Origin of the sequence: Marinobacter sp., assembly GCF_052091845.1 — a bacterium.
Classification (GTDB): Bacteria; Pseudomonadota; Gammaproteobacteria; order Pseudomonadales; family Oleiphilaceae; genus Marinobacter.
In genome coordinates this window covers 1-115,234 of the sequence record NZ_JBQDCO010000005.1, presented here as the reverse complement: position 1 = coordinate 115,234, position 115,234 = coordinate 1, and the positions used below count along the sequence as shown (strand labels likewise).

The following is a 115,234-nucleotide window of genomic DNA, read 5'->3' as shown; positions in this document are numbered from 1 at the left end:
TCCCCCTGATGCACGTGGACACCACCTGGAAGTTCCGGGACATGATTGATTTTCGCGATCGCAAGGTCAAGGAATACGGGCTGGATCTGATTGTTCACACCAACCAGGATGGCGTGAATCAGGGCATTGGGCCGTTTTCCCACGGCAGTGCAAAACACACAGACGTGATGAAAACCCAAGCGCTTAAGCAGGCTCTGGACAAGTACGGCTTTGATGCCGCCTTCGGTGGCGCCCGCCGGGATGAAGAGAAATCCCGGGCCAAGGAACGGGTTTACTCATTTCGTGACGAATATCATCGCTGGGACCCGAAAAACCAGCGCCCGGAACTGTGGAACACCTACAACGGCAAGGTGAACAAAGGCGAGAGCATTCGCGTGTTCCCTCTCTCCAACTGGACCGAGTTGGATATCTGGCAGTACATCTATCTGGAAGGTATCGAAATTGTTCCCTTGTATTACTCAGCGATGCGGCCGGTGGTGGAGCGCGACGGCTCACTGATCATGGTGGATGACGACCGCATGCCACTGGAAGAGGGTGAAAAGCCGATGATGAAATCCATCCGCTTCCGCACCCTCGGGTGCTATCCACTGACCGGTGCCATCGAATCCGAGGCAGACACACTGCCCGAGATCATTCAGGAAATGCTGCTGGCCACCAGCTCAGAACGACAGGGCCGCGTGATAGACCACGATTCGGCCGGCTCCATGGAACAGAAAAAGCGGGAAGGGTACTTCTGATATGTCACACCAATCCGATCTCATCGCCGACGATATTCAGGCTTACCTCAAGCAGCACGAAAACAAGGAACTGTTGCGCCTGCTTACCTGTGGCAGCGTGGACGACGGCAAAAGCACGCTGATTGGCCGCCTGCTACACGACACCAAGATGATCTACGAAGACCATATGGCGAGCCTGAAAACCGACAGCGCCAAAATGGGCACCACCGGCGAAAAGCTCGACCTGGCGCTGCTGGTGGATGGCCTGCAGGCCGAGCGGGAACAGGGCATCACCATCGATGTGGCCTACCGCTACTTTTCCACCGACAAGCGAAAATTCATCATTGCCGATACCCCGGGGCATGAACAATACACCCGCAACATGGCCACCGGTGCATCCACGGCCCAGGTTGCCATTCTGATGATCGACGCCCGCCACGGCGTGCTGACCCAAACCCGGCGGCACTCGTTTATTGCGTCTTTGCTGGGCATCCGGCACATCATTGTGGCAGTGAACAAGATGGATCTGCTGGATTACAGCGAAGACCGCTTCAACGAAATCCGGGAAGAATACCTGGCCTTCGCCGCGCAGCTGGGGCTGAACGATATCCGCTTTGTGCCCATCTCGGCGCTGGAAGGCGATAACGTGGTCAACCGCAGCGAAAACACCCCCTGGTTCAGCGGCCAGCCTTTGATGGACATTCTGGAAACCGTGGAGACGGGTCGCGACAAGAACCTGGAGCATTTCCGCTTCCCGGTGCAGTACGTCACCCGCCCCGACCTCAACTTCCGTGGCTTCTGCGGCACGATCGCCTCCGGCGTGATCCGCCCGGGCGACAAGGTTATGGCCCTGCCCTCACGGCGCACAAGCACCATCAAGGAAGTAGTAACTTTCGATGGCAACCTTGAGGAAGCTTATATTGATCAGGCAGTCACGCTGACGCTGGAAGACGAGATTGATATCAGCCGTGGTGACATGTTGGTGAAACCAGAAGACGAACCCGAGGTGGGCAACCGTTTCAAAGCCAACATTGTATGGATGACGGACGCGCCTCTGCAAACCGGGCGTTTGTATGACATCAAACTTGGCCCCACGTTTACATCGGGTACGGTTCGCAGAATCCATTATCAAACGGATGTAAATACGCTGGAGCAGCATGCCAACCCAGACTTGCTACAAGTAAATGAGATAGGCCTGTGCGACCTCACCCTGAGCCAACCCATCGCGTTTGATGCCTACCAGCGTAATCACGCTACCGGCAGTTTTATTGTGATCGACAGGCTCACCAACGTAACGGTTGGCGCTGGCATGATCGATGGCCTGGCAGATACCGCAGGCACTCTGGAGCCTGTCAGCCCTGAGGAACGTGAGCGCCGGCTGGCGCAAAAGCCGATGATTATCGGCTGCTCCGGTAAGCAGGCTCACGCCCTTGCTCTCGCCGTTGAGCGCGCCCTGTTCGACCAAGGTAAAACGCCGGTGATCCTGAGCGAGGATAATGCCGGTGATGCCGACGACCGTCGTCGCACTGCACAACTGCTAACGGCCTATGGGCTGGTAGCGATTGTTGTGAGCCTTGGTACTGACATTGCCAATGTTTCGATAACGGCTGACAGCACAGAGGAAGTTTCAGGTGTTGCCGCAGCTCTTGTGCAAGAGTTGGTACGCGACAAGCGAGTATAAACCTGAACAAGTATTTATAGCGCCTGACGCATTGATAGAAGCCAGGCAGTCCTCGCATTAATCGTGAATGTATTTGTTGTACGTGGCAGAATCTGTAGCCCTGAAGGTTTCCTTCGGGGCTTTTTTGTTTCTTAATTCGGGAATTCTCTGTTTATGGCCATCAAGCATCTGCGCACCGCGTTTTCCAGTCAGTATCAGCCGGGGCAACCTGCCCGCCTTCAAAGTGGTGAAGCGCTGCAGGAGCCGGGTGGCGATTATGAGGGCCTGCATAAGCAGATGAAGCGACTGTTTAACAGCAAGCCGGGCAAAAAGTACGGGCGGTTTTCAGATGATATTGGCGAGAGTCCGTTTGCAAGCTGGCTGAAGGACTATCTTGAGGACAAGCAGAGTTTTGCGTCTTTCACTGACCGGTTGTTCGGGCAGTGGCAGGAGTTACTAACGGGTTCCCAGGAAGAGTTTCAAGGGCAACTTGTGGTGGTTCACGAGGCGCTGGCAGATTCAGATGTTGTGTATATGCTGATTATGGAAAGCGACGGAGCCCTGCGCTTTGATGGCAATCAGGCACTGGACACAACGGATGTGCTGAGCACATCGCGACTGAATCTGGCTGTACGTGTTGACCTGGATGACTGGCTGGGAGAAAACGCAGCAGAGAATTACCTTACGTTGGTTCATGCTCGTGGCACTGGCGAGCCGGGGGAGCTGTTTATTCGGCTGTGCGGCTTTACCAATCAAGTGGATGTGGAGAAGGAAACCCTCACGTTCCTGGATGCGGTGGAGGCGTTTGCCAAGTCCTCTGAGCCAGAGAAGGCCGGCGAGGTTCGTACCCGGGCTTATGAGTTTTGTAAGGAGCAGCATGCGCTGGGTGAGCCAGTTGCTATTGAGGCGTTGTCTGGTTATTTGGATGAGGACGAGCCGGAGCGTTTTAAGGAGTTTGCGAGTAAATCGGAGGAGATGCCCGAGAGTGGTGTGCTGCACCCGGATCATCGGAAGGTGAAGAAGCTGGTGCGTATTGCCGGGTCTGGCGGGGGTATGAGTGTTTCTTTTTCTTCCGATCTGGTAAATCAGGCGATTTATTATGATCGCGATACCGATGCGCTTACGATTACCCGGTTGCCTAAGGCTTTGCGGGAGCAGTTGGAGCGGTATCTTGAGAATCGGGGGGACTAACTCCCTTCTTGGGCGGGCGGCTCGGGCCTCGTTTGCCTGAGGCTTGTGAGGCAGGCTCCGCGGCGTCGCGAGGCTTTCTTCTGGAAAAAGCAACTCGCTGCGCTCAGACATCTTTTTCCGGCAGAAAGCCTCAGCACACCCCGGGCCGATCTGACGTTTCGGGTTTAACTTGAATTTCATGTATTTTTGGCCTCTTTATTCGTGAATGTATTTGCGGTTCGTGGCATGCTTTTATTCGGCTGCATTGTAAAAAGGGGGAGTTATGCAGAATATCGATCGGATGACTGACCTTGAAAAAGTTCATGCTATGGAACAGCTTTGGGAATCGCTCACGCGCGACGAGAGCCTGCCGGAACCACCGGAGTGGCACCGAGGCGAACTGCAGAGGCGCACGGCCAAGATCCAGGAAGGTAAGGTTAGCTATACAAGTCTGGACGAACTGAAGGAGCGCAGCGCTCAGGGATGAAGCATCGAAAGGTCAGGCTCACGGATGAAGCCTTAGCGGATTTCAACTCTGCCATTCATTTCTACGAAAAGCTTGTTGCTGGCCTGGGGCAATATTTTTCCAGCTCAATTATCACAGATCTTGAAGCTCTCGAGTTTTTCGGTGGCATCCACCAACAAAAGCTGGGGTATTATTGCTGCCCTTCAAAGCGTTTTCCTTTTCTGATTTATTACGACATCAATGAAGAAGAAGTCTCCGTTATCGCGATTCTGGATACGCGGGCTAATCCTGACAAAATGAAAAAGAGACTGCACTCCTAAAGCTCGGGGAAGTGGTTGGGAAGAGGCCTTCCAAAAATGTGGAGCGCCAAGGATGGCGCGACCAAGCCCTACAAGGATGTATTTACGGGCGTTTTTTGGAAGGCCTCTTCCCAACCGCTTCCTGCACCAATTGTAGAAACCCCGAGTGATACAAAAGCAATACTGGCAGTTTACCGAGACAACGCTGGTTACGGAATGATCACGCCGTTATAATACCCAGTTCTTCTTTTCAGTGTGCCCAATTCGGATTGTTCAAAATTCCAGGCACCACATACATCCAGTTGTGTTGAGACCCATGGCCAAAAAGCTATACATCAAAACCCACGGTTGCCAGATGAATGAATACGATTCATCGCGCATGGCCGATTTGTTAAAAACGGGCGAAGCGGTTGAGATGACCGATTCCCCAGACGACGCTGATATTCTGCTGCTGAACACCTGCTCCATCCGAGAAAAAGCTCAGGAAAAAGTGTTCCATCAGTTGGGTCGCTGGAAAAAACTGAAAACCAAAAAACCGGAACTGATCATTGGTGTTGGCGGTTGTGTGGCCAGCCAGGAAGGCGAGGCTATTATCAGCCGTGCGCCCTATGTTGATATGGTTTTCGGCCCGCAAACCCTGCACCGCCTGCCGGATATGATTACCGAAGTGCGTATGAAAGGTAACGGCGTGGGCGTGGTGGATGTGAGCTTTCCGGAAATCGAAAAGTTCGACAACCTGCCAGAGCCAGGTGCCGATGGCCCTTCTGCGTTTGTGTCGATTATGGAAGGCTGCAGCAAGTACTGTACCTTCTGCGTGGTGCCATACACTCGCGGTGAGGAAGTCAGCCGGCCTGCGGACGATGTAATAGCGGAAGTCGCGCACCTTGCCAGCCAGAACGTGCGTGAAGTGAATCTGCTGGGGCAGAATGTGAACGCTTATCAGGGCGAAACCCACGACGGCGATTTCATGGATCTGGCAGAACTGATCACCCTTATTGCCACCATCGACGGCATTGATCGTATTCGCTACACCACTTCGCACCCGGTGGAGTTTACCGATGCAATGATCGAGGTGTATGAGCAGGTTCCTGAATTGGTCAGCCATCTGCACCTGCCTGTACAAAGTGGCTCTGATCGCATTCTGGCGGCCATGAAGCGGGGCCACACGGCGCTGGAGTACAAATCCAAACTCCGCCGCTTGCGCAAGATTCGCCCGGACATCAGCTTTTCTTCAGATTTTATTATCGGCTTTCCCGGTGAAACCGAGAAGGATTTTGAAGATACCATGAAGCTGATCAACGATATCGGTTTCGATATGTCGTTCAGTTTCGTTTACAGCGCTCGCCCGGGTACGCCCGCCTCGGATTTACCAGACGACACCGAGATGGACGTGAAGAAGCAGCGCCTGAAAATCCTGCAGGATCGCATCAACCAGACGGTGATGGATATCAGCCGCAAGATGGTGGGTTCCACCCAGCGAATTCTGGTGACTGGCCTGTCGAAGAAGGACCCAGGTGAGTATTCCGGGCGCACTGAGAACAACCGAATTGTAAATTTCCGGCACGAGAATCCGGAGATTGTCGGCAACTTTATCGACGTGGAGATTGTAGAGGCCTACACGAACTCTCTGCGTGGTTTGCCTGTTGATTTGGAGATGTATTAGGCTTTGGCTCCTATGTGCTTGAGTCTTGGTGTTTGAGAGCGGTGGTGGCTCCCTCCCAAAAACCGCTACGAGCACATCCATGTGCGCTTGTTTCGGGCCATCCATGGCCCTCTACATTTTTGGGAGGGAGCCACCACCGCTCTCGGCAAGCCTAGGCGTAGCATGACAGTAAACAGAACTCACCATCCTCTATCCCACTGATTTATCCGACATCGATTTTAAAAGTAAACACTGCACCGCACTTGTTTTTTATGTCAGCGGCCTGCACATAGTTAGGAAACGGCTGGGGCGGGAAACGCCTCCCAAAAACGTGGAGGGCCAAGGATGGCCCGACCGAGCCCTACATGGACGTATTCACGGGCGCTTTTTGGGAGGCGTTTCCCGCCCCAGCCGTTGCACGACAATCAGCATTGCATACTCCCGTTCCAGATAGTCCGGGAGTATAAACGGAGAAAACTTGGACACCAACGATTCCAGACAATTCGATTTACATCCAGTAGATCAGCGCAGACTGGCCACTCTATGCGGCCAGTTTGACGAGAACCTGAAACACATCGAACGACGCCTGCAGGTCAAAGTTGGCCGCCGCGGCCATCATTTTCGTGTGGAAGGTGAAACCGAACACGTGGCCGCTGCCGTAGAAGTCATCCGGCACCTGTATCGGGAAACCGAAGCCACAGAAGACATTTCACCGGATACCGTTCATCTATACATCCGGGAAACCGGGTTCGAACGACTGCCCGAAGATGTCCCCTTCGATGGCGCCGTCACCACCATCAAAACCCCGAAACTCGTGGCCAAACCCCGCGGGGCGAATCAGCAAAAATATGTACACAGCATTCGCTCCCACGATGTCAATTTTGGCATTGGCCCTGCTGGCACGGGTAAAACCTGGCTGGCCGTTGCCTGTGCGGTGGAAGCTCTGAAAGACGAGCAGGTTAAACGGATTTTGCTGGTACGTCCGGCTGTTGAAGCAGGCGAGAAACTTGGCTTTTTGCCCGGGGATCTGGCGCAAAAAGTAGATCCGTATCTGAGACCGCTATACGACGCCCTTTATGAAATGCTCGGGTTCGACAATGTTACACGGCTAATTGAAAAAAGCGTGATCGAGATTGCGCCTCTGGCCTTCATGCGTGGTCGCACTCTGAATAACTCGTTTATTATTCTGGATGAAAGCCAGAACACCACCCGTGAGCAGATGAAAATGTTCCTCACACGGATCGGCTTTGGCTCCACAGCTGTGATCACCGGCGATACCACACAGGTCGACCTGCCCCGTGGTCAGAATTCGGGGCTGATTCATGCGGCAGGCGTACTCAGCAAGGTGACAGGCATAGGCTTTACCCGCTTTGAAGCCAAAGACGTTGTCCGCCACCCTCTGGTTCAACGGATCGTAGAAGCCTACGACTCCCTTGATGACGGTCACGATAAAGGGAGCGACCGTAAACAGTGAGTGAACTGACGGTTGATCTTCAAAACATGTTTTCCGGACCTGGCCTGCCGGATGAATCCCAGTTTCAAGCGTGGGCTCAAGCAGCCTGGCTGGGGCAAGCCCCCTCTGAGGTAACCATTCGCATTGTCGATATTGAAGAGGGCCAGGCGCTGAATCATCAGTACCGTGGCAAGGATAAACCCACGAATGTGTTGTCCTTCCCATTTGAAGCGCCACCCGGTATAACGGTGGCATTAGCCGGAGATTTGGTTATCTGTGCTCCGGTAGTGGAACGTGAAGCCCGGGAACAACACAAAGAACCCGCAACTCACTGGGCACACATGGTTGTGCACGGCATGCTTCACCTTCAGGGCTATGATCATATTAATAATGAAGACGCAGAGGCCATGGAGGCCCTGGAAATCCGGTTGCTGGCACAGTTTGGGTTCGGCAATCCCTACGCAGCAGAGGAAACGGTAAAAGACTCATGAGCGACGACCAGTCGAGTCACAGTCAGGGCAGCAACAAGTCCTGGCTGGAGCGTATATCACATGCTTTCTCCAGTGGGCCTGAATCTATCGAAGACGTACTGGAAGTTCTGCGAGATTCCGAATCCCGGGCTATTATCGATGTGGATGCCATGAGCATCATCGAAGGTGCCATGCAGGTAGTGGACATGCGGGTGGATGAAATCATGATTCCACGCTCGCAAATGGTCACCGTTCGCGCCTCTCAGGATCCGAAAGAGTACCTGGATGAAATCATCGCCTCTGCCCACAGCCGGTTTCCGGTTATTGGCGACAGCCAGGATGATGTCGTCGGTGTTCTTCTCGCCAAAGATCTTCTACCGTTAGCCCTCGATGATGATATGGACTGGTCACACGTTCGCGAACTGCTGCGCCCGCCTACGTTTGTTCCCGAGAGCAAGCGCCTGAACCAGCTTCTCAAGCAGTTCAAGGAAAACCGTAATCACATGGCCATTGTTGTGGATGAATACGGCGGAACAGCAGGCCTGGTAACCATTGAAGATGTTCTGGAACAGATCGTTGGCGAAATCGAGGATGAACACGATTTCGACGAAGAAACACACATTAAGACTCGAGGCGACGGCTCTTACGCCGTAAAAGCCGTCACACCGGTTGACGATTTTAACGAGTTTTTCAATACCGGGCTGGATGAAGAAGAATTCGACACGGTGGGTGGCGTCGTCCTCAAAGAGTTCGGGCACCTGCCCAGGCGGGGAGAAACAGTTGAATTCGGCGGGTTGTGCTTTACCATTGCCAACGCCGACAACCGTGTCATCCGTCTGTTACAGGTAACCCGTAGTGAGCAGTGACCGTTCAGAACCCCTTATTCCCCCAGTTCACCCGTTTCTCTCCAACCGCTGGTTAAATGCCGCAACCCTTGTGGTAGCCGGCGCGTTGCAGACCCTGACTTTTTCGCCATTCCATGTTTGGTGGCTTGGCCCGGTTTCCATGCTGCTCATTGTGCTGGCCACCCTTCCCCTGGCGGCAAGAAGGCTCTTCCCGGCAGGCTGGTTCACGGGTATGGGGCTGTTTGGCTCGGGGGCAAGCTGGGTTTACATCAGTATTAGTGAATTCGGCAATACGTCGATTCCTGTCTCGATATTGCTCACAGTGCTGTTTGTTGCAGGCCTGGCCTTGTTCCCTGCCCTGGCCTTCTGGTTCTGGGGCAAACTGGCCAGGAACAGCGCGATGCGAAGGCTTATTCTTTTCCCCGCTATCTGGGTCCTCGGGGACTGGCTTCGTGGCTGGCTGCTAACCGGCTTTCCATGGTTGTATCTGGGCACCGCCCACACCGACGGCCCGCTAGCCGGGCTGGCGCCGGTGATGGGTGTGCACGGCCTCACCTTCCTGATCGCTGCCAGCGGTGCTGCCATGTTTGCAGCCGGCTGGCTTGTGTATAAGCAACGCCACGCCAGCGCAGGTATTCTGGCCGTTTTGACACTGGTTCCCTGGCTTCTTTCCCCGGCACTCAACCGCGTTGACTGGACAGATCTCAGCACTGAACCTACTTCGGTCGCAGCTATGCAGGGCAACGTTCCACAGCAAATCAAGTGGGATCCGGAGTTTTTGAAGGATCAGATTGTGGCCTACCTGGGCATGACGGAAACCTATTGGGACACGGATCTGATTCTGTGGCCGGAGACGGCGATTCCTATTCCTCAGGATCAGGCGGGTAAGATCATTGATCATATCAAGGAGACGCTCGGCGACGAGAGCACGCTGATAACGGGCATTCCCTGGTACGGCTACAGTGAGCGGGCCGATGGTTTTACGTTTCACAACAGTATTACCGCGATCGGAAACGGCGAAGGCATGTACCACAAACAGAAGCTGGTCCCTTTTGGGGAGTATGTTCCGCTTGAGGGTATTCTGCGGGGGCTGATCGGCTTTTTTGACTTACCTATGTCGAGCTTTACCCGGGGCCCGGAAAACCAGGGGCCTTTAGAGGCCAATGGCACTCGGGTGATGCCGTTTATTTGTTATGAAGTGGCATACCCGGATTTTCTTGCACGCAACGCGGTGAATACGGATTTGTTACTGACGATCAGCAACGATGGCTGGTTCGGAGATTCTGTGGGGCCGCTGCAACACTTGCAGATTGCCCGTATGCGGGCGTTGGAGACCGGGCGTTATATGATTCGTGGCACCAACAATGGAGTGACGGCGATCATTGATAACAAGGGGCAGATTACGGCGCGCATTCCGCAGTTTGAGCGGGCTGTACTGACGGGTGAAGTGTTCAAGGCGAGTGGCAGTACGCCTTATATGTCGACAGCATCCTGGCCGGTGTTGACGTTGGCGTTGATTTTGATTGTGTTTGTTCGAGAGCGGGTTATTCCTAAGGACTGATTTTCTGCCACTGCCGCTTGGGAGCACACAGCCAAGGTCGGGCAGCTTTTCAAAACACGCCACAAGTACATCCCTGTAGGCTCGGCTCCGCCCTTTAGCGCTTATTGCTCCTGCGTCGCGCTAAAGGTCCTGGGCAAGCCGTCCTTGCTTGCCGGCGGATAAATTCAGCTCTCTTTTCGTGGCCAGTGGCTGGTCACACGCTTGTAGTATTGTGAACCACAAGCGTCACAAGGCTCCAGGTGACTGGTGGATGTGAGGCACAGCATGTGTTCGCAGTTCAGGCACTGGAACATGCCAGCTGTGGCAACCTCACCGGCGATATACTGCCCGGCTTCGTGGCTTTCCAGTTTTTGCCTCAGTGCAAGTGTGTCCACCAGAGTCTGGTCGGCCACCGACAACAAGCGCTCGGTCAGCCGCTGTTCCAGTAGCGACATATCAAGTTGCAACCACTCTGCCAGGCCTTCACCGGTTTCATCCACAAAGTGAATAAGGTGTTCCAGATCCCTTTGGAGGTAGGTACCAAGGAGACTGATTTCATCCTTGGTCATTTCCTCCAGTTCCTGCTCTGCCTCGATGGCGTTATCTACTTCCTCTTCCAGAGTTTCCAGGGTGGTTTCCTGCATGGTGCGCAGGCGGCCCTGTACCTGCTCAAGCATGCGATCATAGGCTTCAAGTGCCTTGCCTGAGAGATGGTTTCGCTCATTGTCTGTCATTGACTGCTCCTCATAGTTTGCCGGCCGGCGGCAGGTGGGGCTCTCCGGGACTGTCTGCAGCAGGGATGCTGCAGTCAAGCCTACTTGGGTGAAGCAAGCGTTTATGAAGCAAAGCTTCATGCGCCGCTGAACGACAGCAATCTATGATTGCTGGCCGGACCCCGCCAGGGGGATTCACGGCGTGTCCCGGAGAGCCCCACCTGCCGCCGGCCTTCACCATAACTCTCATCATGGCACAGTCTAAGCGTTTTGGCAGGCTACCTGTTACGCCCTGTGTGCGTTAGAATGTTTGACCGCTTCGCACATCTTTTTTATACAGGGTAACTTTGGTAATGGCAGGTATGGACGAGCAGTACAATCCCCGCGATGTAGAACACAATGCACGCACGTTCTGGGAAGAGAACAAAACCTTCGAGGTTCGGGAAGAGCCGGGTAAGCCGAAGTACTACTGCCTGTCCATGTTCCCCTACCCCAGTGGCAAACTGCACATGGGGCATGTGCGCAACTACACTATTGGCGATGTAATCTCCCGCTATCAGCGCATGCTGGGCAAAAACGTAATGCAACCCATGGGCTGGGATGCGTTTGGCCTGCCTGCTGAAAACGCAGCCATTGCCAACAAAAGTGCACCAGCAAAGTGGACCCACTCCAACATCGAGTACATGAAAAACCAGCTTAAACAGCTGGGTTTTGGTTACGACTGGAGCCGCGAACTGGCCACCTGCAAGCCGGATTACTATCGCTGGGAACAGTGGTTCTTCGCCCGCCTTTATGAAAAGGGCCTGGTGTATAAAAAAATGGCCACTGTTAACTGGGACCCCGTCGACCAGACGGTTCTGGCAAACGAACAGGTTGTTGACGGCCGCGGATGGCGTTCCGGCGCACTGGTAGAGCAGAAAAAAATCCCTCAGTGGTTTATTCGCATTACCGATTACGCGGAAGAACTGCTGAACGACATGGACGATCTGGATGGCTGGCCGGAACAGGTCAAAACCATGCAGCGTAACTGGATTGGCAAGTCCGTGGGCACTGAACTGACCTTTCCCATGAAGGACAGCGAAGACGGCCTTACAGTTTACACTACTCGCCCGGACACCTTGATGGGCGTGAGCTATATGGCGGTTGCTGCGGAACACCCTCTGGCCAGGGCAGCCGCTGAGCGGCACTCGGATGTTGCAGCGTTTGTTGAAGAGTGCCGCAACAGCAAGGTAGCTGAAGCTGACATGGCGACCATGGAAAAGAAAGGCGTGGATACCGGGTTCATGGCCATCAACCCTCTCAACCAGGAAGAAATTCCGGTTTGGGTCGCCAACTTTGTACTCACCGATTACGGCACCGGCGCACTGATGGCAGTGCCGGGGCACGATGAGCGCGACCATGAGTTTGCGGTGAAGTATCGCTTGCCGGTCAAGCAGGTGATTGCCGCCAGTGATGGCCGCGACATTGATGTGCAGGAAGAGGCGTTTTCCGGAAAAGGCGTGCTGGTTTCCTCGGGCAAATACAGCGGTCTGACCAGCGACGAAGCGTTTGAAGCCATTGCCGACCACCTGGAAGAGACCGGCATTGGCAAGCGCACCGTCAACTACCGCCTGCGTGACTGGGGCGTGTCGCGCCAGCGTTACTGGGGCGCGCCCATTCCGATGATGACCCTGGAAGACGGCACCCAACGCCCCGTACCGGACGACCAGCTACCGGTTCGCTTGCCGGAAGACGTTGAAATGGACGGTGTTCAGTCGCCCTTAAAAGCCAACCCTGAGTGGGCAAGAACGACGTTCGAAGGCCAACCGGCCACTCTGGAAACCGATACCTTCGACACTTTTATGGAGTCTTCCTGGTACTACGCGCGTTTCTGCAGCCCGAATTACGACAAGGGTATGCTTGACCCGGCTGCTGCCAATTACTGGCTGCCAGTGGATCAGTATATCGGTGGCATCGAGCACGCCATACTGCACCTGCTTTACGCCCGTTTCTTCCACAAACTCCTGCGTGATGTGGGCCTGGTAGACAGCCCGGAGCCGTTCAAACAACTTCTGACTCAGGGCATGGTGCTGGCCGAGACCTATTACCGCGAAGATAATAAAGGCGGCACTACCTGGATTGCACCCGCAGATGTAACGGTTGAGCGAGACGAAAAGGGCCAGGTTGTTGGCGCTGTGCACAAGGAAGACGGACAGCCGGTCATGACCGGTGGTGTCACCAAAATGTCCAAATCGAAGAACAACGGCATTGACCCGCAATCGATTATCGACGCCCATGGCGCCGATACAGTGCGCCTGTTCATGATGTTTGCCGCGCCACCGGAACAATCCCTGGAATGGTCAGATAGCGCTGTGGAAGGCGCTCACCGTTTTCTTAAGCGTTTGTGGCGCCTGGTGAGCGAACAGGTAGCCGGTGGCCCTGCCCCCGCACTGGATGCGAGCGCATTAAACGACAAGCAAAAAGATCTTCGTCGTAAAACCCACGAAACCATTACCAAGGTGAGCGACGATGTCAGCCGCCGCCTGACCTTCAACACGGCTATCGCAGCAGTTATGGAGCTGCTGAACGGTGTCAGCAAGCTAAGCGGTGACGAGCCACAAACCCGCGCAGCCCGCCAGGAAGCGCTGGAAACAGCCGTGCTGATGCTGTCGCCGATTGTGCCTCATATCTGCCACACACTTTGGCAAAACCTGGGGCACACAGACCCGGTTGTAGACGCCACCTGGCCAGTCGCCGATGAAACCGCCATGGTTCGCAGCCAGATTCAGGTGGTTCTGCAGGTAAATGGCAAGGTACGCGCCAAGGTGGATGTTCCGGCCGATATCAGCAAAGCGGACCTGGAGGCCCTGGCTCTGGAGAATGAAAACATTGTGCGCTTCACTACAGACGCGACGGTTCGCAAGGTAATCGTTGTGCCCGGCAAGCTGGTGAACGTGGTGGCCAACTAATATGCGCCTCTGCACCCTGTACAAAAATGCAGCCCGACTGATTTCCGTCAGCGCGATGGCCGTTAGTCTGGCGGCCTGTGGGTTTCAGTTACGGGGTGCCCCTCCGGTTTCTTCAGCACTGGAGCCCCTAAACCTGCTTTGCAAGGCCCCTGTGCCTGCAAGCCTTTGCCAATCTGTTCGCGAACAGCTTGAGCTGGGAGGCGTGGAGCTGGCATCCGGCGAAAAGGCGAGCTATCACCTCAAAATCCAGAACTTTGCGCAGGATCGCCGGGCTTCCGCAATAACCGTTCAGGCAGCGGCGGCCGAGTACACACTTCGGCATTCGGTAGATCTTGAACTGATCAGTGCCGACAAGGTTCCGATTATCGCCAGCACTCGTCTCACAGCCAGCGAAAGTTACAGATACGACGAAACCAACGTGCTCGCCAAACAACGGGAAGAAGAAAATCTGCGGCGCCAGCTAAGCGACCGTTTGGCGCAGCAGATCATTTTCCGGCTGGCTCCCATTACACAGGAACGGCTCCAGGACATTCGTGCCAGCCATGAAGCGGCTGGCACCGCGGATAACACGCAAACCGACACTCCATGAAGACAAACCCGGGCCAACTTCCCCAGCTTCTTCGCAAAGGCCTTGCGCCTGTGTATCTGATATCCGGAGATGAACCGCTTCTGGTGCAGGAGTGCTGTGACCTGGTCCGGGGGGCCGCCAAAGACGCCGGCTTTCATGATCGACTCACCTTCCACGCCGATCAACACCTTGACTGGGGTTCTGTTGCAGAAGAATTCAGCGCCATGTCGCTGTTTTCTGACCGGCGCAGGATCGAGATCCGACTACCCACGGGAAAGCTGGGGGATGGCCGTGCCGTGCTGGAACGGGTTCTGCAGCAGCCCCCCGAAGACATTATTGTGCTACTCATCAGCGCCCGGCTGGATGCTGCTGAAACCCGCCGCAAGTGGTACAAAGAGCTGCAGGCCAAAGGTGTTCATATACCTGTATGGCCGGTAGATGCAGATAAATTTCCGGGCTGGCTTCAGCAGCGAGCTAAAAACCAGGGCCTGAGCCTTACCCGCGGCGCACTGACCATGCTAGCCGAACGGCTTGAAGGCAACCTTCTGGCCGCCAGCCAGGAACTGGATCGCTTATCCCTCTTTACCAACGGCAAAACCATTGACGAAGAAGCCGTTGAGCAAGCCGTTCAGGACAGCTCCCGCTTCAATGGTTTTGAGCTGGTCACCGAATTGCTTACCGGCCGGGCAGCCCACGCCGGCAAGGTCATAGGTGTACTGCAACAGGAAGGTGAAAACCCTCTCGGGCTGTTGGCGGTGTTAACCCGGGATTTAAATCTTCTCCTGGAGCTTAAAACGGGCAGCAATAAAAACGAGAGCCCTGCCACATTTTTCAAAAAACGCGGCGTCTTTCAGCCTCAACGCGCCCGGGCACTGGAGCAGGCTGCCCGAAGGCTGAACCCGATGCAGCTGCAGCAGGCTATCAACCTCTGCAGTCAGATTGACCGTGCCGCAAAAGGCTTTGACGAGCTTTCTCCCTGGCATTACCTGCGGGATATGTCCGCCCTGCTCGCAGCCAAACGTTAACCTGCACCGGGCCAAAACCAGAAGAAACAGCACAAAAAAGCAGGCCCCAAGGCCTGCTTTTTTGCTTACACCGACTGCGAAAAAATCAGAATTCGTCGGCGGTCAAAGCCATCATCGAATCACTTCCGCTGCGAATACCTTCCGCCAACGAAACCGTTTTCGGTAACAGGCGATCATAGTAAAAACGCGCGGTTTTCAGCTTGCCACTGTAAAAACCAGAGGTGTCATTACCGGCTTTGGGTGCCGCTGCCTTCACCGTAAGCGCCCACATGTAGCCCAGCGCAGTCAGGCCAAACAGGTCCAGGTAGTCTACGGAAGCCGCACCCACTGCGTCCGGATCCTGGGAGGCCTGCTTGATGACATGCTCGGTAACATCTGACAGGCGCTCGAATGCCGCAGCAAGTGGCTCCAGGTATGGGCGCAGGTTTTCGTCACTGCTGTTTTCTTCAATAAAGCTTGCCACGTCTTCGGCGAACAGCTCGAACAACTTGCCCTGGCTGCCCACCACCTTGCGCCCCATCAGGTCCAGTGCCTGGATACCGTTGGTGCCTTCATAGATCTGGGTAATACGGCAATCACGCACCAACTGCTCCTGGCCCCATTCGCGGATGAAACCGTGGCCACCAAATATTTGCTGCCCCATGATACAGGCATCCAGACCACGGTCGGTCAGGAAGGCCTTGGCAACCGGGGTCAGCAACGCCACCATGCCTTCGGCGTGCTTGCGACGATCTTCTTCCGCCGGGGCTGCGTATTTGGCGATATCCAGCCATTGCGCCACGTAGGTAGAGAAGGTACGACCGCCTTCAACGTAGCCTTTCATGCTCAGTAACATACGTCGCACATCCGGGTGCACCAGGATAGGGTCAGCAGCTTTTTCAGGCTGCTGCGCGCCGGTGGGTGCACGGCTTTGAGTGCGGTCCATGGCGTATTCCCGTGCGCTCTGCAGCGACGCTTCCGCTGCACCAATGCCCTGAATTCCCACGCCCAGGCGCTCATAGTTCATCATGGTGAACATGGCATTCAAGCCTTTGTTCTCTTCACCCACAAGCCAGCCTTTCGCGCCATCAAAGTTCATCACGCAGGTGGCAGAGCCCTTGATGCCCATCTTCTTCTCGAGGGACCCGCACGCGAGGCTGTTACGCTCGCCCAGGGAGCCGTCTTCGTTTACCAGAAACTTGGGAACCAACAGCAGGGAAATACCCTTGGGACCCTTAGGTGCGCCCGGCAGCTTGGCCAGTACCAGGTGGATAATGTTTTCTGCCATGTCATGCTCGCCCCAAGTGATAAAAATCTTGGTGCCAGTGACGTTAAACGAGCCGTCGTCATTGGGCTCGGCTTTGGTCCGAATAATGCCCAGGTCGGTTCCGGCGTGGGGCTCGGTCAGGTCCATCGCCCCGGACCAAACGCCCGAGTACATGTTGGGCAGGTACTTTTCTTTCAGTTCCTGGCTGCCGTGGGCATCGACTGCAAGGCAGGCACCCGCCGTCAGCATAGGCGCAAGGCCAAAGGCCATATTGGCGCCTTGCATCATTTCTTCAAATTGAGCCACGAGTGTTTTAGGCATGCCCATACCGCCAAATTCGGTATTGCCGCCCAACCCGTTCCAGCCACCCTCTACAATCGTTTGATACGCTTCTTTGAAGCCGTCCGGCGTGGCTACTTCGCCCTGATTCCACTTGCAGCCCTGCTCGTCTGCTTCGCGGTTCAATGGTGCCAGTACGCCGCTGGTGATTTTACCCGCTTCCTCAAGAATCGCGTCTGCCGTTTCCGGATCTACGTTCTCTGCAACTTTGGGCAGTGAAGCCCAAAGTGCCGGAGTATCAAAAACTTCGTTCAGTACAAAGCGCATGTCACGTAAGGGTGCCTGGTAATCGGCCATTTAAACTCTCCAAATTCAAAAATCAATCTGTCTGTAAGGGGGCGTTAAAAGGTTAATCCCCATTCGCCTGCCGGCACTGTGTATCCGGTTCTGCTGTTTTTTATGGTGGCTATTCTATCGCAAAACTGCTGATAACTCATGAAAAAAGCCCGGCTCCTGAGAGCTCGGGCTTTGATCTGTTACCGGTCAACTTTCTGCAATTTTCAGGGTCAGAGCCATGATCAAAGTGCGAAAGCTTCTTCTGGCATGTCCAGCAGCGTATCGGCACCCGCCATCATGCTTACTGCGTGCCCTTTGGTGCGCGGCAGCATGCGGGTGAAGTAGAAGCGAGCGGTTTGCACCTTGGCGGTGTAGAACATCTCTTCACTGGTGCCTTCAGCCAGCTTGTCCTGTGCGATTTTGGCCATACGGGCCCACAGGTAAGCAAACACCGCGTAACCGGAGTACATCAGGTAGTCCACAGATGAAGCACCGACTTCTTCGCGGTTCTTCATGGCGGTCATGCCCACTTTCATGGTCAGGTCGCCCCACTCTTTGTTGAGCTCTGCCAACGGCTCAATGAACTGCTTCATCTGCTCGTTATCAGCGTTTTCCTTGCAGAACTTATGCACCTGTTTGGTGAAGCCCTTGAGCGACTCACCCTGGGTCATCAGCACTTTACGGCCAAGCAGGTCCAGCGCCTGAATGCCAGTAGTACCCTCGTAGATCATGCCAATGCGGGCATCACGCACATTCTGCTCCATGCCCCACTCGGAGATGTATCCGTGGCCACCAAAGACCTGCATACCCAGGTTCGCGGCCTCGTAGCCAATCTCGGTCAGGAATGCCTTGGCAATTGGTGTGAGGAAGCCCAATAGATCATCGGCCTCTTTACGCGATTCTTCTGTCTTGCCGCGCTCAATCAGATCCGCCTTTTGTGCAGTCAGATAAATCAGCGCGCGGGCACCTTCTGCTACCGCTTTCTGGGTCAGCAGCATACGGCGGACATCAGGGTGAACAATGATGGGGTCTGCGATACCGTCGGGGTTTTTGGGTCCGCTCAGTGAGCGCATGGCCAGACGGTCTTTGGCGTAAGCCAACGATCCCTGAAAACCCAGCTCGGCGGCGCCCAAACCTTGAATGGCGGTACCAATACGAGCCACGTTCATGAAGGTGAACATGCAGTTCAGGCCCCGGTTCTCCGGCCCGATCAACCAACCTTTGGCACCATCAAAGTTCATTACACAGGTGGCGTTACCGTGAATACCCATTTTGTGCTCGATAGAGCCGCAAGATACCGCGTTGCGATCTCCGGCAGAGCCGTCACTGGCAGGTAGGCACTTGGGTACGATAAACAGGGAAATGCCCTTGGTACCCGACGGTGCACCGGGCAAACGCGCCAACACTATGTGAACAATGTTATCAGTCATGTCGTGCTCACCGGCGGAGATGAAAATCTTGGTGCCGGTAATGCTGTAGGAGCCGTCTGAATTAGGCTCTGCCTTGCTGCGCAGGGTGCCCAGATCCGAGCCACAATGGGCCTCGGTCAAACACATGGTGCCTGTCCACTCACCGCTGATCATTTTGGTGAGATAGGTTTGCTTTTGCTCTTCGGTGCCATGGGCTTCGATGGTGTTGATCGCGCCATGGCTCAACCCTGGGTACATGCCCCAGGACCAGTTAGCCGTGCCATTCAGTTCGCTCATGACAATACCCAGCGAATCCGGCAGGCCCTGACCACCATAGTTGGGGTCGGCCGCCAGTGATGGCCAGCCACCCTCTACAAACTGGTCGTAGGCTTCCTTGAAACCTGTTGGCGTTTTAACGCCGTCTTCACTCCAGGTGCAGCCTTCGTTATCGCCAACCGCGTTCAGCGGAGACAATACCTGTTCAGCAAACTTCGCACCTTCCTGGATAATGGCATCAACCATATCCGGAGTGGCATCTTCTGCGCCTTCCAGACTGGCGTAGTGGGCCTCGCTGTCGAGCAGCTCGTTCATTACGAATTTGATATCACGCAGGGGCGCTTTGTACTCAGGCATGTAAACCACCTCGGTTTTCGGTCTTGGCTGAAAAGGTATAACAGCTTGTGGCCTTGGGGTTGCTCAGAACTGCAACGTTGTACGCTGCAGCATTAATGAAACACTTGTTTGAAACATACGTTTAGAGGCACAGAATTGTCAATAGCCGGCTGAACAATTTGTGTAGGGATTAGTCACTGGCGCACGCTTTAAAGAGGTGCCACACACCCAGGACACATGCATATGAACGCCGTATGATCGGGCCTTGGGCCGTTTTGGGCGAAAGAGGCATTAACAATAATGCAGCTTTGTAGTTAGCAGGCTATCAAATAGTTAAATCAGATGGATATAGATAAAAACCCATCCATCCCGGGGGCGGGTTCTGACCCGAAGTCAGCAATATTCTGGTAGGTATTTCTGGCTTGCTGGCCGGTTCTGGAAGGTTGCTCGCTGTCGCTTTCCTGAAAACGGGCAGAGGAGTCCTGATTGTCGCTTGCAGATACGTTTGCTGCTGGATCTGTGGCGTCTTGCTCCGCTGCAAGCTCAGATTGAGCTTGCAGCATAACCTGCATTGCCTGCGCCGCAACGGCTTGATCCTGGCCGGAGGGTTGTGCCGGTGCCATCGCCGCGGCACGAACGGTTCGCATTTTTTCGATGGTTGCCTGGGGGTTACCATCAACCGACGACATACTGATTGACACCTCGCCACCTACCGCATACTGGGCTCCATCCGGGCCTCTCTGATAGGTAAGCGACATGGCACCTGCGTGTGGGCCACCGGTTGCCTGATGTGCAGCCTCATGGGCGCGCACTTCGCGATCTCTGGCTTTAAGTTCGGCGAGCTCCTTTAGCTGGGCCTCATCAAGCCCACCAACCTCTTTGTCAGCATTACGCGATTCGGTAGCAGGGGTTGCAGAGCTGGATCGCGAGCCGGATTGAGAATCGGGCCACTCTCTGGATTTAGGACTAGATGCCGGATCAGATATCGAGTTAGCTGAGGCGCTACCCGAACCCACTCCAGAGGAGTATGGGGATATGGCAGGAAGTGACGATAGTGGGCTCACAAACTTAAGACTCAGACCATAATATCTAAAAGCGAGCCAAGGGTTTCGTCGGCCGTCTTCACCACCTGTGCGGAGGCCTCCACACTGCGCGCGTAAAGCTTGAGATCGACTATTGGCTCAAGAAGGCTGCTTCCGGTTTCGGCACTGCCTTGGGGGCCATCGGTGCCGGCGTGGGCAATTTTTCGGGCGGCATTCTCCATGCCGTACATGCCATCCTGAACGCCTTGAACACCTACTGCGAGGGTATTATTGATCATGACTGCAGCTTCCCGTGACCATTAATTAACGCTATTAGGCCACACTGTTGGTCAATTTTCAAACAACCCATCCAGCCTGAGATTACCACTTAACGTTTCTGGCCGCGCGCCCTTTGCCCAGGGCAACACGCCGAGACAGGGGGCTGGAATGTGCGCTAAAAGGTAATCCAGGGTTTCCTGCTCGCAGTTCATGGCCTCAGGCTCAGCATGGTTGGCCACCCAGCCAGCCAAAGCCAGGCCATCGTTACAAATTGCCTCCACAGTGAGCAGTGCCTGATTTATACAACCGAGCCTGAGCGCAACCACTAAAATGACCGGCACACCAAGTTGTTGCGGCACGGCTGAGTAGGTTTCGCGATCATTCAGCGGAACCCGCCAACCACCTGCACCTTCAATTAACAAGAGGTCTGCCGGGCGTATTTGCATACCACGGCAAAACCCTACCAGGCGGTCCGCAGAAATAACGCGCCCCGCCTGCGCAGCCGCAGTGTGGGGGGCAATGGCAGGAGCCAGGGCAACGGGATTTACAAGATCATAAGTTATGGTTTCACTGGCCGACTGTTGAAGAATAAGTGCATCCTCATTGCGCAATCCCTCTGGTGTGCTTTCACAGCCAGAGGCAATCGGTTTCATTCCCAATGTGCGCTTACCAGCCGCATTGGCAGCTTCCAGAATTGCAGCAGATACCATGGTTTTGCCAACCCCGGTGTCTGTGCCTGTTACAAAAAACGTTTTTTTAGCCATACAAACCGGTCTACACTCTTCTCTTATTCGTTTATGTCTTGTCGTTTGATTCACGACAGGTCCAATAAACCCATGCAGCCTCATAGCTGGCCATCACGCCACTCTCAGGTTCTGTGGGGCTGCTTTCATGTTTGGGATAATACTGGCACATGGCTCGTAAACGACTCGGCGCTGTCAGGGTTCGACGCCTGCCAGCATGTTTGTATCCTGCACCCAATTGCTTGAGCTCCGCAGCCAAAGCCAGCGGCGAGGCATAAGGTAGCCGCAGGTTTCGGGTTTCTATTTCAGCGCCCGGTAACTCACGGGATACGGCTTCCCGGAACACGGCTTCCGGCTCAAACCGGTTTATATGGGTCTGACCTGGGTCCGCTAGCCGCCAGGCCTGATCCAGTTCCCTTAACGTGCCTTCGAGCAGGGTGGACACGGCCAGCCTGCCTCCTGGCTTAAGGACACGCCGGCACTCTCGCAAAACCTCAACCGGGTTTGCGCACCACTGAATCATGAGGTTGCTGAATATCAGATCACAACTCTGGTTCGGCAGGGGAATCGCCTCGGCATCTGCAGTAACCCAAGCAATGTCTGGTGAGGCATTTGCGCCAGCATGCGCAACCATGTCGGGCGAAAGATCCATACCCATCACAAAAAAAGCCGGCCCATTCTCAGCCAGCTTGCGAGTATACCAGCCGGTTCCACAACCAAGATCCAAAACACGGCCCGAACACCCACTTTGGCGCGTCTGGCTCTGCACAATTTCGAGCATGGTATTGCCCATCAGACGCTGCAACCGGGACGCGCCCTCATAGGTAGCCCGCGCGTTGCCAAAGCCACGGGCAATGTCCGCTTTACTGGCCAATTGCGGCGACATTGCAGAACCTGCGCTCATAAAGCGTCTCCGGCCAACGACTGCAAAAAAGCGTTGATCGCAATACGACAGTCTGATGCAGATACTCCACCTGGCCAATGGGCCATGCCCGGTATACTGACTGCAAGTGTTGAGGGCGGCGTTTCCAGATCATCTGTCCACATGGACACAATCTGATCGCGCTCGCCGCGAACATGCAGTGCAGGAATATCTATACGAGACCACAGCGAGCGTTGGTCTGTATGCCTAAGCCACTCCAGGCTTTTAGCCAGGTTATCCGATGATACCCCTGGCCCTTTATCGAGCCAGCCTTTAAGCCGCTGGCGCTCAACACGCCCTTCGGCGGCACCGCTAATCATCAGCCGCAAAAAACGCAGCCAAGAGCGCTCACTCTCTTTAACCTGTCCGCGGCGAAACGTTTCAAACTGGTCGGCTGACATACCGTGCGGCCAACGCTCATCTGCAAGAAACCTGGGGAAACCGGCGAGGGTAACCACTGCAGAAACCGCGTATGTATTCTGACAAGCTGCCTCCATAACAACCTGAGCCCCCAAGGACCAACCCACCCAGACCGACGGCTCGGTATACCGCGACAGCAACTGATCTGCCACTGCACAAACCGAGTCACAACAGGAAACAAGCGTGTCATCCAGCGATATCAGCTCAACTGGCCCAGGCCAGAACTCATAAACGTCTGCCAGCATTTCCACGGGTACGCCCCAGCCACCAACCACAACAAGACGCCTGTCCCCTGGTGCAACACTCACGAAGCAACGCCCTTTTTATTCAACAAGTGCCGGCAATCAGACAACGCCTGCATCAGGCAATCCAGTTGTTCATCGGAATGAGCCGCACTAAACGTAACCCGCAAACGCGCCTCACCAGCCGGCACCGTGGGTGGCCGAATGGCGGTCACCAACAATCCACGCGCCTCAAGGGCCTGGCTTAGCGCCAAGGCAGTCCGGTTATTGCCGACCATTATTGGTTGAATAGGCGTGCGCGAAGGCATCAACTCGTAACCCAATGCGATAGCCTCTCGCCGAAACCGGTCGATCAAGCCTTGCAGATGCGAACGCCGCTCATCACCCTGTTCAATCACGTCAAGACTGGCACGCGTAGCTAGCGCCAACGCCGGGGGCATCGCCGTGGTATAAATATAAGTGCGGGCCTTTTGCACCAAATAATCCATCAGTATCTCTGGCCCAGCCACAAAGGCACCGCTTGTGCCAGCAGCCTTGCCTAACGTTCCTACCAGAATCGGCACATCGGCTTCTGATAACCCAAGCTCCGCCACAGCCCCCCGACCTTGCGGACCAAGAACCCCAAAGCCATGAGCGTCATCCACCACCAGCAAGGCATTGTGATCCCGACACACCTGCGCTAACTCTTTCAGGGGTGCAACATCACCATCCATACTGAATACACCGTCTGTAATCACCAGCTTATGGCCCGATGTCTCCGCCAGCATGGCCGCCAGCGCAGCCACATCCCCATGAGCATAGCGACGCACTTTCGCCCGGCTGAGAATACAACCATCGATAATAGAAGCATGATTTAATCGATCTGAAAACACCGTATCGCCACGACCCGCCAATGCAGAAATCACACCCAGGTTGGCCATATAACCGGTGGAGAAAAACAACGCCGAACTGCGCCCGGTAAACGCGGCAAGACGCTCTTCCAAGCGATGATGTGCCTCATGATGCCCACAGATCAGATGGGATGATGCACCTCCGAGCCCGGTTTCAGGCAAGGCACACCGGAGGGCTTCAATAGTCTCTGGGTGGTTGGCTAAACCAAGGTAATCGTTGCTGCAAAAAGACAACAACAGCTTACCGTCGGTGGTTATAGCCGGCTGTTGGGGGCCGGAAACCTGTCGGCGAGCCCGGTAGAGGCCAGCCTGTTTCCGTTGCTCCAATTCTGAGATGAAATCACGCAAGATTAAGTATCCAGAGAAATAACCAGCTTTATATTTGCCAGTGCCAGAACCTAAGCAGATTCCCGGGTAGCGTCATAAAACATGTGCCGATTGGCCTCATGTTCCAAATCGCCAGCAATCGCCTCTTGCTCCTGCTCCTCGGTTGCACACTGCTGCCGCTGCTCTGGCCGAATACCCAGGCGGCGGAACAATGCCATATCTGCATCCGCCTCCGGATTCGAAGTGGTCAGCAACTTCTCGCCGTAGAAGATAGAATTCGCTCCCGCGAAAAAGCACAGCGCCTGCATCTGCTCATTCATCATTTCCCGACCCGCAGAAAGCCGCACATGAGAAGCCGGCATCATAATCCGCGCCACCGCAAGCACACGGATAAACTCGAACGGATCCAGATCTTCCACATTCTCCATGGGTGTGCCCTTTACCTTCACCAGCATATTCACCGGCACACTCTCCGGATGGTGTGGCAAATTTGCCAATTGGGTCAGCAGCCCCACCCGGTCATCTTCATCCTCACCCATACCCATAATGCCGCCACAGCAGACCTTCATTCCGGCCTGACGCACGTTATCCAGCGTGTCCAAGCGGTCCTGATACGTGCGGGTGGTGATAATGTGGCTGTAATACTTCTCAGAGGTATCCAGATTGTGGTTGTAGTAGTCCAGCCCGGCACCGGCCAACTCTGCCGCCTGCTCCGGCTTTAACATGCCCAGCGTCATGCAGGTTTCCAGGCCCAGGGATTTCACCTGCTGAATCATATCCAGCACATAGGGCATATCCTTTGCCGCCGGGCTGCGCCATGCAGCCCCCATGCAAAAACGCGACGCGCCTTTTTCCCGGGCGGCACGGGCTTCGGCCACCACATTCTCGATTTCCAGCAGCTTTTCTTTTTCCAGGCCCGTGTTGTAGTGGCCGCTCTGGGGGCAATACTTGCAGTCTTCCGGGCAGGCACCTGTTTTGATCGACAACAAGGTGCTTACCTGCACTTCATTGGGATCAAAGTGCTCCCTGTGTATGGATTGGGCCCGGAACAACAAATCGTTAAAAGGCAAGTTGAAAAGTGACCTGGCTTCCTGAAGTGTCCAGTCGTGGCGTAGTGCTGTGGCAGTCATACAGAAGTCCTGTTAACCTTTGTCGGTATCTTGGTTTACGGATGAATCAGATGATAAAGGGATCAGCCTGGCTGTCAACCTTAATGACAGACAGAGTTAACAGAGAAAAAGCCAAAGGACTGTGCGTTGGCTGCCTTTGTGCTAACGCTATCAACGGTTTATGCAGCCAGTGCCTGGCGGACCTGCCGGTTAACCGATGGCACTGCCAATGCTGCGCCTTGCCTTTAGCTTATTCAGGCAACGGCTACACTTGCGGTGACTGCCTGAAATTACCACCGCCTTTTAATCGTTCGTTCATACCCTGGCGCTACCAGTACCCGATCGACAACATGATTAGTCGCTACAAATATAACCGGCAGCATAAGTTTGCCCGGCCACTGATTGAAGGCTTTGCAAGCTATCTTGAATCTGCCTTTCAGGATTGCAGAGATGAGAAACCACAGATCCTGATCCCCTCACCCATGCTCCCGGCGCGGCGGCGCTCGCGGGGTTTTAATCAGGCCCAGGACATGGCTGAGAAAATAGGCAAGAGGCTGAATATTCCTGTCGATGCGGGCGTTGTTAGCAGGGTGCGCAAGGTTAAGGCCCAGCGCGGGCTAAGCCGGGAAGCCAGGCTGGCAAACCTGCAGGGCGTGTTCGAAATGCGCGCCAGCGTGCCTGAACGGGTTGCCATTGTGGATGATGTGGTTACGACAGGCGCAACCGTGCGGGCGCTTGCATCGACCCTTCGACAGGCAGGTGCCAGAGATATCCAGATCTGGGCACTGGCCCGAACACCCGGTTAGTCACAGCCGCGTTACGTGAGCGTGGCCAAGCAGGTATACTTGGGCCCACATTTATCACCCGGCCTCGTATTATGACCCACGTATCCGCACACCCTTACGATGCCCTGACACCAGATGCAATACTGGATGCCATGGAGGATGCCGGTTTTGCTGTGAGTGGGCGCTTATTTGCCCTGAACAGTTATGAAAACCGCGTTTACCAAGTAGGACTGGATGACGCCCCCCCGGTGATCGCCAAGTTTTACCGCCCAGGGCGTTGGACCGACGAACAGGTTCGCGAGGAACACGAGTTCACCCGGGAGTTGCTGGACGCCGATATTCCGGTGGTTGCGCCCTTGGTGATGCCATCGGGCAAAACCCTCGGAAAACATGGCGACTTTTTGTTTGCCGCCTTCAACCAGCGTGGTGGCCAAGCGCCGGATACGAGCATTACCGACACGCTATACAGGCTAGGGCAATGGCTCGGCCAGATTCACAACATTGGCGCACTGAAGCCATTCCAGCATCGCTCAACCCTGTCACTTGTAGATGGTATAGAAGCCAGCAACGCTCTGCTGCTGGAGGGCGACTGGATTCCGGCGGATCTTCGCCCCGCCTGGGACAGCCTGATACCGGACCTGTTAACCCACTGTCGCGCCCGCATAGAAGACACCGGCCCGCTAGACACACTGCGACTGCATGGCGACTGCCATGCGGGTAACATACTGTGCCGGGATGAGCAGATGCTTTTTGTAGACCTGGACGACTGCCGTACCGGCCCCGCCATACAGGATATGTGGCTGCTGCTGAACGGCGACGATAGTGAGCGCGGTGCGCAACTGGGTGAGCTATTGGAAGGCTATGAAACCTTCAGGGATTTTAACCGCCGCGAACGACACTTGATTGAACCCTTGCGTTGCTACCGACAGATCAGTCACTGCGCCTGGCTGGCAAAGCGCTGGGACGACCCGGCTTTTCCGCGCTTTTTCCCCTGGTTCGCCCAGCCCAGATTCTGGTCGGATCAGGTGCTATCCCTGAGAGAGCAGCTGGCAGCCTTGCAAGCGCCCTCTATTACTCTTCCCGGTCAATACTGATTATTTACTCACATTCAACATGAGGTAAGCATGAGCCAGAACGAGGCCAGTTACACCATCCGCAGTCTTTTTGTGACCGCCTTGGTCGCTATCGTGGGCACAGTCGTTGTGCTGGAATTAAGCGGTCGCATCGACCATTCGGATAACAAGGATCACGTACCGGTTGGGGACTTCCAGGCGATCCATATTACCGAGGGTGAAACCTTCCGCATGTCGCCAAAGGCCTCTGAGCTACACGCAGTCTGCGAAAACGGCTACATGGCTATTGCGGCAGATGTAGACCCATCTTTCCGTGGCATTCTTGTGGATTACAAAAACCGCGGCGTGCGCTGCTACCGACCCTCGCCGACTGCGCCAGCAGCAATACCCGAGCCTGATGCTGATGCGCCTGTGCAACCAAAAGAGCCCGCCGGCGATGAGTAAAAAAGCCCGCTCACCTGAGCAGCAAACAGACCGCTTGTTTGCTACCGAACGACAGCCCGACGATTTTCGTTTTGATGCAGCTGTGGCCCGGGTATTCCCGGACATGATCCGGCGCTCCGTACCCGGCTATACCACGATCATTCCGATGATTGAGGTCATTACCGAGCAATACGCCCAACCCGGATCCAACTGCTACGATCTCGGCTGTTCACTCGGCGCCTCCACCCTGGCTATGCGCCACGGCATTGCGTTCGAAGATTGCCTGCTGGTTGGCGTTGATAATTCCAAAGCCATGGTGGAGCGTTGCGAACACTACATAGCACTGGACGACCACCCACTGCCGGTAAGCCTGCGCTGTGAAGACATACAGCAAACCGAGTTGGTGAACGCGTCGGTCACCACCCTGAACTTCACTTTGCAATTTGTTCCACCAGCGCAACGTAGCAACCTGTTGAGCAACATTGCCAGGGCCACCCTGCCCGGCGGCGTCTTGATCCTTTCGGAAAAAATCCGCTTCGATTCGGAAGATGAGCAGGCAATCCAGACCCGTCTTCACCATGAATTCAAGCGTGCGAACGGCTACTCTGACCTGGAAATAAGCCAGAAGCGCAGCGCGATCGAGCAGGTACTGATTCCGGAAACCCTGGACGCCCACAAACAACGCTTGAAAGACGCAGGCTTTAACCGGGTGCTGGTCTGGTACCAGTGCTTCAACTTCGTATCCATGCTGGCTATCAAGGCTGATTAACTCCATACGAACCGCGAGCAAACCATGGCAAATTTCGACTGGCGACGCTACTTTGAGCAACTGTTAGCCGAGCTGGACAATACCAGTCAGAGTAAATGGGCAGACGCCATCCGGGCCCAGCTAATCCGCCGCTTTGACACCAACCCGCACGGCGATCTGAAACGCTGGCAGGCGGCAATGGACAGTCTGCCGGAGATACCCGATGCAACCTCAGAGCTCAACGCGTCGGCCATCACCCTTCGCTCGCCCCATGCTTTGAGCGTGAGCCAGCAAGATTCCCTTGAAAGCGGGCTTCGAGGTCTCATGCCCTGGCGCAAGGGGCCCTTCGAGTTCTTTGGCACGCACATTGACACCGAATGGCGCTCAGACTGGAAGTGGGATCGTGTATCGCCCTACCTTTCAGACCTTTCGGGCAGACGCATTCTGGACGTGGGCTGTGGTTCAGGGTATCACTGCTGGCGCATGCTGGGGGAAGGTGCGTCGCGGGTTGTGGGAATTGACCCCGGGTTGTTGTTCATGTTCCAGTTTCTCAGCGTAAAGCGTTATCTGGGCAATGTACCAGTGGACTTGCTACCGATACGCATGGAGGACTTACCCGACGGGCTTGAAGCTTTTGACACTACCTTTTCCATGGGCGTGCTCTATCACCGGCGGTCACCTCTCGACCACCTTCTGGAGCTCAAGGGTACGTTACGCCGGGGAGGAGAACTGGTTCTGGAAACGCTTGTGGTAGACGGTCCGGAGGGCTATAGCCTGATGCCGGAGGACCGGTATGGTCAGATGCGTAACGTGTGGTTTCTACCCAGCTGTGACACGCTGCTGCGCTGGCTTGACCGCACGGGCTTTCGTAACGCCCGGGTTGTGGATGTCTCGGAAACCACAACCGGTGAACAGCGCCGTACAGACTGGATGCGTTTTAATTCCCTTCAGGATTTCCTGGATCCGGAAGACCCCTCCAAAACCATAGAGGGTTATCCCGGCCCGCTTCGGGCAACCGTCATCGCCGAGAAGCCCTGACCATAAAAGAGCACAAAAAAACCGCCGTGCCTGACGGCAGGGCGGTTTTTTAAGACTGACCAACTAGCCACCAAACGGGTGCCGCAGGGTAATCGTCTCCACCCGATCAGGGCCGGTAGAAATAATATCAATCGGCGCTTCAATCTGCTCTTCCAGAAAGTGGATGTACGCTTTTGCGTTCTCCGGCAGCTGCTCCAGTGTGGTCAAACCAAATGTGGTTTCATTCCAGCCCGGCAACTCTACGTATATTGGCTCGATATCCTTATAGCTGTCACAGCCAATTGGCGGGCGGTTAATCTCGCCGTTAGGCGTTTTGTAGCCCACGCACACTTTTACTGTTTCCAGTCCGTCCAGAACATCCAGTTTTGTCAGGCAAATACCAGACACACTGTTGATCTGAATGGCGTGGCGCAAGGCAACGGCATCGAACCAGCCACAACGACGGGACCGACCGGTCGTGGTGCCTACCTCGTTGCCTTTAATAGCCAGGTGCTCGCCCATTTCGTCAAACAGCTCAGTGGGGAAAGGACCGGCACCAACACGGGTGGTATAGGCTTTGGTAATACCCAACACATAGTCGAGATACAGAGGGCCAAAACCAGAACCTGTTGCCGTACCACCAGCCGTCGTATTGGAGGAGGTTACATACGGGTAGGTACCCAGATCTATATCCAGCAAGGAACCCTGGGCACCTTCGAACATGATATCGTCGCCACGCTTGCGATAGTCATGGAGCAAGTCTGTCACGTCGGCTGCCATGGGCAGGATTTCATCGCCCATTTGCCTCAGCTCTTCTAGTGCTGCATCTACGTCTTCGGCCTCTTCCTTGAAGTATTCGGTCAGCACAAAGTTGTGATACGACATGATTTCCCGCAACTTCACCTCGAAATCTGCCATGTTGTGCAGATCGCCAAGACGCACGCCGCGGCGAGACACTTTATCTTCATACGCTGGGCCGATACCCCGGCCGGTCGTACCGATTTTGTCGTTGCCTTTGGCATGCTCACGAGCCTGATCAATTCGCACATGGGTGCGCAGAATAAGCGGGCAAGCCAGACTGATGCGAAGCCGATCGCGAACCGCTACGCCGGACGCTTCCAACCCACGAACTTCTTTAAGCAGCGCTTCTGGCGACAGAACAACACCATTGCCAATCAAGCACTGAACGTTCTGCCGCAGAATACCGGAGGGAATCAGGTGCAACGCTGTTGTTTTACCATCGATAACCAGGGTGTGGCCCGCATTGTGGCCGCCCTGAAAACGCACCACCGCCGCGACTTTTTCTGTCAGCAAGTCGACGATTTTCCCCTTACCTTCATCACCCCATTGGGTGCCCAGCACAACAACGTTTTTACCCATGATTCTCTCTCAATGCGCACACGGTAGGCGTGCGTCTTGCAAATGTAGCAAATATACCTGAATGAGTTAACCGCAACCCGCTGGCGTTACGCCAGCGTTAGCCTAATTTCTGAACCACCCAGTGACCACCCTGCTTTACCAGCTTTCGGTCGCAGCCACGGGCTGAGGGATCGACCCCTTTGTCTTCCGGTAAAGCCCGGATAACGGTGTCGGTCACCCGAAGCTCAGAAATGGAACGTTCCAGTTCTTCATCGTTCACCGCAGGCGCCCATACTGCTTTCCTGGCACTGACAGAATGATCACCCAGTGTAACGAGGGCTCTTATATCGAGGCTGAAACCTGTGGCAGGTCGAGCTCGGCCAAAATCGCCACCGATGGCGTCGTATCGACCGCCCTTGGCAACGGCGTCGCCGTGACCCGGCGCATAAGCCGCGAAAACCAGGCCTGTGTGGTAGTTGTATCCCCGTAGCTCACAAAAATCGAAGCCAAAACTGACCTCCGGAAAGTCTCTGGTCAGCATCTCGGCAACCTGGTCCAGCTGATCGAGAGCCGCACCCAGATCCTCAGACGCGCCGCTTAGCACTTTGCGCGCCTCAGCCACCGCCTCCGGGCCGCCGCTAATACGGGCAAGTTCGCGCAAACGTGCGCCCGCAGAGCCTGCAGCACAATCACCTAACAGCTGATCCAGTTCAGGGACAGATTTTCGCGCCATCGCGTCGAAAATCCTGGCGTTTGTGTCCCGGTCAAACCCGGCCTCACCAATCAGGCTTTCATAAATAGACACATGGGCCAGATCCAGATGAACGTTGCGCAACCCGGCCACGCGTAACGTAGCAAGCATCAGGCTGATCACTTCCAGATCAGCCGCCTGGGAAGCGCTGCCAAACAACTCACAACCTGCCTGAATGGGCGTGCGCCCGGTTAGCATGTGCTTTGGCCGGGTATGGAGTACGTGCCCGGCATAGCACAATCGTGTGACCCCTTCCTGCCTCAACGTGTGTGCATCGATACGCGCAGCCTGAGGCGTCATATCGGCACGAACACCCATCATGCGGCCTGTCAACTGATCGGTCAGTTTGAAGGTCTGCAGCTCCAGGTCGTGCCCGGTTCCGGTGAAAAGGGATTCGAGATATTCAATTAGCGGTGGAATTACCAGTTGGTAGCCCCAGCGCTGGCAGGTGTCCATTACATCCCGGCGCAGGGACTCTATCTGCCCGGCCAGTGGCGGCAAGATATCCTCCACCCCGTCCGGCAGCAACCAGCGATCAGATACTGTCATGAGATTCCGTTGTCCATCCTGCCCGCCACGCTCTGTTTCGCCGAGGCAGCCCGCAGGTTTTTAGGGTGACATTCGGGGCAGAAAAACCCGAACCAAAACCTGAGGGATTTTACACTGTTGGCAGACACAAAAAAACCGGAATACCTGGGTATTCCGGTTTTTCGATCCACAGGGCGAGTTTTAGCTGCCGCCCTTTGAATCCTTCAGGAATTTCATAAATTCGCTATTGGAATCGATAACCATAAGGTCATCTTTGTTAGCGAAGGTATTCCGATAAGCCTGAAGGCTGCGGTAGAAGCTATAGAAGTCTGCATTGGAGCCATAGGCGTCTGCGTATATGCGTGCAGCCTCACCGTCACCTTCACCCCGGGTTTCCTCGGAAGAAGCAAAAGCCTCTGCCAGGGTAACGGTTTTTTGGCGATCTGCGTCCGCGCGAATCCCTTCTGCCAACTCACGTCCACGGGAGCGGAATTCCTGAGCAAGCTTTTCACGCTCAGCCGCCATCCGGCGATACACGTTTTCACTCACCTGCCCGGGCAGTTCAATAGCTTTCACACGGATATCCCGAACTTCGATACCGAACTCTTTTACAGAAGTTTCGTTCACTCGGTCACGCAGAGTGTGCATGAGCTCGTCACGCTGACCAGATACCACCTCGTGCATGGTGCGAACACCAAACTCATTACGCAGCCCGTTGTCCACCCGGGACAAGAGCAGCGACTGGGCGCGAAACTCATCGCCGCCTGTCGCCCGGTAGAACTGATCCACGTCACGGATCTTCCAGACAATGTAAGAGTCCACATCCAGCGGTTTCTTTTCAACTGTCAGATACTGTCGCGAAGGCAGGTCCATGGTCAGCACGCGGATATCAAATTCCCGAACCTGATCAATGACCGGTACCTTGAAGTGAATGCCGGCCTCGATGTCGGTTTCAACCAACTCACCAAACCTCAACATAACCCCGCGGTGGGTTTCCGGAATAATAAACACGCTCGACAGTACCAGCAGGACGACAATCAGGGCGCCTGCAAGGCCCACTACACCTTTAGGTCCCATGATTATCTGCTCCTCCGTACATTAGTGTCCTGCCTGGTTCGCAATTCCTTGATAACCTGATCAGTCAGGGTCTGAACGTTAACCTGCCCGTCGCTGCTGGAAGAACCGCCTCCGCTTCGCGACGACGACCCCTGAGTCAAGCGATCCAGTGGCAGATACATCATATTGTCGCTGCTCTCCGTATCCACAAGAATCTTGCTGCTGTTCGAGAAGACTGTTTCCAGTGTCTGCAGATACATACGCTCCCGGGTAACCGTTGGCGCCATTTGATACACGGCAAGCAGCTCCAGGAAGCGAGAGCTTTCACCACGGGCACGTTCGACGACTTCCTGCTTGTAAGCGCTGGCTTCTTCGATCATGCGCTGGGCCTGACCACGAGCCTCAGGCACCACCTTGTTGCGGTAGGTTTCTGCCTCTTCTTTCACTCGCTGCTCATCTTCGCGGGCACGCTGAACTTCACGGAAGGCTTCCTGTACCGCCGAGGGTGGCTGAGTGCTCTCAACGTTAACCCGCACAATTTCAAGACCGGTTCCATATTCTTTCAGGAAACTCTGAAGGCGCTGTTCAACGTTAACAGCCAGCTCTACACGCCCCTCTGTAAGCACGTCATTGAGCGACGAACTACCCACCTCGTGACGCAGCGCACTGTCGGTTGCAAACGCCAGAGCCTGGTTGGAATCGCGAACATTCAGCACGTAAGCGCGCGCCTCACCGACGCGATACTGCACTTGCAGGTCGACCTTAACCAGGTTTGAATCCTGAGTCAGCATCTGGCCGCTTGATTTGGCGGTTCTTACGTTGGTCACACCAACCTTGGTTACGTCATCAATCAGCGGCACTTTGAACCTTAGGCCAGGGCTTTCAGTTTTGGCGTATTCGCCAAACCGTAAAACCACCGCGCGCTCCTGCTCATCCACCGTATAAAACGACTGGAAGATGACATAGCCCACGACAAGAATGCCGGCCAGTGCGAGGATGGCGCCAAAACCGCCACTCCCGCCAGAACTGGAGCTACCGCCATTGCCGCCCGATTTCTTGCCTTTACCGCCCAACATCTTATTGAGCTTGTCCAGACCTTTTTTCAGCGCCTCATCAAGGTCTGGTGGCCCCTGATCATTACCGCGACGACCACCGCCACTTCCCCAGGGGTCATTGTCGTTACGGTTTCCACCCGGTTCATTCCAGGCCATAATGCTCTCCGTTCCTAACTTATCGAATGGCTGCAGATACTAGGGATTTATCATCGCCCCGGCAATAGCTCTTATGGTTTCAAGTACGCTCGGTGTCCAACCGTACCGACTCTTCACTCTTACCAGCGCGGCTCAGAAGCTGCAGCCAGTCACGTTGCTGAAGCCGGGTTTCAAGTACCGTTTCCCCGGTTTCCCGGTGTTCTTCACTGAGTACTGAGCCCGCCTCGTGCAACAGCGCCCGAAGCTTGCCATCGGCAGGCCCAAGCAAGACAAAATAGTGTACAACATCTTCAGCCAAACGTTCGACGATCGCATCGTAAAGGCCGTCCAGGCCCTCACCGGATACAGCCGACACCCAGGCTCTTACTGGCACACCCTCCTCATTACGCTCTACCCGGGGGGTGAAGTTGTCCAGCAAATCGATTTTATTGAATACCTGAAGCACAGGTATTTCTTCGGCGCGAATCTCGAGCAGTACATCTTCCACCTGGCTGATATTTTCATCGCGACGGTCATCGTGGCTGTCAACAATGTGCAGCAGAAGCGATGCTTCAGTCGTTTCCTGCAAGGTTGCCCGAAATGCCTCCACCAACTTGTGCGGCAGGTGGCGAATGAACCCTACAGTGTCTGCCATAACAACCGGCCCGATATCCGGAAGTTCCAGTCGCCGGAGCGTAGGGTCCAGCGTTGCGAACAGCTGGTCAGCAGCATACACCGAAGAACGGGTAATGCTGTTGAACAAAGTCGATTTGCCCGCGTTAGTATAGCCAACCAGAGACACCGTCGGAATATCTGCACGTTTACGTGCCCGGCGCCCCTGATCACGCTGGCGACGAACTTTGCTGAGCCGCTTGTGAATAGACTTGATGCGCTCGCGCAACAGCCGGCGGTCTGTTTCAAGCTGGGTCTCGCCAGGGCCGCGCAGGCCAATACCACCCCCTTGCCGCTCAAGGTGCGTCCACCCGCGTATCAGGCGCGTAGACATGTGGTCAAGCTGGGCCAATTCTACCTGCAGCTTACCTTCGTGAGTTCGGGCCCTTTGTGCAAATATATCCAGAATAACGCCGGTTCTGTCCAGCACGCGGCATTTTAGCTCACGCTCAATATTTCGCTCCTGGCTCGGGCTGAGGGCATGATTGAACAACACCACATCTGCTCCGTGCAGCGCTACCGCATCGCTGATTTCCTCAAGTTTACCTTCACCCACAAACAATCTTGGGCTGGGCTGTTTGCGAGTACCGGTTACCGTTCCCACCGCTTCAACGCCAGCAGAGGACACAAGCTCCCGGAATTCACCCGGGTCTTCAGAGCCCTCGTGGGACGAAAAATCGATGTGTACGAGTATCGCTCGCTCACCTACATCCGGGCGTTCAAACAATGGGCATCAACTCCGCAACCTTCGGTTTATCAGCTTTATAAAAACAAACACCCGCGACCATAGGAGCCAAAGGGCTCGTCTGGAACACGGGTGGTAATATCGGAAATCCGGGTAAATCAGTCTTCAGGCTCATCCTCTCCTGCCGGGTTCTGCTGCGGGATGCGAACATTCCGGGAAGGTACAACAGTGGAAATGGCATGCTTGTAGACCATCTGGCTGACGGTATTTTTCAGCAAAATCACAAATTGGTCAAAAGACTCTACCTGCCCTTGCAGTTTGATGCCGTTAACCAGAAAGATGGATACCGGAATGCGTTCCTTGCGTAAGGCATTGAGGTAAGGGTCTTGTAACGAGTGCCCTTTTGACATGTGTGTTCTCCTGTTTTTTAGTAAATGCAGATCGTCAATATTCAGAGCTAAATGTGGTGCGAAGTCTGACTTTTTTCAAGGCTGCCTCAGCGATAAACCTGTCCTCGCTGTTCAGCCAATTCAAGTCGGACCACTTTCTAAGCCATGTGAGCTGGCGCTTGGCCAACTGTCGGGTGGCCGCAACGCCTTTGCTTACAAATGTGTCATAATCATCAACACCGGCCAGATGATTCCAGGCCTGGCGATAACCGACACAACGCATAGAAGGGAGATCAGGGTACAAATCGCCTCTACCCATCAAGGTCCGGACTTCATCCAGAAACCCCGCCTCCAGCATGTTCAGAAAACGCTGGTGTATCCTATCGTGAAGCACTCGCCTCTCGGGCGGCACCATAGCAAGCTGCGTGACAGTATACGGAAGCTCTGAAGCTTCGTCTGCCTGCCATTGGGTAAAATAAGTGTAATCCTCGATGCCATGCTGGCCCGCCTCTTGCGCTGATGAGGGCGGGCCATTTGCCTCCCAGTAAGCAGAAATCGGGCGACCGGTCAGGCGAATGACTTCCAGCGCCCGTATCAGTCGCTGACGGTTATTCGGGTGTATCAGCTTTGCCGCCACCGGGTCTGCAGCCTGCAACTCCTGGTAAAGAGTAGACCATCCAAGGCGTTCTGCCTCGGTTTCCAGGGTCTTACGCAGTTCGGGACTGGCAGCCGGCAGCCCGGACATGCCATGCAGCAGCGCCTTGAAATACATCATGGTTCCGCCTACCAGCAATGGAATACGACCGGCACCGGAAATCCGATCCATTTCCGCCAGCGCATCCCGGCGAAAATCGGCGGCTGAATAGATATCAGCCGGATCGCAAATGTCGATCAACCGATGCGGTGCCCGGGCCAGCTCCTCCGGCGAGGGTGTGGCTGTGCCTATGTCCATGCCGCGATAAATCATTGCTGAGTCAACGCTGATGATATCGCAAGGCAGCTGATCGCAAAGCGCCATGGCCAGATCTGTCTTGCCCGAGGCGGTAGGCCCCATCAGGAAGATGGCAGGCGGACGTGATGGCGTTTTTATGGCCACCCTAGCGCCCCCGCAGAAACAGTTTATCCAGCTCTGCCAACGTAACGAGCGTCCAGGTAGGCCGACCATGATTACATTGACCACTGCGCTCAGTGGCTTCCATATCCCGCAGCAGGGAATTCATTTCCGGTATGGTTAACTGGCGATTAGCCCGCACTGAGCCATGGCAGGCCATGGTACCCAAAAGCTCATGGGTAACGGCTTCAACCCGGTCACTCTGGCCGTGCTCAATCAAATCAGACAGGACATCCCGCACAAGCTGTTCGGCATCAGCGCCCCGCAGCAGCGCTGGCACCTGGCGAATAGCCAGCATCTCAGGCCCCAGGCGCTCAATCTGCAACCCAAGCTGCTGCAAATTTGCTCCGTGGCTTTCCGCCAGTGCCGCCTCCTTCTGGCTGACGGCAAGCGACAGAGGCACCAGCAATGGCTGGCTTTTAAGATCTTGCTCAGCCAATGCGCGCTTCATTCGTTCGTAGGTGATCCGTTCGTGGGCGGCATGCATATCCACCACGATCATCCCGGCACTGCCCTGAGCCAGTACATAGATACCGTGCAACTGGGCAATGGCGTAGCCCAGGGGCGGCTCTTCACCACCATCGGGACTGACCGCCTGCTCTAGCGGCATAGCCGCGGTACCTTCAAACGACGCGGGTTCTTGCGGAGTACTTACACCACCGCCACTGAGAGACTGATAAAAGGCCATCTGATCGCTGGCTCGCCAATCCTGTTGAGGCGCCGCTTGCCCCCCGAGCCCTGTTGCCGGAGTCTGGGAACCATAGGAGGGGCCAACAGGCTGGCCACCCCGGGCCTGCCAGGCTGGCGCTGCGTCACCGGCCAACGGCTCCCCCTGCCCGGCGATCTCGCGGCCGAAAGACTGGGCTACCGCACCCCGAAAATGATCGTCGGGCCGCACATCCGCCAGTGCCTTATGTAGCGTTCGGAAAATGAAATCGTGCACCAGCCGACCATCCCGAAAGCGCACTTCATGCTTGGTTGGGTGTACATTCACATCAACCGATGCAGGATCAACTTCAAGATAAAGCACAAACGCGGGATGACGGTTATTAAACAACACGTCACGGTAGGCCTGGCGCACCGCATGGGCAACCAGTCGATCGCGGATCACCCGGCCGTTAACAAAGAAATACTGCAAATCAGCCTGGCTGCGGGAGAAGGTGGGCAACGCCACCCAACCCCAAAGGCGCAAACCTGTGGCCTCGGCATCGATCACCACCGCATTGTCGATAAATTTTTGCCCGCACAGGGAACCGACACGGCGCTCCCGGTCCAGCATGGACTCGGCCGGCCTGAGGTTTTGTACCACACGCTGATTGTGGCGCAGGGTAAATCCCGCATCAAACCGGCTGAGCGCCTGGCGCCGCACACATTCTTCTACGTGGTTAAATTCGGTTTTTTCGGTGCGCATGAACTTGCGCCGTGCCGGGGTATTAAAAAACAGATCCCGGACTTCAACGGTGGTGCCCACGGGGTGCGCCGCCGGTGAGATGTGCGCGTCCATATCGCGCCCTTCTACTTCCACACGGGAGGCAGCTTCCTGGCCTTGGGTGCGAGAGGTCAGCGTGAGGCGCGACACAGAACTGATACTGGCCAGGGCTTCGCCCCGGAACCCGAGGGAGGCGACTGATTCCAGATCATCAAGGCTGACAATCTTGCTAGTGGCATGGCGGCTCAGCGCCAGAGGCAGATCGGCTTCGGCAATACCACCGCCGTCATCACGCACCCGGATAAGCTTTACGCCGCCCTGCTCCATTTCAATATCAACACGGTCAGCGCCAGCATCAAGCGCGTTTTCAACCAGTTCCTTGACAACAGATGCAGGGCGCTCAACTACCTCGCCCGCGGCAATCTGGTTTGCCAGCCGCGGCGAGAGCAATCGGATGGAGGGCATGTTTCGGGGCTACCTCTTGGTCAATGACGTTATTCAGGATGAGGGGATACGAATGGTTTGCCCTACCATAACACGGTCATCCCTCAGGCCGTTAAACTGCATCAACTCGCTAACGGTTGTCTGGTTTTTGCGAGCCACCCCGGACAGGGTGTCGCCCCGTTGAACCTTGTACCGACTAATGCGCCCACCAGCCTGGCGACTCTGCTTTTGCCATGCCAGCAAGGTGCCCGGCGGAGGTGTTTTCTGGAAGTACTCATCGATACCTTTCATGATGGCACCGGAAAGTTTACTGCGATACCAGTCCGTAGACAGATTCCTCTCTTCCTGCGGGTTGGATATAAAGCCCGCCTCGACAAGAATGGAAGGGATATCCGGCGATTTCAAAACCGCAAACGCTGCCTGTTCCACGCCAGGCTTGTGCAGATGCGCCACGCCACTCAGCTTGCCCAGAATGGAGCTGCCTACACCCAGGCTGGCATTAATACTGGCTGTCATGGACAGGTCGAGCAGCACACCGGCCAGCATGTCGTCGCGCCCGTCCAAAGACACACCACCGGTGCCGCCAATCAGGTCAGACCGGTTTTCGCTTTTGGCCAGCCAGCGCGCCGTTTCACTGGTCGCGCCACGCTGGGAGAGCGCAAACACAGAGGCACCCTTCGGCCGGGGCGTACGGAACGCATCCGCATGCACCGAGACGAACAGGTCGGCGCTGTACTTGCGCGCCAGAATGGTACGATTTCTCAGGCCTATGTAATAATCGCCGGTGCGGGTGAGCTTGGCGGTGTAGCCTGGTTGCTTGTTAATCATATCCGCCAGGGTGTGTGACATTTTCAGGACCACATCTTTTTCCCGGGTGCCCCGCGGGCCCGTGGCTCCAGGGTCTTCGCCGCCGTGGCCAGCGTCAATAACAACAATCACGTCACGCTTGCCAGCAGAGTTATGGGTTACCGTTGGCTTGGTCGCTTTCTCCAAACGGCTGCCACTCTCGTCAATCAGATCTACAACCAGCCGATGCCCATACTGCTGGTTAGGGTCGAGCTGAAAGCTCCGGGGTTTGATGTCACTGGTCAGATCCAGAACCACTCGCAAATCTGTGCCATTACGCGGCGCACTGCGAATGCGGCGCACCGGGCTGCCAGACAGATCCAGTTTGTCAAAATCTGTTTTCAGCCGGGTGTTTTTCAGATCAATGACCAGCCGCGATGGATTGCTCAGCGCAAACATGTTGTGGCTGACCTTGCCTTCGGTATCCAGGACCAGACGCGTGTGATCCGGCGCCGGCCAAATACGGATACCCTCTACGTTTGTGGCCGCCTGTGCCTGCATGGATACTGCCAGTAGCCACACGGACACCAGCATCGTCAGAGTTTTCATTGTCAGCTTGTGCTTATTCATACAACTTGCCTGCTTATTCGGCTCAAGCCTGTTAATCGCTCAGCCCGATCAGTTCCAGTTCATTCAAAAGTGATGCACCCAGTTCAGACCCTGCCCGGACAGTTGCCGCGCGCCCTTCCCCCTGATGCTCAAGATAAATCTCGAGATCCGGCCGTGGCAGCAACCCTTCGCCGCGCTCCGGCCACTCGATAAGACACAGACTCTCACCGTTGAAATAATCCCGAATACCCATGTATTCCAACTCTTCCGGGTCACCCAACCTGTAAAGATCAAAGTGGTAAGCCGGAGGTACCAAGTTTTCGTAAGGCTCAACCAGTGTGTAAGTCGGGCTTTTAACCGAGCCCTTGTGCCCAAGCCCTCTTATCACGCCCCGGCTGAGGGTTGTTTTACCCATACCCAGGTCGCCTTCGAGAAACACGGTTAACCCCTGTCCCGAATTTTTCGCTAAACGGGCTAACTCACCACCCAGCTTCTCTGTTTCGGCTTCGCCTTCCAGAAACACTCTGCGCTGGCTTCTGAAAACACTCATCCTTCGCCCCTGCTGCGGTAACTGGCGGGCTCTGCCTGTCGCAAAACCTGCGGTAAGCCGTCAATCACATCTGTGGGTATCAATCCCATATAGCCCTTCTTTACTGAGGCCTGGCTGGCAGCTTCAATGTGTACGACTGCGCCCAGCACGGCCGCAGGACCCGGTGATTCGACCATCTGGGCATAGAACGCTCCGGAAATTCCAGACAACACATCGCCCATACCGCCAGTCGCCATTCCCGGGTTACTGCCCGCGGCAATATCCACTACGCCCAGAGCGGACGCAATAACTGTTCCCGCGCCCTTAAGCAAAATCACGCCGCCGTATAACGACTGCAACTTTGTTGCGGCAGCCACCCGATCGGCCTCCACCTCAGCAACCGTGCAATGCAGCAGCCTGGCTGCCTCACCCGGGTGCGGTGTCAGAATCTGATTACCAACAGGTTTTGGCGTACGCGAAGAAAGCAGGTTTAAAGCATCGGCATCCAGAACGCGAGGCTTATCACTCTCAAGCACCTGTTGCAGCATTTGCTGACCCCAGGCGTTCTGGCCTATTCCCGGCCCACACACCACAACCGTTGCGGCATCCAGCAACGCTGGCAATTCAGCCCCATGAGTCACGCCGTGGGCCATGACCGACGGGCACCGCGCCAAGGCAGCGGTTACATGACCCGGCTGCGTCGCTAATGACACCAACCCGGCTCCGGAGCGTGTCGCTGCCTCGGCTGCCAACAGGCCGGCACCGCCAAAGCCTCTTTCTCCAGCCACCACCAACACATGGCCAAACCGCCCCTTGTGGGCGTTAGCAGGGCGTTCAGGCAGCCAATTCCGAACAGACTCCCAGCGCCTGAGCACAGCTACAGGGCTCTCCCCGCTTTCAGCGACACCCGCACCTGCATTCAATGCTTCAAACATCACATCGCCGCACACCGCAGCGCCTTGCCCGGTATACAGCCCGGCTTTACTGCCAATGAATGTGACGGTCATGGCTGCCCGAACAACCTCGCCCCTGGCCGCGCCCGTTGTCGCGTCAAGACCGGAGGGTATGTCTACGGCCAGCACCGGCAGCCGGGAGCGGTTGCAGCGTGAAATCATACCTGCAAAAGGTTCTCTCGGCGCGCCGGATACGCCGGTACCGAGCATGGCATCGACAACCAGCCCCACCCGCTCGAATAAAGAAACCAGCTCCGGCTCGGGTATACCTGTCAGCTCCCGAACCTCTACGCCATCGGCAACCGCACTCTGCCACGCTTTGCGGGCATCACCGCTCAGCTTTTCAGTTGGTGCCACGGCAATACAATGCACAGCCAGCCCATGGCGCGCCGCATTCGCCGCCATCAAGTATCCATCGCCACCATTATTACCTGCACCACAAAGAACCAGTAAGGGTTCCAGGCCTGGCCAGCGCACCACTAATCGGCGAAAGGCTGCCCGAGCTGCCGATTGCATCAGGTCGAAACCATCAACACCCTGCTGCTTGATGACATATTGATCAATGCGACGCACAGAATCGGCGGAAAACAGTGCATCTGATAAACTGTCTCCAGCAAGCTGTGGCATGGGCCTTGGCTCCCGTTACAGAATCCGGTTTAAGAAAATTGGCCAGTTAGCTGTAAAGCATAGCAAAACTGCAGAAAAGGTCATAACTTAATCAAATTAAATATCCGTACTCCCATTCTCTGAAAGGCGGATACAACCGTGGTGTTTATGAGCACGACAGAAACTGCTACATCTCCCAAACCAGAACTGACTGATTTACCAGCACTTATCCGGCAATGGGCCAGAGAGCACGGCTTTTCCGATGCCGGCATCACCACTGCAGATACCGGTGAGCACGCCCAGCATTTGCAAGACTGGCTGGATGAAGGCTACCAGGGCACCATGGATTATATGGGGCACCATGGAGACAAGCGCTACACTCCCAGCTCCCTGGTACCAGGCACAACGCGGGTAATCTCTGTGCGCATGGACTACATGCCGACGCCTGACAGCCCTAAAGAAGCACTTACTAACCGGGAGAATGCCTATATCACCCGCTACGCCCTGGGTCGCGATTACCACAAGCTCATCCGTAAGCGGTTGGCGTCCCTGGCAAAAAAGATTGATGAAGCAGTGAGCGGCTACAACTACCGGGCTTTTGTGGACAGTGCTCCAGTGCTTGAGCGGGCGCTTGCACAAAGGGCCGGGCTGGGCTGGATCGGCAAAAATAACATGCTGATCCATCCAAAAGCCGGGTCGTTCTTTTTTCTGGGCGAGATTTTTACCAGCGCGCCCTTACCGGTAGACCCCGGCTTTAACACCGATCATTGCGGCAGCTGCTCCTATTGTCTGGACAAGTGCCCAACAGATGCATTTGTGGGGCCGCACAAACTGGATGCCCGGCGCTGCATCAGCTACCTCACTATTGAGCTGAAAGACAGCATTCCGGAGGAATTGCGTTCGCTGATGGGTAACCGGGTGTTCGGTTGCGACGACTGTCAGCTTGTATGCCCCTGGCAAAAATTCAAAAAACCGACCCAAGAGGATGATTTCCAGCCCAGGCATGGCCTGGATAACAGCTCGCTGGCTGAGTTGTTTATGTGGACGGAGGAGCAGTTTTTGAAGCGTACGGAGGGCTCGGCTATCCGCCGAACCGGCTATGAGGGCTGGTTGCGTAATCTCGCGGTGGGGCTGGGCAATGCACCTTCAACCATTCCTGTAATTGAGGCGCTTAAACAGCGCGCGGACCATCCTTCGGATATGGTCCGCGAGCATGTTCAATGGGCCTTGGCGCAGCACGGTTTATAGCTTGAAGAAGTGCTCGCGGTAGTGGCGCAATTCATTGATGGAGTCGCGAATGTCGTCCAGGGCCAGGTGGCTGCCTTTCTTTTTAACGCCGTTCAGCACATCCGGGCGCCAGCGGCGGGCCAGTTCCTTGATGGTGGAAACGTCCAGGTTGCGATAGTGGAAGAAGTCTTCCAGTTCGGGCATGTATTTCACGAGAAAGCGACGGTCCTGGCCGATGCTGTTACCGCACAGGGGGGATTTGCCCTTTTCCATGTATTCCTTGAGGAAGGCGATGGTTTGCTGCTCGGCTTCGGCTGCGGTAATTTTGCTTTCCTGAACGCGCTTGGTCAGGCCGCTTTCACCGTGGGTTCTGGTGCACCATTCGTCCATGGCATCCAGCAGACTGTCGGGTTGGTTAATTGCAATAACCGGCCCTTCTGCCACCAGGTTCAATTCTGAATCGGTGATGATGGTCGCCATCTCGATGATGCGTTCTTTTTCCGGATCCAGGCCGGTCATTTCCAGATCAATCCAGACCAGGTAGTTGCCTGCTGACATTCTTTTTTCCTCTAAACTCTCAGACTTAGGTGAAAGGCGTGCCTACTTCTTGCTGTCCGGGAACCGCTACGAGCACATCCATGTGCGCTTGTCGTCGGCCATCCTTGGCCGCCGGCATTCCCGGACAGCAAGAAGCAGCCCCACCCCGTAGTTCAGTGATATATCCCGCCTGGCTTAAGTATTTTAGAAAAGCGAAGCTCCGCCCCGTAATTCAGCGTTATACCGTGAACAGCTAATGATGCAGTATGATGGCACAGCTACTACACCACTTTCATCCGTGTTAACTGAGACCCTATGGCAAAACGGCAACTGAACAAGCAACAGCAATTCCGGATCAAGAAGGTTCAGGAGGAACGGGCGGCCCGCGCGGCTCGTAAGGAGAAGTCGGTTCAGGCGCAGGCCGAGGCCGGTGAATTAGGGCCGGAGCAGGAGGGGCTGATTATTGCCCATTATGGGCAGCAGCTTGATGTGGAGGCCCTGGAGGGTGAACAAACCGGTGAGGTTGTGCGCTGCTTTGTTCGTGCGAATATCGATAGTTTGGTGACGGGCGATCGGGTTATCTGGCGACCCGGCAAAAGTGAAACCGGGGTGATTGTTGCCCGCTGCGAGCGTGATAATTTGCTGCAGCGACCGGATAATTTTGGTGCTGTAAAGCCGGTGGCAGCGAACATTGATCATATTATTCTGGTGATCGCGCCGGAGCCGGAACCCCATGACAATTTGATTGACCGCTATCTGGTAGCTTCCGAGACCACAGATATTCCGGCAGTGATTCTTCTGAACAAGACGGATTTGATCACGGATCAGAATCGTGAGCAGATTGATGCCCTGCTGGCACGCTATGCGGCGTTGGGCTATGAGGTGGTTTGCACGTCGGCAGTGCAATTCGACGGCGGGCCTTCGCCGGAGGTTGAGGCGTTGGTGAAGGGCAAAACCAGTGCATTTGTGGGCCAGTCGGGGGTTGGTAAGTCGTCGATTATCCAGACGTTGATGCCAGATGAGGCCATTCGGGTAGGTGCGGTCTCTGAAAGCACCGGCAAAGGCATTCATACCACCACCACTGCGAAGCTCTTCCACTTGCCCATGGGTGGCGATTTGATTGACTCACCGGGTATTCGGGAGTTTGGGCTCTGGCATATGACGCCGCAGGAAATCGAGTACGGGTTTCGCGAGATTCGTGGCGTTATCGGCGATTGCAGGTTTCGTAACTGCAGGCACATGGGCGATCCTGGCTGTGCCATTGATGCGGCAGCCGTAGCGGGCATTCTCAGCCAGGAGCGGTTGCGCAGCTTTCATCGTATTCTTCAGGATATGGCAGAGCAGAACCAGCGTGGGCTTAAAGCCAACCAGGATAACAACGCCCGGTGAGCTACCAGCTTAGCTCGCCGGGTGCGGGTTCTGGCTTGTCTTTAAGCCACTCGCCGCTCTCCAGCTGTTCCATGGCTTCTGTTTGCTCTTCCTCGGTAGGGGCTGTCAGGTCAATCAGCGGGGCGCCTTTCGCACTGGCACTGCTGTGGATGCTGTTCTCGGTTTTTTTATTCAGAACAATGATAGAAATGCGGCGGTTGACCGGTGCATTCGGCTTTTTCTTGTCAAATAACACTGAATCACTCAACCCCACTACTCTGGCAATCTGCTGCGCGCGCACTCCGCCGGCAACCAATGCGCGCCTTGCTGTGTTGGCGCGATCAGCAGAAAGCTCCCAGTTGGTATAACCGGGCCGACCGCCAAACGGTTTGGCGTCTGTGTGGCCGGTCAGGCTGAGCTTGTTATCCACCGAGCCGAGGGTTTTGGCCAGCTCGAACAAAATTTCCTGGGAATAGTATTTCAGCTCTGCTTTCCCGCTATCAAACATGGGGCGGCCAGAGCGATCTACTATCTGGATTCGCAGCCCTTCATCGGTGATATCAATCAGAAGTTGGTCTTTGAAGGCCTGCAGGGTTTGATTTTCTTCAATTCGCTGCTTTAACTCTTGAAACAGCTCTTCCATGCGACGCTGTTCAAGCGTATCAGACAGGGTATCCACCACGTCGTCGCTAATAACCATCGGGTCTGATTCAATATCCTGGCCGGCTTCGCTAACAACAGAGGCACTGCCTTCAAGATCCACCGGGTTGGGTGACCCGCCTTCGGTGAACCCCACAGGATCGCGAAAGTAGCCTTCCACGGCTTTTATCTGCTCGGGCGAGGCGGTTGCCGTGAGCCAGAGCACAAGGAAAAAGGCCATCATCGCCGTTGCGAAGTCGGCAAAAGCCACTTTCCACGAGCCACCGTGATGGCCCGCGGCAATGACCTTTTTTCGCTTGATGATTATTGGCTGCTGTTCCACGCGTCTACTCCGGGTTCAGGTTGCGCTATTTCGAGCGCACGTGGTCGTTCAGTTCCTGAAAACCAGGCCGCTTGTCTGTGGGTAGCGCCTTGCGGCCAAACTCGATGGCCATTTGCGGGGCCTGCCCTGAAACCGTTGCCACAATGGCAGATTTAACGCACTCGTAGGCTTTAAGCTCGTACTTTGCAGCATGCTCCATGGCAATGGAGGTGGGGCCCACAAAACCATAACCCATCCAGATGCCGAGGAACGTGCCCACCAAGGCCGCGGCCACACTCAGGCCTATGCGCTCGGGCCCCTCACTCAGGAAGTTCATGGTGATCACAATACCCAGAACCGCAGCAACAATGCCCAGCCCCGGCAACGCATCCGCAATCTTGTTAACGGCGTGTGCCGGCTCTTCAAGCTCATGCTGGCGGCTGTCGATTTCAGCTTCCATCATACCGTCCAGCTCGTGGGTGGCCATATTGCCCGCACTGATAATGCGCAAATAGTCTGTAATAAAATCCAGCAGTTTGTTCGATTTCATCACCGCAGGATAACGAACAAAAATCTCGCTGGATTCCGGGTTATCAATGTCTTCTTCGATGGACATCACGCCCTGCTTGCGGGATTTATCAAAAATTTCGTAGAGAAGGCTTAGCAAATCCATATAGTAGGATTTATTAAACGGAGAACCCGTTAACAGGCGCAAAATGCCCGAGAACACCTCTTTAACGGTGTGCAGTGGGTTGGCAATAATAAACGAGCCAAGGGCGGCACCAAAGATGATGAGAAGTTCGGTGGGCTGCCACAGCACCATGAGCTGCCCGCCATGAAGCATGTAGCCACCCAAAACGCTGGCAACAACAATAACGGCGCCAATAATAAGTAACATGGGGAGTATATAAGCCTTTACATTGAGGTTATCGGTCGGTACCGAACCTGGTCACAGGATTTTTCAGCACTGATCATAGCAAGGCGCTGCGACATGCGCGAAGCTGTGAAACAATTTCTATACATAGCAACACATGCGCAACATTCTTACCGCGCCATTTGGTAGACTTGGCGCCTTTGAGTACAAAGGACCCCAGTCAATGTTCGACAAGCTGTTTATTCTGAGTCAGTACGTCACTCCGCAGCTTGCGGTTTCCCGTGCTGCTGGTCGTTTGGCAGACAACGACCGCGCCCCTGCCCTGAAAAATCGGGTAGTAAAGTGGTTTGTGAAGCGCTATGGCGTTGATATGAATGAAGCGGCAGAGTCAGATCCAACCGCCTACCCCAGCTTTAATGCTTTTTTTACCCGGGCGCTCAAACCAGGCATTCGCCCACTTGCCGAGGGAGAGGACACCCTGGTTAGCCCGGTAGATGGCGTCATAAGCCAGCTAGGCCAGGTTACCGGGAACCGGGTATTCCAGGCTAAGGGGCAGTCGTTTAGTTTGTTAGAGCTTCTTGGTGGCGATACGGGCAGAGCAGAAGCGTTTTCAGAGGGTGAATTTTCTACGATTTATCTGTCGCCCAAGGATTATCACCGCATTCATATGCCCATGGCAGGTACGCTCAGGGAGATGGTTTACGTTCCAGGCAAGTTGTTTTCAGTAAACCCCACCACTGCCGAGAATGTGCCTAACCTGTTTGCTCGCAATGAGCGGGTTGTGTGCATCTTTGATACAGCGGCCGGGCCCATGGCGCTGGTTCTTGTCGGTGCGATGATTGTGGGCAGCGTTGAAACAACCTGGGCAGGTGTTGTGGCACCAGGTAACGGTGGTGTTACGGCTGTTTCTTATGAGGGGGAGAGCGCTATTTCATTTGCCAAGGGCGAGGAGATGGGGCGTTTCCGCCTGGGCTCTACGGTCGTGATGGTGATGCCTCAGGGTAGCGTTCGCTGGAATGCGGATCAGGTTGCAGGTAAGCAGGTTCGCCTTGGGGAGGCTTTTGGTCAAACCGGGGCTTGATTAAAACCGAGTCCGGCGTTGCCGGGAACCCCGCAATGTTTATATAGCCTTCAGGCTCGCTCCCATGGGAACGCCAATACGTCTGCAATGTCGCGGGTTCCCGTTTTCAGCATCAGCAGTCGATCAAGACCCAAGGCGACACCGGCGCAGTCAGGCAGGCCGTGCTCTATGGCGGCTAGGAAGGCCTCGTCAACGGCCATTTCAGGTTTTCCGGTGGCGTTGCGCAGGCGATTGTCTGCGTCGAAGCGAGCCCGCTGTTCGTCGGAGCAGGTAAGCTCCCAGTAACCGTTACATAATTCCAGGCCGTCGATGTAGAGCTCGAACCTGTGTGCGACGTCGAAGCCGTCAACGTGAGAGATTCTGGCCAGGGAAGCCTGGGATGCCGGGTACTGGGTGATAAAAACCGGAACACGGGTTCCCAGGTTGGGTTCGACGGCAAAGCTCATCAGCAAGTCCAGGCAGTCGTTGCGGCTGAGGTCCTGTAACTGCTCAGGTTCCAGCCACTGCCGGCAGGCCTGGTGAAGTTCCTCTTCGGGGATTACGAACGGGTCTATGCCCGCCCAGTCGATCATTGCCTGACGATAGCTTGTGACCTGTGGCCTGGGGCAGTTGAGCCAGCCGCAGACCAGGTCGGACACTTCTGCCATCAGGGCGGTATCGTCAAAACCGGTGCGATACCACTCCACCATGGAAAACTCCGGATTGTGGCGGCGGCCGCGTTCGCCATTGCGAAAGACTTTTGCTATTTGATAGATAGCGCCGGAGCCGGCCGCCAGCAGGCGCTTCATGTGGTATTCCGGAGAGGTTTGCAGCCAGCCGCCTTCAACGCCCAGGGCGCTCACCTGCGCGGGTATGCCATCAAGATTAGGATCGGTGACGCCGCAGCGGCCCAGCATGGGCGTTTCGACTTCCAATACATCGCGCTGGGCAAAAAAGCCGCGCACAAAATTTGATTGTTGTGCGCGGCTTTTCAGGGCTGCCCGGGTGACAGTTGGCTGCCAGTCAGGCTGTTTTCTCATCTTGATATCAGCTGCTCTTCACCCGGCTTACGTATTCGCCAGAGCGGGTGTCTACCTTGAGCACTTCACCAATGGTGATAAATAGAGGTACGCTTACAACTGCGCCGGTAGACAGGGTTGCGGGCTTGGAGCCGCCCTGGGCTGTGTCGCCTTTCATGCCAGGGTCGGTCTCAACCACTTCCAGCTCAACAAAGTTGGGCGGCGTGATAATTAGCGGCGCGCCGTTGTACAGGGTTACAGTGTAAATGTCTTGCTCTTTCAGCCACTTGAGTGCGTCACTAACGGCTTTTTCATCGGCCGGGTACTGCTCGAAAGAGCCGTCGGTTACCATGAAATACCAGAACTCCCCGTCGGTATACAGGTATTCCATGTCCTGCTCGACAACGTCTGCTGCCTCCAGGCTCTCGCCGGATTTGAAGGTGCGTTCCCACTGACGGTTGCTCATCAGGTTACGCAGCTTAACGCGGTTAAACGCCTGGCCTTTACCTGGTTTTACGAATTCATTCTCAAGCATGATACAAGGGTCGCCATCGAGCAGAACCTTGAGACCGCCGCGAAATTCGTTGGTAGAATATGAAGCCATGAAATGTCCACCTGCCAAAATGCTATTTAAAATTCAAAGGCGGCTATGATACAGCGAAGCCCTACCTATATAGAAGCCCGGCTTTCAGACGATGATAACCGGAGCTGGCAACAACTGCTTTCCAATTCGATAACCTCGCCAACAGAATTGCTGGAGCGACTGAACCTGCCTGCCGATCAGTGGTTGGCCGGAGCCGAGGCGGGGCACCGGTTGTTTCAGATCCGGGTTCCAGAGCCTTTTTTGGCACGCATGGAAAAAGGTAACCCGGCAGATCCTCTGCTGCGCCAAGTGCTACCCTTGAGCCTTGAAACCAACACTGTCGAAGGGTTTGTAACAGACCCCCTGGAGGAAGACGGCGCAATTCAAACCACCGGGCTCATTCGCAAATACCGCAGCCGCGCCTTGCTTATGGTTACGGGCCAGTGTGCAATTAACTGCCGTTACTGCTTCCGTCGGCACTTTCCCTACGATGAACAGCGCCTGAGCCCGGCAGACCGGCAAAAGGTGCTGGACACACTCGCGGCAAGTCCGGAAATCAATGAAGTGATTTTCAGCGGCGGCGACCCCCTGGCAGTCAACGACAGGCGGCTGTCCCACTGGGCCACCGCCATTAGTAGCATCTCCCACATTCGCCGCATACGGCTGCATACCCGTCTTCCGGTAGTAATTCCACAGCGAGTGTGTGATGCGCTGCTCAGGTGGATTAAGCACACACCCGTGCAGGTTGTGATAGTACTGCACATCAACCACCCGGCGGAAATTGACAAGCCAACCCGCCATGCCCTGAACCAACTCCGTTCTGTGGGCGTAACTCTCCTCAACCAGAGTGTCATTTTACGAGGTGTTAATGACGACGCAGATGTGCTGGAAAATCTGAGTGAGTCACTTTTTGACGCGGGCGTGCTCCCCTACTATCTTCATGCATTTGATCCGGTTGCTGGCGCTCAGCACTTTGATGTTGCGGATGAAAAAGCCAAGGGTCTGGTTCGGGAACTGCTTTCCAGACTGCCTGGCTTTCTGGTTCCCCGGCTGGTTAGAGAGGTGCCAGGAGAGCCTGCAAAAACGCCAATCGATCTTTTTTCAACAAGCTTATAGAAGAATTCAAGCGAAGCTGGCATGACATCATATGTCAAACATTGTTAACAGATGACTTTCTGGCTTTCTTGTACTGGCTTGCTATTTTAAAGTCGAGCACCGTCTATTTTGTAAAGATATGTATTTACGGTGCTTTCCTGATCAACCTGCATATTCAAACAGTCCCTACTGTGTTAGGTGAGAAAGCCCGGAATGCGAAACGTTCGTCCTGATATTGGCGCATATTCATGGAAGGCACGACTCTAAAACCCGATCTCCGTGTTCCAGAGCAGAAAACGGCCAGCCTGTCCTTCTGCGACACAACGCCAAAGGCGTTTAAGTTATGGACTCGCCAACTTCCCATGGCCAACATTGGTGAGGTATCTCGTCAGCTCTATCACGCCATCATCGAGCTTAACCAACTGTTTCTTGCGCCCCAGAACCGGCTACAGTTTCTTGATCTCATTCGCGAAAAGATTCATTTCGTTTGCAGTGAGCTCGCACGTCATTATTTGGGGCTTGCGGTTGCCTTACCTGAAAAGCAACGCAAAATTGCCAACCTGTCACAGGCACTTCAATTACATCTTGCCAGCGGCTACAAGCTATGCCTGCTGGAGGGCCTGGACGATGGCGGGTTGGACAAAAATCGCAAGCTGATTGCAACCTCTGTTCATCGGGCAACGTCTGAACTTGCGTCAACGGTTCTGCGCTCTCATCAGCTTTATTGCCCCAGCCCGGCGCACAGCTGGCTCGAATGTCACCGCATGTTCCGGTTTGCTCACCGCAACAAGCTGTCCGGAATAGTTGTTGAAGACACTAATCTGAAGCAAAAAAAGGCAAGTACCGTTGCCGATAGCTACAAACGGTTGCTCATGCTTGGCTGTGCAAGGCCCAATCAGCTTCGGCAAGCTGAACTACTGCAGGCATATGAGCTGTTTGAATCCTGGACAGAGTACTCCCGCTGTGGGCCAAACACCGGGGAAGACAGCCTTTTTGTTGTAAACCTTGAGAGCGACAATTCTCCAGTGTACACAAGCCTGCTGGAGAATAAGCCCGGCAATGAGAGTTTCGGGTTCGAGACCAGGGAGTTGGCCACCATGATTACCGAGAGCATGGAAGCACGGGGCCGCCAGCAACCACCACCCAACGACCTTATAATACCGGGAAATGTCAGCGACACTCTGCTCACTCACTTAAGCCAGGCACTTGGTGTTCTGGCAAAGAGGAATTTCAACCGGATTGCCAGCCAGGGCTCGCTTGAGATCTGTGTTGGATTAACCGCTGCGCACTATTTTATTGCGGGCGAAAAATCATTCACTGAATTCGTCACTGGCAACGATACTGGTGCCGAAGACGACGAGAATGTGTTTATTCGGGCTTCTCGCAAGAAAGAAGATGCCTGGAGCGGTGCCCATGATGCCGCACCGAGCGGTGAGCACCTTTACGCTGCAGACACGCCGATTAACTTTCGCGGCAGCTACGGTAATACGGCCACGCCTGCCAACGAAAAAAACCGGCCGAAATCACATTCCGCGCTGCTGGTAAACACCAGCCCCGGCGGCTACTGCGTTTCATGGGAAGCAAGCGTCCCCCCCACCATGCAAACTGGAGAGATACTGGGTGTGCGCGAACAACGCACGCACCCCTGGAGCATTGCGGTTGTTCGCTGGATTCGGCAAATCCGAAACCAGAGCACGCAAATTGGCATTGAATTACTGGCACCGAGTGGCTCCCCCTGCGGTGTTCGCCTTTTACAAAAAGTTGGCAACAGTAGCGAGTACCTGCGTGGCCTTTTGCTTCCCGAGATCAGCGTGATTAACCAGGCTGCCACTCTGGTTACGCCCCGGATGCCTTTTCAGCCAGGCAGCCGAATCTCGATGCTGCACGCCGGCCGAGAGGACCAGGGCCAACTCACAAAAAAGGTGTCGTCAACCGGCAGTATCAGCCAGTTTGAGCTGAAACTGCAGAATAATACCTCAGCCCCGGCTCCTACCAGTATTGCATCGCCGGCCGGCGCCAGTGAGGATGATTTTGATTCACTGTGGCCCTCCCTCTAAACACCGCCGGCGGATGGCCCGTATATCCGCCGGAGGCTTGTTATTAAGCCTCAACCCCTGCATTATTCAGCGATAGTGACAGTCCGGTCTCGCAGCACCCGTTCACAGTTTCCAGCAAGGTACTGTATCTAAAGCAGAACGCTTCTCTGCCGTGGCCGGCCCAGCCAACCTGTTTTACGAGACGTCTTTGGAATGCAGAAACAGAACGCGACCGTGCACCTCCTCATTCTTGACCCTTCACAAAATGATGCTGAATCCCTGATAAGTCTGCTCAGAAATGCCGGCAAAGCCACAAGGGCTCATCGCATCACATCTGAAGAAGACCTGGAAGAGGCTCTGAAAAGCAGCAACTGGGATCTGTTATTGGCTCGTGATATCGAGCAGGAATTCACAGCCGACCAGGCCCTCGCCATGATTCGGCGCATGGATAAAGACATTCCATGCCTGTTCCTCACTGAGGAAGAAAACCGGGACAGAACCGTGGCCGTAATGAAAGCCGGTGCTCAGGGCACCGTGCAATCCGATCACAATGACCTGGTGATACTGAAAACAAAACGCGAACTGGCAGCACTTGAGGATCGCCGCCGCCGGCGCGCGCTGGAGTCCCACCTGCGTGAAGCGGAACAGCGTTGCCAGTTGCTGCTGGAAAGCTCAAAAGATGCCATTGCTTACATCAACGATGGCATGCACATCTACGCTAACCAGTCCTACATGGAGTTTCTCGGCTACGACGACATTGACGACCTGATCTGTATTCCGGTTCTCGATACGCTTACGCCTGAAAGCCAGAATGACTACAAAATGTTTATGAAGTCGTTCGCCGAAAAAGGCGAAGATGGCATGACAATGAACTGCACAACGAAGCGCAGCGACAATCATGAACTGAATGTAACCATGTCCGTCTCTGCTGCCACCTACGATGGCGAAACCTGCACGCAAATCGTGCTTCAGCCAGAGCACAGCGATGCAGAACTGGAAGAGAAGCTTCGGGAGATCAGCAGCCAGGATCTGCTTACCGGGCTGTATAACCGCCAGTACCTGATGACCGAACTCGAACAGGCCATTGCCAGGGCCGGCAGAGATAACGAAACCGGCGCGCTGGCTTATATCGCACTCGACAGCTTTATGGCCATGAAGGGCCAGGTAGGCATTTCTGGCGCAGACTTGCTACTGGGGGATTTGGCCAGCCTTCTGAAACAGGAAGCGGGTGATGATCTGATGCTGGCGCGCCTGAGTGATGACGCATTCGGATTACTGTGCCTGCCCTGCGATGAGAAATCCCTTACCAGCCGGTGTGAACAGGTTCGCAAAACGGTGGATGAGCATCTGTTCGAAATCAACGGCCGCACCGTTCCATTGACCGTTAGCATTGGTGTTGCATCAATTACTGAAAACTCGCCAAAAGCGGAAGAGCTTCTGGCACGGGCGCACATTGCATCTTCCGAGGTACGCAAGCAGGAAGACCAGCCTCAAGGCAATGGTATCCGCGTATACAATCCGGCGGATTACGAAACCATGGATGAGAGCAACTCCATTGAGGCGATACTGAAGGCACTGGATAACGATCGTTTCCGGCTGTTGTTCCAGCCTATTATCAACCTTCGTGGTGACGGTGAAGAACATTACGAAGCATTCGTAAGAATGCTCGATAAAGATGAAAACGAGGTTTCACCTTACGACTTCCTGCCTCCCATGGGGCCCAGCGATACCGCGATCAAGATCGACCGCTGGGTTATTCTGCAAACGATAAAACAGCTGTCCAGCCATCGCTCCCAAGGCAACGATACCCGCATGTTCCTCAATGTGACGGCGGAAACCATACAGGACAAAACCTTCACATCCTGGCTCAGCGTGGCGTTGAAAGCCGCTCGCCTACCGGGTGACTCGCTGGTATTCCAGATCCGGGAGGGCGACGCAAATAATTACATGAAGCAGGCCAAAGAGTTTACTAAAGCTCTGCACCAACTGCACTGCAAAGTGTCAATTGCCCAATTCGGGTGTGCGCTAAATCCGTTCAATACACTCAAGCACATAGACACAGATTACGTGAAGATCGACGGCTCCTTTACGGAAGAGATTCAAAAGAATGAAGAGGCCAAGGAGCAGATAAAAGAAATGGTCAAGAGCCTGCAAAGTGCTGGCAAGCTCACGATTATCCCACTGGTAGAAAGTGCCGGGGTTCTGGCAACACTCTGGCAGGCCGGCGTGAACTACATCCAGGGTTACTATCTGCAGGCTCCGGTACCACAGATGAATTACGACTTTGGCGACAACTAAACCGGTTCAAATTGAAAGCCGCCGGCTCAGAAACCGGCGTTTTCCAACCCCTGATTTGTTTCGCTTTCACGGAAGCCTATCAGATACAGAATGGCGTCCAGACCAAGTGTCGATATAGCGTGGCGGGCAGATTCTTTAACAAGAGGTTTTGCCCGGAATGCAACCCCTAAGCCTGCCTGGCTCAGCATAGGCAGATCGTTCGCCCCATCACCCACTGCTATCACCTGCTCCCGGGCAATGTGTTCCTTCTCGGCAATTTCCAGCAACAGTTCTGCTTTACGCTTGCCGTCGACTATCTGGCCAGACACCTCTCCCGTCACCTTGCCATCCCGGATTTCCAGCTCGTTGGCGTAGACATAATCAATACCCAGCTTGGCTTGCAGGTGCCGGGCAAAGTACGTGAAGCCCCCTGAAAGAATAGCGGTGCGGTAACCCAATGCCTTCAGACTGCGGATAAGGCGCTCAGCTCCTTCGGTCATTTTCAGGCGATCAGCAACCCTCTCCAACACTGACTCATCCAGGCCTTTAAGCAGCGACAGGCGCTCAGCAAAGCTTTGGCTAAAATCCAGCTCTCCCAGCATTGCGCGCTCAGTAATCTCCGCAACCTGATCGCCAACACCCGCCTCAAGGGCAAGTTCATCAATGACTTCAGCCTCAATCAGAGTGGAATCCATATCAAATACCACCAGCCTGCGGTTGCGCCGAAAAATAGAATCTTTCTGGAAGGCGATATCCACGTTCATCTCACCTGCAATGTGCAGAAAATCGGCCCTCAACTGCTCAAGGTCCAGCGGCGTGCCGCGCACGGAGAACTCCAAACAGGCAGTTCCGCCGCCGGAGGCATTAAGCGAGGGCCTGGCAGACAGCCTGGATATATTGTCGATATTCAGTCCGTGGCGAGCGGTAATAGCAGATACGCAGGCAATTTGTTCAGCCTTAATATCACGGGATAGCAATGTGACAATGTAACAGGCGCGGTTACGGCCCTCGGCCCAGGTTTGATAGTCCTCAATGGTGATCGGGGCAAACCGCACCTGAAGGTCCAGGGCGTGAAAACGGAACAACAAATCACGGATCACCGGCGAGGATTTCGACTCATCGGGGATTTCAACAAGAATGCCCCAGGTCAAATGGTCGTGAATAACCGCCTGACCTATATCGAGAATCCGTACATCATACCGCCCCATGATGCCGGTAATCTCGGAGGTGAGCCCGGGCTTGTCGCGCCCGGATACATTAATCAGTACAAGCTCACTCACTGTCGCTGCTCCCCATCTTCAGAACTATCCTCTTCTTTTGCCCGGGCGGCGGAAGGAATAACCTCAATCGCATCGACTCTCTGCAAACCGCGAGGGAGTTTGTGTCCACGTCGACCGCGGTCGCCAATATAGTGTTCCAGATCGGCAAACTGCAGCCCCATTTTGCGCTTACCCGCACGGATTTCCAGTTGATCATCCTCGGCAAACACCGCTATGGCTACAACATATTCCTCACGGTTTTGTACCCGTGCAGAAGGAATGCTGATAATTTTGTTGCCCTTGCCTTTGCTTAGCTCCGGCAACTCGCTGAGCGGGAAAACAAGCATTCTGCCTTCATTGGAAACCGCCCCTAAATAGAGCGTATTCCCGGTATTGGGAATGGCCAACGGCGGCATTATTTTTGCGCCTTTCGGCACACTGACCACCGCCTTTCCGTTCCGGTTTTTGCTGATCATATCGTTCAGCGATGCCACAAAACCGTACCCGCCGTCAGTCACCAACAGCGTTTTGCGCTCAGGATCGCCCATTAGAACCCCTGCAAAGCTCGCCCCGGAAGGTGGGTTGATCCGGCCGGTCAGCGGTTCTCCCTGGCCTCTCGCCGAGGGTAGGCTGTGAGCCATAAGGGAATAGGCCCGGCCGGTGGAATCCAGAAAGATTGTTTGCTGATTGTTACGGCCGCGGGCAGCTAATGAAAAGCGATCGCCCGCCTTGTAGCTCAGCCCATCAGGGTCTATGTCGTGGCCTTTGGCAGCGCGCACCCACCCTTTATCGGACAAAACAACGGTCACAGGATCGCTGGAAACCAGGTCGTTCTCACTGAACGCCCGGGCTTCCCCACGTTCAACAATGGGAGAGCGGCGGTCATCGCCGTATGTTTCTGCATCTTCCAGCAATTCGTTTTTAATCAACTCCCGCAAACGATCTTCAGACCCCAGAATGGCCTGAAGCTCGTCTCGTTCTATGGCCAGCTCATCCTGTTCACCGCGGATTTTCATTTCCTCAAGCTTGGCCAGATGCCGTAACTTCAGCTCAAGGATGGATTCGGCCTGCTCTGCAGACAGCCCGAACCGCTCCATAAAGACCGCTTTCGGCTTGTCTTCTGTGCGGATAATATGGATGACTTCATCAATATTCAGGTAAGCAATCAACAGGCCTTCAAGAATATGCAAACGTGCCAGTACTTTATCCAGCCTGTGTTGCAAACGGCGGGTAACTGTTTCACGCCGGAACAGCAACCACTCTGAGAGCATCTGGTGCAGGCCCTTAACGCCCGGGCGGCCATCGTTACCGATGACGTTGATGTTTACCCGGTAGGTTTTCTCAAGGTCTGTGCTGGCGAACAAATGGGCCATCAGCCCTTCAAGATCTACCCGGTTAGAGCGCGGCACAATCACGAGCCGGGTAGGGTTTTCATGATCAGACTCATCGCGAAGATCCGCCACCATGGGCAGTTTCTTGGTTTGCATCTGGTGTGCAATTTGCTCAAGTACCCGGTTACCAGACACCTGGTGCGGCAGATCCGTGACCACAATCTCGCCGGTTTCCCGCACCCAGCGGGCACGCATACGCAGCGAGCCCCGACCGGTTTCATACATTTGGCGCAGACCTTTGCGGGGCGTGATTATCTCGGCATGGGTGGGGAAATCCGGCCCTTTCACATGCTCGCAAAGCTGATCCACGGTTGCCCCGGGATCGTCCAGCAACCGGATACAGGCTGCGGTTATTTCCCGAACGTTATGGGGTGGAATGTCCGTGGCCATGCCCACGGCAATACCGGTGGTGCCATTAAGCAACACATGGGGCAACCTTGCCGGCAGTACCGAAGGCTCATCCATAGTGCCATCAAAGTTAGGAACCCAATCGACCGTGCCCTGCCCGAGCTCGCCAAGCAGTACATCAGAAAAGCGAGCCAATCGCGACTCGGTATATCGCATGGCGGCGAAGGATTTCGGATCATCGGGCGCGCCCCAGTTACCCTGGCCGTCTACAAGCGGGTAACGATAAGAAAATGGCTGCGCCATCAACACCATAGCTTCGTAGCAGGCGCTGTCGCCGTGGGGGTGGAACTTACCCAGAACATCGCCCACCGTACGGGCCGATTTCTTGTATTTGGACGTAGACTTCAGGCCCAACTCTGACATGGCGTAAATAATGCGCCGTTGAACCGGCTTTAGTCCGTCCCCGACATTGGGAAGTGCGCGGTCAAGAATGACGTACATGGAATAATCGAGATACGCTTTTTCCGTGTAGTCTCTGAGTGAAACCCGCTCAAAGCCTTCATCCGTCGTCTGAAACTCTGGCATGGATGCCTCTTTGCCTGTATTGCCTGATTTTAAAGGAGTCCGTGATGCTACCCTGTGCGCCCGGAATAATCACGGGGCCGGTGCAGTCGGACATTATATTGAGCACCGGACAGATACACCAACAACCTGCAGATTTATCGGCTAAAAATGCCCGGCATTGCTCGCAGTCATCAATTCCAATAGCGGAATTCCCGCATGGAGAGTCGGTAAGGTGCGTCGTATGCTCAACGCCAGTGATGAATAGAAGACCGTTTTCCTTTCAAACAAGCGGAACACTATGAAACCCAATCTCAAAGCCTGCGGGCAAGCCATGGTTACGGCCATGGTGAATGCGGCACTAGCCGTCGCGCTGATGCTGCTTGTGGAGTTTGCTGTCAGCGGCAGCTTTCAGGTTCCTGCAACGTATCTCTGGGCAGGTCTGCTGATATGGCTGGTTATTTTTGCGGCTCAGTTCTGGCGCCAACGGCACCTTTGCCGCGCCTGTGATACAGCCCGGGGAACAGGCACACACCACCACAACCTTCATTCCGACGCATAGCGCCGAGCAAACCCAACTCTACATACCAAAATTTTCTGACATCTGGCCCTGCCAGGCTTTCACAAAAGCATAAACGCAATCAGACCAGAACAATCAACAAGTACGTGCAGGAGCTGGAAAACTGGCAGGCAGGCTCCGGACATAACCCCGGAACCTGTGATTGCAGAACGCCAGATTTACTGACGGATACCTTCAACAGAGATAATAATCTCTACCGTTTCGGACGCCTTACCAAGGTTCATCGGGATACCAAAATCTTCAAGGCGCAACTCCGTCTCTGCTTCAAACCCCATGCGATAGCCACCCCAGGGATCTTTGCCGTGACCGATCATTTCTGCATCCAGGGTTACCTCGCGGGTTACACCGCGCAGTGTGAGATCACCAATAATGTCTGCCTCGCCTTCGTCATCAAGCTCAACACGCTTACTCTTGAAGCTGGCTTCCGGATACTCGCCCGCATGCAGTAGATCTTTGGTGCGCAAGTGTTTGTCCCGCTCCGCGTGATTAGTATCCACGCTGGCCGTATCAATGGTTACGTTTACCGAGTTGTTTTGAGGGTTTTCAGCATCGTAAACAAACTGCCCATCAAACTCATTAAAGCGACCATAAACCCAGCTATAACCCAGGTGGGAAATTTTGAAGGTAATAAACTGGTGGTCTTTTTCATTATCAAAATCATAGGTGCCGCTTTCTTCATTGGCATGGACACCCCCGACAAGTGCCATGGAAACAGCCGATGCAAGCAGTAACTTTTTCATACTTTCTCCTTTAAAAAAGAAAAGCGGTGCTCCGTTCAGAGCAACACTGTGCAAATTACGTGTCCTCACGCCCCGGCACAAGCATCCGGCGCAGCGTGTTATCCCGGTCGATAAAATGATGCTTCAACGCGGCCGCGGAATGGAGCAGCGCAAGGGCAACCAAAGCCCATGTGCTCCAGTAATGCACCAACCCTGCGGTATCCTCAAGGCGTTTAACCTGGCCTGTGACAGAAGGTACATCGAACCAGCCAAACACACTCACAGATGAGCCGTCAGCCGTTGAAATCAGAAACCCGCTTACGATTGCGACAAAGATCAGAGCGTACATGAAGCCGTGAGCAATCAGGGCGCTGACAACTTCCCAGCGTTTATGCCCCGCCAGCGGCCTGGGGGACGTGCACACCCACCGCCAAAGCAGGCGAAACACCATCAGGCCGAACAATAAAACACCAACACTGCGGTGGATATCCGGAGCACGCTGGTACCACTCACTGTAGTAGGTCAGATCGACCATCCAGAATCCCAGGGCAAACAGGCCGAACACTGCCACAGCAGCAACCCAGTGAATAACAATGGTCATCAGGCCAAAGCCGGCAGATGTATTGCTTACTTGCATGGCAACCAAGACCCCGCATCTCTTAAATGTTACGTACACGCTGAAGTATAAGGAGTCGTATTCTCAAAAGAAATCTCTGCGTCTAACCTCTTACCGTCCAGATACATACCCACGTGGCACAAACGGCCCGAGCTATTAGGCTTTGGTTGTATACGGGTTGTACGGATTGTCGAAATTTATGGTTCCGATAGACTTTTACCATTCTTAACTGCTCCGACAGGAGCCTCATTGAACGAGAGGAAAAGACGTGGAACTTGAATTCGACGAATCTGTTGCCATTCCAAGCAATAACTGAGTATTTGGCCCCCTCTGAGGGGCCTCCATGATCAGCCAAACCCAACCCCGTATACCAGGGCAATCACCCCTACCGAGATCAGGCCAATAAACACATTCATTGGCAAACCAACTCGTACAAAATCCCCGAACCGGTACCCACCCGGGCCGAATACCATCGTATTGGTTTGATAGCCAAGAGGCGTCGCAAAGCTTGCCGATGCAGCCATCATTACCGCAATTACAAACGGTTCAGTGGCAACGTCCAGAGTATTGGTCATAGACAGTACAACCGGAATAACCAGAATGGCTGCAGCGTTGTTGGTAATAACTTCGGTGAGCGCTGAAACTGAAAAATAAACCATGAACAGAGCCAGCAAAACGTGCCCTTTGCTTAGCCCCAGAATGGCACCTGCCACATAGCTTGCAGCCCCGGTTTGCTGCAAGGCGGCGCCCAAAGCGAACGACGCTGCAATCGTAAGTACCACAGGCATATCAACGGATTTCTGTGCCTGCCCTACCGAACAACAACCGCTCAGGATCATCAATGCCGCTCCTATCAGTGCTGCGTTCAGCATGCTGAGAACACCGCAAGCAGCTAATCCAACCAGCACAACCAGAATACCCCAGGACAACCAGGCACGATCATGCCTCGGGGCTTCGCTTTCCAGGTCGTTTATAAGTAAAAAATCATTGTTGTAGCGTTGGCGACTAACAAACGCGGGCCGGGCTTCCAGAAGCAGCACATCGCCGGGTTTCAGGCGAATGTTACCCAGATTTCCTGATACTCGCGCGCCACCCCGGGCGACGGCCAAAACAACAGCGCCATAGCGTTCACGAAAACGAGCATCCCGGATTGTCAGGCCCAACACCTCCGACTGAGGAGACAACGCTGCTTCCATCAGGCAGCGCTCTGCACGATCCTGGCTCAGGCTGGGCTCTTCGGCATGCACTGAAGGCACAACGCCATTTATCCGCAGCAGATCGGAAATCGCCTGGGTATCACCTGCAAAGACTAACCGGTCGCCACCGCAGAGGCGCTCCTCAGAAGGCACTGCCGTCACTACGCTGCCATCGCGTTCAATCTCTACCAGGTAGAGGTGCTCCAGCTCTCGCAGGCCTGCCTGGCCCACGGTCTTGCCAACCAGTGGCCCACCCGGAGCAATCGCCACTTCCAGAGTAAACTCCCTCATGGAACCAAACTTATGCCTGTCTTCCCGATTTGGCAGTGCCCTGGGCAAAAACAGTAAAATGGCAGCGATACCAAGCATAGCCACGGGCAAGCCAACGGCAGTGATGGAAAAAATGGAAAGCCCCGGCTCGCCGGTCAACTGCTGGTATTGGCCGTTAACAACCAGGTTGGTACTGGTACCAATCATCGTCAGTGTGCCGCCTAAAATAGCCGAATAGCTGAGGGGGATCATAAGCTTGGATGGCGCTATGCCAATTTTCCGGGACCATGCATGAATGGCGGGAATCATGGTTGCAACAACAGGCGTGTTGTTAAGAAAGCCACTTAGCAGGGCAACCGGAAGGGTAATCCGCGCCTGGGCCGAGCGCACGGTTTCGGGGTTTCGGAGCAGATGCCTGACCAGTAAATCCACTCCGCCAGAATGGTGAATACCTGCAGCCACTACAAACAGGGCGACAACGGTAATCAGCCCGGTGTTGCTGAATCCCATCAGCGCCTGGTCGGCCGAGATAATGCCGCTGGCACTGAGCACAACAAGCACCCCCATCATCACCAGGTGGGGTGCATAGCGTCCTGAACTCATGAGTATCAGCGCCACGCCCGCCAGACCCAACGCAAACCAGCCTTGCCACTCCATTTACAATGCTTCCCGATCAGAAAACGGGAAGCGTAACGAGTTTCATGAATACTTAAAAAGAATAACGAATTATTTTTATAAGCTCAAAAAGAATAACAAGTTAACCTGCTATATCTGCCATATTGCCATAGGCCTCGAGCCAGGACCTGCGGTCAGAGGCCCGCTTTTTACCCAGGAGCATATCCATCTGGCTATCGGTGTCGTCTCCCTCCTCTATAGTCAGCATAACCAGGCGGCGTGTGTCCGGGGCCATGGTGGTCTCGCGCAGCTGAAGCGGGTTCATCTCGCCCAGGCCTTTAAAACGTGTAACAGACACCTTACCCCTGCGATTTTCTGCTTCAATACGGTCAAGAATGCCCTGTTTTTCGTGTTCGTCGAGGGCGTAGAAGGTTTCCTTACCCAGATCCACACGGTAAAGCGGTGGCATGGCAACAAACACATGGCCTGCGGCAACTACGGGGCGAAAATGTTTCAGGAACAGCGCGCAAAGCAGCGTCGCAATGTGCAGGCCGTCTGAGTCGGCATCGGCAAGGATGCAAATTTTGTTATACCGCAGGCTGTCGAGCTTGTCCGAACTGGGGTCCACACCTATAGCCACGGCAATGTCATGAATTTCCTGGGAGGCCAGAATCTCACTGGAATCCACTTCCCAGGTGTTCAGGATTTTGCCCCGCAATGGCATGACAGCCTGAAATTCCCGGTCCCGGGCCTGTTTGGCAGAACCACCAGCCGAATCCCCTTCCACCAGAAACAACTCAGAGCGGGCGCTATCACTGCCGGAGCAGTCGGCCAGCTTGCCAGGCAGAGCCGGGCCGGATGTCACCCTTTTACGCGCCACCTTTTTGCTGGCCTTGAGCCTGCGCTGGGCATTGCTGATAAACAATTCTGCCAGTGCTTCGGCTACATCTGTGTGCTGGTTCAGCCATAAGCTGAAGGCGTCTTTGACCACACCGGAAATAAACCCTGCCGCCTCCCGGGAAGACAAACGCTCTTTGGTTTGCCCGGAAAACTGGGGCTCCTGCATTTTGAACGACAGAACATAGGCCGCTCGCTCCCAGATATCATCCGGGGAAAGCTTTACACCTCTGGGTAGCAGGCTGCGAAACTCACAAAACTCCCGCATGGCCTCCAGCAAACCGGTACGCAGGCCATTCACGTGGGTACCGCCCTGCACCGTAGGGATCAGGTTAACGTAACTCTCCATGACCGCCTCGCCGCCTTCCGGAAGCCATTGAATAGCCCAGTCAACCGCTTCGTTGTTGCCCGAAAAACTTCCCGTAAAGGGTTCCAGGGGCATGGCCTCAATACCTTCAAGAGCGGAGCTCAGGTAATCCCTCAAGCCTTCTTCATAAAGCCACTCATCTTTTTCACCGGTTTTTTCCTGTTTGAAAGTCACAGTTAAACCGGGACAAAGCACAGCCTTGGCACGCAAATTATGACGCAGGCGGCTCACGGAAAAATTAGGGCTGTCGAAATAGGTGGTATCCGGTGTGAACTTGATACGCGTGCCGGTGTTACGCTTACCCACGGTATCGACCACTTCCAGTTCCGAGGCCTTATCGCCGTTAGCAAACGTCATGCGGTGGAGTTGGCTGTTGCGCTTGATGGTTATCTCAAGGTGTTTGGACAGTGCGTTCACAACAGACACGCCGACACCATGCAAGCCGCCGGAAAAATTATAATTGCCCTGGGAGAATTTGCCGCCAGCGTGCAGCCGGGTCAGAATCAGTTCAACGCCGGGCAGTCCTTCCTCTTTATGCAGATCCACCGGCATCCCCCGGCCATCATCTTCCACACTCAACGATCCATCAGCATAAAGCACCACATCAATTCGGCGGGCATGACCGGCCAGAGCTTCATCCACACTGTTATCAATCACCTCCTGGGCCAGGTGATTCGGGCGACTGGTGTCTGTGTACATGCCTGGGCGTTTACGCACCGGGTCCAAACCGCTCAGTACTTCAATGGCATCGGCGTTGTATTGTTGCTCGCTCATAGGCAGGAAGAAGCTCCGCAGGAAGTAAAATCGTGTCCCATAGCTTAGGGATTCGCCGCCAAAGATCAACGGCTGATTGCCTCTGGCGCTAACGCCGCGTGGGTTTTATAAATTCGAATTTACGCTAAATGTATAATCAAAAGTAATAAAAATTTTGGCCGTACGGTTGTAAGTTGATATTTCTCAATTAAAGTAAGGCCCGGATTCGATAAAACTAACAAAACGTTCACAATTAAAGTAAGGGCGCCATTATGGGTAAGCAGCCTGCTGCCACAGCAGAGACTGGCCAGAACGACCTCAAAATCAGTAAAGCACAGGAGTGGTGGACTGTTGGCCTGGTCACGTTTGTTATATTGCCCGCCACCGCGGTAGCCGTTGTAGGCGGCTACGGATTTGCGGTCTGGATCTCGCAAATGTTCTTTGGCCCGCCGGGGCATGGCGGCTAAGCCACACTCAAGCTTATTACACCACCCTCCCCTACACACCTGACCCAGGCAGAACTCCATGTTCAAACGCTTAAAAACCTTTTGGCGAATCCTCAGTCGCCCGTCCGTGCACATCAGTCTGGGGGTGCTTGTCATCGCGGGCTTTGTGGCGGGCATTATTTTCTGGGGCGGTTTCAACACAGCTATGGAAGTCACAAACACAGAGGCTTTCTGCACTAGCTGCCATGAAATGCGTGATAACGTTTATCAGGAACTGCAGGAAACAGTGCACTGGGAAAACCGGACCGGCGTGCGTGCCATCTGCTCTGACTGTCACGTACCCCACAACTGGACCGATAAAATCGCGCGCAAGATGCAGGCGAGTAAAGAGGTCTGGGGTGCCATTTTCGGCACCATTGATACCCGGGAGAAATTTGAGGCCAAACGCCTTGAACTTGCCCAGCATGAGTGGGCGCGCTTCTCGGCAAACAACTCCCAGGAATGCCGCAACTGCCATAATTACGACAGCATGGATTGGGACAAGATGTCTGATGAAGCCCGCCGCTTCATGATGCCCGCAGCGGAGCGCAACCAGAGCTGCATCGACTGCCACAAGGGCATTGCCCATAACCTGCCGGCAGAGATGAACACAGCCATGGACCCGGCTCTTGCCAGGCTTCTAAGTCAGGCGGAAGGGGTCAACGTTGAGGCAGGACAAACCTATTTCACCGCGCAATCTATCGATATGTATACGGACTCTACCCTGGAACAACAGGCAGGTTGGCTGGAACCGGCTTCCGGCGTCACTGTTGTGGCAACCCGCGACGACAGCGTTGAGATAGAAGTATCCGCATGGCGTAAGCAGAAAGGCTTTGGCCGGGTAATGTATGAAGACTTTGGCCTGAACGTCACCAGCGCCGTACTGGAAAAAGAGATTGCAACCAACGATGCGTTGTTCAGCGCGAGTGAAAGCAAAACCGATGAGCTTACCGGGCTCGACTGGCAACAGGCAGATATCACTCTCTGGGTAAAAAAGGGCAAGCTTCTGGCTGACCGGGAAGACCTCTGGGCCTATGCCGGTGAAACCTATTCCAACGGTTGCAGCGTGTGCCACGGTGAACCAGACCCGGCGCATTTTGACGCGAACACTTGGCCTGCAATGTTCTCGGGCATGGTCGGCTTTACCAACATGAATGCCGAAACTCAGGCTTTGGTACTGAAATACCTGCAGATGCATTCATCTGACTTCGCTGAAAACTCACACTGACCACTGGGACAAAACATGGCCATTACACGCAGACAATTTATGCAGGGCCTGGCTTCGGTATCTGCCGGCGCCATGCTTGGGCCCGGCTTGCTGATGCGGGCGGCCGATGCAGCCGTCTCTGCCGAGGGCACCTGGAAAACAACGGGCTCCCACTGGGGCGCGTTCAAGGCCCTGGTTAAAGGCGGTAAAGTTGCTGAAATCAAGCCATTCGAGCATGACGAGTATCCCACGGACATGATCAACGGTGTGATGGGCGTTATCTATAACCCCTCGCGCATTCGTTACCCCATGGCGCGCCTGGATTGGCTTAAAAACCGGGAAAACAGCGATCGTACCCAGCGCGGTGACAATCGCTTTGTGCGCCTGACCTGGGATGAAGCCCTGGATTTATTTTACGAGGAGTTGGAGCGGGTACAAGACGAACATGGCCCTTCCGGACTCTATGCCGGGGCGACTGGCTGGCGCCAGACCGGACAGGTTCACAGCTGTGGCAATCACATGGAGCGGGCGATCGGCCTCCATGGCAACTCTATCTCGAAAATTGGCGATTACTCCACAGGTGCCGCTCAAGGCATTATGCCTTATGTTCTTGGCTCCACTGAGGTATACAGCCAGGGAACGTCGTGGCCGCTCATTCTCGAGAACAGCAAAACCATCGTGCTCTGGGCCAACGATCCGAACAAAAACCTTCAGGTTGGCTGGAACTGCGAAACCCACCAATCCTACGCCTACCTTGAGCAGCTTAAAGAAAAAGTGGCCGACGGCAGTATTCGCGTAATCAGTGTCGACCCGGTGCGCAGCAAGACCCAGAACTATCTCAACTGCGAGCAGCTCTACGTTAACCCGATGACCGACGTGGCGATGATGCTGGGCATGGCACATACGCTCTACACCGAAAACCTGTACGACAAAAAGTTTATTGAGACCTACGCTCTGGGCTTTGACAGCTTTCGCGAATACCTCATGGGCGAATCTGAAGACATGGTGGAAAAAAACCCAGGCTGGGCTTCAGGGATCTGCGGCGTAGAGGAAGAGCAGATTCGTGAATTCGCACGCTTGCTGGCCTCCGACCGAACCCAGATTATATTCGGCTGGGCCATTCAGCGTCAGCAGCACGGCGAACAGCCCTACTGGATGGGTGCCGTTCTGGCTACCATGCTTGGCCAGATAGGTTTGCCCGGGGGCGGTATAAGCTATGCCCACCACTATAGCGGCATAGGCGTACCTGCCACAGGTGCCAACGCACCGGGAGCCTTCCCGCGCAACATAGATGCGGGCAAAAGCCCAAAACACACCAGTACAGACTACAAAGGCACCAGCAGCACCATTCCCGTGGCACGCTGGATTGATTGCCTGCTAGAGCCAGGTGGCAAAATTCAATACAACGGCGCCGAAGTCACCTATCCCGACATTCGCATGTGTGTGTTCAGTGGCTGCAACCCCTGGCACCACCACCAGGACCACAACCGGATGAAGAAGGCGTTCCGCAAGTTGGAAACCGTGGTTACCGTCGATTTTGCCTGGAACGCCACCTGCCGCTTTTCGGACCTGGTGCTACCGGCTTGCACCCAGTTCGAACGCAACGATATTGATATTTACGGCGGATACAGCAGCAAAGGCCTGATTGCCATGCACAAGTTAGTGGATCCCTTGTTCCACTCACGCACGGATTTCGAGATATTTACAGAATTGTGCCGCCGCTTTGACCGTCACGATGAATATCGTCGAAATATGGACGAGCGCCAGTGGCTCGAGCATCTTTACAATGAATGTCGTCGGGACAACAGCAGCAATGCTGAAATGTCTGCAGATAAAAACGGCTTCGCCATGCCGGAGTTTGAAGCATTCTGGGAGGCAGGTTACGTCGATTTCGGCAAAGGGAAATCCTGGGTGCGCCACGCTGATTTCCGCCAGGATCCAGAGTTGAATGCGCTGGGTACACCCTCCGGTTTCATTGAGATAAGCAGCCGGAAAATTGCCCGTTACGGCTACGACGACTGCAAGGCTTTCCCCACCTGGATAGAAAAAACCGAGCGCTCCCACGGTGGACCAGGGTCAGATAAATTCCCGCTGTGGTTACAATCTGCCCACCCGGACCAACGCCTGCACTCGCAGATGTGCGAATCTGAAGAATACCGTGCAACCTACACAGTTCAAGGCCGCGAGCCTGTGTACATCAGCCCGCAGGATGCCAAAGCCCGAGGTATTGCCGATGGTGATCTGGTACGTGTGTTCAACGATCGGGGCCAGTTGCTGGCCGGTGCCCGGGTGTCTGAGAATTACCCAACCGGCGTTATCCGCATCCACGAAGGCGCCTGGTACGGACCTCAGGATGCCAGCATCGGCGCGCTGGACACCTATGGCGACCCCAACACCCTGACCATCGATGTGGGCACCTCTAAACTGTCTCAATCCACCAGTGCCAACACCTGTCTGGCAGAGATCGAGAAGTTTACAGGTGAGGCGCCTGCGGTTACCGCCTTTGGTGGCCCTATCGAGGTTGAGGTATGAGCGCAGGGGCAAAAACAGAGGTGGCACCAGACTGGCGCCACCCCGCCCTCTGCCAATGGTTTGCCAGCCTTTTTGCCGCAGAACTGACCGACGCGCAATTGCTGGCTTATCAGCGAGGTGAAGGCGATGCCGTGCTGTCTTCATTGGCAGAGTTACCGGGTCTTGCCGAAAATGTTACGCGGTTACGCAATGCCTTTAATGGCCTGACTCTTCTGGCGCATCCCAGGCTGGAACTGGCGGCGGATTTTGCGGCCATGTTTCTGCTTGATGGCGCAAGTAGCGCGCCACCCTATGCGTCCGTGTATCACTCTGGTGGCGGCCGTTTTTTCGCGGAACCCCAGGAGCGCATGCAAGAGCGCCTGGCGGCCAGCCAACAGCAAGTCTCAACCGATTTTCGCGAGCCATCAGATCATTTATCGGTCATGCTTGAGTATTTGGGCGAAGGACTGGAGGCGATAGTCGACGGGGCAGAGCAGCCAGACTCCGGGCCGACTCTGACGGAAATAAACACCTTTGTGAACACAGAACTGTTGAGCTGGCTGCCTGCGTTTACAGCCCGCTGCGAGCAGGTAAGCACTGTGAGCGACGTTTATCCTGCCCTGGCACAACTGCTGCTGAACTTCTGCAAAACCCTGTCGTTGCCGAAAGAGCGCTCAAGCCAGGCTTAATGCTTGACAACAATGTCGTGATCACGAATACCTGAGACCCGGATTTCCGGCCAATTTTTAGCCGGAACCGCCACCACCGCACAGGGCGAGGTAATCGCCTGCGTCACCATCGTTCCGGGCGCGGGCGACCGCACAGTCATGGAAAGGTGCAAGGTATTTTCCAGGTTTTCCGCCGAAGCCAAACTGATGCTGTAACCGCCTGTAGGCTTCTCCCCCAGCGTCACAAACAGCAGGTGCTCCTGTTCGAGATTCACCTGTCGCAACTGCTGAACTGCCATATTCTGGGTGGGCAACTCCAACAGTTTTTGCAAACGCTCGGGGGTTTGAACATAAGCCAGCCCCGGGCCTGTCAGCCCACAATGTGCAGACTGAATAACCTGGCGTACCAAAGGTTCCCGCGGGGGTTCTTTTGCCGTGTCTGGAGCGGCGCAACCAATCAGCAAAGCGCTCCCGGCCAACAGTGAAATCAAAGGCAAGCTTGCCAAACCTTTATTGCCTACTGCCATCAGCGTTCTACTCCGATCGTTTTGGGCGGGGCGTCACTTCCTGGCTCAAAACCTTCCTCCAGGCTTTGCTGCATCAGCTTATAGCCTTTAAATCCGGGGCGGGGCAAGAGGCCGGGTGTGGCCGCCGATATGGCGGGCCGGGAATAACTGGTTGTCATTCGAATGCCTGTGACTGATTCATTCTGCCGGATTGTAATTTCTTCTCGAAGCCCTGCTACCGGGTACTCCGCGCAAGCCTCACCAGCATGACAAATCAGCCCGTCGTTATCCAGATCAGACCCGGCAACAAGAATGTAATCGCCGGGCGGAACTTCATTCAGCTGTTTTGGCTCAACTCCGTCATCAGGTATAAATGAAAACTGATATCGCCCATTTTTAGCCGTGGCACTGGTCTGAGCAACCGTTGTGTACACATCGCCCCTGGACTCAGGGTCCACCAACAGAACGAAATGCTGGCCTGCATCGCGAGCCTGCTGATCTGTCACCCGCTGGCCGATAACAGGAATTTCAAGCTTGCGAGATTTGTCACCCCTGTATTTAACAACAATTGTTGTTCGCTCCGACAGGCCAGCATCGAGAGCACCCGGTAGCAGTGTGACACGGATATCGAAATTCGTGCCAGAGTCGCCATTCACCGGAGCAGAATCCAGTCGTAACCATGGCGCGGCAGCAGATACGGACTCAATGGTGATGCCTCCAGACTCACTGCCATACACACTCAGATTAATACTCGCAGAGTGTTTCCCTTCCGTTGAAAGGCTCACAACCGAGGGCGACGCCGTTAAAAAGTCCGATACTGTGACTGAAGACGCCGCCAAAACCGACCTGCCCGCATCCAGAAGCCCCCAGCCCAACTCGGCCGACCTTGAGCATCTTCCGCTGCCGCAGGTCAGTTCCCCATTCATCAGCATATTATTCAGCGTTTCATAATTGAGTGCCGGGTTAACACTCTTCATCAACGCGAACACCGCCGACACATGGGGTGCGGCCATGGAGGTTCCCTGTAAACCAATATAGGTTTCCTGAACCGTGCCATTTATCACAGCGGCACTGGTACTGCTGATCACATCGCTTCGGCCATCAGCGTTGCCATCCCGGCTGGCATCGCCGCCCGGAGCAGCCACGTCAATCCAGTCGCCATAGTTTGAGTAAGACGCCAATGCGCCCGCGCCATCAACAGCACTGACGGAAAACACTTTGTCATAGGCTGCAGGATAGGAGGCACGGGACGTAGCAGCGTTGCCTGCCGCCGCGACAAATACAATGCCCTGGTCTGTTCCATAATTTATGGCATCCTTCACCTGGGGCTGAAAAGGCAGGCCACCAAGGCTCAGGTTAACAATATCCGCCTGAGGGTCACGCCCCCCGGAACCGGCCACCCACCTCAGCGCCGCCAAAAGGTCCGCCGATGAGCCAATGCCGCCCTCACCCAGAACTCGCACCGGCCTCAGTGAAGACTGGTAAGCAATACCGGCCCCACCCGCACCGTTCACTGCAGCCGCAATAGTGCCAGCCACATGCGTACCATGAAACACGCCGCTACCCACTGCGTTTCCGGGGTCTGCGGGGTTGCTGTCAGGGCCTGGCACCCCATCATTATCAAACTCTGCCGATACAAAATCCCGACCACCGACAACGTTGGCATTCAGTTCGCTGTGCCAGTTGCCCGGCGCCCCGTATAAGCCTGTATCCATCACCGCCAGGGTCACGTCCGCCCCACCGTTACCGGCTATTTGCCACGCAACCGGGGCATTCAGCAACTCGTAGTGCCATTGCTGACCTACAGTGGGATTATTATAGAGCGGCTCATCCAGCGGAGTGTTCATAGCCTGCATTATGTAATTGGGTGTAGCGGAGGCAATTTCGGGGCGCTTTTCCAGGGTCCGGATCCACTCTAACGTTGATTCGTTTGGCTGTGCTTGCGAGCTTCGGGCCATCTGAAGCGGCACTTTCATCAACCAGACACCGGGGGCCAGTTCCTTTTTCGGCTCCATAGCGGCCTGCGACAGTGTTGAACGCATCGAGGCCCGATCCGCGTGGGGCGTGAACATAACAATGGCTTCAGACTCGACAAAGCGATGGTCCGGCCACTCAAACACCACTGCCCTGGTACTGTCGGCCGTGGATGTGGAAAGGGTATAAAGCATGGGAGCAGAGCCGGCAGCCTCAACCCGCAGCGTATATGTGCCTGCCGGTTCGGTATCCGGTAGTGAAACCCGAATCTGATCCGGCCGGTTCAGGGAGGAAGTGGTTTCTATAACAGCACCCCCTCTCAACAGCGATAACGTTAGCGCCGAGGATCGCTCACTGGCTGAGAACGGCTGGAGATAAACACTCTGGCCCGGGCGCAGGGTCATTGAATAGGTATCAACAGGATCGGTGGTATAGCTCAATTCGTTCAAATCGGCGTACGTACCGTTGCTCCGACTGACATAACCCGCCAGGATGAATTCCCGGGGTAGTCGCTGGGGGCGGGAAAGTGGCTTTGGATTCAGAGCCAGTACAGCCGCATTGTCTGCATCTACTCGCGTGCCGGTTTCAATGTCGATAGTGCCCGAGAGCGCAACATCGGCAGATGCCGGCTCATTTCCGCCAGAACCGCCCCCACACCCCGGTAATGCGGTTATTAGCCCTGCCAGTATGTAATACCTGAAAAGCGTCGTTGCCTGTAAGTTAGCCGGCATCCATGGTAGCCCCTGTATTTTTTGTACAAGTTAACACTATACGCCACAGGTTTTCGAGCAGATGCCGCAAGCAGGGCCGGGCGTGGTCGCCAATTGCCTTCGGTTTTGCACACAATGAAAGAGAACAGAGTGGCTTGATCCTGCGCGTCGAGCAAAAAGTGGCTCTCAAGGGGGGGGCTACCCCCTCCCCGAGAGCACAGGCAAACCCAGCATAGCAATCACCTGATCCGTTAACCCCTCAGAGGTCAAACCACCGCGTTCCGGCCGATACCAGGTCACTGTCCAGCTCAGTGCGCCTGTTAACAGGCGTCGTACTACAAAGGGGTCGGCGAGCAGGGAACCATCTTCCTTGAGCGCATTCAATACATCCAGCCACAAAGCTTCGTAGATATCGCGAAGAATCAGAACTTCTGCCTGAGATGCCTCAGACAAACTTCGCCACTCAAAAATCAAAACCGCCATCGCCTCGCCAGTTTGGCCGTTAATGGACTCCAACTCTGCGCGAACCAACGCCTTCAGTTTTTCGCGATTGGAATCGGCTGCGTTTTTTGCCGCCTGCATGACGGCCGTATTCAGCCTTATTGTCTCAACCATGACCGCCTTCAGTATTTCTTCTTTTGTACGGAAATGATGAAACAAGCTTCCGGATTGAATGCCCACAGCCGCTGCCAGATCCCTGACTGTTGTTCGCTCATAGCCTTTGTCGCGGAACAACCCCGCTGCTTTACGTAGCAGACGACCACGAGCGCTATCAGGGTCTGAAACCAGGTTGTCGGCAATGAGTGACTGTAAAATTTTCTCTTGATTCACGAGCATATCCAGTGGCTTTAACAAAACACATATTATACCTGACATTTACCTGTTTACATACCAAGCGCTTGCTTGGTATGGTCTGTTCAGTGGTTCAATTTACAACCTCCATCAGGCACCAAGCTCAGGCCAACATAGAAACAGGATGCACTTACATGGCTGACTCCCCAAAAACTGTTCGTATCGGTTGTTCCTCGGCATTCTGGGGAGACACCGAGACCGCTGCCGCACAGCTGGTTCATAAGGGCAACATTGACTATCTGGTTGCCGACTACCTGGCCGAAGTCACCATGTCGATCATGGCTGGCCAAAAGATGAAAGACCCGAGCCAGGGCTACGCCCGCGATTTTGTTGAAACCGTTATGGGCCCCTTGCTTGGCGACATTAAAGAGAAAGGCATTCGTGTGCTGGCCAACGCCGGCGGTGTAAACCCGGTGGCTTGTCGTGACGCTCTGCAAGCGCTGTGCGAAAAGGCTGGCGTAGAAATGAAAATCGCCCTGGTGCTGGGTGACGACCTGCTTCCGAAAAAACAAGCGCTGAGCGAAGCCGGCATAACCGAAATGGCCACCGGCGCACCCATGCCGCCAATGATGGTGAGCCTGAACGCCTACCTTGGCGCGCCTGGCTTGGTAGAAGCTCTGGATCAGGGCGCTGACATTGTTCTGACCGGCCGTGTGGTAGACAGCGCTTTGATACTCGCGCCTCTGGTTCACGAGTTTGGCTGGGACTGGAAAGATTACGACAAACTGGCCCAAGGCAGTCTTGCCGGCCACTTGCTGGAATGTGGTGCACAATCAACGGGCGGCAACTTTACCGATTGGGAAGAGATTGCCAACGGTTTTGCCGATATGGGCTTCCCCATTGCCGAAGTTAGTGCAAATGGTGAATTTGTGATGACCAAGCCGGAAGACACCGGTGGCCAGGTAAGCCGCGGCACTGTGGCTGAGCAACTGGTTTATGAAATTGGCGACCCCCGCGCTTATCTGCTGCCAGACGTTGTCTGCGACTTCACCAACGTAGAGTTGGAAGAAAGCGGGAAAGACCGCGTAACCGTTCGCGGCTCCCGTGGCTTAGCCCCTACAGACAGCTACAAGGTTTCCGGTACCTGGCCTGATGGCTTCAAGTGCACGGCCACCTTCCTGCTCGCTGGCATGGATGCGCCCAAAAAGGCACAAGCGGTTGCTGAAGCCATTCTCACCAAAACATCACGGCTCTTTGAAGAGCGCGGTCTGGCCGATTACACGGAAACCAGCATTGAACTGCTGGGTACCGAAACCACTTATGGCAAGCAGGGCCGTGGCCAAGACAGCCGGGAAGTGATTGTAAAAATCAGTACGGCCCATGCGAAGAAAGGCGCACTGGTGCTTTTCTCCCGGGAGATTGCCCAGGCAGCGACCGGCATGGCGCCAGGGCTGACTGGTATTGTCGGTGGGCGCCCAAGCGTTATGCCGAAAATCCGTTTGTATTCCTGCCTGGTTGCCAAGCGTGAAGTAGATGTATCGGTTGACCTTAACGGCGAGGTGACCTCTGCTCATGTAGAGGCTTCCGGTGGCTTTCAGCCAGGGCAAATCACTGAGCAGTCTCCGGGTGAGCCAGCCTCCGCCACCGACACCACTGTGCGCCTGGTCGACCTGGCCTGGGCCCGCAGCGGCGACAAAGGCGATCACAGCAACATTGGTGTGATTGCCCGCAATCCCGAATTTGTTCCATTTATTGAAGCTGCGCTGACAGATGAGGCCGTGGCCGAGTGGATGGCACACACTCTGGACGCCAAAACCGGCAGGGTGACTCGCTGGGCGCTGCCCGGGTTCCACGCATTCAACTTTCTTCTGGAGCACAGCCTGGGTGGCGGTGGCATAGCCAGCCTGCGCATTGACCCCCAAGGCAAAGCATTCGCCCAACAGTTGCTCGAGTTTCCAGTGCCAGTGCCTACCGGGCTGGTTCGCGTCTGAACGTTGAATAAGGTCTTATAAATATGAGCTATCAATCAATTTTTCACCCTGAGCTATTCAAAGGTCAGACAATTATCGTAACCGGCGGCGGTTCAGGTATCGGCCGCTGCACCGCCCACGAACTCGCAGCCCTTGGTGCCCGGATTGCGCTGGTAGGTCGTAAGATCGAGAAAGTGGAAGCTGTAAAAGCAGAAATCACTGAAGACGGCGGCATTGCCTCGGCCCATTCTTGTGATATCCGTGAGGAAGAGTCTGTAAAAGCCACCGTTAAGGCGATCATTGCAGAACACGGCGGCCTGAATGGTGTGGTGAACAATGCCGGTGGCCAGTTCCCTTCCCCTCTCGCGGGCATTAACCAGAAAGGCTGGGAAACCGTGGTTCGCACCAACCTTACGGGTGGTTTCCTGATCGCCAGAGAGGCTTATACCCAGGCTCTCGCCAAAACAGGCGGCGCCATCGTAAACATTGTGGCAGATATGTGGGGCGGCATGCCTGGCATGGGTCACTCAGGCGCCGCACGAGCTGGCATGGTGAACTTCACCCAGACCGCCGCTGTGGAATGGGGCACCTCCGGTGTTCGCGTAAACGCCGTTGCACCCGGCTGGATTGCGTCTAGCGGTATGGATAATTACCCGGCGCACATGAAGCAATGGATTCGCGGCCTTGCCGACAATGTGCCCATCAAGCGTTTAGGCACGGAATCTGAAATCAGTGCAGCGATTTGCTTCCTGCTCAGCCCGGGCGCTGCCTTTGTTAGCGGTGACTGCCTGCGTATCGATGGTGCTGCGTCGCAGGGCACCCGTATGTGGCCGCTACCCAAAGCGAAGAATAACGAGCCCTTCAACGGCTTCCATCGGGCAATCACACCCAAAGTACTCAGTGAGGATTGAGGCGACTCTTATGCAAACACTGGAAAGCAGCGTGAACCCGCAATCCGAAGAGTTTCAAGGCAACACCGATGCGATGAGCGAGCACGTTCAGGCCTTCCGTGATGTGGAACAGAAGGTTCTTGATCTGGCGGAAGCAGCACGGGAAAAATTCACCGAACGCGGCAAACTCCTGCCCCGGGATCGCATCAACCGCTTGCTGGATCGTGGTACCCCGTTCCTGGAGCTCTGCTCTCTGGCCGGCTACAAAATGCACGACGACAAAGACGGCAGCATGGCAGGCGGCAACATCATTGCCGGCATAGGTACCGTCAGTGGTATTCGCTGCCTGGTTATCGCCAGCAACAGTGCCATCAAGGGCGGCACCATTACACCCGCTGGTCTGGACAAAACCTTACGGCTGCAGCAAATCGCCAAAGAGAATAAGCTGCCGGTTGTGTCGCTTTCCGAGAGTGGCGGAGCCAACCTGAATTACGCCACGGATATTTTTGTTCAGGGTGCGCGTGGCTTTGCCAATCAGGCAAGAATGTCTGCCGCCGGAATTCCACAGGTTACCGTCGTTCACGGCAACGCCACCGCCGGTGGTGCCTACCAGCCCGGGCTGTCGGATTACGTGGTTGCCATTCGTGGCAAGACAAAAATGTTCCTGGCCGGCCCACCATTGCTAAAAGCTGCAACAGGCGAAATAGCGGATGACGAAGAACTCGGCGGCGCCGAAATGCACGCCCAGGTGGCCGGCACCACCGAATACCTGGCCGAAGACGATGCAGACGGCATTCGCCAGGCCAGAAACATCATGGAAGCCCTGCCCTGGAACGAGCAGCTGCCAGTCCAGCGCGAGCTGAAATGGGATGAGCCGGCTCACCCTCCAGAAGAGCTGTTGGGGGTCATCCCCTCAGACTCAAAAAAGCCTTATGACGTTCGAGAAATTCTGGCACGCATCGCCGACGGCTCAAAGTTCATGGACTTCAAAGACGAGTTCGATAACCAGACCGTGTGCGGCACCATCCGCATTGAAGGGCATTCTGTGGGCATCATCGGCAACAACGGCCCTATCACCCCGGCCGGCAGTGCCAAGGCAGCGCAGTTTATCCAGCTGTGCGACCAGGCCGGCACACCGCTTTTGTTCCTGCACAACACGACAGGCTTCATGGTAGGCACGCACAGCGAGCAGAACGGCATCATCAAACACGGCTCTAAAATGCTGCAGGCCGTTGCCAACTGCCGGGTACCGAAGATTGCCATTGTGATTGGCGGCTCATACGGCGCAGGCAACTACGCCATGTGTGGCCGTGGCCTGGACCCGAGATTCATCTTTGCCTGGCCAAACAGCCGCACCGCCGTGATGGGCCCAGCCCAGGCTGGCAAAGTGATGCGCATTGTGGCTGAGGACAAACAGCGCCGCAGCGGCATAGACCCAGACCCCAAAACCCTGGATTTTCTGGAGCAGGCTACAGCCAAAAAACTGGAAGACGGCTCTACAGCCCTGTTCGGCACAGCCCGGCTGTGGGATGACGGCTTGATTGATCCAAGGGACACGAGGCGCGTCGTCGCCTTAGTACTGGAGGTGTGCCGCGAAGCCGGGATTCGTCAGCTGCGGCCCAATACATTTGGCGTGGCCCGCCTCTAGTGTCCCGTCTGGCTAATTCGTGAGCCTACTGTTTGGCACTGAGGGGTCTGGCCAAGGCGTCAGTCTGCCGATGTGGTCATTCCACATCAAAGACTGACAACACAGGTCCAGAGCCCTCAGGGACAAGCCCTTCGGGAGCTTCTGAGAATCCGAATAGCGTCGTTGCGATGTCTCGATTTGGAACCACCAAATCTTCACCACCGCGCCTAGCTCTTCGGATTCTCAGAAGCTCAGTAGACTCACGAATTAGCCAGACGGGACACTAGGGTTTTAGATAATGGCGAATGAAACCGGAAACTATTAACAGATAGCCGTGCAGTTGCAGACATAAGCGGCCGCACCAACAGGTGCATGCAGGAACCAAACAGCAGGAGAACAAACAGTGAAATTCACAGCCGAACACGAAGCCCTGAAAAAGACAGTCCGCGATTTTGTACAAAAAGAAATCAACCCTTATTGCGACGAGTGGGAAGAAGCCGGCCAATTCCCTATTCACGAGCTATTCAAAAAAATGGGTGATCTGGGCCTGCTGGGCATTCAAAAGCCAGAAGAGTACGGCGGCATGGGGCTGGATTACAGCTACAATCTGGTAGCAGCTGAAGAACTGGGCATGGCCGCCTGTGGCGGCGTGCCTCTAGCCATTGGCGTGCAAACCGACATGTGCACACCCGCCATTGCCCGCTTTGGCTCTGACGAACTGAAACGCAGTTTTCTGGCACCGGCCATTGCTGGCGACATGGTTGGTTGTATTGGCGTAAGTGAAGTAGGCGCTGGCTCCGACGTAGCAGGGTTGAAAACCACCGCCAAAAAAGACGGCGACGACTACATTATAAACGGCTCCAAGATGTGGATCACCAACAGCCCAAGTGCCGATTTTATCTGTCTGCTGGCCAATACCAGCGACGATAAACCCCACAAAAACAAATCCTTGATCGTTGTACCCATGAGCTCACCAGGCATCAGCTTCAGCCCGCACCTGAACAAGCTGGGCATGCGCTCTTCCGAGACGGCTCAGGTATTCTTTGACGATGTTCGTGTACCCCAGCGCAACCGCATTGGCGCCGAGGGGACCGGGTTCATGATGCAAATGCTGCAATTCCAGGAAGAGCGCCTGTGGGCGGCTGCCAACTCTGTTAAAGGCCTGGAAAACTGCATCAACCAGACCATTGAATACTGCCGCGAGCGCCAGACCTTTGGTCAGCCGCTGATCAACAATCAGGTGATTCATTTCCGCCTGGCGGAGCTGATGTCTGAAGTGGAAGCCCTGCGCGCCCTCACCTATCAGGCGTGTGAGCTGCATATTGAGGGTAAGGACGTGACCAAGCTGGCCTCCATGGCCAAGCTGAAAGCGGGCCGCCTGGGCCGGGAGGTGACGGACGCCTGCCTGCAGTACTGGGGCGGCAACGGGTATATGTGGGACAACCCGGTTTCCCGCGCTTACCGGGATGTTCGGCTGGGGTCTATCGGCGGCGGTGCCGACGAAATCATGCTGGGCATTATTTGCAAGTTTATGGGGACGCTTCCGGGCAAGGCCTGATCCAACTCAGAGCCAGGCCGCCAGTCCGGCTCACTGCTTCAGGACACGCCCGCGAGTACGTCCATGTAGGGCTCGATCGGGCCATCCTTGGCCCTCAACGGTCCTGAAGCAGTGAGCCGGACTGACGCCCCAAACAATGTTCTTGGAGTCTATTTATGGAAACCTTACCCCACTGCGAAACATTGCTGGTTGAGAAACAGGGGCCAGCCCTGCACGTCACCCTCAACCGGCCAGAAAGCCGCAACGCCATGAGCCTGCAGATGGTGGCGGAGCTGTCCACGATTTTTACCGAGGTGGAAAACGATTCCAGCATACGCGCCGTGGTGATCCGTGGAGCCGGCGGGCACTTCTGCGCCGGTGGCGACATCAAGGACATGGCCGGCGCCCGCAATCAGGAGGCCGGAGAAGGCGAAGCCGATCCGTTTTACCGGTTAAACCGGGCCTTCGGGCAGATGCTTCAGCAGGTAAATGAATCATCGAAAGTGGTCATTGCCGTAACGGAAGGCGCCGTCATGGGCGGTGGTTTTGGCCTGGCCTGTATCTCAGACGTCGCCATTGCCGGGCCGACCGCGAAATTCGGCATGCCCGAAACCTCCCTCGGCATCATCCCGGCCCAGATCGCGCCGTTTGTAGTGGAGCGCATAGGTCTGACCCAGGCTCGCCGGCTCGCACTGCTTGGCTTGCGAATTGGAGCTGCAGAAGCCTGCGCACTGGGTATTGTTCACCAGGCAGCCGCGTCGGATGAAGAAGTAGACGACATGTTAACCAAGGCCCTGGACCGCATCCGTCAATGCGCACCAAGCGCCACCGCGCAAACCAAAGCCCTGTTGCACCGGGTTGGCAACGAGCCCATGAGCGGATTGCTCGACAGTGCGGCAGACATGTTCGCAAAAGCCGTCAGAGGCAACGAAGGCGCTGAAGGCACCATGGCGTTCATGCAAAAACGCCCAGCAGCCTGGGCAGGCACGAAGGAATAACGAAGGAGCGATTGGGCATGGAGCGCTTCCAGAAAATGTAGAGGACCAAGGACGGCCCGAAACAAGCGCACATGGATGTGCTTGTAGCGGTTTTCCGGAAGCGCTCCATGCTCAATTGCGGACTGGTACAAAGTTACAAGATTCCGCTCCCAATTGCGGACTGCACAAATTTACGGGATCAGCAAAATGCTAAAAAAACTACTCATAGCGAACCGGGGCGAAATCGCAGTCCGCATTATTCGCACCGCAAAAGCCCTCGGATATCGCACGGTTGCCGTCTATTCCGAGGCAGACGCCAACGCCATGCACACAGAAATCGCCGATGAAGCCGTTTGCATAGGCCCGGCGCAAGTTGCCGCCTCTTACCTCAATGCCGAGGCGATACTCGAAGCCGCACGCAAAACCGGCGCTGACTGCATTCACCCGGGCTACGGCTTTCTCTCAGAAAATGCAGACTTCTCCAAGGCTTGCAAAGAAGCTGGCATCGTATTCGTAGGCCCGCCAGCCAGCGCCATCGAACTTATGGGCAGCAAGCGCCGCTCCAAGATCGCCATGCAAAAAGCCGGCGTGCCCGTGGTTCCGGGCTTCGAAGGCGACAACGCCAGCGACGACCAGCTCAGCGCAGCCGCAGCTGACCTCAACTACCCCCTGATGATCAAAGCCTCCGCCGGTGGCGGTGGTCGAGGCATGCGCCTGGTAGAGAGTGAGGCTGACCTGGCCGACCATATCAAACGCGCCAGATCCGAATCCAAACAAGCCTTTGGCGACGACGAACTGATTCTCGAAAAAGCCGTGGTCGAACCGCGCCACGTAGAAATCCAGGTCTTCGCCGACCAACACGGCAATGCCGTTTACCTGGGCGAACGGGATTGCTCCGTACAGCGTCGCCATCAGAAAGTTGTGGAAGAAGCGCCCTCCCCCTTCGTAACGCCCGCACTCCGTGTGGCCATGGGCGAAGCCGCCGTCAAGGCAGCACTTGCCTGCAACTACCAGGGCGCCGGCACCGTAGAGTTTCTTGTAGACAAAGACCGCAACTTCTACTTCCTGGAAATGAACACCCGCCTGCAGGTAGAACACCCGGTGACCGAACTCATAACCGGCCAGGATCTCGTGTCCTGGCAGATGACCGTTGCAGAAGGCCTGCCGCTACCCTTGGCGCAGGATGATATTGAACTGAAGGGCCACGCCATCGAAGTACGGTTATACGCCGAAGACCCTTCCCGGGGATTTACGCCACAAACCGGCCCGCTGCACATTTTCAAACCCGCAGAAGGCGAAGGCCTGCGTTTTGACACAGGTGTCCGTTCCGGTGACGAAGTGACACCGCATTATGACCCTATGCTTGCCAAGGTCATTGCCTGGGGTGAAAACCGGGATGAAGCCCGTCGACGCCTGATCCGTGCCCTGGAAGACACCACCGTGTTTGGTGTAACCACCAATCGCTACTTCCTCAGCCGTATTATTGCAGATAAAAAGTTCGGCGCTGGCCAGGCAACCACCGCCTTCTTGCAGCAAGAATTCAGTGAAGACCCCTCACTACAACCGGCTAAGCCAGACATTCGCAAACTCACCCTTGCCGCCTGTGTGTTGGTCCATGGCACAGTGAACGAACAAGCCTGGAGCAACGCGCCAACAACCATAACCCCCATGAAGCTGGACACGGGTGACTCTACCGTCGAATTGCTGGTACATAACAGGAACAACGTACTGTTTTGCAGGCAGGGGGAACAGCAGCATGAAATGATGATCGCAAGTATTGAAGAAAATGTTGTATGCATTATCGACAACGGTATTCGTCAACGTTGCCAATACCATCGCGATGGAGAATCCCTATATTTACAGGCATTCGGTGAATCCTGGAGCGTGACCGACCTTACCCACCAACCCGCCTCGGGCAGCAATGGTGCTGGCAGCGGGCGCATCCAGGCTTCAATGGACGGTGCCATTATCGACGTATTGGCTGAACCAGGCCAAACCGTTCGCCAAGGCGACACACTGGTTGTATTGGAAGCCATGAAAATGGAGCATCCAGTTAAGGCCGATTGCGACGGAGTTGTTAGCGAAATCCTGACCCGAAAAGGCGATCAGGTAAAACGTAAGCAGTTGCTCGTGGAAATCCCCACCCACTAATACCCGAACAGGAAAACAATAATGAACACACTGGATCAGAAAACTGTTTTTATTACTGGCGCCAGTCGCGGTATAGGTCGCGCAATTGCTCTTGCGTGCGGCCGCCAGGGCGCGAATGTGGTTATCGCTGCCAAGTCAGATACGCCACACCCAAAGTTGCCCGGTACCATTCACACAGTAGCCGAGGAAGTCCGCGAAGCGGGTGGCCAGGCTCTGGCATTGGTCCTGGATGTAAGGGACGAAGATCAGATTAAGCAACGAATTGACGAAGCTGCCGAGCATTTTGGCGGCATTGATGCCCTCATCAATAACGCCGGAGCGATACGCCTGAGCGGGGTCGAAAAGCTGAAGGTCAGCCGCTTTGACCTGTTACACCAGGTAAATGCCCGCGCAGTGATGGCCTGCAGCCAGGCGGCATTGCCCTGGCTTAAAAAATCCAACCACGGCCACATTCTGAGCATGTCGCCACCACTGAATCTTGATCCAAAGTGGTTCGCACACTTCGGGCCTTACACGTCTACCAAATACGCGATGACCATGATCAGCAACGGTATGGCGCAAGAGTTTAAACGCTACGGCATAGCCGTGAACACCTTGTGGCCCAAAACCGTCATAGCTACAGCCGCTATTCAGCATGAAGCAGGTGGTGAGCAATTGATGGACCAAGGCCGGACGCCAAACATTATGGCAGATGCTGCAGTAAGCATTCTGAACCGGTCCATCGACGAAATGACTGGTCAAAACGTGATCGACGAAGACGTACTGCGCCAGGATGGCGTGACAGACTTTGAAGGGTATCGCTACAAAGCCGACGGCAAGTCCCTGTTGCCGGATCTTTACCTGGATTAGCCTCGAGGCGAGGTTATTCCGGGGCTATAAACCAACTACAAAAAAACACCTGACGGAAAGACCATGAATCAAGACAATGTTACGGCAATGGACATCGCACGCAGCCTACCGGGGATTCTCAAACGGTTCCCGACGATTGCTAAAGGTTACTATTACTACTCAATCAGGGATGTGAACAAACCTCTTACCCTCGGAACCCTGATTGAAAGCAACGCCGAACGGCACTGTGATCGACCTGCGATCCTGTTTGAGAATCGCAGTATCACTTGGGGTGACTTCAACTCATGGTCTAACCGTATTGCCGGCTATTTTCAGTCTCAGGGATTAAAAAAGGGTGACACCATTGCCCTGTTCATGGAAAACCGCCCGGAATTTCTGGCCGTGCTGGCGGGCGCAGCCAAAATCGGCGTTGCCTGCGCCATGCTGAACACCTCCCAGAAAGGCAAGGTGCTGGAGCACAGCGCCAATCTGGTTGACCCGAAAATGATCGTGGTTGGTGAGGAGTTAGTGGCTGCCTTTGATGATATAAAAGGCAGCCTTCACCTCGACCACCCAACGCCATTTCTGTTTCTGGCCGACACAAACACCCTTGGCACCTTCGGCGAAGCGCCCTCTGGCTACGCCAATATGGCGCAACCGGTCAGCACATTTGCCAGCGCCAATCCGGTATTGAGTGATCCACCCAGAGCAGGCGATACAGCCATTTATTTGTTCACCTCTGGCACCACTGGCTTGCCCAAAGCAGCCCCCGGGTCTCACACCAAGTTTTTGAAAGCATACGGCGGCTTTGGTTTGATGTCTTTGTCCATGAAGCCAGACGACGTTTTCTACTGCACCCTACCGCTCTACCACGGCACAGGCCTTGTAGTATGTTGGGGTGCAGTATTGGCCGGCGGTTCGGCTTTTGCCCTGCGCCGTAAATTCTCCGCCAGCGCATTCTGGAGCGATGTGCGCCACTATGATGCGACCGTTTTCGGTTACATCGGCGAACTCTGCCGATACTTGCTGAACCAACCGGCGAGCGATCAGGATCGCAACCACCGGCTAACCAGAATGCTCGGAAACGGCCTGCGTCCCTCTATATGGGCTGAGTTCAAAAACCGTTTCGGAATTGCAACCATCTCCGAGCTCTATGCGTCCAGCGAGGGCAACATTGGCTTCAGCAACTTTCTCAACCAGGATAATACAGTTGGCCTGTCCACTGCGCCCTACAAGCTTGTGAAGTTTCATGACGGTACCCGCGACCCCATCCGCGATGACCAGGGTTTCATGCAAAAAGTTCAGAAGGGCGATCCGGGGCTACTTATTGGCGAGATCACTAAAAAGTGGTCTTTCGAGGGTTACACCCAAAAGGACGCCACAGAAAAATCCATTCTTCGGGATGCGTTCAAAAATGGGGATGCCTGGTTCAACACGGGCGATGTTCTGAAGGAAATCGGCTTCCGCCATCTGCAATTCGTGGACAGAATGGGTGACACCTTCCGCTGGAAAGGCGAAAACGTGTCTACCAACGAGGTGGAGAACATCATTGATGGTTCCGGGGTGGTGGAAGAAGCCATTGTATACGGCGTCGAGATTCCGAAAACCAACGGCAAGGCGGGCATGGTAACGCTGGTGCCGAACAGCGATAGTTTTGATATCAACAAGCTGTTGACTTACATGCAGGAGAACCTGCCGGCCTATGCGGTTCCGGTGTTTGTGCGGATAACCAATGCCATCGAGAAAACGGGTACCTTCAAGTACCGCAAGGTGGATATCCAGAAAGCGGGCTATAGCCTGGACCGCTACGGTGAGGACGTGTTCGCCTGGTTGCCAAAAACCAAGGAGTACACCCTACTGACTCCGGAGTTGGTCTCCGATATTGATTCCGGGGAGTTTCGGTTCTGACTTTTGTGTTTGGGACCGGCTGTGACCCTAGCCTTTTAGATTGGGGCTAGCCATGCAGGGCAGGTCGTCCCAAAAACCGCTACGAGCACATCCATGTGCGCTTGTTTCGGGCCGTCCCTGGCCCTCTACATTTTTGGGACGACCTGCCCTGCATGACTTTCAGAGTCTGGAGTAATAGTCCCTAAAACTGAAGCAGCTCAGGAGCCAACCTGAAGCACCACCTTGCCGGTAGCCCGGCGCTCAGTCAGAGCACCCAACGCCTTGACGTAATCCTCAAATTCGAACACTTCGCTCACTTGCGGATCAATTTTGCCTTCCGCGTACAGCTTCATTAACTCCATCATGTTCTGGGCGCTTGTCTCTGGCTCACGCTGGGTAAAGCTGCCCCAGAACACACCAATCACAGAACAGCCTTTCAGCAACGCAATGTTTGCCGGGATTTTTGGGATATCCCCTGCCGCAAATCCGACAATCAAGTGGCGACCGTTCCATGCCATGGCACGCAGAGCCTGCTCGGTGAAATCGCCACCGACAGGATCGTAGACTACATCCACACCTTTGCTGTGGGTCAGGCGTTTTACCGCGTCTTTCAAAGGCTCTTCAGTGTAATTGATCAGTTCATCTGCACCCGCAGCTTTGGCCACCTCAAGCTTCTCAGCGGAACTGGCCGCGGCGATAACGTGAGCGCCCATAGCTTTGCCCAGCTCTACAGTGGCCAGGCCGACACCGCCACTGGCACCCAGAACCAGAAGACTTTCACCCGGCTGGATATTGGCGCGCTGTTTAAGGGCGTAATAGGACGTGGCGTACACCATGGTAAAGGCAGCACCTTTTTCGTCACTCATACCCTCCGGTATAGGCAGCAGGTTGTGTTCGGGCACGATCACTTCTTCGGCAAAGGCTCCATACCCGGTTAAACCTGCAACCCGATCACCGACTTTGAAACGGGTTACCTTGTCGCCCACTGCAATGATCTCACCCGCCATTTCGCCGCCCGGGGAGAACGGCATGGTTGGCTTTAGCTGATACTTGCCCTCAATAATAAGCGTGTCAGGAAAGTTCAGGCCCGCCGCTTTTACCCGAACCTTAACACCGCGGCCTTTGGCCTCGGGGCTGGGGACATCCTCAATCACCAGTGTTTCAGCTGGGCCATATTCTTTACAGAGAATTGCTTTCATGGGGGGGCTCCTTTTCATAAAACTCTATTGTTGTGGAATAACGCCAAGCTAAACAGACTCCTCCCATGAAGCAAATAAAAACCCTTTATCTATATGAATAAATAACGCTTATACCCTGGTCCTATTGCAACATGCTCAAAGATGAATCAGGGGCTCTTTTCCGTTATCCTTCGCGCTCCTGATTCCAACTGCTCAAAAGTTACTCGCCTTTCCTCCAGGGCTTATTATGTTCGACATTGTTTACTTGCTTGAAATGATTGGAATTGTGGCCTTCGCCATATCAGGTATGATGGTGGCTCACTCCAAGAATATGGACCCGGTCGGTGTCTTTACCATTGCCTTTATCACTGCACTTGGCGGCGGTACCCTTCGAGATCTCATCATGGCGAATCACCCCATATACTGGATCCGCCATGAAGAACAGCCCATCCTGATTCTCGCCATAGCGGTTGTATTCAGTTACTGGAAGCACTCCAAACGTATCCGCGAGTCCTGGATTGTGTTTCCAGACGCCATAGGCTTGGGCACCTTCTCGATATTGGGAGCACAACTGGCTTTGGACATGGGCCATTCTTTTTTTATCGCCTCGTTGCTGGGCGTAATGACGGGCACATTCGGCGGGGCCGTTCGCGATACCATCTGTAACGAAGTACCGTTTATTTTCCGCAAGGATCAGATCTATGCCTCCATTTCATTTGCCGGCTGCTGGCTCTATTTTCTGAGCAGATGGGCCCTGGAAAGTGAAACTCTGGCGCTGACGATCGGGCTTCTGTTTATCGTTATTGTCCGCATGGCCGCGGTGCGGTTTGATATCCGTTTGCAGCGGGATCCCACCTAGGGCGGGCGATGTTCATACGGGAATTCACCTTTGTACAGGCAGCGTATGCTGCGCAAACATGAGAGCCTATTTTTTATGGATTATTTTTCTCAAAGCATCAAGCAAGCCATTCGCACAGTACCCGACTGGCCCAAGCCTGGTGTTGCGTTCCGTGATATCACCACGGTTCTGCAGGACAAAACCGCTTTCAGAAAACTGATTGATGCGTTTGTTCATCGCTACCACGGCCACAAAATTGATGCCGTGGCCGCGGTAGATGCCCGGGGGTTTATCATAGGCTCGCCCCTTGCGTATGAGCTCAACGCGTCGCTGGTGCTGGTTCGCAAGAAGGGGAAACTGCCATTTGATACGCTGGTTGAAGACTATGAGCTGGAATACGGCACAGCCTCTGTAGAACTGCACCAGGATGCGTTCAAGCCAAGGGACAAGGTCGTGCTGGTGGACGACCTGATTGCAACGGGTGGCACCATGCTGGCGGCTAGCCGGTTGATTCGTCGTATTGGCGCTGAAATTATAGAAGTGGCTGCCATGATTGATCTGCCAGATCTTGGCGGGTCTGCGAAGCTGCAGGCAGAGGGTCTGAAGGTCTATACTGTATGCTCGTTCGAGGGCGATTGAGACCAGAGCGCCAGCGCCCTCGCAACCTGTCTGAAGCGCACCGGGAGATCAACCATGACTCATTATCAACACCACTGGAAAGATAGCACTCCTGTACATCTGCCATTGGGAAAGATCGTTTGCGTTGGCCGAAACTACGCCGAACACGCCAAAGAGCTCGATAATCCGGTGCCCTCAGAACCTCTGCTATTCATTAAACCGGCAACGTCTGCGGTGCACGTAACACGCCCTCTGGAGTCCCCGGCCAGTCAGGGCCAGGTGCATTTCGAAACCGAATTAGCGGTATTGATCGGCAAACCCTTAACCGATGCATCGGCCAGTGAGGCCCAGGCCGCCATTCTCGGCTATGGCTTGGCACTGGATCTTACTTTGCGGGATCTGCAGGGCCAGTTGAAAGAAAAGGGGCATCCCTGGGAACGGGCCAAAGCCTTTGATGGCGCCTGCCCTTTGTCACCCTTTGTGGCGGCGGACCGCCTGCCGAACGACCACATTACCTTCAGCCTGGATATCAACGGGCAAAGACAGCAAAGCGGTGATACCCGGGACATGCTCTTCCCGATCATTCCACTTCTGGCCCATATAAGCAGCCACTTTACATTACTGCCCGGCGATGTCGTGCTTACCGGCACCCCAAAGGGTGTTGGCCCATTGCACTCAGGGCAAATCCTGACATTGCAACTGGAGGATGAGTTGTCGGTCTCCACCAAAGTGGTTTAACTTGTGCTGACACAATCTTTCTTTTCAGAGAACACGTATAGTCTGGCATGGCAAAAAAACCGGTTACCTCACGCAGTGGTCGTTTCTTCAAGCTCGCTGGCATGACTGCCTCCGTGGCGGGGCAATATGCCGGCCAGAGAGCTCGCAACCTGCTTGGCAGCGAAAACGACGACGGCGCCCGCAGCGAAAGCTACACCCGCATGGCCAGCCGCATTTCCGACACCCTGGGTGAAATGAAGGGTGCGGCCATGAAGGTTGGCCAAATTGCGTCTCAAACCCAGGATTTTCTGCCCAGGGAATTTTCCGATGCGCTCGAGAAGCTGCAAAAAGAAGCGCCGCCCATGCCGTTCGGGATTATTCTTGAGCAGATAGAAACCGAGCTGGGCAAACCGGTTGGCGAGTTGTTCGAGTACCTTCAGGAAACGCCCTACGCCGCGGCATCTATTGGCCAGGTCCATCGCGCAAGATTGCACAATGGCACAAATGTGATCGTAAAGGTGCAGTACCCGGGCGTAGATGAATCCTGCGATTCCGACCTGAAACAACTGCGCCTGGCTCTGAAGCTTGGCGGTTTGCTGAAGATGCCTAAAGAGTCTGTGGACCAGCTGTTTGCGGAAATCCGGGAGCGCCTGCAGGAAGAACTGGATTACGAGAATGAGGCCCGTAATGTTGAGCAGTTCATGGCGTTCCACAAAGATGACCCCTGGGTGGTTATCCCGGCGGTGATTCACAGCCACTCTACCCGCCATGTGCTCACAATGGTGCTTGAAGAAGGCGACCATGTAAGTGGCGTTACCCCGGAGCATTATGATCAGGCCACCATTAATCTGATTGGCCGCCGTATATTTACCACCATGGCGGATCAGCTGTTTCGTTTTCAGTGTATTCATGGCGACCCTCACGCGGGTAATTTTGCGTTCCGGCCGGATGGCAGTCTTGTGATGTACGATTTCGGCTGCGTGAAAAAGTTGAAGCCGGCGATTGTTGAGGCTTACCGCAATGCGGTGACTTCGGCGCTGGCTGAGGATTATAAGGCGCTGGATGCGTATTTAATTGATCTGGGTGCCCGGGTGGGCAGTCAGCCTGCCATCGACGAGGCTTATTATGCCATGTGGCGGGATATTTTGATTGTGCCGTTTAATTCAGAGCAGCCTTATGATTTTGGCGAATCGAGTATTCATAAGGATGTGGCGGCCAAGACGAGCACGGTGTTCAAGTATCTGGATTCATTTAAACCGCCGGTTGAGAGTATTTTTATTGACCGGATGATTGCCGGGCACTATTGGATACTGAAGCGGTTGGGGGTTCAGGCGGCTTTTGGCGAGGAGCTTCGTCGGTACCTTGCTGAGTCGCCTTAGTCTCTGGCTTTGGAGCTGACGGCCTTGGCCAGGTAGTTTGCCGCCCACTCGGCAATTCCTTCACTTGCACCTTTCTGAATGACTCTGGCACGGGAAACGCCGGCCGGTTCACCCGGGTCTATTACCGTTATCGGCACACCCATATCCACTTCGTGAACCAGTCCGGCTGCCGGGTAAACCTGAAGTGACGTGCCTACGATTAAAAGGTCGTCTGCGGTGCGCACCAGGTCGGCGGCCGTTTGCATCAAGGGGACTTCTTCGCCAAACCAGACGATGTGTGGGCGTAGTTGCTGGCCCTGTTCGCATTGATCGCCCAGCTTGATGTCGCGGTAACCTATGTCGTAGATCAGTTCCGGGTTCACAGAGCTTCTGGCTTTGGTGAGTTCGCCGTGCAGGTGGATTACGTTACTGGAGCCGCCGCGTTCGTGCAGGTCGTCTACGTTTTGGGTGATGATGGTTACCCGGTGCTGCTTTTCCAGTTCGCCAAGTAGCTGGTGGGCGCGGTTTGGCTGGGCCGAGGCGAGTTGTTGTCTGCGCTCGTTATAAAAACGCAGCACCAGTTCCTGGTTGCGATCAAAGGCTTCAGGGGTAGCCACGTCGTATACGCTGTGCTGCTCCCAGAGGCCACCGTTATCGCGGAAGGTGGACAAACCGCTTTCGGCGCTGATGCCGGCGCCGGTGAGTATGACTATGTGCCGTTGCATTAATCGAATATCTTGCCTGGGTTGATGATGCCGTTGGGGTCGAAGACGTGCTTGATCCCTCTCAGGTAAGCGATTTCTGCTTCGCTGCGGGTGTACTGAAGGTACGGCTTTTTGGTCATGCCCACACCGTGCTCAGCGGAGATGCTGCCCTGATATCTTTCGACGATTTCAAACACCCATTTGTTGACCTGCTGGCACTTCTCGAAGAAGTCTTCCTTTACCATGTCTTCGGGCTTCAGGATGTTGAGGTGCAGGTTGCCATCGCCTATGTGGCCAAACCAGATGATTTCAAAATCCGGGTATTGCTTAGCCACCAGTTCGTCGATTTCCTGCAGGAACTGCGGCACTTTCGAAACCACGACGGAGATGTCGTTCTTGTAGGGGGTGCGCGGCGCGATGGACTCCGAGATGCGTTCGCGCAGTTGCCACAGGCTGTTGGCCTGGGTTTCGCTCTGGCTGATAACGCCATCGAGCACCCAACCGTTTTCCATGCACTGCTCGAACAAGCTCATGGCGCTGTCCATGACCTGATCCGACGTGGCCTCAAACTCCAGCAGTGCATAATAAGGCGCTTCGGTTTCAAACGGCGCCTGTACCTGACCGTGTGCCAGTACGTGTCCCATGGCTTCGTGGGAGAAGAACTCATAGGCAGTGAGATCAAGACCACTTTGAAAGGTTTTAAGTACGTCCATGGTGTTGCCAAGGTCGTTCAGCCCGAGCACCAACACGGTCAGGTTATCTGGCTGGCGTGTCAGTTTCATGGTGGCTTCGGTAATAAAACCCAGGGTGCCTTCAGCGCCGATGAACAGGTGACGCAGGTCATAGCCGGTGTTGTTTTTTTCCAGATCCTTGTTCAGCTCCAGAATGTCCCCTTTGCCGGTCACCACTTTAAGGCCGGCGACCCAGTCGCGGCTCATGCCGTACCGAATCACTTTGATGCCGCCGGCGTTGGTGGAAATGTTACCGCCTAGCTGGCTTGAGCCTGCAGAAGCAAAATCTACCGGATAATACAGGTGGTTCTCTTCGGCAAAGCCCTGCAATTGTTCGGTAATCACGCCGGCCTGGCAGCGCACTACACGGTCGCTGGCGCTAAACTCGAGAATCTGATTCATATTGTCTAACGCAACAACCACTTCGCCATGTGCCGCTACAGCCCCTGCGCTCAAACCGGTACGGCCACCGGAGGGAACCAGTGCCACCTGATTCTGGTTGGCAAACTTTACCAGTGCCTGAACCTGCTCCGTGGTTTTCGGAAGCGCGATGGCCAGAGGGTTGGGAGCGTATATTCGAGTCCAATCCTTACCGTAATTTTCGAGATCAGCCGGGTCGGTCAGTATCTTTCCGGGCGCATCACCGGTGGCTACCAGCTCTTTGAGGGAGGCAATGATCTGTTCGGAGTTCATGTGTGTAGCGGTCTCGTCAGGGTTGGGCCGGCGGTTTCGGAAGTGAGTGTTACATTCAATTGATCCACGCGAACCGGCGCACTGTGAAAAGTTGCTTTTATGGTATCATACCGCTTCTGTTCTGTGAGCCAGCCCCGACAATCACTGGCTGCAGGTGATTTCATGCCACGAAAGGTTCGGAAGCAAAGCCAATGTCAACGACGACGTCCCTCGAAAAGAGCAAAATCCGGATTCTGCTGCTGGAAGGCGTGCATCAATCCGCGCTGGATACCCTGAATGCTGCAGGCTACACCAACATTGAGTACCTCAGTCACTCCCTGACCGAGGAAGACCTTATCGAGAAGATCGCCGATGCGCACTTTGTCGGTCTTCGCTCGCGCACTCAGTTGACCGAGAAGGTATTCGAGGGCGCGAAAAAACTGGTTGCCGTGGGCTGCTTCTGTATTGGCACCAACCAGGTTGATCTGCAGGCGGCAACCCGCCGCGGCATCGCCGTGTTCAACGCTCCATTTTCCAACACTCGCAGTGTTGCGGAGCTCGTATTGGCCCAGGCTATTCTGCTGTTGCGTGGCGTTCCCGAGAAGAGCGCCAAAGCGCACCGTGGCGAATGGCAAAAATCGGCCAAGGACAGCTACGAAATTCGTGGCAAGAAGCTTGGCATCATTGGCTACGGCAACATAGGTACCCAATTCAGTGTTCTGGCTGAGAGCCTGGGCATGGATGTGTACTTCTACGATGTGGTGTCCAAGCTGCCTATTGGTAACGCGACACAAGTAGGCTCGCTGCAAGAGCTTCTTAATCTGTCAGATGTGGTGAGTTTGCACGTACCAGAAACGCCCGCCACCAAGTACATGTTCAAAGCAGAACAGCTGGCGCAGATGAAGCCTGGCTCAATCCTGATGAACGCATCACGGGGCACAGTTGTTGATATCGAAGCTCTGGCAGAAACCCTCAAGAGCGGCAAACTGCTGGGTGCGGCGATTGATGTATTCCCGGTTGAACCCAAGTCCAACAAAGAAGAGTTTGTGTCTCCCTTGCGGGAATTCGACAACGTGATTCTGACGCCACACGTGGGCGGCTCTACCATTGAAGCTCAGGAGAACATCGGGCGTGAAGTAGCCGAAAAGCTAACCATGTACAGCGACAATGGCACCTCGGTATCCTCTGTGAACTTTCCGGAAGTGGCGCTGCCTGCGCACCCGGATCAGCACCGCATTCTGCATATTCACGAGAACGTGCCGGGTGTGATGTCCGAGATTAACCAGGTGTTCTCCGAGAATGGCATCAACGTTTGCGGACAATACCTGCAAACCAAGCAGGATATTGGCTACGTCGTGATTGATGTAGACAAAGCCTATAGTGAGCTTGCCCTGGAGAAACTGCTCAAGGTAAAAGGCACCATCCGCGCTCGCGTGCTTTTTTAAGACGCTATTATTCGCATAAAAAAACCGGTGCTGTTATGCAGCTCCGGTTTTTTTATGCCTGGGTAAACCTGGCGTTCACATGGAAACCGGCTTACTCGGTAGGTACCAGCGTTAGCTCAACCCGACGGTTCTGCTCACGGCCACCGGCACTGTCGTTAGAGGCAATAGGATAACGCTCACCGTAGCCCACAGCCCGGGTGCGCTTGGGCTCGATGCCCTGGTTAAGCAGGAAGTCCCGAACCGTGCCTGCACGACGCTCACTCAGCAACTGGTTATAGCTATCCGCGCCGGAGCTGTCAGTATGACCTTCTATCTGTATAGCGGTTTTATCGAACTCTTTTACCACCAGCGCGACCGATTCCAGAGTATCTGTAAAGCCCGGACGGATAGAGGTTTGGTCCAGCTCGAAGGTGATGTTGCCGGGCATAACAAGCTCTATTTCATTGCCGTTACGAACAACACGGACACCTGTGCCTTTAAGCTTGTGTCTCAACTCTGCTTCCTGACGATCCATATAATAGCCGATGCCGCCGCCGACAGCTGCGCCACCTGCCGCACCGATCAGGGCACCTTTACCCCGGTCGCTTTTGCTTGAGGTTGCAGCACCTATAGCTGCACCACCAATCGCGCCAACAATGCTACCTTTGGTAGCGCTCGACGTTTTTTCTTCATCGGTGTATGGGTCGTAGGTCATACAACCGGCAAGGCTCATGGTCGTCACTGCTACTGCAAGCATCGTTTTCTTCACAGAGTTCTCCTGTGGTTGGTTTTTTCTGCAGGCGCCTTTCAAGCTTCGAGCCTCAATATCCTGACCCTTTCCATCATGGCGTCAGGAGTCTTCAGGGGCGTCTGCGGTTGTGTCTTCGAATGTATTAATAATGGTATTGAATACAGTTGCCTGTAGATCTCTGGCTTCATTCACCAAATGATGCCGGCCATCGGCGATTCTCACTTCTTTCACCGCTGCAAACTTGTTACGGAGAATTCTCAGATTATGCTGCCAGTCAACCGTTTGATCTTTTTCACCCTGAACAACCGTAATCGGGAAATTAACGGGACGGGCAGATTCAATGTGCGGAATCCATGTACGAAGCGCGCTCACCCAGTCCACATGAACCGCTCTTGCCTGCAGCGGATCATGCTCGCGCAGGAAGCGCAAAAAACGTGTGTTGCCACTGTTCGCTGAGAACGCTCTCTGCCACCGGGTAAGAAATGGCTTTGCCAAAGTATGCAATACCTTGGCCCCTAACCAGCCAGCTGGTCGCACCAGAGGTGCAAGCAATACTACTTTGCGAAAATCCGAGGTTTCCTGTGAGTGGTGGTTCGACAGCAGGTAGTCAATTAATATGCCCCCTCCTGTACTCTGGCCAACCGCAAACCATGGCCCCCGGATTTTGTTGCGGACGTGAGTCAGCACTTCTGACAACACGCCCTGATATTCCAGAAAACTGCCAATCGCAGCGGGTGTTCCGCTGGATAGCCCATGGCCGGGCTGATCATACGCCAAAACATCAAAACCAGCCGTCAGGCAACGGTCAATCAACTGGCTATATAGGCCCACATGATCAAAATACCCGTGCATGATAAGCACCGTGCCGCGCTGCATACGGGGCTCCGGAAGCCGGAAATAATGCACCATGACATTATGCTGGTCCGCCGTTACATAGCCTTGATGGTATTCAACTTCCGGGTGTTCCACCCAGAGATCAAGGCCATAAAAATGGCAGTAGGCCACCATTTCCTCACTGAGCTTTCTTCGCTCTTGCGGATCAAATGGTTCAAGCCTGTCCAGCAGGGATCCACGATTCCAATCCGGTATTTCTATGGTATCTGTTTTCCAGTACACGTAGAGTTAAACGCCTGTCATGAATAGATAATACGAATATTGATGCACAATCCTAACCCATAGCGGGGGCATAACACAGATGTTGCAACATCTTCTTGAAACCACACTTCGCCAGACCATGAATCGTCTGGTGAGGCCGGCTCTTCACCCGGTAATACCGGTTTCAGTTCAACGCACACTCATTAGCCAGGCTTACCGGAGTTCAGTTGCGCCCCGAGGCTGCCGGTTTCAGGCTGGAACACTGGCAGGCAGGCCAGTTATCAAGAGTTCGTTTGGCCAGGCCACGCGAGGCGTAGTGCTGTACCTGCACGGCGGCGGCTATATTATCGGCTCTGCCGCCACCCATAAAGGTCTTTCGGGACACCTGGCCAAAACAAGCGGCTGCCTGGTGGCAACACTGGACTACCGCCTTGCGCCTGAACACCCTTTTCCAGCCGCACTAGACGACGCAGAAGCGGCCTGGCAGGCGCTGATTGATGAAGGGTTCGCACCCGAACACATTGCCATTGCCGGCGATTCGGCTGGCGGCGGCCTGGCCATTGCCCTGGCCATGCGCCTGCGCGATACCCATCAACCAATGCCATCTTCCCTTACGGTTTTTTCACCCTGGACAGATCTGACCCAGCAAACCCTGTATTCACCGGCGTGCGAACCGGTGCTGCAAGCGCGCTGGACCGCCAAAGCTGCCACACTGTACGCCGGTGATGAATCCTTGCGCAATCCCCTGCTTTCACCGGTGTTCGGCAATTTCCAGGGCTTACCACCGATGCTGGTTCAGGTGGGAAGCCAGGAGATCTTACTTAACGACGCGGAGCGACTTGCGAGCGCGGCTCGTGCGGCCGGTGTGAAAACGCAACTGGAAGTGTTTAACAACCTTTGGCACGTATTCCAGGTTCATAGCGGGCAATTAGACAGGGCGACGGCGGCTGTGGCAACCGCGGGCCTGCATATCAGAGAGCATCTGGCAGACTGAGTTTGCCCAATACAAGCGCTTCTTTGCGCTGCCTTGGCCATTGTTTAATGTGCCACTCCAGCTTTGATGCACGGCTACGGTCACCTGCCGCTGAATAAAACACCAGCTCCAGCGGGCCCTTACCTCTCAGGCTTCGCGCCCCCTTGGGGGCGCCGGCCTGATGCTCACCAAAACGGCGGGATACATCGGTGGTAATACCCGTATAAAGCGCGCCATTGGCCGTGCGAACCATGTAAACAAACCAGTTATTGGCCAAGCTCCAGCTCCCGTTCACGTGTCTGCGTCTTTTTCTGCTGCAACCAGAGCCCGATCATTATCAGCACCAAACCAATATAGGTCGATGGCAGAATCTGCTCGCCAAGGATAAAGTAGATGAACACCAGCGACAGAAACGGCGAAATGAAAATCAGGTTGCTTACTTTGGACGTGTTTTCCGCCTTCTTCATGGCATAAGACCAGAACACAAAAGCTATGCCCATCTCGAATACACCTACGTACACCGCCGCCACTAACGACCCCGTTGCCGGCAACGCCACCCCCTCGGTCCACCAGCAAATCAGCACAATCACCGGCAGGCCAAACAGAAAGTTGAGAAACAGTCCAACCACCGGGTCGCGGGTATCGCGGGTAGCAATGATCCAGTAAGAAGCCCACACCAGCGTGCTGCCGATGGCCAGCGCGACGCCCAGCGGGTCTGAAAAACTCAGTGAAGTGACAGCACCCCGAGTAGCAATGACAACAACCCCGGCGTAACACACCAAACCTGCCAGAATATCGAGTTTGCGCAGCCGATGTCCCAAAAAAGGCACCGACAGATAAGCCAGAACCAGTGCCCAGGTATAATTTAACGGCTGAGCTTCCTGGGCTGGCAGCCGGTCAAAGGCGCCGAACAGCAAAAAATAGTAGAGGCACGGGTTTATCAGCCCCATGGCAAAAGACTGCACATATTGTTTTTTGTGCAGGGAAAACACCAGATGCCAGCGTTTTTGCAGTACCAGAATAATAGCCATAACCACCACAGACGCGGTACAGGCAACCAGCAGCATTTGCACCGGTGCCAGGTCTGCCAGCGCCAGCTTGAAGGCTGTTGCAACCGTGGACCAGAGTAAAACCGTGCCCAGCCCGAATAGCATGGCCGTTTTCTGATTTTTCATTCCGCTGCTCCCGGCTGTTCCCGTGCCATAGTACTTTTAGAATACTCTTCGTCGCTGGCCTCTTCAGCCGGTTCACTGGCAGCCAGCCAGCGATACAGGGTGCGCCGGTTAATGCCCATAATCTGTGCCGCTCGACGCTTGTTGCCGCTGACCGCCTGCATTACCTCTCGCACGTACTCCTGCTGCAGGTTCTCCAGTGTGGGCCATTCAGAGATGTTGTCATTCGCCCGGATAGCCGGGGTATTGGTAGTACTGCTTTGACGTTTTCGAATGCGTTCAGGCAGGTGCTCTGGCTGAATGGTGTCGCCCTCACAGAAGGTAACTGCCCGTTCAATGGCACTTCCCAATTCGCGGACGTTTCCCGGAAACGGGTAGTCCACCAGGGTGCGGGAGCTGACCTCGCTGAGCTTCAAAAATCCGCGTTGGTGGCGCCGCGTCGCCTCTCTTACAAAATGCATGGCAAGCAGGTCAATATCTTCCCCCCGCTCACGAAGTGGCGGAATGCGCAGGCTCAGGGTTTCCAGCCGGTAGTATAGATCTTCGCGGAAGCTTCCCTCTCGCACAGCCTTCAGCAAGTCGACATGGGTTGCGGCCAGAATTCGCACGTCTACCGGTTCTTCATGATCCGAGCCAACCGGCTTCACCATGCCTTCTTGCAATACCCTGAGCAGCTTGGCTTGCAAACCCAGGGGCATTTCGCCAATCTCGTCCAGCAACAACGTGCCACCATGAGCTTCTGCAAAAAGGCCCTTGCGGGCCTGACGGGCACCAGTGAATGCCCCTGCCTCATGGCCAAAAAACTCGCTTTCCATCAGTTCTCCGGGAATCCCGGCACAATTAACGGCCACAAACGGCCTGGCATCGCGCCCGCTGGCACGGTGAATTGCCCGGGCCACCAATTCTTTACCTGTGCCGCTTTCACCACACACCAATACCGCCGCCTCGCTGCGGGCAATCTGGCGAATCTCTGTGCGCAGCCGAACCATGCTTTCATGCTCACCAATCAGACCAAGCGAGTCGTCGGTGCCATTGTGAGCAAGAAACTGCTGCAGCTGCCGGGAGAGATCCGCCTGAGTCAGCAAGCGGCGTATTTTCAGACGCAAGTGATCGGTAGACAGGGGCTTGGTCAGAAAATCATCTGCACCGGCTTTCAGGGCCTCAACCGCCTGGTCCACAGTTCCGAACGCGGTAATAATAATGAATGGCAGGCTATGCCCGTCTGTTTGAGTTGCTTTGAGCAGCTCCAACCCATCGCCGTCCGGCAGGCGCAGATCTGAAACAACCAGATTCGGTGTTTCTGTGGCGAGCAGCTGGCAACCCTCGCTTACCGTAGCGGCGCGGGTTACGCGGTAACCATCCAGCTCAAGCTCTTCGCTTAGCAACAGTCCCAGGCTGGCATCGTCTTCCAGCAGCAGTATGGTCGCTTTATACTCGCTCATGTCGTCACCTCCACCGGCCAAAACAGGCTCATTCTGCAGCCCCCTGAATCGTTGGCTCCAATCTCGATTCGGCCACCATGTTCTTTCAATACACTGCTAACCACCGCTAACCCAAGGCCAGTACCTTCTCCAGCCGGCCTTGTGCTGTAAAACGGTTCAAACACAGCTTCCCGATTTTCGGCCGCTATGCCGGGACCGTCGTCGTCAATCCGCACTTCCCATTCACCCTGGTTACGGTGCAGCGACAACATGACCTCAGAGAGTGCCGCCTGGCAGGCATTTCGCACCACGTTAAGACACGCCAACTCCAATCTCACCGGCTCTGCCCTAACCCGGGCATTAGCCTCCAGCCCTGCGCTCAACAAGCGCTTTCCGCGACATTTTCTATCCTCTGCGGCACGGTCCAGCACGTTTGCGAGAACAGCATCGAGACTGACCGGCCGCCTTGAATCCGGCACATGCCGGAAACAGTCCAAAAGCTGCTGGATAATGGTGGTCATGCGACCTACCTGGTAGCCAATGTCATCGAGTTGTCGGCGCTGCTCTGCCGTGAGCTCATGACGTGCCAGTATGTTTGCGCGCCCCTGAATCACGTTCAACGGCGCGCCGAGCTCGTGAGCCACGCCCCCTGCCACACGGCCGATCATCGCTATTTTTTCCTGATATTCCAGGCGTTCCGCAAGTTGGCGTTCTTTTTCCACACGCTGTTTTATTTCTTCTTCGGCATGGGCCATGCGCTCGCCCATGTCCCGTACGCCACCGTATATCTTTCGCAGTTCACGGGGGCCGGATGGTTTGGCATCAAGTCGCCAATGCCCGGGCGCCAGCGCATCCATAGTGCTCAGCAACCGGCTCACATGGCGGCCAACCACGCCATAATGCCCAAGTACCACCACCAAAATGACGGTTATCGCCAACGCCGACCAAATAGACACCGCCCACAAACGGCTTGAAGCCAGCAGTTCGTGAAAATCACTGCGCCTCCGGGTGATTTGCAACAGCCCTTGTATCCGCCCGTCGTTAGCCACCAGAGGCGTAAAATGGGAGAAGACAGACTGGCCGTCGACTCTGCGAAAGGCCCCTCCAAGCTCACCACTATTGATAACCTGCTCAGCACTGGCGCTGTTTCCCACATCTGTGTCGGCAAGCCCCAGACTGGCAATCCTGTCGCCATCTTTATCGAATACGGATGCGCCGGAAACGCGACCAATTCGAAAAATTGATTTCAGAGAGTCGCCAACCACCAGTTCGTCTTTGTCCTGCATGGCGCGGGAAAGTGGCCCACTGGCGGCCCTGGCCACCAGCTCCAGGTCTTCCTGCAAGCGATCATTCAACGCGCGTTCGACAGCCCCAAAACCCAAATATATGGCAAACCCACTGATAACCAGCAACGGAACAACAATACTCAGTACCAGGGTGAGCTGTATCGACCCGATAACTTGCCCTGCGTTTCTCAAAGAAGGTTTCATTCTGCCTCCAGCAGCATAAATGCCACACTCTTTTGCCACATGTGGCATTTCGCCTCAACCCTCATTACTTGAGATTAACCGATAAAAATCTCAACCTTTTGTTTTTGTTGATAAAAACAAAAAAGTCAAACTTGGCACAGCACTTGAAAGCTACTTGTTGACTGAAAATGAAACAGGAGAGAATGATTATGAACAAGCTACTTGTATCTATCACTGCATCCATTGCCCTGCTTGCCGCTGCCCCAGCCATGGCGCAACAGAATCAACAGAGCCCGGCGACCACCGGCGATAGCAGCGGGTACTCCAACCCGGCCGCAGCAGGCACCCAAAATACCAACTATTCCGACGCCGAGCTGAAACAGTTCATCAGCGCTCAGGAAGGCATCGCAGAGGTGCGGGAAGAATACATTGAAAAAATTGAGGGGGCTGACTCTCAGGAAAAGGCGCAGGAACTGCAGATGAAAGCCAACGATGAGATGGTGTCAGTGATCGAGGATGAAAAAATGGACATCCCGACCTACAACGCTATTGCCACCGCCTACAGCAGCGAGCCAAAGGTGCGTAACCGCATTGATGCGTTGATGTAATCTGCTTCAAGTTACAGGCAGAGTAAATACAAACCCCGCTAATGCGGGGTTTGTTCTTTATAACCTTCTCTACTCAGGCGTTAGACACTGGAACCGGTAACGTCTTTTAATGCGGGCTCCCTCCAACCCCTTCCCGGCCATGGGCAGTGGTAAAATCCTGAATTGGCCCCACGGGAATTATTCCGGTGGGATTGATCATAAGGTGACTGGCATAATAGTGCGTCTTGATATGTTCAAAGCTGACAGTGTCAGCCACGCCTGGCACCTGGTACAACTCACGTACATAACCACTAATGGCGGGATAGTCAGCCAATAACTGACGATTGGTTTTAAAGTGGCCAAAATAGACAGCATCGAAACGGATCAAGGTGGTAAACAGGCGCCAGTCAGCTTCCGTCATTTGGTTCCCCGCCAGGTAGCGCTGCCGGGATAGTATGCTCTCGACCCAGTCCAGCGAATCGAACAGGCTATGGTAGGCCTTTTCATAAGCCTCTTGAGTGGTGGCGAAACCGGCCCGGTAGACGCCATTGTTAATGGTGTCGTAAATACGGTCATTCAGGGCATCGATCTGCCCGCGTAACGCATCAGGGTAGTAATCTGTGGTGTTGCCCGTTAAATGATTAAACGCCGTATTGAACATACGGATAATCTCTGAAGACTCATTGCTGACAATGGTCTGTGTTTGCTTGTCCCATAATGCCGGCACCGTTACACGGCCCTCGTATCCAGGATCCGCTTTTAAATACAGCTGATAAAGAAAGTCCAGACCGTAAAGCGGATCGCTCATCTCCCAGCCATTTTCCAGCATCACCGGGTCGACCACGGTGACATCGATATAATCCTGCAGTTGCTTTATCTTTCGAAAAATCAGCGCGCGGTGTGCCCAGGGACAGGCCAGGGAAACATACAAATGGTAGCGGCCTTTCTCGGCCTTGAAGCCGGGTTCGCCATTTGGACCAGCGCTGCCACCGGGTGTCAGCCAACTTCTGAACCGACTGCTCTGCCGTTGAAACTCACCGCCGCTTTTGCCGGTGTCGTACCATTGATCCACCCACTTCCCGTTTTGTAACAAACCCATTATGCGACTCCTGTAGTCTCGTTGGCCGAAAATGCCGAAAAACGCTACCGGCCCATTGTGCCAGTGTGGCTGGAATCCCAAAGTTGTAAATGGGCACAGCCAACTTCGGATCAGTTCACCGCGACCGGCGCCGACACAAACCTCACATTCTGGCGAGCCAGTTCGGTGGAACCACGAGCCGTCAGCTCGGAAATAAACTGAAACTGCTCCTTGGGGTCAAACGGATAAGCCTTCAGTCGATAGTGCATGCCCCATGGCTTGTTAAACACAATCACCACCACAGGCTGCCAGGTTTTTGTGCGCGGGCTGGTAAACGCCACATCCCGAAGCAGTTCCCTGACCTGGCCAACATCGTGATTTGCCTCGAGATGAAAATCGACCACACACATAAGGTTGTCAGTGCCATCGTTATCGTTGGCAATCAACGAGTTCCACAACTTATTGTGGGGGATAATCACAACTGTGTCATCGGGCGTAACAATCTCGGCCGCACGGGCGTCTATTGCTCTCACCTCGCCATACTGGCCATCCACCTCAATCCAGTCACCAGGTCTGTAGGGCATTTCGTAAAGGGTAACAATGCCCGCGATCAGGCTATTGGCGTAATCCTTGAAAGCAAACCCCAAAGCCAAAGCCAGGGCGCCGAATATGGCCACCATGTTCTCGAACGAAGGCTCGACCAATATTGGTACCACAGCCACAATGGTGCCCAAAATAATCAGCAGGCGAAGCAAAGGGACAGAGGCCAGTAAATACAACCGAGGCTTGCCACCCAGTTTTTCTGCAAACCGGGGAAACACTTTCTGAATAACCACAGTGACCAACGAGGCAATGACAATAACAAGCAGCGCCTTCAGCAGCGCCTGCCCCGTGATAGAAGCAAAGGCCTCCTTAACGCCAAGATCATCCATCATAGCTGGCTCCTAAAATTGATCTACCGGGAATCCCCAGCTCTGCAGGTGACGTCTGACCGTGGGGTAACCAATAGCGGTTACCTGCCAGCGTTCATCAGACTGATCATAAACCACCAGCTCGGCGCGCTGCAGGCGAGACAACACATGGCTTAACTGGTGATAGCAAACACCGGTGACAGCCTCCAACAAGGCTGCATCAAGACCGTTGTGCAATAACAATCCGTGAAGCACAAAACCTGTAATGCTTTCCTGACTCTGGGGCATGGTCGGCAGGTTCAATTGCTCCAGGGGCACAACCCAGCAATCTGCCGTTCGGCTCTGCCTTTTTGCTTTTTCGTCTGCTTCATCCACGCTGGCGTCATCATCTGGCCGCGCCCGCAAAGCTCTTTGCCAGATAGCCAACGCCACGCCGGGGTTACCACGGGAAGTGGCAGCCAAATCGCGCAAGAAGGTGCTGTGTTTACGTTTCCTGGTACCCTGCTCTTTTTTCGCATCCGCTGTTTCGGGTAACGGCAATACGTAAGAGCCATCAACCGCCATTCTGGCGACCAAAGAGACCCCATCACTACCCGACGCAAGGTGTGTAAACCAGGCCCCCAGCCGCTCCGACTCCATGGGTGCTGGTGTCATGGGCGACATCTGGGCATTCTCAAGGTAGTGTCCCCAGTATTGCCAGCACCAGCTAGAGCACCCCACAATTCCTGCACCTGCCTCGCCACTTGCGATCCGGCGAAACAACTCTTTAACCAATGCCAGGCCCGAAATATGCCGAAGCCAAAAATTCGAAAGCTCGGGAATCACCCATGGCAGAGACAAGTCCTGCTTATCCCACCATTCACTCGCTGCCCGGGCGTCAAGCAATAGGGTATCCGGCGGCCGAATGCGCCGCCATGCTTCGCCGCCAGCTTCTCTCACACTTTGCTGACCGGATTGCGAAAAGTGAGCGAGCGCCTGTTCCACGCCCGAAAAAGGTGGGGCCACCAGGCAGGCAACTTCCCGGATGAGCACTCCCTCAGAGCGTGCGGTATTCAAGCTGTATGCAATGGCTGCAGCCCGGCCAGAGTGGTCGGGTTCCGGCACCAGCCGCTTCTTCTGGATAGTAGATAGCTCTGGCAGTTGATCCATGCTTTCAAAAGGCTCTTCAGCCTGGGACACCCCTGCACGCAACTGCTTGAGAACGTGACCAATGGCATCCTTGAGTGATCGATGCACGGATGTTTGCGGCAACGCCCATTGCTCAACCGGCAACAGTCCGCCCGGAAGACAGGGATCCGCCTCATGTTCGTTAGTCTTATTTTTCATTCTGGTATCAACCAGCCATGTTCGTGCGAGAAGCCCAGCACTTGCTCTGTGGCAATGTCTTCCATCATAGTGGCAAAGCGGTCATCAAACCCCCATGGAGGGTTGACCACTAACATTCCTGAACCTGTCATACCTCTTTCCGGAGGTGTGTCCAGGTGTACTTCACTACACCACACTTTGCGCAGGGGGCTTTCCTTTAACGCCTGCTTCAAAGTGTCTTGCACGCCGCTTGTCAGGATGGGGTACCAAACAAGGTAAACTCCGTGGCGACACTTTTGCCAGGCTTTCTGCAAGGTTTGGGCAACATCAAGATATTCCGTTTTAACCTCATAGGAGGGATCAATCAGCGCCATCAGCCTGGGCTGCCTGGGCGGCAGCTGCTTCAAAAAACCCTTCAGACCGTCTTCGTGCTTTACACGCACTGTTTGTTCTTTTGCCCAATCGACCAGTTGATTATTCTCAGCTGGGTGTAACTCAAAGGCTGTCAACGAATCACCCGGGCGTAAACATTGACCAATCCAGGCAGGAGAACCGGGATAAACCGACAGCGGCCCTTCACCGGCGTTAAACTGCGACAACAACTGAATAACGGCCTGCCAGTCCCTGGAATGCAAGCCGCTCCGGTGCGCCCACAGCTTTTGAATGCCCGCGTCCGCTTCAGCGGTTTTCCGGGCACGCTCGCTATCGAGATTGTAAATCGCGCTACCGGCGTGGGTATCAAAACAGGCAATGGCTGATGGCTTTGCCCGCATCATGGAAAGAGCAAGCGTTAGCGCTGCATGTTTCTGAACATCAGCGAAATTTCCAGCATGGAAAGCATGGAGGTAACTCAGCATAAATTGGCTCCCTGGCAACAGGAACCATTAAGCCCGAGCGAGCCCTTTCAGTGCAAGAGATCAAGCCTTCACGGCCAGCATCAATGAGAACAGCCACCTGAGGATGATGGCTGGTTGACGTTCTTATTCTCGTTACTCCCGCCACATACATTGTTTTTCTCAGCCGATTTACGAAGTGACTGCCAAGCCGAGAAGACAGTTTTTGAAGAGCCTGCAAGCCGAACCACCGATTCACTCATACGCCTTTCCCCGAATTTAAAATAACTCAGAGCGAAATTTAGCATTACATTTGGCATTTGCAAATGATTCTCATTATTAAATATAATGACGCCCGGTTAATGCAGGCAGGTGTGCGCCATCGCGCTATGCATTCTTGCATTGGAGCTCTTTAGCCAACATAATTACGAATGATAATACATCCCATTACTATAATCGCTTCCTGATTTCCGGAGTTCTCAATGAAAGCAATGTTTCGACCGGCCCCTCTGGCACTCACTGTCGCCGCTGCCATGAGCGCTGGCTGTGCCAACACTAACCCGTCAGACTCAGCCACCTCACAACCCGCCACCAAAGCAGCGGTTGTCGCTCATTATGCCGACCTGGCCCACGCCGGTTATGAGGACGCACTGATCACCGCACAGGCTCTGAATGAAGCCACAGACCGCCTGCTGGCCAGTCCAACAGAGGCCAACCTGAAGGCCGCCAAAGAAGCCTGGCTTGCAGCGCGTGTGCCCTATCAGCAAACAGAAGTGTTTCGCTTTGGTAACGCCATTGTGGACGACTGGGAAGGCCAGTTGAACGCCTGGCCGCTGGATGAGGGCCTGATCGATTACGTGCAAGCGGATGACTACCAATACGAACTGGGTAACGCAGGCGCAACCGCAAACATCGTTGGCAGCAAAAGCGTTAACGTGGGCGGCGAGACGATTGATGTTACCAGCCTGAGCCCGGAACTGCTGGCCAACCTGAACGAAATTGGCGGCTCGGAAGCAAACGTAGCCACCGGTTACCACGCGGTCGAGTTTTTGCTCTGGGGTCAGGATCTGCACGGCTTTGAACAGGGCAACGGCGAGCGCCCGGTAACCGACTATGCCACCGGCACCGACTGCACCAATGGCAACTGCGATCGCCGGGCGGACTACCTTGATGCCGTCACCGACCTGCTGGTAACCGACCTGGAATGGATGGTTGACCAATGGGCAGCTGATAACTCTGACAACTATCGTAGCCAACTGGTGAGTGCCAGTGCCGACGAAGGTGTGCAGAAGATGCTGTTTGGCATGGGCTCCCTGTCGCTGGGCGAGCTGGCCGGCGAGCGTATGAAAGTGGCTCTGGAAGCCAACTCCTACGAAGACGAGCACGACTGCTTCAGTGACAATACTCACAACTCGCATTACTACAACGGCCAGGGCATTCAGAACATCTATACCGGTACCTACCGCCGTGTCGATGGCAGCCTGGTATCCGGTCCTTCACTGTCGGACCTGGTGGCACAGAAGAATCCTGAGCTGGATGCCAACCTGAATGCGCAGCTGGATGCATCCATGGAAGCTCTGGGCGTGATGCAAAGCAAGGCAGAATCAAGGCAGAACCCCGTGCCTTTTGATATGATGATTGCACCGGGCAACGCAGAAGGCGCAACCATCGTAAATGGCGCGATTATGGCCCTGGTTGAGCAAACAGGCTCCATCGAGAAAGCCGCCCGTCAGTTGGGCCTCGAGGCCCTGTCTCCAGACGATGCCGGTCACGCTTTCTGATAGCACGTTAGAGACAGACAATTCCCGGGGAGCTGAGGCTCCCCGGTGTTAATGGAATAAGAAAAAGCCATGGAAAGCCTGCTTTGAAAAGAGCGGATTTTCCATGGCTTATTCATTTTTGTGGTAAGAATTCATGACCCCAAAACGACTCATGGCAGCGCTGTTGCCACTGCTTCTTTGTGGTGGCTTGCAAGTTCACGCTGAGACCCATGCCGGCTTTCCGCTGCAGGACACACCTGATACCGGAGGCGATGGCACAGTTGAGCAACCGAACACCAACGCTTACTCTCTGCCCCAGGGCAACCTTTCGATGACCAAACGCCTGGATTTCAGCGTGGGTAACAGTTTTTTCCGCAACCCCTGGGTTGAGGCGCCCGCCAGCACTACAGCACGGGACGGCCTGGGCCCACTGTTCAACACCAATTCTTGCCAGGGTTGCCATATTAAAGATGGTCGCGGACACCCGCCCAGCGATGTTGAACGGCCAGTATCGCTATTCTTGCGCTTGGCCGTTCCGGCGGACCCGGACGCAGACGCGGAGATTCTGCGCACCCACGGTTTCAAGCCCGCCCCGGTATATGGTAGTCAGCTGCAAACCGCTGCACTGCCCGCCGCCAAGCCAGAAGCCGACCTGGTGCTGACATGGAAAACCGTGACCAAAACCTATGCAAACGGCAACAAGGTAGAGTTGCGCGAGCCTGTATACCGCATCGAGAACCCGAACTACGGCCCTCTACCCGACAACCTTCTGATTTCGCCCCGGGTCGCGCCACCGATGATAGGCGTAGGACTGCTGGAGACAATCCCGATTGCCGACCTCGAAGCAGTGGCCGATCCGCAAGACACAAATAATGATGGCGTTTCCGGAAAACTCAATCAGGTTTGGGACATGGCGACTCAGCAACCAGCACCCGGTCGTTTTGGCTGGAAGGCGGTAGAACCTAACGTGCGGCAACAAAGCATGGGCGCATTTGCCGGCGACATGGGGCTCACATCCAGCCTGCACCCCACCACCGACTGTACGCCGGAACAAAAATGCAACCAGTTCCCGGAGGGTGGCGACCCTGAGATTAGTGATAAAATTGCGAACTTTGTCACCTTCTACTCTAAAAGTCTCGCCGTTCCGGCAAGGCGCGACATGAATGCTCCGCCGGTGCAAAAAGGTGCCCGATTGTTTAATGAAACCGGTTGCGCCGCGTGCCATACACCCAGACACGTCACCGGAAGCGACGAGGATCGCCCGGACCTGAGCAACCAGACCATCTGGCCTTACACCGATCTGCTGTTGCACGATATGGGGCCGGCCCTGGCTGATGGTCGTGACGAGTTTTTGGCCAATGGCAACGAGTGGCGCACCGCACCGCTTTGGGGTATTGGCCTGACGCAAACCGTTAACCCGCAAGCCGGCTTTTTGCATGACGGCCGGGCACGCACTCTGGAGGAAGCCATTCTCTGGCACGGTGGCGAAGCCGCTCCTGCGGTGGCTCGCTTTAGCCAATTCGGTGCCGACAACCGCCAGGCCCTGCTCGACTTCCTGAACTCACTTTAACGGACCTCTATATGCAGCGACTGACACTTTCTATCTGCCTGGCCTCATCACTGGCTGCGTCTCCCCTGATGGCAGCCGACGTTAATAACGCTGACTATCGGGCACGCTGGCATAGCGACATTCAAACCGGTTATCAGGCTCTGGCCAGCCAAACCCGAACACTGGCAAGCCAGGCCGGGGCATATTGTGATACACCCTCTGCTGAGGGGCTTGAACAGACGAAGCAAGCGTGGCTGGATGCATTCCTCGCCTGGCAGAAGGTCCGTTTTGTAGATTTTGGTCCGGTTGAACAAGCAAACAGGGCCTGGCAGTTCCAGTTCTGGCCTGACCCCAAAAATCTGGTAGCACGCAAAGCCGCTTACTTGCTTAAAGATGAAGGGGCGATAACCGCCGAAAAAATCAACGAATCCGGCGTAGCGGTTCAGGGCTTTCCCATGGTGGAATACCTGCTGCACGATCAGGCATTTGGCGAAGGGGGCAGAGCCCTGCCGGCTGACCGCAGTTGTCAGCTATTGGTAAGCGTGACAAACCACATTGCTGATAACGCTGAGGCTCTGACCAATGACTGGAGCGAGTTTAAAAGCGCCTATGTAGACAATGATCAATACACAGATACTACTGTGCGTGCGGCAATGACCGGACTGGAACTTCTTGAAGAACGCCGTCTTGCGACGCCCATGGGCCTGCGGGGCAACAGCAAACGCAATGTATACCGCGCGGATGCCTGGCGTAGCGGCGCCAGCCTGGCGGCGGCGAATGCGACCGTGCAAGGATTTCAACAGCAGTTTTTTCCGGCTTTTTCCAAACTGCTCACCGATAATGGCCAGAATGACCTTGCAGCTCGTATAAAAGAGCAAGTTGAAGACGTGCGCGCCAAGTTCCCTGAACTCAATCGCCCAATGGCGCCTCTACTGGCAGATGACAGCAAGTTCCGAATGCTGCAAAGCCTTTATGTGCATGTTTCGCAACTGACAGCACTGGTCAATGACCGGGCTGCTGTTGAACTGGGCGTGGTGCGCGGTTTTAATTCCAGTGATGGAGATTGAGGAACAGGCCCATGCCCGAGCTGACTCGCAGAAGCCTCATCAAAGCAGCCCTGGCCGGCAGTGCAGCGGCCACGCTCACCGGGTGCAGCATGCTGCCCCGCAAAGCCGGTAGCGATGGCCTGCAGCAATATACCGGCGCCATTGGCCTGCCCGGTGACCGCTTTGGGGTGGGCGCCATTGCGCCAGACGGTAAAATGCTATGGCAATCGCCGGTCGACACTCGTTGCCACAGTGGCTGCAATCGACCGGGTACGGCCGAAGTGCTTTTCTTTGAACGCAGGCCTGGCTGGTCGTTCTACGTGCTCAACAGCGAAACCGGCGAGCGCCTGTATCGCATAAAGGCTGCAGACGGTGAGCACTTTGTTGGCCATGGCGTGTTCTCACCGGACGGCCGGTTTCTTTATGCCACGGCCAGTCGCTACGAACCGGGAGAAGGTATTATTGCGGTTTACGACAGCCACAACCTTTACCAGCGAGTAAACACCTTTGAGCTGAACGGCGTAGGGCCGCACCAACTCACGCTGCACCCGGATGGCCAAACCCTGATCGTCGGCCTGGGGGGCATCCTCACCCACCCGGATTACGATCGCATCAAGCTCAACCTGGATACCATGAAACCTGCACTGGTTCTTGTGGACAGGCTGTCGGGTGAGGCTCTCGGCCAATTCCGCCCCTCCCATCACCAACTCAGTACCCGGCATGTGGACGTTTCACCCGATGGCACCATTTATGCGGCCTACCAATACCAGGGGCCGGCCCATGAACGGCCGCCGCTGGTTGCGCGCTATCGCAACGGGCACTACGAAGAGATCGATCTTGGTGAGCCTGTGCACCGGGAACTGGGCAATTATATCGCCAGCATTATCGCCCACCCGGAAAACGATCTGGTTGCCATTGCCTCACCTGTTGGCGGCACCGCACTGATCTTCAACAGTCGCTCTGGGAAAGTGGTTGAAAAAGCTTCTATAGCGGACTGTGCCGGGGTAGAAGCTTTGGCTGGTGGAGACTTTCTAGTGTCATCCGGGCGGGGTCGACTGGTTCGCCTGGGTAGAGGGCAGCCCGCCACCGAAATCGCCAACATGCCCGTGCAATGGGATCACCACCTTGTCTGAAAAACATATCGATGCACAAACCGGCACGCTCGGGCGCTCGGCTGACCGGCTCTACAGCCTGATTGCCAACGAAGAAGATGCCAGGGTTTGCAAAGATATCCCTGCAGACGCCTGCCAGGTGGTACCGCGAAATTTCTTTCTGATCCTTGCAGCCAACGTACTCACCAAGCTGGGCGACCTTCTGATCAGCCCGAAAACCGTGCTGGCATGGCTGATGAGCGCCATAGGAGCACCGGCCCTGGTGGCCTGGCTTGTCCCCATTCGGGAATCCGGCTCCATGGTGCCGCAGATGGTGATCGCAGCCTGGGTTCGCCGCAAACCGGTACGCAAATGGTTCTGGACCTTGGGTAGTTTTGGCCAGGCTGTGAGTGTGGCTGCCATGGCAGCATGCGTCTGGTTTTTGGAAGGCTATAGCGCGGGTGGTGGCCTCATTGGTGCTCTGATCTTGTTTTCCCTGTCACGGGGTTTTTGTTCTGTGGCCATGAAAGACGTACAGGGAAAATGCGTGCCAAAGACTCGCCGGGGCAGACTCTCTGGCCTTGCATCCACCATTGGCGGCACCGCCACGGTGGCCCTGACGGTTTTGCTGTTCTGGAATCGCGGTGAGCCCACTCTCGCCTTTTACAGCCTGTTGCTTCTGTTGGCGGCTGCACTCTGGGTTATTGCCGGTTTCCTGTTTGCAGGCGTAAAGGAGTATGAGGGCGAAACCGGGGGTGGTGGCAATGCCATGACAGAAGCCTTCAAAAGCCTGTCATTACTCCGTGATGACGCGCCATTTCGCAACTTCGTGATCACCCGCGCATTGCTGCTTTGTTCTGCTCTGGCCTCGCCTTATTTTGTGGTTTTGGCACAAAAGGAGTCGGATGCCAGCTGGATGTTGGGGGTGTTTCTACTGGCAAGTAGCCTGGCCAGCTCAGTGTCTGCCAGTGTGTGGGGTTGGATGGCCGATGTATCCAGCCGCCGGGTAATGATTCGTGGCGCAGCTATTGCCAGCGGTGTGTGCCTGGTTATAGGGCTTACGGCACTCTTTGCCGGTGCGGGCATTGGTAATGGCTGGTTTTATCCGCTGGCGTTTTTTGTGCTGAGCATTGCCCATGCGGGCGTAAGGCTTGGCCGCAAAACGTATCTGGTTGATATGGCAGGCGGCAATAAACGAACAGACTATACTGCGGTTAGTAATACGGTGATCGGTTTTCTGCTTCTTGCTACCGGGGGCTTCACGGCCCTGATATCCCTGATATCAGACGCCGCTGTTATTCTGGTACTCGGTTTGATGGGAATGGCCGGCATGTTCAGCGCCCTCCGGCTAAAAGAAGTCACCGAAGACTGACACGCCAGTCCTCGGACAAATATGTCAGATAGGTGCCTTGCCATCATTCAGTGCCAGGGCACCTTTTACAATACGGTAGATCAACCAGATCGCGATGCCCAGAAGAATGAACCACCCAATAATCAGAAAGGTGGTCACAACACCGATAACCGTCCATAACAGCCCAATCCAGAAGGTGCGGATCTGCCAACGAAAGTGCGGCTCAACCCAGGTGCCGCGAACATCGTCCTGCTTTACGTAATTGATAATCACGCCAACCAACCCGGTTATGCCTCCCAGGAAAAACGATAACCCCTGAAGGATATAAACCACCACCGCCAAGTTGCGGGCGGAATCGGAGCGGTGTGACACCTCATTCGCTTTCGCGTCGGCGGGAATGAATTCCGAGTCAGCCAAGGCACATCTCCTTTTTCAGTGTGAACTAGAAGTTTAACACAGGCCTTTGCGTTAATTTCCCGCTAGCACGATCAGGAATTGTCCGGACGGTACCCTAGCCTGAACCACCCCAATGCCTGCCATTTACATAAACCGGAACGGAAAGATCGTGCATTATTTCGCCCGTGTCACGTCGGTAAGTTTGCAACAACATGTCTTCTGTATGGCTTCCGCAGCGGATTCCCGTGCGATCATTAAAGAGTCGCTTACTGCGGCTGCGCACCAGGTCCGTCTGAGAATCGCCGGTAGGCAGGTGAGCAAACTCCTGATTGTGCGTCGGAATATATCCATCTGGGGCCGCCACAATGGCAAACACCAGAGACGGATGCGAACTCTTCACCTTTTCCTGAACCACAGGCAAACACTGATCAGTAAACGAATCAAAACTGCTTGAATACTTAGCTGGTTGGGTATTGGGGATAGGCTTTCGTGATTTATCGAACAAGGCATTTTCATTCAGCTTGCCATCCCGAATGGCCTGACCAAAAACCTGACCAATCTGTTCTGCACCAGCGCGAGCCTGATCGTAGAAGAATCGGTGATAACTGGAACCACTATTCAACGCGAACGCCGCATTGGCCACTTCCGCAAGCTCCATGAGGGTGGCCGCCTGCTCTGCCAGCGAAACAACACTGGTATCGCTTTCGGAGATATGGTCGCGCACGGTCTCAATAGCAGAAAACACATGGGCCAGGCTAAGCTCGTTATTCTGATCAATCTCGGCAATACGGGCAACCTGCTGTTGAACACGGTCGGACTGATCCCGTATCTGATCCAGTCGTTCGCCAACGGTTTCTACCGAGGCAAGCCCTTCCTCAACACTGCGTGCAAGGTCTTCAATACGAGTCACAATCAACGCGGTATCCGAACGAATCTCCTGCAGCGTTTCGGCCACTTCGCCAGTCGCCTGAGCGGTGCGCCCAGCCAGTTGCCGCACTTCATCCGCAACCACCGCAAAACCACGCCCTTGATCACCTGCACGGGCAGCTTCAATGGCCGCATTGAGCGCCAACAGATTGGTTTGCTCCGCAATGCTTTGAATGGTGGTGGTTACACCCTGAATTTTGTTGGACTTATCGTTAAGTTCTTGGATCAAACGCAGGTTTTCACCGGATTGCTGGTGCACCACGCGAATGCTATCAATCGCGGTGGTAAGCGCTTGGCGCCCCTCGATACTCGCTTGCCGGTTTTGCAAGGCCATGTCTCTTGCACTTGTAGATCCAGCTGCAGCTTGAGCTGATCTGCAGCAAAAGAAACCTGCGCGGCAGATATAGCATTTTTATCAGCACTGCCAGAAAGCGCCTTTACCAGCGCCCGGCCCGATTGGGCATCTGCAAGCAACTGCTCACACCGAAATCGCAGAGGGTTGTTTGGCTCAAACGTGCCATCGTTTAGCCCATCAAGCCCACGTTCAACAGGCTCCAAAACTCTCACAATTAAAAACGTGCCTGCAGCAACGAGGCCAATAATCAATCCGACTAAGAAAGATGCTGAATCGAGGCCTAACAACGGCGCCACCAGCACGCTGGCAACCGCAAGAACAGTCGCGATTGCGGCCTCCCAAACTATCGTTACACGGTTAAGCAACCCCATAAACACCTCATCGTTGTTATCATTTTTGCTCGTAGTTTTTATTATGTCTGGTAGCTACACGGTTATACCGCCAAGGTAGAGACTAAAGAATTGAACCGGTTTAATAGCTCATACTTTAGTTAACTTACTAAACGTAACGGCCAGATTAAGCGCTTCTTAAACAAAAAAAACCGCAAACCCGGCAGACTGTTCTGATCAGGCCTGCAGGTTTACGGTTTTCTGAGTAGCCAGGCTTTCGCTTAGGCGCCAATCACGCCATTGTCGTCACGGGTAACGATAACGGTTGCATCCCGAGGGTGATCACCCTCGTTGCCAAAAGGCCAGTCTTTAGCCGGGTGTTGAATATTCACAAACATGGTTGTCACATCAGGAGTGGTAACCACGCCTGTCACCTCACACCCCTGTGGCCCCACGAAGAATCGCCTGATATCCCGGGTTTCGGGGTTGGCCGCGAGCATCATGTTGTTCTGATACGGTGGTGCATCAGAGCCATCTGTCTGGATCCAGAGGCGGCCATTGTAATCAAACCATAGGCCATCCGGGCTGTTGAAGATGTTGTCGTCAGTCAAAGACACAACAACCGCGCCATCCGCGACCGTTTCTGTGCCCTGCTCCCCGGCAAACACAAAAATATCCCATTGAAACGCCGTGGCGGCATAGTCATTTTCTGACTCGCTCCAGCGAATAATGTGGCCAGTGCGGTTTTCTGCATTGGGGTTGGCCGCATCAA

Annotated in this window: 100 protein-coding genes; 49 read left to right on the top strand and 51 right to left on the bottom strand. The window is 54.9% G+C overall.

The genetic code is table 11. The features are described from left to right. The 10 genes from cysD to lnt form a co-directional block, all read left to right on the top strand. On the top strand, positions 1-737 hold a 737-nt coding region (cysD, locus tag ACTHYN_RS03105), incomplete at its 5' end, for a sulfate adenylyltransferase subunit CysD (RefSeq protein WP_441811039.1). 1 nt (position 738) lies between these two features. Further along, the gene (cysN, locus tag ACTHYN_RS03100; protein WP_441811038.1) at positions 739-2,397 is read left to right on the top strand and encodes a sulfate adenylyltransferase subunit CysN; all 1,659 of its coding nucleotides are present in this window, start codon (positions 739-741) and stop codon (positions 2,395-2,397) included. A gap of 153 nt (positions 2,398-2,550) precedes the next feature. Further along, entirely contained in the window at positions 2,551-3,567 is a 1,017-nt protein-coding gene (locus ACTHYN_RS03095; RefSeq protein ID WP_441811037.1) for a nucleoid-associated protein, read from the top strand. 262 nt (positions 3,568-3,829) lie between these two features. Next, positions 3,830-4,033, top strand: a complete 204-nt coding sequence (locus tag ACTHYN_RS03090) for an addiction module protein (RefSeq protein ID WP_441811036.1) — start codon at positions 3,830-3,832, stop codon at positions 4,031-4,033. Then, positions 4,030-4,332, top strand: a complete 303-nt coding sequence (locus ACTHYN_RS03085) for a type II toxin-antitoxin system RelE/ParE family toxin (RefSeq protein WP_441811035.1) — start codon at positions 4,030-4,032, stop codon at positions 4,330-4,332. The genes ACTHYN_RS03090 and ACTHYN_RS03085 overlap by 4 nt, the downstream gene beginning before the upstream one ends. 295 nt (positions 4,333-4,627) lie before the next feature. Next, a complete protein-coding gene (miaB, locus tag ACTHYN_RS03080; RefSeq protein WP_441811034.1) occupies positions 4,628-5,974 on the top strand; it encodes a tRNA (N6-isopentenyl adenosine(37)-C2)-methylthiotransferase MiaB in 1,347 nt (448 codons plus the stop codon). 457 nt (positions 5,975-6,431) lie between these two features. Beyond that, positions 6,432-7,427: a PhoH family protein gene (locus ACTHYN_RS03075; protein WP_441811033.1), complete on the top strand. Its 996-nt coding sequence runs from the start codon at positions 6,432-6,434 to the stop codon at positions 7,425-7,427. Continuing rightward, complete coding sequence (gene ybeY, locus ACTHYN_RS03070) at positions 7,424-7,897, top strand: rRNA maturation RNase YbeY (protein WP_441811032.1); 474 nt, start codon at positions 7,424-7,426, stop codon at positions 7,895-7,897. Before ACTHYN_RS03075 ends, ybeY begins: the two co-directional genes overlap by 4 nt. Further along, the gene (locus ACTHYN_RS03065) at positions 7,894-8,742 is read left to right on the top strand and encodes an HlyC/CorC family transporter (protein WP_441811031.1); all 849 of its coding nucleotides are present in this window, start codon (positions 7,894-7,896) and stop codon (positions 8,740-8,742) included. The genes ybeY and ACTHYN_RS03065 overlap by 4 nt, the downstream gene beginning before the upstream one ends. Beyond that, positions 8,732-10,282 carry an apolipoprotein N-acyltransferase gene (gene lnt / locus ACTHYN_RS03060; protein WP_441811030.1) on the top strand — a complete coding sequence of 517 codons (1,551 nt, stop codon included), beginning with the start codon at positions 8,732-8,734 and terminating at the stop codon, positions 10,280-10,282. The genes ACTHYN_RS03065 and lnt overlap by 11 nt, the downstream gene beginning before the upstream one ends. A gap of 164 nt (positions 10,283-10,446) precedes the next feature. Here the strand turns inward: lnt and ACTHYN_RS03055 are convergent, their stop codons facing one another. Then, positions 10,447-10,995: a zinc ribbon-containing protein gene (locus ACTHYN_RS03055; protein ID WP_441811029.1), complete on the bottom strand. Its 549-nt coding sequence runs from the start codon at positions 10,993-10,995 to the stop codon at positions 10,447-10,449. A 341-nt stretch (positions 10,996-11,336) separates the two neighbouring features. Here ACTHYN_RS03055 and leuS point away from each other — a divergent pair, with 341 nt between their 5' ends. Genes leuS through holA form a run of 3 tightly spaced genes read left to right on the top strand, consistent with a single transcriptional unit; the run spans position 11,337 to position 15,515 of the window. Continuing rightward, on the top strand, positions 11,337-13,922 hold the full coding sequence (gene leuS, locus ACTHYN_RS03050) for a leucine--tRNA ligase (RefSeq protein ID WP_441811042.1): 2,586 nt from the start codon (positions 11,337-11,339) through the stop codon (positions 13,920-13,922). Position 13,923: 1 nt separating this feature from the next. Further along, positions 13,924-14,511: an LPS-assembly lipoprotein LptE gene (locus ACTHYN_RS03045; RefSeq protein WP_441811028.1), complete on the top strand. Its 588-nt coding sequence runs from the start codon at positions 13,924-13,926 to the stop codon at positions 14,509-14,511. Then, positions 14,508-15,515, top strand: coding sequence for a DNA polymerase III subunit delta (holA, locus tag ACTHYN_RS03040; RefSeq protein WP_441811027.1), 1,008 nt, complete (start codon positions 14,508-14,510; stop codon positions 15,513-15,515). Before ACTHYN_RS03045 ends, holA begins: the two co-directional genes overlap by 4 nt. Before the next feature lie 85 nt (positions 15,516-15,600). Here holA and ACTHYN_RS03035 read toward each other — a convergent pair whose 3' ends face one another. From ACTHYN_RS03035 to bioB, 9 genes are all read right to left on the bottom strand, one after another. Continuing rightward, positions 15,601-17,397 (bottom strand): acyl-CoA dehydrogenase C-terminal domain-containing protein, encoded by a 1,797-nt coding sequence (locus ACTHYN_RS03035; RefSeq protein ID WP_441811026.1) that lies wholly within the window; start codon positions 17,395-17,397, stop codon positions 15,601-15,603. 221 nt (positions 17,398-17,618) lie between these two features. Continuing rightward, positions 17,619-19,418 carry an acyl-CoA dehydrogenase C-terminal domain-containing protein gene (locus tag ACTHYN_RS03030; RefSeq protein ID WP_441811025.1) on the bottom strand — a complete coding sequence of 600 codons (1,800 nt, stop codon included), beginning with the start codon at positions 19,416-19,418 and terminating at the stop codon, positions 17,619-17,621. Positions 19,419-19,735: 317 nt separating this feature from the next. Further along, positions 19,736-20,461 carry a putative metalloprotease CJM1_0395 family protein gene (locus ACTHYN_RS03025; RefSeq protein ID WP_441811024.1) on the bottom strand — a complete coding sequence of 242 codons (726 nt, stop codon included), beginning with the start codon at positions 20,459-20,461 and terminating at the stop codon, positions 19,736-19,738. Positions 20,462-20,472: 11 nt separating this feature from the next. Beyond that, entirely contained in the window at positions 20,473-20,718 is a 246-nt protein-coding gene (locus ACTHYN_RS03020; RefSeq protein WP_441811023.1) for a flagellar biosynthesis protein FlgE, read from the bottom strand. 51 nt (positions 20,719-20,769) lie between these two features. Then, positions 20,770-21,462, bottom strand: coding sequence for a dethiobiotin synthase (gene bioD / locus ACTHYN_RS03015; RefSeq protein ID WP_441811022.1), 693 nt, complete (start codon positions 21,460-21,462; stop codon positions 20,770-20,772). A gap of 31 nt (positions 21,463-21,493) precedes the next feature. Then, positions 21,494-22,345, bottom strand: a complete 852-nt coding sequence (gene bioC / locus ACTHYN_RS03010) for a malonyl-ACP O-methyltransferase BioC (RefSeq protein WP_441811021.1) — start codon at positions 22,343-22,345, stop codon at positions 21,494-21,496. After that, positions 22,342-23,091, bottom strand: a complete 750-nt coding sequence (locus ACTHYN_RS03005) for an alpha/beta fold hydrolase (RefSeq protein WP_441811020.1) — start codon at positions 23,089-23,091, stop codon at positions 22,342-22,344. The genes bioC and ACTHYN_RS03005 overlap by 4 nt, the downstream gene beginning before the upstream one ends. After that, positions 23,088-24,263 carry an 8-amino-7-oxononanoate synthase gene (gene bioF / locus ACTHYN_RS03000; RefSeq protein WP_441811019.1) on the bottom strand — a complete coding sequence of 392 codons (1,176 nt, stop codon included), beginning with the start codon at positions 24,261-24,263 and terminating at the stop codon, positions 23,088-23,090. Before bioF ends, ACTHYN_RS03005 begins: the two co-directional genes overlap by 4 nt. A gap of 50 nt (positions 24,264-24,313) precedes the next feature. Next, a complete protein-coding gene (bioB, locus tag ACTHYN_RS02995) occupies positions 24,314-25,372 on the bottom strand; it encodes a biotin synthase BioB (protein ID WP_441811018.1) in 1,059 nt (352 codons plus the stop codon). 83 nt (positions 25,373-25,455) lie between these two features. On the opposite strand from bioB, the gene ACTHYN_RS02990 reads away from it, so the two are divergent. From ACTHYN_RS02990 to cmoB, 5 genes are all read left to right on the top strand, one after another. After that, the gene (locus ACTHYN_RS02990; protein WP_441811017.1) at positions 25,456-26,157 is read left to right on the top strand and encodes a ComF family protein; all 702 of its coding nucleotides are present in this window, start codon (positions 25,456-25,458) and stop codon (positions 26,155-26,157) included. Between the two features lie 71 nt (positions 26,158-26,228). Next, positions 26,229-27,230: a serine/threonine protein kinase gene (locus tag ACTHYN_RS02985; RefSeq protein ID WP_441811016.1), complete on the top strand. Its 1,002-nt coding sequence runs from the start codon at positions 26,229-26,231 to the stop codon at positions 27,228-27,230. Between the two features lie 30 nt (positions 27,231-27,260). Further along, positions 27,261-27,653, top strand: a complete 393-nt coding sequence (locus ACTHYN_RS02980) for a kinase (protein WP_441811015.1) — start codon at positions 27,261-27,263, stop codon at positions 27,651-27,653. Continuing rightward, the gene (cmoA, locus tag ACTHYN_RS02975) at positions 27,646-28,401 is read left to right on the top strand and encodes a carboxy-S-adenosyl-L-methionine synthase CmoA (protein WP_441811014.1); all 756 of its coding nucleotides are present in this window, start codon (positions 27,646-27,648) and stop codon (positions 28,399-28,401) included. Before ACTHYN_RS02980 ends, cmoA begins: the two co-directional genes overlap by 8 nt. Before the next feature lie 24 nt (positions 28,402-28,425). Then, positions 28,426-29,418 carry a tRNA 5-methoxyuridine(34)/uridine 5-oxyacetic acid(34) synthase CmoB gene (gene cmoB / locus ACTHYN_RS02970; RefSeq protein WP_441811013.1) on the top strand — a complete coding sequence of 331 codons (993 nt, stop codon included), beginning with the start codon at positions 28,426-28,428 and terminating at the stop codon, positions 29,416-29,418. A gap of 63 nt (positions 29,419-29,481) precedes the next feature. On the opposite strand, the gene ACTHYN_RS02965 is transcribed toward cmoB, so the two are convergent. The 11 genes from ACTHYN_RS02965 to ACTHYN_RS02915 form a co-directional block, all read right to left on the bottom strand. Beyond that, a complete protein-coding gene (locus ACTHYN_RS02965; protein WP_441811012.1) occupies positions 29,482-30,777 on the bottom strand; it encodes an adenylosuccinate synthase in 1,296 nt (431 codons plus the stop codon). A 97-nt stretch (positions 30,778-30,874) separates the two neighbouring features. Next, positions 30,875-32,056, bottom strand: a complete 1,182-nt coding sequence (locus ACTHYN_RS02960; RefSeq protein WP_441811011.1) for an ATP phosphoribosyltransferase regulatory subunit — start codon at positions 32,054-32,056, stop codon at positions 30,875-30,877. A 180-nt stretch (positions 32,057-32,236) separates the two neighbouring features. After that, positions 32,237-33,112 (bottom strand): protease modulator HflC, encoded by an 876-nt coding sequence (hflC, locus tag ACTHYN_RS02955; RefSeq protein WP_441811010.1) that lies wholly within the window; start codon positions 33,110-33,112, stop codon positions 32,237-32,239. Positions 33,113-33,114: 2 nt separating this feature from the next. Further along, on the bottom strand, positions 33,115-34,302 hold the full coding sequence (gene hflK, locus ACTHYN_RS02950; RefSeq protein WP_441811009.1) for an FtsH protease activity modulator HflK: 1,188 nt from the start codon (positions 34,300-34,302) through the stop codon (positions 33,115-33,117). 79 nt (positions 34,303-34,381) lie between these two features. Next, positions 34,382-35,680, bottom strand: coding sequence for a ribosome rescue GTPase HflX (hflX, locus tag ACTHYN_RS02945; protein ID WP_441811008.1), 1,299 nt, complete (start codon positions 35,678-35,680; stop codon positions 34,382-34,384). A gap of 116 nt (positions 35,681-35,796) precedes the next feature. After that, positions 35,797-36,048, bottom strand: a complete 252-nt coding sequence (hfq, locus tag ACTHYN_RS02940; protein WP_441811007.1) for an RNA chaperone Hfq — start codon at positions 36,046-36,048, stop codon at positions 35,797-35,799. 34 nt (positions 36,049-36,082) lie between these two features. Then, a complete protein-coding gene (miaA, locus tag ACTHYN_RS02935) occupies positions 36,083-37,081 on the bottom strand; it encodes a tRNA (adenosine(37)-N6)-dimethylallyltransferase MiaA (RefSeq protein ID WP_441811041.1) in 999 nt (332 codons plus the stop codon). Positions 37,082-37,124: 43 nt separating this feature from the next. Further along, complete coding sequence (gene mutL, locus ACTHYN_RS02930; RefSeq protein WP_441811006.1) at positions 37,125-39,032, bottom strand: DNA mismatch repair endonuclease MutL; 1,908 nt, start codon at positions 39,030-39,032, stop codon at positions 37,125-37,127. Between the two features lie 33 nt (positions 39,033-39,065). Continuing rightward, entirely contained in the window at positions 39,066-40,406 is a 1,341-nt protein-coding gene (locus ACTHYN_RS02925; RefSeq protein WP_441811040.1) for an N-acetylmuramoyl-L-alanine amidase, read from the bottom strand. 52 nt (positions 40,407-40,458) lie between these two features. Then, positions 40,459-40,956: a tRNA (adenosine(37)-N6)-threonylcarbamoyltransferase complex ATPase subunit type 1 TsaE gene (tsaE, locus tag ACTHYN_RS02920; RefSeq protein WP_441811005.1), complete on the bottom strand. Its 498-nt coding sequence runs from the start codon at positions 40,954-40,956 to the stop codon at positions 40,459-40,461. After that, positions 40,953-42,515, bottom strand: coding sequence for an NAD(P)H-hydrate dehydratase (locus ACTHYN_RS02915; protein ID WP_441811004.1), 1,563 nt, complete (start codon positions 42,513-42,515; stop codon positions 40,953-40,955). The genes tsaE and ACTHYN_RS02915 overlap by 4 nt, the downstream gene beginning before the upstream one ends. Before the next feature lie 147 nt (positions 42,516-42,662). Here ACTHYN_RS02915 and queG point away from each other — a divergent pair, with 147 nt between their 5' ends. Beyond that, complete coding sequence (gene queG, locus ACTHYN_RS02910; protein ID WP_441811003.1) at positions 42,663-43,742, top strand: tRNA epoxyqueuosine(34) reductase QueG; 1,080 nt, start codon at positions 42,663-42,665, stop codon at positions 43,740-43,742. Here queG and orn read toward each other — a convergent pair. Continuing rightward, positions 43,737-44,279: an oligoribonuclease gene (orn, locus tag ACTHYN_RS02905; protein WP_441811002.1), complete on the bottom strand. Its 543-nt coding sequence runs from the start codon at positions 44,277-44,279 to the stop codon at positions 43,737-43,739. The two genes, queG and orn, sit on opposite strands and share 6 nt — an antisense overlap. A 294-nt stretch (positions 44,280-44,573) precedes the next feature. On the opposite strand from orn, the gene rsgA reads away from it, so the two are divergent. Continuing rightward, positions 44,574-45,647 (top strand): small ribosomal subunit biogenesis GTPase RsgA, encoded by a 1,074-nt coding sequence (gene rsgA, locus ACTHYN_RS02900; protein ID WP_441811001.1) that lies wholly within the window; start codon positions 44,574-44,576, stop codon positions 45,645-45,647. Between the two features lies 1 nt (position 45,648). On the opposite strand, the gene motB is transcribed toward rsgA, so the two are convergent. Further along, complete coding sequence (motB, locus tag ACTHYN_RS02895; protein ID WP_441811000.1) at positions 45,649-46,608, bottom strand: flagellar motor protein MotB; 960 nt, start codon at positions 46,606-46,608, stop codon at positions 45,649-45,651. A gap of 25 nt (positions 46,609-46,633) precedes the next feature. Then, a complete protein-coding gene (gene motA, locus ACTHYN_RS02890) occupies positions 46,634-47,485 on the bottom strand; it encodes a flagellar motor stator protein MotA (RefSeq protein WP_441810999.1) in 852 nt (283 codons plus the stop codon). A 199-nt stretch (positions 47,486-47,684) separates the two neighbouring features. Here motA and asd point away from each other — a divergent pair, with 199 nt between their 5' ends. Continuing rightward, positions 47,685-48,542, top strand: coding sequence for an archaetidylserine decarboxylase (gene asd / locus ACTHYN_RS02885; protein ID WP_441810998.1), 858 nt, complete (start codon positions 47,685-47,687; stop codon positions 48,540-48,542). 50 nt (positions 48,543-48,592) lie between these two features. Here the strand turns inward: asd and epmA are convergent, their stop codons facing one another. After that, positions 48,593-49,561: an EF-P lysine aminoacylase EpmA gene (gene epmA / locus ACTHYN_RS02880; protein ID WP_441810997.1), complete on the bottom strand. Its 969-nt coding sequence runs from the start codon at positions 49,559-49,561 to the stop codon at positions 48,593-48,595. A gap of 7 nt (positions 49,562-49,568) precedes the next feature. Then, positions 49,569-50,144 carry an elongation factor P gene (efp, locus tag ACTHYN_RS02875; RefSeq protein ID WP_441810996.1) on the bottom strand — a complete coding sequence of 192 codons (576 nt, stop codon included), beginning with the start codon at positions 50,142-50,144 and terminating at the stop codon, positions 49,569-49,571. A 45-nt stretch (positions 50,145-50,189) separates the two neighbouring features. On the opposite strand from efp, the gene epmB reads away from it, so the two are divergent. The 3 genes from epmB to ACTHYN_RS02860 all read left to right on the top strand — a co-directional run bounded on the left by epmB (position 50,190) and on the right by ACTHYN_RS02860 (position 55,552). Next, positions 50,190-51,239, top strand: a complete 1,050-nt coding sequence (gene epmB, locus ACTHYN_RS02870; RefSeq protein ID WP_441810995.1) for an EF-P beta-lysylation protein EpmB — start codon at positions 50,190-50,192, stop codon at positions 51,237-51,239. Between the two features lie 227 nt (positions 51,240-51,466). After that, on the top strand, positions 51,467-53,275 hold the full coding sequence (locus ACTHYN_RS02865; RefSeq protein ID WP_441810994.1) for a GTPase: 1,809 nt from the start codon (positions 51,467-51,469) through the stop codon (positions 53,273-53,275). A gap of 192 nt (positions 53,276-53,467) precedes the next feature. Then, positions 53,468-55,552 carry an EAL domain-containing response regulator gene (locus ACTHYN_RS02860; protein ID WP_441810993.1) on the top strand — a complete coding sequence of 695 codons (2,085 nt, stop codon included), beginning with the start codon at positions 53,468-53,470 and terminating at the stop codon, positions 55,550-55,552. 26 nt (positions 55,553-55,578) lie between these two features. Here ACTHYN_RS02860 and serB read toward each other — a convergent pair whose 3' ends face one another. Then, positions 55,579-56,811, bottom strand: coding sequence for a phosphoserine phosphatase SerB (gene serB, locus ACTHYN_RS02855; RefSeq protein WP_441810992.1), 1,233 nt, complete (start codon positions 56,809-56,811; stop codon positions 55,579-55,581). Continuing rightward, complete coding sequence (gene parC, locus ACTHYN_RS02850; protein WP_441810991.1) at positions 56,808-59,114, bottom strand: DNA topoisomerase IV subunit A; 2,307 nt, start codon at positions 59,112-59,114, stop codon at positions 56,808-56,810. The genes serB and parC overlap by 4 nt, the downstream gene beginning before the upstream one ends. 277 nt (positions 59,115-59,391) lie before the next feature. On the opposite strand from parC, the gene ACTHYN_RS02845 reads away from it, so the two are divergent. Beyond that, positions 59,392-59,652, top strand: a complete 261-nt coding sequence (locus ACTHYN_RS02845; RefSeq protein ID WP_441810990.1) for a hypothetical protein — start codon at positions 59,392-59,394, stop codon at positions 59,650-59,652. A 176-nt stretch (positions 59,653-59,828) separates the two neighbouring features. Here ACTHYN_RS02845 and ACTHYN_RS02840 read toward each other — a convergent pair whose 3' ends face one another. The 4 genes from ACTHYN_RS02840 to parE all read right to left on the bottom strand — a co-directional run bounded on the left by ACTHYN_RS02840 (position 59,829) and on the right by parE (position 65,124). Next, complete coding sequence (locus tag ACTHYN_RS02840; protein ID WP_441810989.1) at positions 59,829-60,410, bottom strand: YceI family protein; 582 nt, start codon at positions 60,408-60,410, stop codon at positions 59,829-59,831. Positions 60,411-60,465: 55 nt separating this feature from the next. Beyond that, positions 60,466-61,026 (bottom strand): cytochrome b, encoded by a 561-nt coding sequence (locus ACTHYN_RS02835; protein ID WP_441810988.1) that lies wholly within the window; start codon positions 61,024-61,026, stop codon positions 60,466-60,468. Positions 61,027-61,352: 326 nt separating this feature from the next. Beyond that, on the bottom strand, positions 61,353-63,128 hold the full coding sequence (locus ACTHYN_RS02830) for an SLC13 family permease (RefSeq protein WP_441810987.1): 1,776 nt from the start codon (positions 63,126-63,128) through the stop codon (positions 61,353-61,355). Positions 63,129-63,228: 100 nt separating this feature from the next. Next, complete coding sequence (parE, locus tag ACTHYN_RS02825; protein ID WP_441810986.1) at positions 63,229-65,124, bottom strand: DNA topoisomerase IV subunit B; 1,896 nt, start codon at positions 65,122-65,124, stop codon at positions 63,229-63,231. A 251-nt stretch (positions 65,125-65,375) separates the two neighbouring features. On the opposite strand from parE, the gene ACTHYN_RS02820 reads away from it, so the two are divergent. Genes ACTHYN_RS02820 through torD form a run of 4 tightly spaced genes read left to right on the top strand, consistent with a single transcriptional unit; the run spans position 65,376 to position 69,995 of the window. Continuing rightward, positions 65,376-65,570 carry a periplasmic nitrate reductase, NapE protein gene (locus ACTHYN_RS02820; protein WP_441810985.1) on the top strand — a complete coding sequence of 65 codons (195 nt, stop codon included), beginning with the start codon at positions 65,376-65,378 and terminating at the stop codon, positions 65,568-65,570. A 58-nt stretch (positions 65,571-65,628) separates the two neighbouring features. Next, entirely contained in the window at positions 65,629-66,816 is a 1,188-nt protein-coding gene (gene torC, locus ACTHYN_RS02815) for a pentaheme c-type cytochrome TorC (protein ID WP_441810984.1), read from the top strand. Positions 66,817-66,831: 15 nt separating this feature from the next. Then, positions 66,832-69,327 carry a trimethylamine-N-oxide reductase TorA gene (gene torA, locus ACTHYN_RS02810; protein WP_441810983.1) on the top strand — a complete coding sequence of 832 codons (2,496 nt, stop codon included), beginning with the start codon at positions 66,832-66,834 and terminating at the stop codon, positions 69,325-69,327. Next, the gene (gene torD / locus ACTHYN_RS02805; protein ID WP_441810982.1) at positions 69,324-69,995 is read left to right on the top strand and encodes a molecular chaperone TorD; all 672 of its coding nucleotides are present in this window, start codon (positions 69,324-69,326) and stop codon (positions 69,993-69,995) included. Before torA ends, torD begins: the two co-directional genes overlap by 4 nt. On the opposite strand, the gene ACTHYN_RS02800 is transcribed toward torD, so the two are convergent. The 3 genes from ACTHYN_RS02800 to ACTHYN_RS02790 form a co-directional block, all read right to left on the bottom strand. Next, positions 69,992-70,501 (bottom strand): protease complex subunit PrcB family protein, encoded by a 510-nt coding sequence (locus ACTHYN_RS02800; protein ID WP_441810981.1) that lies wholly within the window; start codon positions 70,499-70,501, stop codon positions 69,992-69,994. The genes torD and ACTHYN_RS02800 overlap by 4 nt on opposite strands. Continuing rightward, on the bottom strand, positions 70,501-73,185 hold the full coding sequence (locus ACTHYN_RS02795) for a S8 family serine peptidase (protein WP_441810980.1): 2,685 nt from the start codon (positions 73,183-73,185) through the stop codon (positions 70,501-70,503). Before ACTHYN_RS02795 ends, ACTHYN_RS02800 begins: the two co-directional genes overlap by 1 nt. Positions 73,186-73,362: 177 nt before the next feature. Beyond that, positions 73,363-74,001 (bottom strand): TetR/AcrR family transcriptional regulator, encoded by a 639-nt coding sequence (locus tag ACTHYN_RS02790; protein ID WP_441810979.1) that lies wholly within the window; start codon positions 73,999-74,001, stop codon positions 73,363-73,365. 149 nt (positions 74,002-74,150) lie between these two features. Here ACTHYN_RS02790 and ACTHYN_RS02785 point away from each other — a divergent pair, with 149 nt between their 5' ends. The 8 genes from ACTHYN_RS02785 (at position 74,151) to ACTHYN_RS02750 (ending at position 85,844) form a co-directional block, all read left to right on the top strand. After that, entirely contained in the window at positions 74,151-75,947 is a 1,797-nt protein-coding gene (locus ACTHYN_RS02785) for an acyclic terpene utilization AtuA family protein (RefSeq protein ID WP_441810978.1), read from the top strand. Between the two features lie 23 nt (positions 75,948-75,970). Beyond that, positions 75,971-76,837, top strand: a complete 867-nt coding sequence (locus ACTHYN_RS02780; protein WP_441810977.1) for an SDR family oxidoreductase — start codon at positions 75,971-75,973, stop codon at positions 76,835-76,837. Positions 76,838-76,847: 10 nt separating this feature from the next. Then, a complete protein-coding gene (locus tag ACTHYN_RS02775) occupies positions 76,848-78,464 on the top strand; it encodes an acyl-CoA carboxylase subunit beta (RefSeq protein ID WP_441810976.1) in 1,617 nt (538 codons plus the stop codon). A gap of 382 nt (positions 78,465-78,846) precedes the next feature. Beyond that, the gene (atuD, locus tag ACTHYN_RS02770; protein ID WP_441810975.1) at positions 78,847-80,001 is read left to right on the top strand and encodes a citronellyl-CoA dehydrogenase; all 1,155 of its coding nucleotides are present in this window, start codon (positions 78,847-78,849) and stop codon (positions 79,999-80,001) included. A gap of 155 nt (positions 80,002-80,156) precedes the next feature. Further along, a complete protein-coding gene (locus ACTHYN_RS02765) occupies positions 80,157-80,978 on the top strand; it encodes an enoyl-CoA hydratase/isomerase family protein (protein WP_441810974.1) in 822 nt (273 codons plus the stop codon). 186 nt (positions 80,979-81,164) lie between these two features. Then, a complete protein-coding gene (locus ACTHYN_RS02760) occupies positions 81,165-83,108 on the top strand; it encodes an acetyl-CoA carboxylase biotin carboxylase subunit (RefSeq protein WP_441810973.1) in 1,944 nt (647 codons plus the stop codon). Positions 83,109-83,129: 21 nt separating this feature from the next. Beyond that, positions 83,130-83,957, top strand: a complete 828-nt coding sequence (locus ACTHYN_RS02755) for an SDR family oxidoreductase (RefSeq protein WP_441810972.1) — start codon at positions 83,130-83,132, stop codon at positions 83,955-83,957. A gap of 63 nt (positions 83,958-84,020) precedes the next feature. Then, positions 84,021-85,844 (top strand): long-chain-acyl-CoA synthetase, encoded by a 1,824-nt coding sequence (locus ACTHYN_RS02750; RefSeq protein WP_441810971.1) that lies wholly within the window; start codon positions 84,021-84,023, stop codon positions 85,842-85,844. 197 nt (positions 85,845-86,041) lie between these two features. Here the strand turns inward: ACTHYN_RS02750 and ACTHYN_RS02745 are convergent, their stop codons facing one another. Continuing rightward, positions 86,042-87,022 carry an NADPH:quinone oxidoreductase family protein gene (locus ACTHYN_RS02745; RefSeq protein WP_441810970.1) on the bottom strand — a complete coding sequence of 327 codons (981 nt, stop codon included), beginning with the start codon at positions 87,020-87,022 and terminating at the stop codon, positions 86,042-86,044. A gap of 226 nt (positions 87,023-87,248) precedes the next feature. Here ACTHYN_RS02745 and ACTHYN_RS02740 point away from each other — a divergent pair, with 226 nt between their 5' ends. The 4 genes from ACTHYN_RS02740 to ACTHYN_RS02725 all read left to right on the top strand — a co-directional run bounded on the left by ACTHYN_RS02740 (position 87,249) and on the right by ACTHYN_RS02725 (position 90,553). Further along, positions 87,249-87,860: a trimeric intracellular cation channel family protein gene (locus ACTHYN_RS02740; protein WP_441810969.1), complete on the top strand. Its 612-nt coding sequence runs from the start codon at positions 87,249-87,251 to the stop codon at positions 87,858-87,860. A gap of 75 nt (positions 87,861-87,935) precedes the next feature. Next, on the top strand, positions 87,936-88,478 hold the full coding sequence (locus ACTHYN_RS02735) for an adenine phosphoribosyltransferase (protein WP_441810968.1): 543 nt from the start codon (positions 87,936-87,938) through the stop codon (positions 88,476-88,478). A gap of 54 nt (positions 88,479-88,532) precedes the next feature. Then, a complete protein-coding gene (locus ACTHYN_RS02730) occupies positions 88,533-89,195 on the top strand; it encodes a fumarylacetoacetate hydrolase family protein (RefSeq protein ID WP_441810967.1) in 663 nt (220 codons plus the stop codon). 47 nt (positions 89,196-89,242) lie between these two features. After that, entirely contained in the window at positions 89,243-90,553 is a 1,311-nt protein-coding gene (locus ACTHYN_RS02725) for an ABC1 kinase family protein (RefSeq protein ID WP_441810966.1), read from the top strand. Here ACTHYN_RS02725 and ACTHYN_RS02720 read toward each other — a convergent pair. After that, on the bottom strand, positions 90,550-91,257 hold the full coding sequence (locus ACTHYN_RS02720) for an SIR2 family NAD-dependent protein deacylase (RefSeq protein ID WP_441810965.1): 708 nt from the start codon (positions 91,255-91,257) through the stop codon (positions 90,550-90,552). The two genes, ACTHYN_RS02725 and ACTHYN_RS02720, sit on opposite strands and share 4 nt — an antisense overlap. Continuing rightward, on the bottom strand, positions 91,257-92,660 hold the full coding sequence (locus tag ACTHYN_RS02715; protein ID WP_441810964.1) for an FAD-binding oxidoreductase: 1,404 nt from the start codon (positions 92,658-92,660) through the stop codon (positions 91,257-91,259). The genes ACTHYN_RS02720 and ACTHYN_RS02715 overlap by 1 nt, the downstream gene beginning before the upstream one ends. A 191-nt stretch (positions 92,661-92,851) precedes the next feature. On the opposite strand from ACTHYN_RS02715, the gene serA reads away from it, so the two are divergent. Then, on the top strand, positions 92,852-94,084 hold the full coding sequence (gene serA / locus ACTHYN_RS02710; RefSeq protein ID WP_441810963.1) for a phosphoglycerate dehydrogenase: 1,233 nt from the start codon (positions 92,852-92,854) through the stop codon (positions 94,082-94,084). 91 nt (positions 94,085-94,175) lie between these two features. Here serA and ACTHYN_RS02705 read toward each other — a convergent pair whose 3' ends face one another. Both ACTHYN_RS02705 and ACTHYN_RS02700 read right to left on the bottom strand, forming a co-directional pair. Continuing rightward, positions 94,176-94,832, bottom strand: a complete 657-nt coding sequence (locus ACTHYN_RS02705) for an OmpA family protein (protein WP_441810962.1) — start codon at positions 94,830-94,832, stop codon at positions 94,176-94,178. Positions 94,833-94,913: 81 nt separating this feature from the next. Then, positions 94,914-95,930 (bottom strand): alpha/beta hydrolase, encoded by a 1,017-nt coding sequence (locus ACTHYN_RS02700; protein WP_441810961.1) that lies wholly within the window; start codon positions 95,928-95,930, stop codon positions 94,914-94,916. Positions 95,931-96,009: 79 nt separating this feature from the next. Here ACTHYN_RS02700 and ACTHYN_RS02695 point away from each other — a divergent pair, with 79 nt between their 5' ends. Further along, positions 96,010-96,903, top strand: a complete 894-nt coding sequence (locus tag ACTHYN_RS02695) for an alpha/beta hydrolase (RefSeq protein ID WP_441810960.1) — start codon at positions 96,010-96,012, stop codon at positions 96,901-96,903. Here ACTHYN_RS02695 and ACTHYN_RS02690 read toward each other — a convergent pair. Genes ACTHYN_RS02690 through ACTHYN_RS02675 form a run of 4 tightly spaced genes read right to left on the bottom strand, consistent with a single transcriptional unit; the run spans position 96,881 to position 100,965 of the window. After that, positions 96,881-97,159, bottom strand: coding sequence for a GIY-YIG nuclease family protein (locus ACTHYN_RS02690; protein WP_441810959.1), 279 nt, complete (start codon positions 97,157-97,159; stop codon positions 96,881-96,883). The genes ACTHYN_RS02695 and ACTHYN_RS02690 overlap by 23 nt on opposite strands. Further along, complete coding sequence (locus ACTHYN_RS02685; protein ID WP_441810958.1) at positions 97,149-98,057, bottom strand: DMT family transporter; 909 nt, start codon at positions 98,055-98,057, stop codon at positions 97,149-97,151. The genes ACTHYN_RS02690 and ACTHYN_RS02685 overlap by 11 nt, the downstream gene beginning before the upstream one ends. Further along, positions 98,054-99,496, bottom strand: coding sequence for a sigma-54-dependent transcriptional regulator (locus tag ACTHYN_RS02680; RefSeq protein ID WP_441810957.1), 1,443 nt, complete (start codon positions 99,494-99,496; stop codon positions 98,054-98,056). The genes ACTHYN_RS02685 and ACTHYN_RS02680 overlap by 4 nt, the downstream gene beginning before the upstream one ends. Further along, complete coding sequence (locus tag ACTHYN_RS02675; protein ID WP_441810956.1) at positions 99,493-100,965, bottom strand: ATP-binding protein; 1,473 nt, start codon at positions 100,963-100,965, stop codon at positions 99,493-99,495. The genes ACTHYN_RS02680 and ACTHYN_RS02675 overlap by 4 nt, the downstream gene beginning before the upstream one ends. 188 nt (positions 100,966-101,153) lie before the next feature. On the opposite strand from ACTHYN_RS02675, the gene ACTHYN_RS02670 reads away from it, so the two are divergent. Next, positions 101,154-101,552, top strand: a complete 399-nt coding sequence (locus tag ACTHYN_RS02670) for a DUF4168 domain-containing protein (protein ID WP_441810955.1) — start codon at positions 101,154-101,156, stop codon at positions 101,550-101,552. 106 nt (positions 101,553-101,658) lie between these two features. On the opposite strand, the gene ACTHYN_RS02665 is transcribed toward ACTHYN_RS02670, so the two are convergent. From ACTHYN_RS02665 to ACTHYN_RS02650, 4 genes are all read right to left on the bottom strand, one after another. Next, positions 101,659-102,630 carry a glutathione S-transferase family protein gene (locus tag ACTHYN_RS02665; RefSeq protein ID WP_441810954.1) on the bottom strand — a complete coding sequence of 324 codons (972 nt, stop codon included), beginning with the start codon at positions 102,628-102,630 and terminating at the stop codon, positions 101,659-101,661. Between the two features lie 110 nt (positions 102,631-102,740). Further along, on the bottom strand, positions 102,741-103,544 hold the full coding sequence (locus ACTHYN_RS02660; RefSeq protein ID WP_441810953.1) for a mechanosensitive ion channel family protein: 804 nt from the start codon (positions 103,542-103,544) through the stop codon (positions 102,741-102,743). 9 nt (positions 103,545-103,553) lie between these two features. Beyond that, positions 103,554-104,846, bottom strand: coding sequence for a hypothetical protein (locus ACTHYN_RS02655; protein ID WP_441810952.1), 1,293 nt, complete (start codon positions 104,844-104,846; stop codon positions 103,554-103,556). Next, positions 104,843-105,682, bottom strand: coding sequence for a 23S rRNA (adenine(2030)-N(6))-methyltransferase RlmJ (locus tag ACTHYN_RS02650; RefSeq protein ID WP_441810951.1), 840 nt, complete (start codon positions 105,680-105,682; stop codon positions 104,843-104,845). Before ACTHYN_RS02650 ends, ACTHYN_RS02655 begins: the two co-directional genes overlap by 4 nt. A 458-nt stretch (positions 105,683-106,140) precedes the next feature. Between ACTHYN_RS02650 and ACTHYN_RS02645 the strand changes: the two genes are divergently transcribed. The 5 genes from ACTHYN_RS02645 to ACTHYN_RS02625 all read left to right on the top strand — a co-directional run bounded on the left by ACTHYN_RS02645 (position 106,141) and on the right by ACTHYN_RS02625 (position 112,476). Beyond that, on the top strand, positions 106,141-107,439 hold the full coding sequence (locus tag ACTHYN_RS02645) for an imelysin family protein (protein WP_441810950.1): 1,299 nt from the start codon (positions 106,141-106,143) through the stop codon (positions 107,437-107,439). 133 nt (positions 107,440-107,572) lie between these two features. Then, on the top strand, positions 107,573-108,988 hold the full coding sequence (locus ACTHYN_RS02640; RefSeq protein ID WP_441810949.1) for a di-heme oxidoreductase family protein: 1,416 nt from the start codon (positions 107,573-107,575) through the stop codon (positions 108,986-108,988). 11 nt (positions 108,989-108,999) lie between these two features. After that, positions 109,000-110,034 (top strand): imelysin family protein, encoded by a 1,035-nt coding sequence (locus tag ACTHYN_RS02635; RefSeq protein WP_441810948.1) that lies wholly within the window; start codon positions 109,000-109,002, stop codon positions 110,032-110,034. 11 nt (positions 110,035-110,045) lie between these two features. Beyond that, positions 110,046-111,146 carry a DUF1513 domain-containing protein gene (locus ACTHYN_RS02630; protein ID WP_441810947.1) on the top strand — a complete coding sequence of 367 codons (1,101 nt, stop codon included), beginning with the start codon at positions 110,046-110,048 and terminating at the stop codon, positions 111,144-111,146. Then, entirely contained in the window at positions 111,139-112,476 is a 1,338-nt protein-coding gene (locus ACTHYN_RS02625) for an MFS transporter (protein ID WP_441810946.1), read from the top strand. The genes ACTHYN_RS02630 and ACTHYN_RS02625 overlap by 8 nt, the downstream gene beginning before the upstream one ends. 24 nt (positions 112,477-112,500) lie before the next feature. Here the strand turns inward: ACTHYN_RS02625 and ACTHYN_RS02620 are convergent, their stop codons facing one another. The 3 genes from ACTHYN_RS02620 to ACTHYN_RS02610 all read right to left on the bottom strand — a co-directional run. Then, positions 112,501-112,872, bottom strand: coding sequence for a DUF4870 family protein (locus ACTHYN_RS02620; RefSeq protein WP_441810945.1), 372 nt, complete (start codon positions 112,870-112,872; stop codon positions 112,501-112,503). 94 nt (positions 112,873-112,966) lie between these two features. Continuing rightward, a complete protein-coding gene (locus ACTHYN_RS02615) occupies positions 112,967-114,112 on the bottom strand; it encodes a methyl-accepting chemotaxis protein (protein ID WP_441810944.1) in 1,146 nt (381 codons plus the stop codon). A gap of 631 nt (positions 114,113-114,743) precedes the next feature. Continuing rightward, positions 114,744-115,234, bottom strand: a 491-nt coding sequence (locus ACTHYN_RS02610) for a PhoX family protein (RefSeq protein ID WP_441810943.1), incomplete at its 5' end; no start/stop codon positions are given.

Excerpts from the sequence above, each read along its gene's own strand:
- rsgA (WP_441811001.1), top strand. The coding sequence starts at position 44,574 with ATGGCAAAACGGCAACTGAACAAGCAACAGCAATTCCGGATCAAGAAG.
- ACTHYN_RS02755 (WP_441810972.1), top strand. The coding sequence starts at position 83,130 with ATGAACACACTGGATCAGAAAACTGTTTTTATTACTGGCGCCAGTCGC.
- ACTHYN_RS02750 (WP_441810971.1), top strand. The coding sequence starts at position 84,021 with ATGAATCAAGACAATGTTACGGCAATGGACATCGCACGCAGCCTACCG.
- ACTHYN_RS02740 (WP_441810969.1), top strand. The coding sequence starts at position 87,249 with ATGTTCGACATTGTTTACTTGCTTGAAATGATTGGAATTGTGGCCTTC.
- miaA (WP_441811041.1), bottom strand. The coding sequence starts at position 37,081 with ATGGGGCCTACCGCCTCGGGCAAGACAGATCTGGCCATGGCGCTTTGC.
- ACTHYN_RS02800 (WP_441810981.1), bottom strand. The coding sequence starts at position 70,501 with ATGGCAGTAGGCAATAAAGGTTTGGCAAGCTTGCCTTTGATTTCACTG.
- ACTHYN_RS02760 (WP_441810973.1), top strand. The coding sequence starts at position 81,165 with ATGCTAAAAAAACTACTCATAGCGAACCGGGGCGAAATCGCAGTCCGC.
- asd (WP_441810998.1), top strand. The coding sequence starts at position 47,685 with ATGTTCGACAAGCTGTTTATTCTGAGTCAGTACGTCACTCCGCAGCTT.
- torA (WP_441810983.1), top strand. The coding sequence starts at position 66,832 with ATGGCCATTACACGCAGACAATTTATGCAGGGCCTGGCTTCGGTATCT.
- mutL (WP_441811006.1), bottom strand. The coding sequence starts at position 39,032 with ATGCCCTCCATCCGATTGCTCTCGCCGCGGCTGGCAAACCAGATTGCC.
- epmB (WP_441810995.1), top strand. The coding sequence starts at position 50,190 with ATGATACAGCGAAGCCCTACCTATATAGAAGCCCGGCTTTCAGACGAT.
- ACTHYN_RS02655 (WP_441810952.1), bottom strand. The coding sequence starts at position 104,846 with ATGAAAAATAAGACTAACGAACATGAGGCGGATCCCTGTCTTCCGGGC.
- torD (WP_441810982.1), top strand. The coding sequence starts at position 69,324 with ATGAGCGCAGGGGCAAAAACAGAGGTGGCACCAGACTGGCGCCACCCC.
- ACTHYN_RS02925 (WP_441811040.1), bottom strand. The coding sequence starts at position 40,406 with ATGAAAACTCTGACGATGCTGGTGTCCGTGTGGCTACTGGCAGTATCC.
- ACTHYN_RS02915 (WP_441811004.1), bottom strand. The coding sequence starts at position 42,515 with ATGCCACAGCTTGCTGGAGACAGTTTATCAGATGCACTGTTTTCCGCC.
- leuS (WP_441811042.1), top strand. The coding sequence starts at position 11,337 with ATGGACGAGCAGTACAATCCCCGCGATGTAGAACACAATGCACGCACG.
- ACTHYN_RS02670 (WP_441810955.1), top strand. The coding sequence starts at position 101,154 with ATGAACAAGCTACTTGTATCTATCACTGCATCCATTGCCCTGCTTGCC.
- ACTHYN_RS02845 (WP_441810990.1), top strand. The coding sequence starts at position 59,392 with ATGAAACCCAATCTCAAAGCCTGCGGGCAAGCCATGGTTACGGCCATG.
- ACTHYN_RS02635 (WP_441810948.1), top strand. The coding sequence starts at position 109,000 with ATGCAGCGACTGACACTTTCTATCTGCCTGGCCTCATCACTGGCTGCG.
- ACTHYN_RS02985 (WP_441811016.1), top strand. The coding sequence starts at position 26,229 with ATGACCCACGTATCCGCACACCCTTACGATGCCCTGACACCAGATGCA.
- serA (WP_441810963.1), top strand. The coding sequence starts at position 92,852 with ATGTCAACGACGACGTCCCTCGAAAAGAGCAAAATCCGGATTCTGCTG.
- ACTHYN_RS02820 (WP_441810985.1), top strand. The coding sequence starts at position 65,376 with ATGGGTAAGCAGCCTGCTGCCACAGCAGAGACTGGCCAGAACGACCTC.
- efp (WP_441810996.1), bottom strand. The coding sequence starts at position 50,144 with ATGGCTTCATATTCTACCAACGAATTTCGCGGCGGTCTCAAGGTTCTG.
- cmoB (WP_441811013.1), top strand. The coding sequence starts at position 28,426 with ATGGCAAATTTCGACTGGCGACGCTACTTTGAGCAACTGTTAGCCGAG.
- torC (WP_441810984.1), top strand. The coding sequence starts at position 65,629 with ATGTTCAAACGCTTAAAAACCTTTTGGCGAATCCTCAGTCGCCCGTCC.
- miaB (WP_441811034.1), top strand. The coding sequence starts at position 4,628 with ATGGCCAAAAAGCTATACATCAAAACCCACGGTTGCCAGATGAATGAA.
- ACTHYN_RS03095 (WP_441811037.1), top strand. The coding sequence starts at position 2,551 with ATGGCCATCAAGCATCTGCGCACCGCGTTTTCCAGTCAGTATCAGCCG.
- ACTHYN_RS03055 (WP_441811029.1), bottom strand. The coding sequence starts at position 10,995 with ATGACAGACAATGAGCGAAACCATCTCTCAGGCAAGGCACTTGAAGCC.
- ACTHYN_RS02675 (WP_441810956.1), bottom strand. The coding sequence starts at position 100,965 with ATGAAACCTTCTTTGAGAAACGCAGGGCAAGTTATCGGGTCGATACAG.
- ACTHYN_RS02735 (WP_441810968.1), top strand. The coding sequence starts at position 87,936 with ATGGATTATTTTTCTCAAAGCATCAAGCAAGCCATTCGCACAGTACCC.
- bioD (WP_441811022.1), bottom strand. The coding sequence starts at position 21,462 with ATGGCTAAAAAAACGTTTTTTGTAACAGGCACAGACACCGGGGTTGGC.
- ACTHYN_RS02965 (WP_441811012.1), bottom strand. The coding sequence starts at position 30,777 with ATGGGTAAAAACGTTGTTGTGCTGGGCACCCAATGGGGTGATGAAGGT.
- ACTHYN_RS03030 (WP_441811025.1), bottom strand. The coding sequence starts at position 19,418 with ATGCCTGAGTACAAAGCGCCCCTGCGTGATATCAAATTCGTAATGAAC.
- ACTHYN_RS02695 (WP_441810960.1), top strand. The coding sequence starts at position 96,010 with ATGTTGCAACATCTTCTTGAAACCACACTTCGCCAGACCATGAATCGT.
- ACTHYN_RS02645 (WP_441810950.1), top strand. The coding sequence starts at position 106,141 with ATGAAAGCAATGTTTCGACCGGCCCCTCTGGCACTCACTGTCGCCGCT.
- ACTHYN_RS03045 (WP_441811028.1), top strand. The coding sequence starts at position 13,924 with ATGCGCCTCTGCACCCTGTACAAAAATGCAGCCCGACTGATTTCCGTC.
- epmA (WP_441810997.1), bottom strand. The coding sequence starts at position 49,561 with ATGAGAAAACAGCCTGACTGGCAGCCAACTGTCACCCGGGCAGCCCTG.
- ACTHYN_RS02795 (WP_441810980.1), bottom strand. The coding sequence starts at position 73,185 with ATGCCGGCTAACTTACAGGCAACGACGCTTTTCAGGTATTACATACTG.
- ACTHYN_RS02960 (WP_441811011.1), bottom strand. The coding sequence starts at position 32,056 with ATGACAGTATCTGATCGCTGGTTGCTGCCGGACGGGGTGGAGGATATC.
- ACTHYN_RS02720 (WP_441810965.1), bottom strand. The coding sequence starts at position 91,257 with ATGCAACGGCACATAGTCATACTCACCGGCGCCGGCATCAGCGCCGAA.
- ACTHYN_RS02745 (WP_441810970.1), bottom strand. The coding sequence starts at position 87,022 with ATGAAAGCAATTCTCTGTAAAGAATATGGCCCAGCTGAAACACTGGTG.
- ACTHYN_RS02665 (WP_441810954.1), bottom strand. The coding sequence starts at position 102,630 with ATGGGTTTGTTACAAAACGGGAAGTGGGTGGATCAATGGTACGACACC.
- ACTHYN_RS02765 (WP_441810974.1), top strand. The coding sequence starts at position 80,157 with ATGGAAACCTTACCCCACTGCGAAACATTGCTGGTTGAGAAACAGGGG.
- parC (WP_441810991.1), bottom strand. The coding sequence starts at position 59,114 with ATGCCAGAGTTTCAGACGACGGATGAAGGCTTTGAGCGGGTTTCACTC.
- hfq (WP_441811007.1), bottom strand. The coding sequence starts at position 36,048 with ATGTCAAAAGGGCACTCGTTACAAGACCCTTACCTCAATGCCTTACGC.
- ACTHYN_RS02730 (WP_441810967.1), top strand. The coding sequence starts at position 88,533 with ATGACTCATTATCAACACCACTGGAAAGATAGCACTCCTGTACATCTG.
- ACTHYN_RS02865 (WP_441810994.1), top strand. The coding sequence starts at position 51,467 with ATGGAAGGCACGACTCTAAAACCCGATCTCCGTGTTCCAGAGCAGAAA.
- ACTHYN_RS02790 (WP_441810979.1), bottom strand. The coding sequence starts at position 74,001 with ATGCTCGTGAATCAAGAGAAAATTTTACAGTCACTCATTGCCGACAAC.
- ACTHYN_RS02835 (WP_441810988.1), bottom strand. The coding sequence starts at position 61,026 with ATGCAAGTAAGCAATACATCTGCCGGCTTTGGCCTGATGACCATTGTT.
- ACTHYN_RS02630 (WP_441810947.1), top strand. The coding sequence starts at position 110,046 with ATGCCCGAGCTGACTCGCAGAAGCCTCATCAAAGCAGCCCTGGCCGGC.
- ACTHYN_RS02680 (WP_441810957.1), bottom strand. The coding sequence starts at position 99,496 with ATGAGCGAGTATAAAGCGACCATACTGCTGCTGGAAGACGATGCCAGC.
- cmoA (WP_441811014.1), top strand. The coding sequence starts at position 27,646 with ATGAGTAAAAAAGCCCGCTCACCTGAGCAGCAAACAGACCGCTTGTTT.
- ACTHYN_RS02615 (WP_441810944.1), bottom strand. The coding sequence starts at position 114,112 with ATGGCCTTGCAAAACCGGCAAGCGAGTATCGAGGGGCGCCAAGCGCTT.
- ACTHYN_RS02775 (WP_441810976.1), top strand. The coding sequence starts at position 76,848 with ATGCAAACACTGGAAAGCAGCGTGAACCCGCAATCCGAAGAGTTTCAA.
- ACTHYN_RS02990 (WP_441811017.1), top strand. The coding sequence starts at position 25,456 with ATGACAGACAGAGTTAACAGAGAAAAAGCCAAAGGACTGTGCGTTGGC.
- ACTHYN_RS02780 (WP_441810977.1), top strand. The coding sequence starts at position 75,971 with ATGAGCTATCAATCAATTTTTCACCCTGAGCTATTCAAAGGTCAGACA.
- ACTHYN_RS02860 (WP_441810993.1), top strand. The coding sequence starts at position 53,468 with ATGCAGAAACAGAACGCGACCGTGCACCTCCTCATTCTTGACCCTTCA.
- parE (WP_441810986.1), bottom strand. The coding sequence starts at position 65,124 with ATGAGCGAGCAACAATACAACGCCGATGCCATTGAAGTACTGAGCGGT.
- ACTHYN_RS02650 (WP_441810951.1), bottom strand. The coding sequence starts at position 105,682 with ATGCTGAGTTACCTCCATGCTTTCCATGCTGGAAATTTCGCTGATGTT.
- ACTHYN_RS02785 (WP_441810978.1), top strand. The coding sequence starts at position 74,151 with ATGGCTGACTCCCCAAAAACTGTTCGTATCGGTTGTTCCTCGGCATTC.
- ACTHYN_RS03065 (WP_441811031.1), top strand. The coding sequence starts at position 7,894 with ATGAGCGACGACCAGTCGAGTCACAGTCAGGGCAGCAACAAGTCCTGG.
- orn (WP_441811002.1), bottom strand. The coding sequence starts at position 44,279 with ATGTCAGCAGGCAACTACCTGGTCTGGATTGATCTGGAAATGACCGGC.
- ACTHYN_RS02980 (WP_441811015.1), top strand. The coding sequence starts at position 27,261 with ATGAGCCAGAACGAGGCCAGTTACACCATCCGCAGTCTTTTTGTGACC.
- ACTHYN_RS03090 (WP_441811036.1), top strand. The coding sequence starts at position 3,830 with ATGCAGAATATCGATCGGATGACTGACCTTGAAAAAGTTCATGCTATG.
- ACTHYN_RS02660 (WP_441810953.1), bottom strand. The coding sequence starts at position 103,544 with ATGATGGATGATCTTGGCGTTAAGGAGGCCTTTGCTTCTATCACGGGG.
- bioC (WP_441811021.1), bottom strand. The coding sequence starts at position 22,345 with ATGAGCGCAGGTTCTGCAATGTCGCCGCAATTGGCCAGTAAAGCGGAC.
- ACTHYN_RS02685 (WP_441810958.1), bottom strand. The coding sequence starts at position 98,057 with ATGAAAAATCAGAAAACGGCCATGCTATTCGGGCTGGGCACGGTTTTA.
- cysN (WP_441811038.1), top strand. The coding sequence starts at position 739 with ATGTCACACCAATCCGATCTCATCGCCGACGATATTCAGGCTTACCTC.
- ACTHYN_RS03020 (WP_441811023.1), bottom strand. The coding sequence starts at position 20,718 with ATGATCAATAATACCCTCGCAGTAGGTGTTCAAGGCGTTCAGGATGGC.
- ACTHYN_RS02715 (WP_441810964.1), bottom strand. The coding sequence starts at position 92,660 with ATGAACTCCGAACAGATCATTGCCTCCCTCAAAGAGCTGGTAGCCACC.
- queG (WP_441811003.1), top strand. The coding sequence starts at position 42,663 with ATGAGCACGACAGAAACTGCTACATCTCCCAAACCAGAACTGACTGAT.
- ACTHYN_RS03035 (WP_441811026.1), bottom strand. The coding sequence starts at position 17,397 with ATGGCCGATTACCAGGCACCCTTACGTGACATGCGCTTTGTACTGAAC.
- ACTHYN_RS02640 (WP_441810949.1), top strand. The coding sequence starts at position 107,573 with ATGACCCCAAAACGACTCATGGCAGCGCTGTTGCCACTGCTTCTTTGT.
- ACTHYN_RS02725 (WP_441810966.1), top strand. The coding sequence starts at position 89,243 with ATGGCAAAAAAACCGGTTACCTCACGCAGTGGTCGTTTCTTCAAGCTC.
- hflK (WP_441811009.1), bottom strand. The coding sequence starts at position 34,302 with ATGGCCTGGAATGAACCGGGTGGAAACCGTAACGACAATGACCCCTGG.
- bioB (WP_441811018.1), bottom strand. The coding sequence starts at position 25,372 with ATGACTGCCACAGCACTACGCCACGACTGGACACTTCAGGAAGCCAGG.
- ACTHYN_RS02830 (WP_441810987.1), bottom strand. The coding sequence starts at position 63,128 with ATGGAGTGGCAAGGCTGGTTTGCGTTGGGTCTGGCGGGCGTGGCGCTG.
- holA (WP_441811027.1), top strand. The coding sequence starts at position 14,508 with ATGAAGACAAACCCGGGCCAACTTCCCCAGCTTCTTCGCAAAGGCCTT.
- hflC (WP_441811010.1), bottom strand. The coding sequence starts at position 33,112 with ATGGGACCTAAAGGTGTAGTGGGCCTTGCAGGCGCCCTGATTGTCGTC.
- ACTHYN_RS03085 (WP_441811035.1), top strand. The coding sequence starts at position 4,030 with ATGAAGCATCGAAAGGTCAGGCTCACGGATGAAGCCTTAGCGGATTTC.
- tsaE (WP_441811005.1), bottom strand. The coding sequence starts at position 40,956 with ATGAGTGTTTTCAGAAGCCAGCGCAGAGTGTTTCTGGAAGGCGAAGCC.
- ACTHYN_RS02840 (WP_441810989.1), bottom strand. The coding sequence starts at position 60,410 with ATGAAAAAGTTACTGCTTGCATCGGCTGTTTCCATGGCACTTGTCGGG.
- motA (WP_441810999.1), bottom strand. The coding sequence starts at position 47,485 with ATGTTACTTATTATTGGCGCCGTTATTGTTGTTGCCAGCGTTTTGGGT.